Origin of the sequence: Rhodanobacter glycinis, assembly GCF_900114325.1 — a bacterium.
Lineage (GTDB): Bacteria > Pseudomonadota > Gammaproteobacteria > Xanthomonadales > Rhodanobacteraceae > Rhodanobacter_A > Rhodanobacter_A glycinis.
Map to the genome: position 1 here is coordinate 1 of NZ_FOSR01000008.1, position 115,343 is coordinate 115,343.

Sequence of the window (115,343 nt, forward strand, 5' to 3'; positions counted from 1 at the left end):
GGCTCTCTCGCGTCTGGTGTGGTTGACACGACGGCGATCTTGCCTCGGATGCGGTGCTGAGTGCACGCTTGGCGGATGGAAACGCTCTTTACCCAAGCTCTCGGGCTGGCCGCGCCGTGGCGCGTGGCCCATGTCGACTTTCAGCAGGCCGCCGGACGCATCGTGTTCACGGTCGAGTGCACGGCCAAGCGGCTGGCGTGCCCGGCGTGCGGCGCAGCCGATCAGCCGATTCACGATCGCCTGCCGCGTCGCTGGCAACACCTGAACTTCTTCCAATATCGGGCCCTGATCGAGGCCAAGGTGCCACGCATCGGTTGCCGGGAGTGCGAGAAAACGAACCAGGTCGACGTGCCATGGGCGCGCGCTGGCGCGGGTTTCACCGAGACACTGGAGGCCTTCGTCATCGCGCTGTGCACGCAGATGCCGGTGAGTGCGGTGGCGGCGCTGCTGGGCGTGTCCGATGACCGCATCTGGCGTGTGCTGGACTTTCACGTCGAAGCCGCTCGGGCGCGCGAGGACTTTTCGGACGTGCGCCGGGTCAGCGCCGACGAACGCAGTGCGCGCAAGGGACAACGCTTCCTCACTTTGTTCTGCGATCTGGCCGCACGCCGCCTGCTGTTCGCCGTGCAGGGCCGCAAGGCCGACACGTTCAAGGCGTTCGCCGGCGACCTGGCCGCGCATGGCGGCGATGCGGCGGCGATCACCGACGTCAGTCTGGATCTTGGCGCGGCCTATCAGGCCGGCACGCGCGAATACTGCCCGAACGCGAAGATCAGCTTCGATCCGTTCCACGTGGTGGCATTGGCCAACGAGGCGTTGGATCAGGTGCGGCGCGCCGAGGTCAAGCAGGTGGATGGTCTGAAGGGCATTCGCTGGGGCACGCTCAAGGACGCGGCGAACTGGACGCGCAAGCAGATCGACCAGATGCACTGGCTGCAACGCTCGAACCTGCAGACGGCACGCGCGTGGCGGCTCAAGCAGGCGCTGCGCGCGGTGTTCGCCAAGGGCGGCCATCTTGCCCAGGCCACCATCCTGCTCGATGGGTGGATCCACTGGGCAAGGCGCTGCCGGCTGACGCCGTTCAAGCGGCTCGCCGCGACCATCAAGAAGCACCGCGAAGGCATTCTTGAACACTTCCGCTCCGGGCTCAGCAACGGTTTTGCCGAAGGGATCAACGGGCGCATCCAGGCGGCCAAGGCGTGGGCCCGAGGCTACGGCACCGACCGCCACCTGATCGTCATGAGCTACCTGATCTGCGCCAACCTCAAGCACCTGCCGAAAAACCCGTGGACGCATGCGGCTCAACAGGTGGTCGGGTAAAGGTCAACCACACGAATCGAGAGAGAGCCGAATTACCGCTGTATCTGGATTTCAGGATACGGAAATGAGGAGTGAGCTATGACTATTCGGGCTTGGGTCGCCAGAAAAATCTGGTGCTGTGCCATCTTGTTGGTGCCGGCGCTACTGGCTGGTTGCGGATCTTCAAGCGGTTGCAGCGATCTCGAATCGGATGTGGTGGTTACCACTTGGAGCAATCCGATGACCCTCTCGATCAACCTGGTAAACCGCAGCGACAAGCCTCAACTCGTCGATCTTGTGCTCCACCAGCCTGGCAAGGCGGACATCAAGGGCGGGCCGTACCGGATAGATGCCAAGTCCACGCTGTCGCCGGTGGCAAGCATAGATATCGGTTATGTGAGTGATTCCTCGATCATCATGAAGCGAGCGGAGGATCAGAAGGTCACGTGGGCTGATCTTGAAGGGGTGGGCTACTCGCTGGACGTAAAATGTGAATAGTTGGAAGTGGAAACAGGTTCCAGGGTCAGGGAAGGTCTGACCAATCGGCTGTTTGCTCCGCATCCCTGCGAGGCGTTTTTCAACAGCCGAAGGCTGGCCAGGCAAGTCAAAAACGAGCGCAGCGAGTCATTCCAGAGCCTTTGCTTTCCAGTGTGTTGAAGACGCTGGACCCCAGCTTGCGTCGGGGGTGACGGAGATTTTTGAGGTTTCCTACTGCATCGTCACCGACTTGCGGTTGTCGTTCGGCACCTTGTCGATCAGCTCGTTGTAGGGGTCGATGCCGGCCATCGTAGGCTTGCCGTCCACTAACACGGTGATCGTGCTGTCGCCGTCGGGCAGCGTGCGTTTTTCCAGGTACAGCGGCTTGCCGTCCTTGCCGCCTTCGCCTTGAGCAAACACGCCGATCTCGATCGGGATGTTCGGCGCGGCTTTCGTCTCCTTGCCCTTGCCGTCCGCATAGACCATGCCGGCGTGCACCTTCATGGTCACCTGGTACTTGCCGTCCGGCAGCTTCTTCGCGGTGGCGTCGGTGATGCGGTTGTCGAACAGGGTGATCTTCCAGAAGAAGTCGTCCAGCATCGGCTGCCACTTCGGCCCCAGCGCCTTGGACAGCGCATCCATGAATTCCTGCGAGTCGGTGTACGGTGGTTGCTGGAAGCCCTTGTCGAGCAGGAACTGCTTCAGCATCGCGTCCAGCTTGTCCTCGCCGACGTAATCCTGCAGCGCGTAGAACACCAGCGAGCCCTTGCGGTAGTGGATGTACGGCTGGTTCTCCACTTTCGCCAGCGGTTCCTCGGCCACTTTTTCATTGGCGCGGCCGGCGAGGTAGGAATCCAGTTCGTACTTGAGGAACTTGCGCATCTGGTCGGCGCCGTACTTGTGCTTCATCACCATCAGCGAGGAGTACTGCGCCAGCGATTCGCTGAGCATGGTCGAGCCCTGCATGTTGGCGCCGATCACCCGGTGCGCCCACCACTGGTGCGCGATCTCGTGCGCGGTAACGTCGTAGACGTAGTCGAGGTGGCTCTTGTCGCGCAGGTCGGCAATGAAACCGATCGCCTCGGAGAACGGAATGGTATTGGCGAACGATTGCGCGAACGCGGCGTAGTCCGGAAATTCCAGGATGCGCAGCTGCTTGAACTGGTACGGCGTGTAGTGACTGTCGTAGTAGTCCAGCGAATCCTTCGCGCTCTCGATCATCCGGTCCACGTTCCAGGCGTGCGCCGGGTTGTAGTAGACCGAGATGTCCACGCCCTTCCAGTCCACGCTTTTCACCGTGTAGCGGGCGGAAAGATAGGCGAAGAAGTTCAGCATCGGCTGCTGCATCACGTAATGGAAATAATTGCGGCCGTTGGCCGTCCATTTTTTCTGCAGCGTACCGGGCGCCAGCGCGATCTGGTCGGCGGCAGTGGAAACCGTGGTGTCGAAGCTGATCCAGTCGGCATCGTTGCTGATATAGGTATTGGCCCGGGCCTTCTGGTCGCCCAATGGCGGCATGCGCGGCACGTCGAGCTTCAGGCCGTACTTGCGGCGATCGTTGCGGTCGGTGAGCTGGTACTTGGTCTGGTAGCCGAACTGCGGCAGCAGGCTGTTGTTGAAGAAGGTGCCGTTGTGGACGAGGAAGGTTTCGCCGGTTCCGTTGGTGAAGCCCTTCGGCGCGTAGTCGATGTCGAAGTCGAACGGCATCGAGGCGCCTGGCGCCAGCGGTGTCTTCAACGTATAGATCGCCACGCCCAGACGCTTGTCGAAGCTGGCAGTGGCATGCGGGGCGAAATGCAGCGAGGTTGGCACGAAATCGTTGGTGTAGTTCACCAGCAGTTTCGTGACCGGCACGTCGTGCTTGTTGACCAGGGTGTAGTGCGCGTGGATACGCAGGCGACGCTTGTACGGATAGATGTCCACGTCGGCCTTGACCGCAGTGATGCGCGGCTGCGGCAGGTCGGCGTACTTCGCGTACTGCTTTTCGTAATCGGCTTGTTCGCGTTTCTGCGCCGTGCTGTTTTCGTAATGGTTGAGCACGTTGGTGTTGTAGAAGATCCAGCCGCCCAGGCCGAGGAAGGCCAGTAGCGCCGCGGCCAACAGCGCAGCCAGCGGTGGCCGCGCACGCACGCGCGCCTCGTGCAACCGGTCACGCCACGACTGCCCGGTACCGCGCACCCACAGCAGTGCCGACAGCACCAGCAAGGCCATGGCGAGGCAGCCCCAATAGGCGTCGAACCACAGCGCGCCGACGATGAAATGGCCGAAGCCGTTCATGTCCGAATACGGCACGCCGGGTGTGCTGCCGTAGTTGTACAGGTTGTGCTCCCAGTGCAGCAGGCTGAAGCCCAGCGTGCTGGCCACTACCCAAATGATGTTCAGCAGATAGCCGAAAAATTTGTTGTTGCTCGCCACCTGCAGGAACAGCGCCAGCACCGCCATCAGCACGAACGGGATCGCATTCAGTGCCAGCATGCCCAGATACAGGCCAGGCTCCAGATGGGTATAGCCATGCGCCAGCTGCCAGCCCATGCCCAGTACCGCACCGATCAGCAGCATCAGCACGATGATCGCCAGCAGCGCGCCCAGCTTGGACAACAGTGACACCCAGTCCGGCACCGGGAACGCGTCGCTCACCTCGGCCGATTGGTGCGTACGCTCGCGCCAGACCAGTTCGCCGGCATAGAAGATCACGATGATGATCAGCGGCAGGGTGAAACTGCCGTTGATCGCGCCGAGCACGTGGTGGGTGACCGGCCATACCGGCGTGCCGTAGACCAGCCCGGACGAGATCAGTGCCACGATCATCACCACCAGCGACAGCACCAGCAGTACCAGGAATGCCGCGCCGCGCAGTACGCCCCTGGTGTCGAACATGAACTGCGTGCGTAACTGGATCAGGCGTGCACGCCAGTCGTGGTGAAGCGTGGTGTGGGGCAGGGCAAGTGCAGCCGGGCCGGCCTGCGGACGCAGCATGGGCGGTTCGGCGCGCTTCTTGCGACGCGGCAATTGCAGCCCCTCGCGGTTGGGGCGGAACAGCACGAACGAGGCGACCAGCATCAGCACCGACACGCCCAGCCACAGCAGCCGGTTGAACAGCAGCACGCCATGCAGCGTCGGCAGCAGGTGGTTGGCCTGGTCGGGCGACCAGTAGCGAGTGACGATGGCCAGGGTGCGGGTGCCGAACGGATCGAGCATCGCCGCGATGACATGGTTGTTGACGTCGCGGCTCAGGTAGCCGGCCACGCCATGCAGCACGAAGTAGGCAATCACGCCCACGTAGCTGGCCAGCAGCGAACGCGTGGCAGTGGCCAGCAGAAACAGCAGCGCGGCGATGAACAACATGTTCGGCAGCACCATCACGCCGAAGCCCCAGGCATAGCCACGCCAGTCGGCAGCGCCGAGCCGGCTGGCGTCGACCCATGGCATCGAGCCGCCCAGTGCCAGCCCCAGCGCGCACACCACCAGGATCAACAGCAGGATCAGGTAGCCGGCGGCGAAGCGGCCGCCAAGATAGGCGCCGCGGCTCATGGGCGTGACGAACAGCAGCTCCGCGGTGCGCTGCTCGAAATCGCGGATTGCGGTGTTCGCCACGAACACCACCACCAGCAGGATGCTGAGCGCGGCGAAGGCATTGAGCAGGCGGGCGATCACCAGCGGTGCATTGCGCAGCACATTGCCGCTGGCGCCGCCCATGACGGTGACGGCGTCGGTGCTGGTGACGGTGAAGGCCAGCCCGGCGAAGGCCGCCAGGATGATCCAGAACAGCGGTGCCCTCAGCTGCTGGCGCCATTCGAAGCGGAAGATCTCGAAGAACATGCGGTGATCCTGTCTGGTGTAGGAGCGCAGCCTGTGCGCGATGCTCTGCGTCACGCCGAAGGAAAGCTCGCGCACAGGGTGCGCTCCCACGAAAGTGCAAGTGGCGTCAGGCGGCCCGGGCGGTGGCCTGCGCACGCAGGCGGCCGAAGTAGACGTCTTCCAGATCGGGGGCGACCGGCTCGAAACCTTCCTCGGGGCGGCTGTCGGCCAATACGTGCAGCAGGGTGCGTCCGCCGGACAGCCGGGTGGACAGGATGTTCATGCGGGCGCGATAGCTGTCCAGCTCGGCCTTGTCGATGCTGCGGCGCCAGACCCGGCCTTCCAGCGAGCGGATCGCTTCGTGCGGCTCGCCGGCCAGCAGCACCTGGCCCTGGCCGATGATGGCCATGTGCGAGCACAGGTCGGTGACGTCTTCCACGATATGGGTGGACAGGATCACCACCACGCGTTCGCCGATTTCCGCCAGCAGGTTGAGGAAGCGGTTGCGCTCTTCCGGATCGAGGCCGGCAGTGGGTTCGTCCACGATCACCAGCTTCGGATCGCCGATCAGCGCCTGGGCGATGCCGAAGCGCTGGCGCATGCCGCCGGAATACGTGCCCAGCTTGCGCTTGCGCACGTCCCACAGGTTCACCTGGCGCAGCAGCACTTCGATCAACTCACGCCGCTCGCCCTTCGCGGTAACGCCCTTGAGCACGGCGAAGTGGTTGAGCATCACCTCGGCCGACACCTTCGGGTACACGCCGAATTCCTGCGGAAGGTAGCCGAGCAGCCGGCGGGTGGCCTGCTTGTCGGCCAGCAGATCAACGCCATCCAGCGCGATCGTGCCGGCATCCGGATCCTGCAGGGTGGCGATGGTGCGCATCAGCGACGATTTGCCCGCGCCGTTGGGGCCGAGCAGGCCGAACATGCCGTTGGGGATGTCGAGCGTGACGCTGCGCAGCGCCTTCACGCCGTTGGCGTAAGTCTTGGACAAATCGCGAATGGCCAGCATGGGTTCCCTCCGGCGCCGCCCCGCGCAGCGCTTGCAGGCATCAGACTAAGGTATGAGGGGGTGCGCGTGTACGGGCCCAAGGTCATGCATCCGCACGTTTCGGCCGGTTTGCATACGTATGCGGATGGACGATTTGGACGTCCGGAATCGCCCGCAGCGGGGCCATGTTCGTTATCATTGAAGCCTTGCGACCGCCATCCCCCGCGGTCCCACTGATCCGCAGGAGAACCCATGGCCGACCTCAAAGAAGTCCACGTACCCGATATCGGCGGTCACGACAACGTGCCGGTGATCGAGGTATTGATCAAGCCCGGCGACCGTGTGGAGAAGGATCAGAGCCTGATCACGCTGGAATCGGACAAGGCCACCATGGAAGTGCCCGCGCCGTTTGCCGGCACCGTGAAGGAAGTGAAGCTGAAGGTGGGCGACGAAGTGTCCGAGGGCGCGGTGATCGCGCAGGTCGAGGCCGACGGTGCCGACGCCACGGCTTCGAAGGCCGAAACCCCGGCTGCAGCGCCCGCTCCGGCACCCGCGCCCGCGCCGACGCCGGCACCTGCTGCCGCCCCTGCCGCCGCGCCCGCCCCGGCGGCGGATGCCGCAAAGTCCGCCGCCCCGGCCCCTGCCGCCGCGCCGAGCCCGCGTCCACCGCTGGACGCCACCATCGTCATGCCGGGCGATGCGCCCTACGCCAGCCCGGCGGTGCGTGCGTTTGCGCGCGAACTGGGCGTGGACATTGCCCAGATCAAGGGCAGCGGTCGCAGTGGTCGCATCCAGCGCGAAGATGTGTCCGGCTACGTGAAGCACGCGCTGGCGTCCGGTGCCCGTCCGGGCAACGCGCCGGTGGCTGGCGGCAACGGCCTCAGCCTGCTGCCGTGGCCGAAGGTCGACTTCAGCAAGTTCGGCGAGATCGAGGAAAAGCCGCTTTCGCGCATCCAGAAGATCTCCGGCGCCAACCTGGCGCGCAACTGGGCGATGATCCCCCACGTCACCCAGCACGAAGACGCCGACATCACCGAGCTGGAAGCTTTCCGCAAGAAGCTTGGCGAAGAGAACAAGGAACTCAAGATCACCCCGCTGGTGTTCCAGATGAAGGCGGTGGTGGCGGCGCTGAAGGAGTACCCGCAGTTCAACGCCTCGCTGGACGAAACCGGCGAGAAGCTGATCCTGAAGAAGTACTTCCATGTCGGCATCGCGGTGGACACGCCCGATGGCCTGGTGGTGCCGGTGATCCGCGACGTGGACAAGAAGGGCCTGCTCGACCTGGCCCGCGAGCTGGGCGAAATTTCGAAGAAGGCGCGCGACAAGAAGCTTGGCCCGGCCGAGATGTCCGGTGGCTGCTTCTCGATCAGTTCGCTGGGCGGCATCGGCGGCACCGCGTTCACGCCCATCGTCAACGCGCCGGAAGTGGCCATCCTCGGCGTCTCCAAGGCGGCGATGAAGCCGGTCTGGAATGGCAAGGAATTCGCGCCGCGGTTGATGTTGCCGCTGTCGCTGTCCTATGACCATCGCGTGATCGACGGCGCGCTGGCCGCACGTTTCGCGGTGTTCGTCGCCAAGCAGCTCGGCGACATCCGCCGCCTGCTGCTGTAACACCGACCCGGTGCTGGTGCCTGCTTCAGCAATGCGTGTCGGCCTGGCGCCGGCCATGGCCGCGCCCATGGCCATCCCGCCGGGCATGAAGCAGGCGCAAACGTGGACGGATCTCGGATTCACCCTGGGCGAAGTCAACGTGACAGTCGGCTCCGCCTTGTGCGGCGTGTTGCTGTTCGCGCTGTTCCTGGCAGGCACTGCGCTGCTGCGGCGTCTGTTGCGACGTTACGGCGAGCGGCACGAGCACATCAGCCCGTCCAACCTGTACACGGTCGAGCGCCTGCTGCAATACCTGCTGCTCACGGTCGGCCTGTTGTGGGCGCTGGACGTGGTGGGCATCCCGGTGGCGAAGATGGGTGTGTTCGCCGGGGCCTTGGGCGTGGGCCTCGGCTTCGGCCTGCAGGCGATCTTCAACAACTTCGTTTCCGGCCTGATCCTGTTGTTCGACCGCAGCCTGAAGGTGGGCGACTTCGTCGAACTGGCCTCTGGCGTGCATGGGCATGTGCGGGAAATCCGCATCCGCGCCACCCTGGTCAGCACCAACGACGATATCGACATCCTGGTGCCGAACTCCGAATTCGTCACCGGCCAGGTGGTCAACTGGACGCTGCGCGAGGTGGCGCGGCGCCAGAAGATTCCGTTCCGCGTTCCGTATGGCACCGACAAGGAACGGGTCAAGGCGGCCGCGCTGGAGGCCGCCGCCGCGGTGCCGTTCACGTTGACCATGGATGGGCCGCGCCAGCCGCAGGTGTGGCTGACCGATTTCGGCGAATCCTCCTTTCATTTTTCGCTGGTGGTCTGGCTCAATGCCGAAGCCACGCGACGCGTCGGTGCAGTCAGTGCCGCGTACAACTGGGCCTTGCACAGCGCACTGGAAAAGTATGGCATCCAGATTCCGTTCCCGCAGCGCGACGTGCATGTGCACAGCTGGGTCGGCCCTGGCGGTGCCGAGGATTCCGGCACCACCGAGCCGCGCGCGCAAGGCCGGCACGAGAGCGGAAACGACGCCGTGCGGGATGTTCGCCGCGACATTGCCGAAAGCGCCAGCCAGCACCCGAAACCCACCACTCCCCAAGATCCGGACGCCCGCTGACGTCCCGCAACACGAAGGAAACACATCATGGCCAACACCATCGAAATCAAGATTCCGGATATCGGCGGCCACGACAACGTGCCGGTGATCGAAGTGCTGGTGAAGGCCGGCGACACGGTGAGCAAGGACCAGAGCCTGATCACCCTGGAATCGGACAAGGCGACCATGGAGATTCCCTCCAGCGCCGACGGCGTGATCAAGGAGCTGAAACTCAAGGTCGGCGACGAGGTGTCCGAAGGCACGGTGATTGCCGTGCTCGAGACCGACGCCAGCGGAGCCGACACAGCCTCTCCTTCTCCCCAGCGGGGAGAGGGCCAGGGTGAGGGGGCGAGCTCGCCGCAGTCTGGCGACGAAGCGAAAGCGGCTGGCAACTCTGCCGCGAGCACCCGCCCCTCACCTCAATCCCCTTCGACCAGCTCAGGGCAGGGCTCTCCCCAGCGGGGAGAGGAGGCGAAGGCGCCGCAAGCGGCAGCTTCTACCGGAAAGGCGGCCGACATCGAGTGCAAGCTGGTGGTGCTGGGCTCCGGCCCCGGCGGCTACTCCGCCGCCTTCCGCGCCGCCGACCTGGGCGTGGATACCGTGCTGGTGGAACGCTACGCCACCATCGGCGGCGTCTGCCTCAACGTGGGCTGCATCCCGTCCAAGGCGCTGCTGCATGCCGCCGCGGTGATCGACGAGGCCGAGGCCATCGGCGCGCACGGCATCAGCTTCGGCAAGCCGAAGATCGATATCGACAAGCTGCGCGAGTTCAAGACCAAGGTGGTGGGCCAGCTCACCGGCGGCCTGGCCGGCATGGCCAAGCAGCGCAAGGTGCGCATCGTGCAGGGCACCGGCAGCTTCGTCTCGGCGAATGAAATGGAAGTGGAGACGGCCGACGGCAAGAAACTGATCCGCTTCGAGAACGCCATCATCGCCGCCGGTTCGCAGGCGGTGCGCCTGCCGATGTTCCCGTGGGACGACGAGCGCGTGATGGATTCCACCGGCGCGCTGGAACTGAAGGACGTGCCGAAGAAACTGCTGGTCGTCGGCGGCGGCATCATCGGGTTGGAAATGGCCACGGTGTACGCCGGCCTGGGCAGCGAAGTGACCGTGGTCGAGTTCATGGACCAGCTCATCCCCGGTGCCGACGCCGACCTGGTCAAGCCGCTGGCCAAGCGCATCGGCGGCAAGCTCAAGGGCATCCACCTGAAGACCAAGGTGGTCTCGGCCAAGGCCACCAAGAAGGGTATCGAGGTTGGCTACGAGGGCGACAGCATCCCCGACACCACCGTGTTCGATCGCGTGCTGGTGGCGGTGGGCCGTTCGCCCAATGGCAACAAGATCGGTGCGGACAAGGCCGGCGTGGCGGTGACCGAACGCGGTTTCATCAACGTCGATACGCAGCTGCGCACCAACGTGCCGCACATCTTTGCCATCGGCGACATCGTCGGCCAGCCGATGCTGGCGCACAAGGCTACCCACGAGGCGCATGTGGCGGCCGAAGTGGTGGCTGGCGGCAAGAGCCATTTCGACGCGCGGGTGATTCCGTCCGTGGCCTACACCAATCCGGAAGTGTCCTGGGTCGGCGTGACCGAGCGCGAGGCGAAGGAAAAGGGCCTCAAGGTCGGCGTGGGCAAGTTCCCGTGGGCGGCTTCCGGTCGCGCCATCGGCATCGACCGCACCGAAGGCTTCACCAAGCTGATCTTCGATGAGGAAACCCATCGCATCGTGGGCGCCGGCATCGTCGGCGTGAACGCCGGCGAGCTGATCTCCGAACTGGCGTTGGCGATCGAGATGGGTGCCGAGGCCGCCGACATCGCGTTGACCGTGCACCCGCATCCCACCCTGGGTGAATCGGTGGGCATGGCCGCCGAAGTCTACGAAGGCACCATCACCGACCTGTACATGCCGAAGAAGAAAAAGTAAGGCGGCACTGCATTGGAATACGAAGCCCGGGTTCGCCCGGGCTTTTTTTGTGCCTGTGCTTTCGCACCAGAAAGGACGCCCCCTGCGTGCACGGGAGGAGGCGAGCGGGCGGGGATTGCGGCGGCTTGCTACCGCCGAAGGCCGCGGCCATTTGCACGCAGGGGGCTTGGGTTATGACGTTTGTGCCGTCGCTTTTTGAAAGATCGCCGCCAAGTGCGCTTGCAGGCGGCTGTGCCCGTGGCCTGTATGGATGGCGACGTCATGGTTGCTCGCGGTTTGCCGGCTCGTCCGATCCGAGTGAATCAGGCCAGCGGGTGCGCTTGCCCGCGCGGCTTCAGTTTTCCCAGCAGCCAGGAAAGCCCCAGACAGCCGGCGAAGGCCAGTGGCCAGCGGATGGCCTGTGGATCCAGCGCCGGCAGCGCGATGCGCAGGGTGGCCAGCCAGTCCAGGTGGTAAAGGACGGTGGTCGCGGCACCGGCGATGACGAAGATGCCGATCACGCAGGTGAACAAGGTGGCTTCAAGACGGCGCTCGCGGGGCGTTTCCGCGGAGACGGCATGGGGCGCCACCTGCGCGGCCATCTGTTGCGCAAAGTCGGCGGGCAACGCCTCGGCTGGTGGCTGGCGCAGGGCGCGGGTGATCAGGCGGTAGCGCTGCACGCGGGCGTCGTCGCGGTTCGCATCGAGGCCGAGCCGTTCGGCCCGCATCGCGCGTTCCTGTGCCTGCCACTCGCGTTCGCTGGCGTGGTCGTCGAAGGGAGGGGTGTCGTGGTTCATGCTGCAACTCCTGTGCGGGTTTCGAGTGCGTCGCGCAGGCGCAGTCGAGACCGGAACAAGTGGCTCTTGATGGTGCCACTGGCCAGGCCAGTGATGTCGACGATGTCCGGAATCGTCATTTCCTCAAGGTAATACAGCGTCAGCACGGTGCGTTGCAAACGCGGCAGCGCCTCGATCGCTTCATGCAGGTGCCGCGATGTTTCCGCGTTCGCGCAGGCGGCTTCCAGGTCGAAGCCGTCGCTGACGTTTTCCACCAGCGGGGTGCCTTCGTCATCGGCATTTTCCACCAGCGGGATGCGTTTGCGCTGCAGGTGACGCAGCGCGATGGAATAGGCCACGCGGCCGATCCAGGATTTCAGCGCGCATTCGCCCCGATACTGGTGCAGGCATTGGTGCACGCGCAGGAAGGTGTCCTGGCACAGCTCGCGGGCATCTTCGGGATTGCGAACCATGCGCAGGATCAGGTGCCAGCACAGCCGCTGATGCTCGTGCACAAGGCGCTCGAACGCGCCCGGCCGGTTGGCCAGCACGGCATCGACCAGTTCGCGGTCTGGGTGGCGAATGTCATCCATGACCGGATGGATACGTGCGCGCGCACAACGGTTGCACGCACGCAACTGCAACCGTTGCGCGCCGACTGGTATCCATGTTCCCGAAGCTCGCCATTTCCATCCTTACCGCCAGGAGCAACCCATGAACATGGCCATACTGATTCCGATGGTGCTGTTTGTCTGCATCGCTTATTCCATCAAGGTCTGCATTGACGCGATGGTGCGCAAGCGCATGGTCAGCGCGGGCGGCTCGCCCGAGCTGATCGACGCGATGCTGCGCGACGAGGAGCAGCGCCGGCGCCATTCCTCGTTGCGCTGGGGCATCGTGCTGCTGTCGCTGGCCCTGGGTTTTGGCCTGATCCAGTGGTTCGGCTGGACCGAGGTCACGCCGGGCCTGATCGCGGTGCTGGCTGGCGCCACTGGCCTGGGCAACCTGGTGTTTTTCGCGATCTCGCGTCGCCTGGGTTGAGCTGTTCTCGCTATAAAAAGGCCCGGGGTCGAACCCGGGCCTTTTTGTCGTGCGGATGTCCGTGGCGGGTTCAAACCACGGTGAGCGTCACGTCGATGTTGCCGCGGGTGGCGTTGGAGTAGGGGCACACGATGTGTGCCTTCTGCACCAGCGCCTCGGCTTCGGCGCGGTCCAGGCCGGGCAGGTGGATCTTCAGTTCGACCTCGATGCCGAAGCCGGTGGGGATCGGGCCGATGCCCACGTTGCCTTCGATGCTGGTATCGGCCGGCAGGCTGCGCTTCTGCTGGCCGGCGACATACTTGAGTGCGCCGAGGAAGCAGGCCGAGTAGCCGGCGGCAAACAGCTGCTCCGGATTGGTGCCGGTGTCGCCGGCGCCGCCGAGTTCCTTCGGGGTGGTCAGCTTGACGTCGAGTACGCCATCCGAAGAGGTGGCGTGGCCGTCACGGCCGCCGGTGGCCTTGGCATGGGCGCGGTAGAGAACGTTTTCGATGGACATGGGTGTGACCTCATGGGGTGGGTGACCGGGCGGGTGGTCGCGAATTCGGGAGTGCCCGGCGTGGCTCCGTCAGTTAAGTTGTTCAGTATTAAATAGTGCGATAAGTAAAAGTGAAAAGCGGTTGCGCGTGATGGCCATGATCAGAGGGCATTGGCCAGCCGGGTGCGCAGCTGGTCCAGGTCCTGCTTGAGGGTTTGCAGCTCGTCCGGCGCGCAGCCAACGGCGCAAAGGACACCCTCCGGCACGGCGGCGGCCCGCTTTTTCAGCGCGCGGCCTTCGGCGGTCAGGCTGATCACCACCTGGCGTTCGTCGGCGGTCGAGCGCACGCGATCGAGCAGGCCATTGGCCTGCAGGCGCTTGAGCAATGGCGTGAGCGTGGCGGAGTCCAGGTGCAGGCGCTCGCCGATGTCGGAGACGGTGAGCTCGTCGCGCTCCCACAGCACCAGCATCACCAGGTACTGCGGATAGGTGAGTTCCAGCGTGGCGAGCAGCTTGCGATAGACCTTGCCCATCGCCAGGTTCGCCGCATACAGCGCGAAGCACAGTTGCTGGTCGAGCAGCAGGTGCGAGGTACCGGTAGTGGAGGCGTGCCGAGCGTTCATGTGGCGAATATATATAGTGCACTATTTGATTGCAAGCAAATTATGCGTGTCGACGGCAACACATTCGGCAAGCCGTGAGCGCGCGAGCAAAAACTGGTTCAATGGCAGCCTTCGCCGCGCCGTCGGCATGTCCGCGAGCGATCTGGTTGCATGAATGAGCACCTGCTGTTCAACCTGGTCGACCTGGCCGGTACGTTTGCCTTCGCCATCAGCGGTGCCACTGCCGCGCGACGGGAAGGGCTGGATCTCTTCGGCATCCTTGTCATTGCCTACGTCACGGCGTGTGGCGGCGGCATTGCGCGCGACCTGTACATCGGGGCGGTGCCGCCGGCCGGTCTGTCCGAGTGGCGCTACCTGCTGACCGCGGTGGTCGCTGCGCTGGCCACTATCGTGGCCTACCGTCAGGTGGAGCGACTGGACCATCCGGTGCGCCTGTTCGACGCGATGGGACTGGGCCTGTTCGCGGTGTACGGTGCGCATAAGGCGCTGTTGGCCACCGGCAACATTGAGGTGGCGATCATCCTGGGCATGGTGACCGCGATTGGCGGCGGCCTGGCGCGCGACATGCTGCTGGCCCGTGTGCCGGTGGTGCTGCAGCGGGAGATCTATGCGTCGGCCGCCTTCGCTGGCGCGGCCTTGGCCGTACTCGGCGAGCGTGTCGGGTGGCCCGTCCTGTGGGCGACCTGGCTGCCGATCCTGCTGTGTTTCACGTTGCGCTTCGTGTCCTTGCGCTTTGGCTGGAATCTTCCCCGTTTCGGCGGATCGTCCAGCGAGAGCTGAGCGCGGGTGCCCGGCGTCTTGGCACGATGTAGCGGGGAAGGCGTGGCGTGAGCCGCCAGGCTTGAACGCCAGGCATGAAAAAGCCCGCCGAAGCGGGCTTCTCCAAAACACCTTGGAAGGAGGCTTACGCCACCTGCACCTGGTCGGCCTGCAGGCCCTTCGGGCCCTTGACGACGACGAAGGTGACCTTCTGGCCTTCCTGCAGCGACTTGAAGCCGTTGCCCTGGATGGCACGGAAGTGGACGAACAAGTCGTCACCACTTTCCGGGCTGATGAAGCCGAAGCCCTTGGCATCGTTGAACCACTTGACTGTACCGCTCTGACGATCCGACATAACACGTAACCTTTGAAACATGGATGATTTACGGCTTGGAGTGAGGCGAACTCGCCGTAAGGGTGCGCAGTGCATCCGGAGTTGCCTCAAGCGCTGCCTCGCCAGCATAACCCACAATTCACGTGCGTGCGCGTGCTGGAGATAACCGGCTTGTCGGGGCGGCCCCGAATGAGGGATGACGGGGGTGGCCGGGGCGGGCTCGGCCGGGGGCCACGCAGTGCGAATCCGGTCGATGAAAACGGCCTGGAATGAGTCGTGGCAACGGTTTCCAGCCGATGTGGAGGCGTGGGCGCGCGCGGCCGGATGTGCCATGGCAAGGTGCCTGGCGGCGGGTGATCGGTGCCTTCCCGGCGTCCCTCGCCGGGCGAAATCCATGCGCCGCCCCGGCTTTTGGGTCGAAAAAGTGGCCGGCGGCGTGGTCGCGGACGCTCAGCGGGGGTCGAACAGGTCGCGCTGGGCGGCATAGCTGTCGGCCTCGACAAAGCCGGACACCCCCACGCCGACCAGCCGATAACGGGTATTCGCCGGACGTTCCACGCGGTCGCGCAGGGCGCAGGCGATGTCGGCCAGCTCGCGCGCGGAAGCGGGCCGCAGCGTCGGCGTGAGGCTGCGGGTCAGGGTATGGAAGTCCGAGGTCTTCAGCTTCAGCACCACCGTGCGCGCCACCCGGCCGCCTTCCACCTCGCGCTGGTGGCCGGCCCAGGCTTTTTCGGCGAGGCGGCGGATGTGCGGTTCGAGTTCGTCCAACGGCAGGTCGTTCTCGAACGTATCCTCGGCGGAGACTTGCAGGGTGGGGCGATCCGGCTGCACCGGGTGTTCGTCGATGCCCAGCGACAACTCGTGCAGGCGCCGGCCCCAGCGGCCGAAGCGTTGTTCCATTTCTTCCGCCGGCACCGTGCGCAGCTCGCCCACGGTGGTAACGCCCAGCGCAGCCAGCCGCCCTTCCATCACCTTGCCCACGCCCGGCAGGCGCGCGACGGAGAGCGGGGTGAGGAAATCCATCACCTCGCGCGGGCGCACCACGAACAGGCCGTCCGGCTTGCGGAAATCCGAGGCGATCTTGGCCAGGAACTTGTTCGGCGCCACCCCGGCCGAGGCGGTAAGCCGGGTTTCCGCGCGAATCGCGGCGCGGATCGCCTCGGCCGTGGCGGTGGCCGAGGGCAGGCCGGTCTTGGCGGCGGTGACGTCGAGATAGGCCTCGTCCAGCGACAGCGGCTCGACCAGGTCGGTGTGCTCGGCAAAGATCGCGCGGATCTGCCGCGACACCGCCTTGTAACGTCCGAAATCCGGCGGCACGAAGATCGCCTGCGGGCATAGCCGCTCGGCCCGCACCGCTGGCATCGCCGAGCGCACCCCGAACGTGCGCGCCTCGTAACTGGCCGCACAGACCACCGAACGCGCGCCACGCCACGCCACCACCACCGGCTTGCCGCGCAGCGAAGGATCGTCGCGCTGCTCCACCGACGCGTAGAACGCGTCCATGTCGACATGCAGAATCTTGCGGGGTGGGGCGGTCACGCTTCGCCGGGAGATCGGTGGGATGTCGTCGATTCTAGGAGCGTGGGCGACAGAAATCTTCCGGGCTGCAAAAGTGTCTGCGTGGTCCATATGTCCGTCGCCTCTTGGCCTATAGAACCACTATGGGCCGGCGAATCGTCGAAAATCTGTCCTCACGCAGCCACTTTTTCGCCTCGAAAGTTTCTACCGCCCACGCTCCTAGACGGTTCGCTGCCACGCCGTTCGCCAGCGCGTATGCTCGGAACCTGTCGCCTGCTTGCCTGCCGAGGTTTCCATCCATGCCGATCGATTGGGCTCATGCCGGGGCCACGCTGCTGGCCTCGTTCCTTGCTTCGCTGGTGGAATGCGTGGAGGCGCTGACGGTGGTGCTGGCGGTCGGGGTGACACGCGGCTGGCGCAGCGCGGTGACCGGTAGCGCGTTGGCCGTGCTGGTACTGCTACTGATCGTGGCGTTGCTGGGTTCGGCGCTGACCCGGGTGCCGCTGGGCGACATCCAGTTGCTGGTTGGCGCGTTGTTGCTGCTGTTCGGCATGCGCTGGCTGCGCAAGGCCATCCTGCGCGCGGCCGGCGTGCTGGCCTTGCACGACGAGGCGTCCATCTACGCGCGCCAGACGCAGGCGTTGCAGGGTTCGGTGGTGGCGACGCAGGGTTGGGACCGACTGGCCTTCACGACCGCATTCAAGATCTGCATGCTCGAGGGGCTTGAGGTGGTGTTCATCGTGATCGCGATCAGCGCCGGCCGGCCCGGCCTGTGGCTGCCGGCCAGCGCAGGCGCGGTGGCAGCCCTGCTGGTGGTGATCGTGCTGGGGGCGGTGGTGCATCGCCCGCTGGCGCGGGTGCCGGAGAACACCTTGAAATTCGTCGTCGGCGTCTTGCTGTGTGCGTTCGGTACGTTCTGGGTGGGCGAGGGCATCGGGGACGCGTGGCCCGGTGGTGACGTCGCGATCCTTGCCCTGATCCTTGCCTATCTGGTCGCGGCCATGTTTGCCGTGCGCGGCTGCCGTCGTGCCGCCATTCGTGGAGCGTCGGCATGATGCGCTGGCTGCAGACCATCATCAGTGAACTGTGGGGCCTGTTCGTCGATGATGGCCGCTATGCGCTCAGCATCGTGGCCTGGCTGCTGCTGGCATGGCTGGCGTTGCCGTTGCTTCGCCTCGGCGGTGGCTGGAACGCGATCATCCTGTGCGTCGGACTGCTTGCCATCCTGCTCGAAAGCGCATGGCGCCGCGCGCGGCGATGAGTGCCTGCTTGACCGAATGAAACCGATCGCGGATCTTCAGGTCGAACCCGCACGAATCGGCAAATCAAGGGAGATGGACAATGCACAAGGCGTGGCTATGGGGATTGGCGGGGCTGCTGGCGGGAACGGTAGCCGTGGCACAGGCGGCCGACAGCGACGACGCGCAAATGGCGCGGCAATGCCCGAACTTGGCAGCGTGGATTCAGGCGAAGAAAGCCGAAGTGGCTGCCCAGCGCAAGGCGCATCCACCGACCAAACCCGTTGAACCAGCCCTGCGTACCGAATTGCTGAAGATGAGCGATGCGGACCAGAAAGTGCGCAACGCCCTGATTGCCGCGGGCACTCAGAACCAGGCTGCGATCAAGGCCATGCTGGCCGTCGATGCCCATAACCTTCCCCGTATCAAGCAGATTGACGCGAAACAGGGTTTCCCCACCCGTGCCCAAGTGGGGCGAGATGGCGTGCAGGCGGCATGGCTGCTGGTACAGCATGCCGACCGCGACCCGGTCTTCCAGGCACATGTGTTGGCCGAGCTGCAGCCGCGCGTGCGAGATGGCGGCATCAGTGCGCAGGAATACACCTTGTTGACCGACCGTGTACTGGTCGCGCAACACAAGCCGCAGCGCTACGGCACCCAGTTCAAGGTGGTGAAGGGAAAGCTGCAGGCCGACCCGATGGAGAACCCGGCCCATGTGGACAAGCGCCGCCTTGCCATCGGTCTGCCATCGATGGCCGATTACGAATGCGCGCTACGCACGTACTACCACCTGCCGGCGAAGCCCTGAGCGGCGTGCGTTCAATGCTTCGCGGCAGGCGGCGGGTTTGTCTGCACCAGGTAGATCCGCACATTGGCCTGCCCGCTGGGTAGCGCAAGCACGGCGCCGTTGATGACCCGGATGCCATTGGCCTGCGGTGCCATGGCTTCGCGCAACGCACGCGTCAGCGCGGCCGTGCGTTGCTGGCGTTGCACGACACCGGGCAGCCAGAGGCTGACCAGCAGAATCATGGCGCAGGCGCCAGCGGTGGCGGGCAGCCAATGCAGCACACGCGGACGGGTTCGCGTGCGTCGCCCCCGCAGGCTGTGCTGCAGTCGTGCCAAGCCGCCGGGCGGCGGTTCGAGATCGGGCAGCAGGTGTTCGAGTTCACGCATCGATGGCTTCTCCCAGCAAGGCTTTCAACCGTTCCATGGCGTGGTGCTTGCGCGAGGCGACGGTGCCGGCGGGAATGCCCAGCACCTTGGCGATTTCCGCCCCGCGCAGGCCGCTGAATTCGGCCAGCAGCAGCACGTCGCGCGAGGTCGATGGCAGTTCGCGCATGGCCAGGCGCAGGCGGCGTGTGGCGAGAAAGTCTTCCGTGTCGGTGGCGTCATGCGCCATGGCGTCGACTTCGTCCAGCGGGGCCTGCCGCCACAGGCGCCGCCAGCGCAGCCGGTTCCGTGACAGGTTTAGCGCGGTGGTCCAGATCAACGCGTCGAGCGTATCCTCGTCCACCTTTGCACGTCGCTCCCACACCCGCATGAACGCATCGTGGATCACGTCCTGGCAATCCTGCGCCTGCCATAGCTGGCGGTAGAGCACGTTGTACAGCGGCCGTTCCAGTCGCCGATAGCTGGCCTGCAGCGCATCCTCGCGCAGCGTCATGCAGAAGGCTCAGGCTTTCGCGGGCAAGCGGTCCACCTGCACGACCAGCAGGCGCATGGCGGGTTTGTTGGCGCAAGTAGCTGCGCTTGTATTCGTGGGTGGCTGCGGGCAGGCGCCGGGGGCTTGTGCCAGCACAATGTATTGACCGAACGTGGCATCGATGTGGGTGTCGAGTTTGCCCAGGCCGTGCCCGCCGTTGTCCTCGTAGCTGAGTCGCAATCGGGCCGTGTTGCCGGCGATCGTTTCGATGTGGAAGTAGAAGCTGCGGGTGTACGGGCCGTCGGCAGTGACCAGCGAGCCATTCTCGCTGCTGGTGCCTACGAGGGCAGCGGCTTGGTCAAGGTGAAAATGCAGTGGCCCCACGGTCTGCCGCAGCGACGAGAGGCTGCCGACGAGATCCTTCAACGCGGGATCGTCACTGCCAGCGCCGGATTGGCCATCGACAACCCAGAAATGCACACCTACCTGCACGGGTGCTGCCTGTTTTTCTGCAGCGTTGTCCAGCGACTCCATCGCCTTGCCGATGGAGGTCTGCGCATCACGGGGGGCATACACCAGCAACTTGCCCGGCCCGGCAGTGGAAACACTGGCCTTGTCGCGTAATGCAGAGCTCAGCGCTTTATTCACTTCGTCAGTCTTGGCTGGCGGCACGTTGTAGACCTTCAACTGCATTGCCGCAGAGGTGTTGCCAGTCGCGGGCGCATGGCAGGCCACCAGTACCAGAAGCAGCGCTGATCCGGCAATGAGTTGGAATATCTGTTTCATGCGATTCCCTCGCGGCAAGCCAGATGGCTGCCTTCCTGACTATATACACGCCAGCACGGATTTCTTTCACCACGCGTGATCTCAGCCGGCGTCTTCCCACTTCACATCGATCGCATCGCCATCCATCACCCCCCAGTAGCGCGTGCCCAGCCGCACCCAGGCAGTGCGGATGCGGTGGGTGGATTCGTCGTACAGCGAGACGTGGTAGACGACCTGGTATCTGGAGGTGGTGAACATCATCGACAGCGGCAGGAACATGCCGCGCCTGGCGTGCAGGATGCGGAACCGGTTGGCCTGAGCCCAGTCGTAAAGCAGCGCCTTGGCATTTACGTAGTGGCGGTAGCTGAGGTAGCCGGCGGCTACGAACAGCAATCCCATCAGGACCACCGTGGCGTGGTTCATCAGCGTGGTTTCCTTAGTTGGCCCCTGCGGCCGGAACGACCGAGTACGCAGCATAGCGCCCGTCGGTACTCGGGGGACTGGCCGAAACCGCCCGCGCCATGCCAAGGTTGCGGGATGACGACCGAAACCAGTTCCACTTCGTACCTGCGCCGCCTCGGGGTGTGGGACGGCGCGATGATCGTGATCGGCGGCGTGATCGGCGCCGGCATCTTCCGCACGCCGGCCACGGTGGCCGAACGCACGTCCTCGGGCCTGCCGCTGCTGGCGTTGTGGGTGCTGGGCGGTCTGCTTACCTTGACCGGGGTGCTGTGTTACGCGGAGCTGGGTTCTCGGCGGCCGCAGGCGGGCGGCATCTATCTGTATCTGCGCGAGGCCTTCGGCACGCTGCCGGCGTTCCTGTTCGGGTGGACGATGGCGCTGATCAATTACCCTGGCAGCGTGGCGGCAGTGGCCACCACCTTCGCCGACTACTTCTGCAAGGCGGTCGACCTGCCGTTGCTGTGGGTGAAGCCGGTGGCGGTGGGGGCGATCATCTTCATCGTCGGCGTGAACCTGTTCGGCATCCGTGCCGGCGCGCTGATGCAGAACGTCTTCGCGGTGCTGAAGCTGACCGCGATCGCGTTGCTGGTGGTAGTGGGACTGGTGCTGGCGCATGGCCATCTGGGTGGCGTGCTGGCCACGGATGCCATTCATCCGGCGACCCGCGGCGCCTTCGTGGGTGCCTTGCTGCCGGTGCTGTTCACCTACGGCGGTTTCCATTACCTGAATGACATGGCCGGCGAAGTGCGCGATCCGCAACGCACCTTGCCGCGTGCGTTGACGCTGGGCATGGTCGGCGTGGTGGTGGCTTACGTGCTGGCCAACATCGCTTACCTGGTCGGATTGGGCCACGCCGGGCTGGCCGCGAGCCAGGCACCGGCGGCGGACCTGATGCACCGGCTGTTCGGCACGCCCGGCGCGAAGGTGATGGCCATCGGCATTGCCTGCTCCACCTTCGGTTATTGCAGCATCGCCATCGCCGGTGGCGCGCGCGTGCTGCAGACCATGGGCGCGGATGGCATGCTGTTTCGCGCGGTGGGTTACATCGAACCGCGCACGCGTGCGCCGCAGGTGGCATTGGCGCTGCTGGGCGCGTGGACGGTGGTGCTTACGTTATGGGGCAACTTCGGCCAGTTGGTGGACTACACCACGGTGGGCGAATGGCTCGGCCATGTGTTCGGCATCGGCACGCTGTTCTGGTATCGCTGGAAATTCGTTGACGAACCGGCGCCGTATCGCGTGCCGCTGTTCCCGCTGCTGCCGCTGGTGTTCGTGGTGACCGTGCTGGGCGTGATTACTGCCACCGTGATCGAGACACCGGGGGATGCGGGGATGAGTCTGGTGATCATCGCGTTGGGGGTGCCGGTGTATTGGGTTTGGCGGCGCTGGCAGCGTCGCTGAACTTGCGTCGATGGCCAGCCTGTAACGGCGTGTCATGCGGTGGCCCTGTCTACCCGGGCCCTGCTGTCGGACAGGTTTATGAGAGCGTGGCCGCCTTGGTAGATGAACCTCGGTTACGTGCCGCCACCTGTGGTGACGGAGGTTCCGTCCGCCTGCCGGCGGCCGGGTTCATTTTCTCGCTTGTCCGAGAAAACGGAACCAAAAGAGGGACACCCTGCGTTCGCGCCCACCGGCTCTGCGAGCCGGCGGGTCCGCGCACGGCTACGGGGGTTCGCCGACAGGGCTTCGGGCAACTGCGTCCTGTGTTGCCTCAACTCCGGCATCCATGCCGTCGCCTGCCCTGGCGTCGAACTGACCGGCATCCATGCCGGTCACCCTGCGGGCCTTGTCCTCCACCGTGCGCCGCTTCTCGAAGGGTTCGAAGTGCCGCACGTCGTGGCGGTGGAACGATCGCGAGCAACTCGTCCAATGGGGGCATCGCTTTCATGCGCCGAGATTACGTGCCGCCGGAGTGAGCGCTACGGGCCATCCGGTTGCCCGTTGCCTGACTTGTGGCAATGCCGCAGCCAGACACGTTCCAGCCAATGGCGCGATACTCGGCCAATCCGGTGATGGCGAGGCGGCAATGAAAATGATGACGCGAATGGCGGCAACTTGTGCGGCAATGCTTTTTGCCAGTCAGTTGTCGGCGACGGAAGTTGCCAGGCTTGCGGCGCCGGATGCCTCGGCGCGCATCGTGCTGCAGCAAGTGCAGCGCACGGGGCACACGGAAACGGCTGCCGATGGTGTTATCCAGCAGCGTTACGAGTTTCAGCCTGCCGCGCAGCCGCAGATTGTCATCCAGCCGGCTCAGGGTGCGTGGAACTGGAGCGGGCAGGGTGAGCTGCATTTGCGCGTGCAGGATGCGATGGCCTGGGCGGTGACGCTGGATGTGGATATCGACAGCGGCGCCGGCAAGCATCTGCACGCCACGCTGGGCGTGTTGCCGGGGCCGGCGCAGACGCTGGTGTTGCCGCTGCGCGCCATGTCGTCGCGCGCTTTCGGCATGCAGGTAGGTCCGCCGATGCCGTTCAACGATCATGGTCGGCCGGTGTTGCTGGCGACCACGGTGCAGGGCGATATCGACCTGCAGGCAGTGCATGCGATCCGCCTCGGCATGCCGGCGCCAAAGGCCGCGCAGACCTTGCTGCTGGGGAACATCGAGGTGGAAGTGGGGGATGCCACGTCGCGCAATGCCTACACCGGCATCGTCGATCGCTACGGACAATATACGCGCGAGAACTGGCCGGAAAAGGTCGACAGCGATGCCGCCTTGCGTGCAGCCCATGCACGCGAGCGGGCGACGCTGAAGACGGAGCTGGCCGAAGCGAAAGGACTCGATGCGTACGGCGGCCGCATGGACGTCCCTTTGCGCAAGACCGGCTGGTTCCACACGCAGAAGCAGGATGGCCGCTGGTGGCTGGTGACGCCGGACGGCCACGGCTTCTTCTCGCTGGGCGTGAATGCGATAGCCGCCAGCCAGGACCCCACCTATGTGCAGGGCCGCGAGTTCATGTTCCGTGACCTGCCGCCGGACAGCGGTGCATGGGCGGCGTTCTGGGGCACGGGTGACGATCGCCGTCCCGATGCGGGTGCCGGTGCCGGCATCGGTTACGACCACGGTCGCTGGTTCGATTTCTATCAGGCCAACCTGTATCGCGTCGATGGCAAGGGCTGGCTGGCCGCGTGGCGCTCACGCACGCTGGATCGCCTCAAGGCCTGGGGCTTCAACACCATCGGCAACTGGAGCGATCCCGCGCTGGGCCAGGCACATCGCCTGCCGTACACGCGCTCGATCGATATCCGCGGCGACTTCGCCAATGTCTCATCCGGCTACGACTACTGGGGGCGCATGCCCGATCCGTTCGATCCCCGTTTCGTGCAAGCGGTGAAGGTGGCCGTGGCGAAGGCGAGTGCAGACGTGCGCAATGATCCGTGGTTGCTCGGCTACTTTGCCGACAACGAACTGGCCTGGGCCGGTATCGGGCCGCAGGGGCGCTGGGGGCTGGCCACCGGCACGCTGCGCGGTGACGCACGCAGTCCGGCCAAGCAGGCCTTCATCGCAGTGCTGAAGAAGAAATACGGCACACCGCAAAAGCTGGCCGCCGCCTGGGGCATGGCATTGGCCTCGTGGAACGCGCTAGAGACCACCGGCTTCGCCGCGCCGGCGCCGAACGAGGCGCACCCGGCCATCACCGCTGATTACGAGGCGTGGCTGCGTAACTATGCCGACACTTATTTCCGCACTGTCGCCGCGGCGATCCATCGGGACGACCCGCACCATCTGTTCCTCGGTGGTCGTTTCGCGGTGCGCACGCCCGAGGCCGTGGCGTCCTGTGCGCAGTATTGCGACGTGGTCAGTTTCAACACCTACACCGACATGCCGCAACATGGTTTCGATGCCGCCACCATGCACAAACTCGACAAGCCAGTGCTGATCTCCGAGTTCCACTTCGGCTCGAATGACCGCGGTCCGTTCGGCAAAGGCGTGGCCTCGGTATGGAACGAGTCCGAGCGCGGCCCGGCCTATGCGCGCTTCGTGCAGGCCGCGGCGAGTGATCCGGATATCGTGGGCACGCACTGGTTCGATTACACCGACCAACCCGTCACCGGTCGCCTGCTCGATGGCGAAAACTCACACATCGGCCTGGTCGGCATCACCGATATTCCGTTTGCGGGTTTCGTGAAGGCGGTGCGCGAAGTGAACGAGCAATTACGGTCGGAGCAGGCTAAGTAAGTGGGGCCGGCACACGGGATCGATGGCGCCGCGCAAACGCCAGCGCCAGCAGCAACGCCGCGAGGGTGGCGAGGCCGGCCAATTCCAGCGGTGCGGCAAAGCCGTGCCGGTGCGATGCCAGGGTGGCGGCCACCAACGGGCCGATGATCTGGCCGATGCCGAAGGCTGCCGTCAGTGCACCGATCAGCCGGGTGGGGTCGCGTGGTGCCAGTACGGCGGCTTCGCGCATGGTGAACATCACCACCGGCGTGAGCGCGGCACCTTCCAGCACCGCACCCAGTGCCAGCCCGGTGGGCGTTGGCCAGTACAGGCAGGCCAGCGTGCCCAGCAGCATCGAGAAACAGCAACCGGCCAGTCCCACGTAATTGCTGCGCACGGTGGGCAGCACGCCCAGCAACAGGGTCGCCAGTACCGTGGCCACGCCGTACAGCGGCCAGAACCACTCGCGCAACGCAGGCAGGTGCAGTTGCGCGTCGGCAATCAGCGGCAGGAACGTCGCCGGAATCACATAGGCAAAGCCGAACAGGCCGTAGATGGCCACCAGCGGCCAGGTCGGGCCGCTTTCATGCCGCACATGGGATGCCGCCGGCGTTTGGCCGGGAGCGGCCAGCGTGCGCCAGGTCAATACGGTTACCACGGCACACAATGCGCCGGAGAGCAGCCACCAGCGTGCGGAATCCAGTCCGCCACCGTGCAGGGCGGCGACCAGGGTGCCGCTGACCACGATGCCGATGCCGGGGCCGCTGTACAGCAGTGATTCCAGCCCGATGCGGCCATGCGTGCGCAGGTGCGCCGTGCACCAGGCAATGCCATGCACCATCAGCATGGCGGCCGCCACGCCGGCCACGAAACGACACAGCAGCCACAACGCCAGTGACGGCGCCAAGCCCATGCCCAGCGTGCCCAGGGTCACCAGCAACATGCCAAGGCGCAGGGTGGTGCGTTGCGGCAGCGCCAGCGCCGCGCACAGCAAGGCGCCCAGCAGGTAGCCGATGTTATTGACCGAGGCCAGCCAGCCACCACCGATCAGGCTCAGTCCCGCATCGGCCTGCATCAACGGCAACAAGGGCGTGAGCATGAAGCGGCCGATGCCCAGCGCAATGGCCAATACGGTCATGCCGACGACGGCGAGACGGACGGGGGATCGCATGATGCGCTTCCGGCGATGGGGATGCGGCCATGCTAAGTCAGGCGTACCATCGTATATAGCGAATAATTACGAACATCATCATCGGAAAAATCGATCATGGACTTGCGTGCACTTGAAACCTTCCAGGCCGTCGTGGCGACGGGTGGCATCGGTCGTGCGGCGGCGAAACTGCACCGCGCCCAGTCCAGCGTCACCAGTCGCATCCACCAACTGGAGCTGTCGCTGGGCGTGCAACTGTTTCATCGAGAAGGCCAGCGCCTGCATCTCACTGCCTCGGGCGAAGCGCTGGTCGATTACGCCGGGCGCATGCTGGAATTGGCCGAGCAGACGCGCGCCGCCGTGCGTGACAACGAGGCGGTGGGCCAACTGCGACTGGGCGCGATGGAGAGCGTGGCCGCCAGCCGGTTGCCGTATCCATTGGCGGAGTTTCATCGGCAGCACCCGCAGATCGTGGTGAATCTGCAAACCGCTTCCTCGCGTGGGCTGGTGGCGGATGTGCAGGCTGGCACGCTGGATGCGGCCATCGTCGGGGAGTCGGTGGATACGACGCGCTTCCGCAGTGTTCCACTGTACGTGGAAGAGCTGGTGCTGGTGGCTGCTCGCGGCAGCGCGCTGTTGCGCGAGCCGAAGCAGTTGGCCGAGGGTACCGTGCTGGTCTACCACAGCGAAGGGTGTGCCTACCGGCGACGACTTGGGCAATGGCTGGAGGCGCAACATATCGTTCCCGCACGCATGCTGGAATTCGCGTCCTACCACGGCATCTTCGCCGCGGCCGCGGCCGGCGTGGGTGCGAGCCTGGTGCCACGGTCGGTGTTGGAGGTGTTTCCGCAGCGCGATGCGTTGTCGGTGCGCGACATACCGCCGCGAGTGGCGCGACTGCAGACGGCGCTGGTCACGCTGCGCACGCGGCATCTGCCGGTGCTGGCGAAACTGGAAGCGTGCCTGCGTGAGGACGCTGCGGCCGTGCGCGGTGGGACTCGGCGAGGCAAGCGCACGCGGGGATGACCATGGCGGCTCTCCCCGTGGCTCGCTTCGCGCCTACGCTTGGAGCCTGTAAAAAACATCCTTTCGCCGAAAGCCCACGGCAGGAGCCCGCTCGCGGGCGATGCTGATGGCCGGGATTCGGGAGAGCATTGCCCGCCAGCGAGCCCCTGCACGATTACTGCGGAAGCCGGATTTCAATAGCCACGTTTATCCCGCTCGCGCTTGCGATGCTCACCCTCGGTCATCGCCTTGAAGCGGTTCATGGTCTGCAGCCACAGCGCGTTGTGGTCGGCTTCGTTTTCGCTGGCTTCGGGGATGCGGCTGAACGGGATGCGCATCGGCGCGGCGTCGTGGGCGAGGGCGTCCTGCATGCCGCCGAAGTAGACCTTGTTGAGGCCGAACTTGGTGTTGATGCGATCGATCACCGTGTCGACGTCACGTGCTGGCGTGGCCTGGGCGAACAGCGAGCCGCTGGTCTGCGTGCGTTCGCCGAGACGATGCAGGGTGACGCTGACCGATAGCGGTACGGCGCGCGCCGGACCGGGCAGCAGATGCCCCGGTCGGCGCCCGGCATCGAGCATGCCGCGCAGCAGGTGCAACAGCTCGCGGCTGTCGTCGGTGGGGCCGAAGTTGAGATTGCCTTCCCAGCGTTGGTCGACCCCGATGTAGCGGATGCGCACGGCCATGGCGCCGGCCAGCAAGCCATCGCGGCGCAGCCGCATCGCCGCCTTCACCAGCAGTTTCTTCAGCACCGCGCGGGCGCCTGCCGGCGTGCGCAACTCCGGGCCGAGTACATGGGAATGACCAAGCGAGCTGCGCGTGGTTTCGGTGGTCGGCAGCCATGCACCGCGCAACAGACCCCACATGCGTTCGCCCTCGATGCCGCCCCAGGCCCGGCGCAACACCAGTTTCGATGCGGCAGTGAGTTGCGCCACGCTGCGGATGCCTTCCGCGTGCAGGCGCGCCTCCATCGAGGCGCCGATGCCACACAGGTCGCGCAGTTCCAGCGGATGCAGTGCCTGTGGCAAGTCGGCCTGTTCGATCACCACCAGGCCGTCGGGCTTCATCATGTCGGTGGCGGTCTTGGCGAGGAAGTCGTTCGGCGCGATGCCGACGGAACAGCGGATGGCGCCACCTGGCGCAGCCTTGGCGATCTCGTCTTTCACCTGCTGCGCGATCTGTTCGGCGACGACGCGCTGGCGCTGGCGGCCGACCAGCTCGCAAGCCATCTCGTCGATCGAGCCCACATGTGCAATGGGAATCGCGCGATCGATCGCCGCTTTCAGGGTGCCGTGCCAGGCCACGTAGCGTTCGGGTCGTGCCACCACGATGGTGATGCCGGGGCAGCGTGCACGTGCCTCACGCACCATCGTGCCGGTGCTCACGCCGAAGGCCTTCGCCTCGTAGCTGGCGGCGATCAGGCTGGTGGTTTCCGCATCCACCGGCACCACGCCCACCGGCCGCCCACGCAGCGCCGGCACCTCGTGCTGCTCGACCGAGGCGAAGTAACTGTTGAAGTCGACGAAAAGGCTGCGCAGGCTCATGACATGGGTTCCGGGACAGACCGGAACTTATAGTCTGCGCCTGTCGCGCGAGTGGAGACAGTGCCGACAGCGATCGGCCCGGATTCCGGCCACTTTCGTGGCAAGCATCCGGGCCGCACCCAGCGCTCTTCAGCCGGGATGCCGCTTCCGCTTATCGAATCGCAGTGACATCAACCGGCGATGTGTACGAGCCGTAATCGATGAGCGAGACGGTGCCGAGGCCACCCGGTGAACTGTCAGTCTTCCATACGGCAATGGTGATGTCGTTCTTCCCGTGCGGATCGATGATGCCGTCGGGAATCGGGAAGCGATGCTGCGGGCCGAGATCGGCGATGTAGTTGCCCATCTGCCAGCCGTTGACGAAGATCATCGCGCGATAGTGCCGACCCGGCGGATCGGTGATCTCCAGTCCCAGCGACGTGTCCTGGCCCTTGGGCAGGGCTAGCGAAACGTTGCTGCGATACCACGTCACACCGGGCTGTGCGGTGTTGGCCGGCAAGACTGCGGGGTGCCAGTCGGCAGGCTTGCCGGGCTTGATCGGCCACTCGTGGCGCTCGCCATACAGACCGCCGAAATTGTATGGACCGCGTTGCGGGTTTTCGTCGGTGATCGCCCCTTGCAGGCGCCAGGTGACCGCCTTGGCATCGGCGCCGATCGGCTCGGCCGAGACGATGCCTCGCGCCGTACGGTTCTCGCCGGTGGAGTCGTAGTCTTCCTCGTGCCCCATGTCGACGGTCAGTACCGAGACGACGTTGTCGCCCGGCACAAGCATGGCGGCGGGGAAGCTGAAGGCGCCGATTTCGCTGCGCGTCACGCTGCCAAGGAAATGGCCGTTGAGCCATGCCGAGAAGGCGCCGCCCTTGCCGCCGCTGACCACCTTGAGCTTGAGGCCGGAGGGGGCGGCGTGGTGGGCGTCGACGGTGAAGTGGCCGCGATACCAGGTGTTGCCGGTATGGAAGCCATAGTCATCGGCAAACAGCACCGGTAGCGTGCCCGGCTTGGTGACGCTGCTGGTGGTGGTGAGGTTGGCGACGCGCCATTGGGCATCGTTGAAGTTGCGGGCAATCTCCGGGGCGCCGGCGCGACGCGTCCAGTGATCGAGCTTTGGCAGCGTGATCGGTTGCGGCACCGGCAGGGTCACGGCCAGGCTCCCCGAAGCGGTGTGCGTGGCGGCGAGCGGCCGGCCATTCCAGGTGAGTCTGGATGCGTCGCCGGCGAACACTTCCGCACGGGCATCGCTGTCGCCATCACCGGTCAAGGCCAGGGTGCCATCGTCGTACTTCGCGCTGCGCAACAGGTGCGAACCGATCATCAATACCGAACCCTTGGGGGTGTCTTGTCGCCAGACGCGCTGCGTGGCCTGGTCATCGCCGATCAGCAGCAACAGCGGCCGCTGGCCACCGTCGATCAGCACGCGCGCCAGACCGTCATGCCGGTAGTCTAGCCGCAGCCCGTGCTTGCCCCAGTGCTGACTCACCGTACCGGACAACACCGTGACCTTCGGTTGGGCGGCAAAGCCGAGCAGTGTCTCGCCATCGCTGCCATGGCGGCCGTAAAGCACGGCGATGTCGCGATTGCCGACCGTCGCGTCGGTCATCAGTTCGGATGTCGAATAAACCAGCCGTGTCGCACCGAGCATGTAGTCGGCCAGCAGCAACTTGCTCTCGCGACCATCGATGGTGATCGCGGTGCCGGCTTGTTGCGGCACGGTGAACGAGCCTTCCTTCAACGACAGTGTCAGATGCGCCGCTTCGACCGTCGATGCGGTGGTGTCGCCGTGGCGAACAAGATGGAATTGCGTGCCGGTGTCCGGATTGATCCGCGCCCGATCGACGACACGCGGATTGTCGACCCGGCCCGCCGCCAACGCGTTGGTCTTGGTGATGGGCGTGACGGCGTGAAGGAAATAGCCGATCCGCTTGTCCTCGTAGTACTTGGGATCGAACTGGCGTCCCTCGGTGATCGCCGCACCGTAATCGTAGGAAGTGTAGTTCTGCGGGATCGCCTGCCAGCCCCACGAGGTGCCGCCGAACAGCATGTAGAAGTTCTGCGCCGTCGCCCCCGCCGCGATGTTTTCCTTGTAGAACACGTTGGCGAAGCGGTCGTTGATCAGCTGCGCGCACTTGGCGTAGCCGGGGCCGCCCCAGGGGTCGAACGCACCGCCCTGGAACTCGGCGGTGAACAGCGGCTCGCCGGCGAAGCGATGCGCGGCCATGTCCGGCGCCGGTTTCCATTGCGACGGATGCGAGCAGTCGAAGCCCTGCGGGTAATAGTCCCAGCCGCTGACATCGACCGCGCCTTTGCCGCTGACGAAGGTCGCGTTGTGGTTGCCGACCAGTGGCACGGTGATGCCGTCGGCGCGTGCCTTGTTCTCCAGGTGCTGCATGTATTCGCGACCCGCGGGCGAGCCGTTGTAGTACTCGTTTTCCACTTGATAGGCGATCACGGTGCCACGGCCGTCGGTGAGCTGATGCCGGGCCAGGATGCGGTCGATCTGCGTCATCCACTGGTCGGCAAGCTTGAGATAGGCAGGGTCCGGACTGCGATTCTTGACCGGCTTGTCGGTCAGCCACAACGGGAATCCGCCGCTGTCGACTTCGGCGTTGATGTAGGGGCCGGGACGCGCGATCACGTAGATGCCGGCATCGCGCGCGTCATCCAGCAGCTTGTCGAGATTGCGCACGCCGCTGAAGTCGTACTGGCCTTCGCGCGGCGAGTGATATCCCCAGGAAAAGTAGATCGATGCGGTGTTGAATCCCGCCGCCTTCATCTTCTGGAAGATGTCCGGCCACAATTCAGGGCTCGGCAGGCGATAGGGATGGACTTCGCCCGACCAGAGATAGGTGCGCTTGCCGTCGATCAGGAAACTGTATTTGTCGAAGCTGACGCGGTGGGCCGTCGGCGTGGGTGCGGGAGCCGTGGCTTCGCCGCTCGTGCGGGCTGATCCGGCGGCTGCGAGTGCGAGGCTGCTTGCGACCAACCCTGCCTTGATCCATTGACGATGCTTCATGACGGCCCTCCTCGTGATGTGATCAACGCAACTGGCGGAGCCCTTTGCCTTTCAGGTTGGTGTCGCCTCAGTGAAGCGGGCTTCCTGAAAGCCATCATGCCTGCGCGGTCAGAAATGCGTGAGCTGGATTTTGACACTTGTCAATTGTCATATTATATGTTCTCGTTCATGCGTGCTTCACGCGTTGGCTCCCATTCGGCAGGGCATCATCATGAACAAGCGTCTATTCGGAAACACCCTTTTCCTGTCGCTGCTGGCGACGTCTTCGCTGGCCATGGCAACGGATGCCAGGAAGGCCGTTTTCGGCACCATGCCCGATGGCCAGAAAGTCGAGGTGGTGACGCTGGACGATGGGCATGGCTTCACCGCACGTGTGATCAGCCTGGGCGCCGCCCTGCAGTCGCTGATGCTGCCGGATCGCCACGGCAAGTCTGCCGATGTGGTGCTGGCCTATCCCGACCTGCACGACTACCTGGCCGATCCGCAGTACTTCGGTGCCTCGGTGGGGCGCTTCGCCAATCGCATCGGCAAGGGTCGCTTCACGCTGGATGGCAAGACCTACCAGCTCACGCTCAACGATGGCCCCAATTCGCTGCACGGCGGTACGAAGGGTTTCGACAAGGTGGTGTGGCAGGTGGTGAAGGTGGTGAAGTCACCCGAGCCCAGCGTGACGCTGCGGTATGTCAGTCCCGACGGCGACCAGGGCTATCCGGGCACGCTCACCGCCACTGCCACTTATACGCTCAAGGCCGGCCACGAACTGGATATCGATTACACCGCGACCACCGACAAGCCGACCATCGTCAACATCAGCAACCACACCTACTGGAACCTGGGCGGCGAAGGCTCGGGCAGCATCTACCACGACATCCTCACGATTCCAGGCAACAGCATCACGCCAGTCGATGCCACGCTGATTCCTACCGGCGAATTCCGTTCCGTGGCGGGCACCCCTTACGACTTCCGACATGGCAAGCCGATCGGTCGCGACATCCGCGACGGCAAGGAAGAGCAATTGCTGCGCGGGCATGGTTACGACATGAACTGGGTCATCAGCCGCACGAAGGCCGCCGCGCCGCGCCTGATGGCGAAGGTGGAAGATCCGCACAGCGGCCGCGTGCTGACGCTGCTTTCGGCGCAGCCGGGCCTGCAGTTCTACTCGGGCAACTTTCTCGACGGCACCAGTGTGGGCAAATCCGGACGCATCTATCGCCAGGGCGATGCCTTCGTGCTGGAACCGCAGATGTTCCCGGATACGCCCAACCACCCGGATTTCGGTTCGGCACGACTGGCACCGGGGCAGACCTATCACAACCACATCATTTATCGGTTCTCGGTGAACAAGGAAGCCGGGAAGCACTGAATGAAAGCATGCCGCCCCGGTTGCCCTCGTGGCCCGGGGCATGTATCGAGGCCACCGCGTCGGCGGTGATGCCGCCGTCACCGGAGGTTTCATGAAACACATATGGTCCTGTCTACTGGTCGCCCTGGTGGCGATCATCACAGGTGTCCCGGCGCATGCGGATTCATCCGCTTCCGCGCGTTGGACGAAGGCGCAGGCAAATGCCTGGTACGCAAAGCAGCCTTGGCCGGTGGGCAGCAACTATGTCCCCTCCGATGCCATCAACGAATTGGAGATGTGGCAGGCTGCCACGTTCGACCCGAAGCGTATCGACCAGGAACTGGGCTGGGCGCAGTCGCTGGGCATGAACACCATGCGCGTATTCCTGCATGACCTGCTGTGGAAGCAGGATCCGGCCGGTTTCAAGAAGCGCATCAACGCTTTCCTGGTGATCGCGGCGAAACACCATATCAAGCCGATCTTCGTGCTGTTCGATTCCTGCTGGGATCCGGATCCGAAACTGGGTCCGCAGCATCCGCCGATTCCCGGCGTGCACAACTCCGGCTGGGTACAATCACCAGGTATCGCGATGGATGATCCAAGCCAGTACCCGCGCTTCGAGCATTACGTGAAGGACATCGTGGGCAGCTTCGCCAAGGATGATCGCATTCTCGCTTGGGACGTGTGGAACGAGCCGGACAATCCGGGCGGTGGCAATTACGCCGATCACGAGCCGAAGGACAAATTCCAGCGTGTGGCCGAGCTGCTGCCGCAGGTATTCACCTGGGCACGCAGCGAGCATCCGACGCAGCCACTCACCAGCGGCCTGTGGCATGACGATGACTGGAGCCCCTCGGCACACCTCAACGCTGTCGAACGGACGCAGGTCGAGCAATCCGACATCATCAGCTTCCACAACTACGGCTGGCCAGAGGATTTCCTGCGGCGGGTGGACCAGCTCAAGCCGTATGGCCGACCGATGATCTGCACCGAGTACATGGCGCGCGGCGCCGGCTCCACCATCGATGGCGTGCTGCCGATCGGCAAGCGGCTGAATGTCGGCATGGTCAACTGGGGCTTCGTCAACGGCAAGACACAGACCGACCTGCCATGGGATTCCTGGCAGCGGCCCTATACCGAACAGCCGCCGACGATCTGGTTCCACGACCTGCTGCATGCGGATGGCACGCCGTACCGCGAGCGCGAGGCGCAGATCATTCGCGTGCTGAGCCATTCGCCCAAGGGTGTGGTGCCGGCATCCGCTTTGAGCCCCTGAAGGTCTTCTGACAGGCGGTGATTCAAAGCCGCCACTGCACCGGTCATTGACCACGAAAACGCCCGGCATGCCGGGCGTTTTCACGTGTGCGTGATACGCAAATTCGAGGCGCTGCGCTGCAGCATGACAAGCGAGTGCAACTGATGCATTGTTGGTCATATAGTACGACAAATGCAAAATTGTCAGACTATTTGAAATTCCGTCGAATCGGGCTTTTCGGTGCGACGGGCGTGCTTTTGAGGAGCGTGCCAACGGGCTGTCGAGCCGGTATGGGCGAAAGGCACCGAAGAGCGAAGGCAATGCTCTACCCGATCATCACGACATACAGAAAAGTTCTGGGGAGAATTTCATGAAGCACCCGATGTTGGTTACTTGCACGGTAACGCTGCTGGCCAGCGCAATCAGTGCCTGCCTGTTCCCGGCGCACGCGACGGGAACTGCTCCGGCAGGCGATGCCGCTGCAGTGCAGACGACGGATACAGTGGCCGATGGCAATGGCGGAAAAGTCACGTCGGCAGACAAGAAGCGCCAGCAGGATCAGGCCAAGAAGAATGCGATTGATCTGTCGACCGTCACCGTGACGCCGTTGCGCAACAGCCTGGAAGGCGCAGAGACGATCAAGCAGAACTCGCGGATGATCGTCGACTCGATCGTGGCTGAAGACATCGGCAAATTCCCGGACAACAGCGTGGCCGATGCCATGCAGCGCATCACCGGCGTGCAGGTCGCGCAGGGCTTCCAGGGCGAGACCAGTTCCGTCGTGATTCGCGGATTGCCCAACGTGGCCACGACGCTGAATGGGCGGGAAATATTCAGCGGCGTGGGCCGTGGCTTCGCGTTCCAGAACCTTCCGGCCACTGCGGTAAAAGCCGTCAAGGTTTACAAGACCAGCGACGCAAGCCTGATCGATGGCGGCATTGCGGGCCTGGTCGACATGGAACTGTTTCGCCCCTTCGATTTCAAGGGCAGCAAGGTGGCGGCGACGGTTACCGGCACGCACAGCAAATACGGCGGCCATACCGACCCCAACGCGAGTTTTCTGGTGAGTGACCGCTGGGATACCGATATCGGCGAGTTCGGCGCGTTGGCCAACGTGGGCTATATCCGGCAGCACTACGATTACAACGCGGTATGGGGCGACTTTCCCAAGTTGCTGACAGATGGTTCCGGTACCCCCATTCGCACGTCGAGTGGCAACCTGATCGCGGCGCCGAACGGTTTCGGCGCGGATTACAACATCGGTGATCGCAAGCGCGAGGAATTCAACTACGCGCTGCAGTGGAAACCCAACGATGCCACGGAAATCTATGCAGAAGGCCTGTACGACTGGGACCACGACAACTACAACCAGCCGTTCTACTTCAGTTTCCCGGTCGGGTCGGTGACTCCGTCGCAGTACACGGTAGGCAACAACTGTTACGCGAACCAGCTGACTGGCTCGCCATATGAAGGGCAGACGATCTGTGATGCGACCAGCGGCACCTGGACGGGCAATACCTACGCAGCGACCAGCACGCAGGCACACCAGGAGCGAGGCCACGATATCCAGAACGCGATCGGGGTTAAATGGCACGGCGACCGCCTGAACCTGTCCTCCGACCTGTCGTACAACTCGACTTCGTTCAACGAGCAGACTTTCATTGTCGATACCTTCCTGAAGGCGCCGATCACGACTGCATGGAGCGGCACGTCCGGCAACCAGCAGAACTGGCTGCTGGCGGGGAATCCCGAACTCGATCCTGCCAATTACTACCTCAACGGGCTGTTCCAGGACTGGAACAACCAGAAGGCGACGCAGTGGGCATGGCGTGGCGATGGCAATTTCGATATCAACGGCGATTTCTTCCAGTACCTGGATTTCGGCCTGCGTTACGCCGATCACAAAGCCAGTTACAGCGGCAGCTATGACATCTCCACGCCGCCACCGGGTGGCACCGGCGCCATCTCGATGAACCCGAATCCGGCGAACCAGGTCATTGCACGTTTCCCCAGCGGCTACTTCTGCAGCCAACCCACGACCTCGGCCATTCCCGTGTCATGGCTCAGTGGCTGCTTCAATTACCTGACCAATAATGCCGATGCCATCCGCGCGTTGTACGGCTTGCCCTCCGGGCTGGCAGCCGAGAATCCCGGCCGCTATTACCAGATCGAGGAAAAGTCCACGGCGGCTTACGCCCAGCTTGGTTATGGCAATACCCTTTTCGGCATTCCCTTTGATGGCTTGCTGGGCATGCGCGTGGAGCGCATGAAGCGCAACCTCAGTGCGTATTCCTACGATGCGTCGACCAATGTCTACTCGCCGCTGTCGGATTCCACCAGTTCGCCGGTATACCTGCCCAACCTGAGCTTCAATCTGCACTTCACCAATGACCTGCAGTTGCGCCTGGTGGGGGCCAAGACAATAACGTACCCGGGCTTCGGCGCACTGAATCCATCGATCTCGTTGAATCCGGGAACCATCAACCGGGCCGGTGCCGCCAGTAGCGGCAATCCGAATCTGAGGCCTATTCGTTCCAACAATTACGATGCGTCACTGGAGTGGTATTTCAATTCCGCCAGCTATATCAGTGGTGGCGTGTTCTATCGTGACATCAACGGCTACATCCAGAACTACACCACGGATGTGACGATAGGTGGCCAGCCTTACCAGCTCAACTCGCCGCAAAGTGCGGGTTCCGGTCACCTGGCCGGCGCCGAATTCGCCTACCAGCAGTTCTTCGATTTCCTGCCAGGGGCACTCAGTGGGCTTGGTGCGCAGTTCAACTACACCTTCATCAAGGGCTCGACGCGCTCGCCGCAATACCTGGGTGGCCCGGTCGTGGCATCCCCGCTGCAGAACGTGTCGAAGAACAACTACAACGCAGTGCTGATGTACGAAAAGTACGGCTGGTCGGCGCGTCTTGCCTACAACTTCCGCAGCCGCTTCATCGACGGCTTCAACCAGCCGACTGTTGCTGGCGTCTATGACGAGATCAAGCCCGCCAACCAGGTGGACTTTTCGCTCGGTTACGACATCAACAAGAACTTCACCGTGGTGTTGAACGCCAGCAATATCCTAGGCGCCGATTTGCACCAGTACTGGGGTTCCGGTAACTCGCGGCCGCGCGATATCCGTTATCAGGATCGCACGGTGGGCCTGGGTGTGCGCTTCAAGTTGTGAGTGTGGTGGCGGTGGCGATTCCTCCCTGCGCCACCGCCGCTTTTTTCAAGGCAAGCCGGCTTGATGCCCGTCCGCAGGGCTGACGGGTGTTCCGCGGATTTGGTGCAACCGGCGGTGCTTGCTCGATCGCGGATGGTTGCGGGTCATGGTTGTTTTCGTGCCGCCGTTGTGCCGTCCCTGCACTATCTTTCCGCGCTGAATCAGGAGCCTCTGCATGCTTTCGCGCATTACCTTGTCTTCCTTTGTCATGGCATGTTCAGCGCTGGCATATATGTGCCCGAGCGCAGCGCGGACGCCAGATCAAGCCGGTGGCACTTACCTGGCGCAAGGCGTGGGTTATCCCGCGCTGGTTCGACTTGCCCACCAGACTGATCCGTCGGCCAATGGCCGGGTGCTGCTGGTGTTCGAACGTGATGGCATGGACGGGATACCGTTGTACGTGCGATCTCCCGGTAGCCAGGACTGGCATTTCTCGGAGAACGTGACCGATCAGGCGCATCACGGAGATGCCAGCTGGCAATTGCGCTGGCAGCCCAATATCACCGAGCTGTCACGTGCCAGTGGATCACTGCCGGCCGGAACGGTTTTGCTGGCCGCCAATGCCACCGGCAATGATGCGAAGGGCAGGGTGGTGGCTGAAGACCTGCAGCTCTACACCTCCAGTGACGGCGGTCACAGCTGGCATTACCGCAGCTCGATCATCAAGGGTGGTGGCAAGCCGTCGGAGAAGGACAACCACGGTGTGTGGGAGCCGAACATGCGCGTGCTTGACGATGGCCGCATGGTTGCCTATTACTCCAGTGAGCAGCACAAGGCCGAAGGCTTCAATCAGTTGCTGGCGCACAAGGTCTCGCGCGATGGCGGACTCACGTGGGGCGCGGAACATGTCGACGTGGCGATTCCCGGTGGTGTCGAGCGCCCCGGCATGGCCGTGGTCGACCGCCTGCCCGACGGCCGTTACGTCATGAGTTACGAGGACATCGACGGACCGCAGAACGGCCATGTGTACCTGAAGTTCAGCCGGGATGGACTGGATTGGGGCGATGCTGCCATGCGGGGCACACCGGTGCAGACGGAAGCTGGCGCTTGGCCGGCCGCGTCACCTATCGTGAAATGGCTGCCCGTGGGTGGGCACGACGGCGTGATCGTGGTACTGGCGGAGCGTGCCGGTGGCGGCGGCGATCCCGGCGGTCGCTCGATGTACTGGAACAACGATCTTGGTCGCGGCCCGTGGTGGGAAGCGCCGGCACCGGTGCAGAAGCAGACCGGCAACATCCATGCCGGCTGGACCCAGGCATTGCTGTTGCAGAAGAACGGAACGCTGTTGCACATCACTTCGTCGTCCACGGACAAAGCGCCGGCTGATTTGCGTGGTAATGTCATCCTTTATGCCGCCGCCACGGAACGCTTCGACCGTTATGAGGCGGAAGATGCTGCACGCCATTGGGCCGTGCAGATCGGCGATTCCACCGCATCCAATCAACAGAAGGCACGCGTAGCCGCATGGCCGCAGGGGCGTCTCGATTTTTCCGTGCATGTCGCTACGTCAGGGTCAAAGTCGCTGCGTGTGCGTTGGCAGGATCTCGGCTTCACCACGAAGCCGCTGGTGCGTATCGATGGGCACGCCATCGCCGGCGGCGACGACAGGAATGATCGCGACGGTTGGCACGTGACCACGTTCCATACGACGCTGCAGTCCGGCGACCACACCATCACGTTGGGCGGCGAAGGACACGCGCTGGATATCGACTATTTGCAGATTGACCGTTCGGGTGCAGTTGCCGAGAGTGGGCCCAACGCCTGACTTTCGCCGCGTGATGCACACTGAACCAGGTGACTTCGTCGTCGAGATCCGTCACGAATCTGGGCTGGCTGCGGGTTGTATTTCAATCGCGGCGTGATCGTGAGGCGCTTGGACTGAACAGATCAAAGCGAGCGCGGTGTGCTACCGCGCTCGCTTTGAATGTCACGGCTTGGCCGTCTGCCCCGAGGGTACCGCCAGCGGCACGCCCGCTTTCACCGGTACGCCGAAGTCGGGCGTGCCGTCGGCGCGCCAGTGCACTTGCTGCATGCGTGGCGAACGACGCGGGCCGCACTTCCAGTTTGGTCCACCGTTGGCGTGGTAGATGATCCAGGTCTGCTTGCCGTCGGGCGATTTGAAGAAGCCGTTGTGGCCGGGTGCGTAGACACCGTTCGCGGGTGACTCGGCGAATACCGGCTGCGGCGATTTGTGCCACGAGGCGGGATCGAGCGGGTCGGCATCCGCCGCAGCACTGAGCAGGCCCAGCGCATAGTGATCGGACCAGCAGGCGCTGGCCGAATAGCTGAGGAACAACTTGCCGGTCGGTCCCTTGAGGAACTCCGGTCCTTCGAGAATCTTGCGTCCGCCCTGCATCTCCCACGCATACGTGGGGTGGGCAATGTCGACCTGTGGCGCGGCCAGCGTCCACGGATTGCTCATCGGGGCGATGACCAGATCGCTGTGGTCACCCACATAGGCGGAATAGACGAAGTACAACTTGCCGCGCAGTTGGAACACGGTGCCGTCGATGCCGTTGTAGCCGGTCTTCAGCGCACCGCGCGAAATCCAGTGCCCCGTGGTTGGATCGGGCGAGGCGTTTTCCAGTACGTACAGATGGCGATGGGCGTCGTCGTCGTGCGCCTTGTCGGCGGCGGTGAAGTACAGGTACCACTTGCCATCGAGGAAGTGCAGCTCCGCCGCCCATACCGACGCCGAACCCGGCCCGCTGGCCGGGGCGCGCCAGACCACGGTGACGGGCGCCTGTGCCAGGCGCCCCATGTCGCGTGTCTTCCACAAGGCGATGCGGTCGCCCAGCGTGTTGGTGTAGTAGTAGGTGCCGTCATGTTGCGCCACCCACGGGTCGGGTCCCGAGGGCAGCAACGGGTTGGTGAAGGTCTCGCCGGCGCGGACGTGGCCGGGTGCCGCGCCCAGCGCAGCAAGCAACACGGCAACCAGCGCGACCCGCCGGTGCTTCCATGCACCGTTGTGCGTGTGGGTCACGGCAGGCGGCAACATGCCCATCGGTTTACTGCCCGATCCGGCGCAGCGGCTTGCCGGCCATCAGGTTGCGCTCGATGTGCTCCAGCGAGATGTTCTTGGTTTCCGGCACCAGCCAGAAGGTGAGCAGGATGAACACGGCGTTGAACGCGGCGTAGAGCCAGAAGGTGCCGGCGTCGCCGATGCCGTTGAGCAGGCTGAGGAAGGTGCCGCCCACGATCATGTTGGCCACCCAGTTGGTGATGGTGGAGCAGCCGATGCCGAAATCGCGGCCCTTCAATGGCTGGATTTCCGAACATACGGTCCAGATCAGCGGGCCGGCGGACATCGCGAAGCCGATGATGAAGATCAGCAACATGCCGACGGTGAACAATTGCTCGGCGTGGGTGTGGATGCCCAGATGCATCATGGTGCCGACGATGCCCAAGCCGATGGTCATCACCACGAAGCCCGCATACAGGATCGGTTTGCGACCGAGCTTGTCGACGAAGGCAATTGCAATGAAGGTGGCCAGCACGTTGGTCAGGCCCACGATGGCGGTGAACCACAATTGCGATTCGGTGTTGTAGCCCATGCCCTGGAAAATGCGCGGCGCGTAGTACATCACCACGTTCATGCCGGTGAGCTGCTGCATCACCTGCAGCACGATGCCCAGGCCGACCGAACGACGGAAATTGCGGTTCTGGAAGAACAGGTGGAAGCCACGCTGCGGCACCTTCAGCTGTTCGGTGATCTCGGCCAGCTCCAGCGCGACGGCGTCCTTGTCGGCGCGCAGCTTGTGCAGCACGCGTTCGGCCTCTTCGTGCTGGCCGCGCATCATCAACCAGCGCGGGCTGCACGGCAGGAACACCACGCCGAACAGGAACAGCACGCCGGGAATGGCGATGACGCCCAGCATCCAGCGCCAGTTGCCGGTGTAGCTGAAGGCGGTGTCGGACAGGAATGCCACCAGGATGCCGATGGTGATCATCAACTGGTACAGCGAGATCATCGCGCCGCGGATTTTTTCCGGCGCGATCTCGGCCAGGTACAGCGGCGCGGTGAAACTGGCGATGCCGATGGCCACGCCAAGAACGATCCGGCCCACGATGAGGATGGCGGGTGAGCCGGCCGTGCCGCACAGAATCGAGCCGATCACGAACAACACCGCACCGATGATCAGCGAGCGCTTGCGTCCCAATGCCGACGACATCCAGGCTGCGCCCAGCGCACCCAGCGCCGCGCCGGCCATCATGCTGCTGACCACCCACTCGATGGTGTGATCGCTGATGGCAAAGTCTTTCTGGATGAATTGCTGTGCGCCGGAAATGACGCCGACATCCAGGCCGAACATGAGTCCGGCCAGGGCGGCGAGTATGCAGGTGAAAACGGCAGTAGCTTTCGAGTGGGTGGCAGCGGGCGGTGCGGTGGCGTTCATCGATCTCTCCCCGAGGAATGGCGTAGGTGCAGCATCGTTTGCGATGGTTCGATCAACCGGTTTTTTTGCCCGTCATTCCAGCGAAAGCCGGGATGACGAGCGAGGTCGAGGCATTCACAAGCATGAATCGGATCACGGAGTGCCGCCCACTGGCGGCCTGCCGGCAAAACGAGGTTCAGGCAAGCCGCGCGCGTCGATGCGTGCGGCGAACAATGCGCCGGCCAGCGGATCGGCGGCCAGTTCCGTGGCGTCGAGCCCGTCGCGCGCGCTGGTGACATAGAGTGTATCGAGCGCCGCACCGCCGAGGGCCGGTCGCGTGGGTTGGCGCGCTGGTACCGGGATCACGCGATCCTCGCGGCCGTCGGGGTGGTAACGCACCACGCGGCCCATGCCCCATTGTGCGTTCCACAGACCGCCGTCGGCATCGACGCAGGAGCCGTCCGGCTCGCCGCTGATGCCGCGCAGGTCGACGAAGTTGCGCGATGGGCCGAGGGTGTCGCCGTACTCGCAGCAACGGATGATGCGCGTGGGCGAATCGCAGTAGTACAGGGTGCCACCGTCGGGACTGAAGGCGAGGCTGTTGCTGATCGCCACGCTTTCCAGCGGCAGGCGTTGCAGCGAGAGATCGCCATCGAGTCGCCAGAAACCGCCGATGGCCTGCTTCGGCCCGCCGCCGGCGGGTTCGTGCAGGGTGCCGAACACGAAGCGACCCTGGCGATCGCAGGCGCCGTCGTTGCAGCGCGTCGGCAGCTTGGGCTCGACTTCGCACACGGTGTGCAGGGCGCCGTCGGCGAGGCGAAAGAAAGCCAGTCGCGAAGCCAGTGCCAGCAGCAGCCAGCCATCGGCTTCGCACAACGCGAATGAGGCGAGGCGTTCGGGCAAGACCCAATGCTGCGTTTCGCCGCTGGCCGGTGCGTGGCGCCACAGCGTGCCGGCCTGGATATCGGTCCAGTACAACGCCTGCGCCCGGTCGCACCAGACGATGCCCTCGCCCAGCACATTGCCCGCTTCCAGTACGGTCTGCATGGGAGCGGGCGACGAATTCATACCCAGCCGCCGTCGACGATGAAATCCTGGCCGGTGCACATGCGGCTGTCGTCGGCGCCGAGGAATAGCGCCATTCGCGCCAGATCGTCGGCCATCAGATAGCCGGGCATGCATTGCACGCGCGCGATCTCGGCTTCGCCTTCGGCGTCCAGCCACAGCGTGCGCTGTTTTTCGGTGATCACCCAGCCGGGCACCAGTGCGTTGATGCGGATGCGTTGCTGGCCGAGCTCGCGGGCCATGCCGTTGACGAAGCCGTGGATCGCAGCCTTGGCCATCGCGTACAGCGGGTAGCCGGCGTTCTTCTTCATCCAGCCGGTGGAGCCGAGGCAGATGATCGACCCGCCGCCGAGTCCGTGCATGTCCGGAATCACCGCCTGCGTGGCGAAGATCTGGTGGCGCAGGTTCACCGCCACGTTGCGCTCGAACGCGGCGGCATCGATGTCATCCAGCCCGTGGCGGGCGTCGTTGGCGGCATTGTTGACCAGCACTGCGATCGGACCGATCTGCTTGCGCGCTGCGTCGATGGCGCGTTGCAGTGCCGCCAGGTCGGTCACGTCGCAAGGCAGGAAGTGCGGGGCGTGCGTCACGTCCTCCAGCGTGGCGAGCAGCGCCTGCGCGCCGGCTTCGTCGCGGTCGAGAAAAGCGACCTTCGCGCCTTGCCGCGCAAAGTGTTCGACGAAGGCCGCGCCGATGCCGGTGGCGCCGCCGCTGATCAATACGCTGCGGTCGCGCAGGCTGGGGTAGCTGGCGTACATGGCACTCACCATTCGGCCACGCTGCCGTCGTCATGCCGCCAGATCGGGTTGTGCCACTGGTGGCCGACCTTGGCACGTTCGGCCACGTAGGCTTCGTTCACCTCGATGCCCAGGCCGGGGCCGGTCGGCATGCTCACGTAGCCATCGGCATAGGCGAACACGCCGCGATCGGTCACGTAGTCGAGCAGGTCGTTGGTGGCGTTGTAGTGGATGCCCAGGCTTTGTTCCTGGATGAACGCGTTGTGGCATACCGCGTCCAACTGCAGGTTCGCCGCCAGCGCGATCGGGCCGAGCGGACAGTGCAACGCCAGCGCCACGTCGTAGGCTTCGGCCATCGCGGCGATCTTGCGCGTCTCGGTGATGCCGCCGGCGTGCGAGGGGTCGGGCTGGATGATGTCCACGCCACCGGTCTGCAGCACGCGCTTGAAGTCGTAGCGCGAGTACAGGCGCTCACCCAGCGCGATCGGCGCGGGCGAGATTGCGGCCAGTTCGGGCAGGCATTCCAGGTGTTCGGACAGCACCGGCTCCTCGATGAACATCAGCTTGTACGGCAGCAGTTCGCGCATCAGCACCTTGGCCATCGGTTTGTGCACGCGGCCGTGGAAATCCAGGCCGATGCCGATGTCCGCGCCCACCGCATCGCGGATCGCCTGCACGTTCTCCAGCACCCGCTCGACCTTGGCGTGCGTGTCGACGTACTGCATCTCCTCGGTGGCGTTCATCTTTACTGCGGTGAAGCCGCGCGCCACGGCATCCTTCGCCGCGCGGGCGGTGTCGGCCGGGCGGTCGCCGCCTACCCACGAGTACACACGGATGCGATCGCGCACCGGACCGCCGAGCAGTTCATAGACCGGCCGGCCCACGTCCTTGCCCTTGATGTCCCACAGCGCCTGGTCGATGCCGGCAATGGCACTCATCAGGATCGGGCCGCCGCGATAGAAGCCGCCGCGATAGAGCACGTTCCAGTGATCCTCGATATGTCGCGGGTCCTTGCCGACCAGGTAGGTCGACAACTCCTCGACGGCCGCGGCGACGGTCTGCGCGCGCCCCTCGACGACCGGCTCGCCCCAGCCGCTGATGCCGGCATCGGTATCGATGCGCAGGAACAGCCAGCGCGGCGGAACGAGGAAGGTGGTGATGGCGGTGATCTTCATGCGTGCGTACTCAGCGAGTGCCAGGCCTGCGCGAAGGCGCGGGCGCGGGAAGCGGTGTCGTCCAGGCTGCGGCCGTGTGCGTACAGTGCCGAGCCGATACCGAAGCCGGCGGCGCCGGCGGCCACCCACGGGCCCATGTTGTCGGGCGTGATGCCGCCGACCGGCAGCACCGGCACGTCGCGTGGCAGCACGGCGCGCCAGGCCTTGAGCACGGCTGGAGCGGCCTGTTCGGCCGGGAACAGCTTCAGCCCGTCGGCGCCGGCGGCCAGCGCGGCAAAGGCTTCGGTGGGCGTGGCCACGCCCGGCACGCAGAGCAGGCCGGCGGCCTTGGCGGCGCGGATCACCGCGGTGTCGGCGTGCGGCATCACGATCAGGCGACCACCGACGGCGGCGATGGCTTCGACGTCGGCCGTGCTCATCACGGTGCCGGCGCCGACCAGCACGTCGTCGCCGAGTGCTTCGGCGAGCTGGGCAATGCTGTCCAGCGGCCGCGGGGAATTGAGCGGCACTTCCAGTACGCGAAAGCCGGCGTCGACGAGGGCATGGCCGACGGGCGTTGCTTCGTCGGGTGTCAATCCACGCAGGATCGCCACCAGCGGCAGCGGCGTGAGCCAGGGGGTCAGCATGATGCAATGTCCTTGGGGGCCTGATGAACCAGGCCGGCGTGCAGGGCGAGCTGCCACAACCCGTGGGCGGCGGCATCTTCCAGCGGTGGGTCCAGTTCGATATCGAAATGCGTGGCGGCGCGACGGTAGCGTTCGCAGAGCGCCACGTCGCCGATCAATTGCAGTGGCGTGTCGCGGTGGGCGAGGCCATCGGCCAGCGCGGCACGAAACTCTTCGCCGACCAGCAGGCCGGACAGATAGTCGGGCACGCTTTCCGACGCCAGCGTGCCGTCGAGCATCAGCGTGCGGGCGGAGAACAATCGGCTCAGCGCGCCGGCGGCGCCGCTGTCGCGTGCCGTCACCACGCCACGCGCGAAAGCGTCCGGGTTTGCCGTGGCCGAAATGGTTCCGGTGCCGAGGATGGAATGCTGCTGCAGCAGCGCGAACAGCTCGCCGGTCATCAGGGTGCGAAAACCGGTGACCTTGCCGTCGCGCACCGTGACCCACTTGCTGTGCGTGCCGGGCAGGATCCAGCTGGATGTGCCGGCGAGCGCCGGACGCAATGACAGGGCGCCAACCAGTTGGGCCTCCTCGCCACGCATCACGTCCGGCCCGTGCGGATCGCGCAGACCGGGAGCGATATGGACGTCCATACCGTCGGCAGCCATCAGTCGACCCAGGGCGTGGCCGATCTCCGCCGCGCCGGCGGGCAGGTCGAGATAAGGCATTTCGCGCCAGCCATTGCGACTGCCGACCATGCCGCAGGCCAGCCTCGGCAACACGGGCCAGCCCTTGGTGACGGCGGAGAGCGCCGCATCGAAGCCACCCTCCGGCAAGTGACGCAGGCCCCATGGGCGGTGGCGGGTTTCCTCGATGTGCCCCGCGCCATCAAGACGGTAGGCGCGGAGGCTTGAAGTACCCCAGTCGAGTCCGATCAGGCCGTTCATGCGCAGATTCTTCTCAAGCCTTCTTCGAATGGCGGCGAATGTTGCTGCGCGAATCGCTCACCATCTTGACCATGGCCTGACGCGCCACTTCCGGCTGGCGCCGGCGGATCGCATCGAGCACTTTCTTGTGGTGCGGCAGCGAGTACTTGAAGTTGCTGGCGGTGCGCGCCGACAGCACGAAGTAGGTGCCCAGCGCGGTTTCGACCACCGAGAACAGCGAGACCATCAGCTCGTTGTTGGTGGCGTGCAGCATCGCTTCGTGAAAGGCCAGGTCGGCCTCGGTCCATGCATCCAGGTTGGCCGAAGCGGCCATCGCTTCGTAGGCAGTGGCGAGGGTCTCCAGTTGTTCGGCGGTGCGGCGGCGTGCGGCGGCGGCGGCGGCGGCCGGCTCGATGATCTCGCGCATTTCCACCAGTTTCTCGACGAAATCCTCGGTAGGCATCGAGGCGCAGCGCCAAGCCAGCACGTCGGCATCGAGCTGGTTCCAGTGGATGGTGTCACGCACGCGGGTGCCGGTTTTCTGGCGCGACTCGATCAGCCCCTTCGCCGACAGCACCTTCATCGCCTCGCGCAGCGCGGTGCGACTCACGTTCATGCGCTCGGCCAGCAATTCCTCGCGTGGCAGACCCTCGCCGGGTGCCAGTTCGCCGCTGACGATCAAGCGACCCAGCTCGTGGATCACCTGATTGTGCAGGCTGCGCACGGCCATGGGTTTCACCATTGTTGCTCTCCTTGGAAGGTGCCGGGCGTGCCACGATTCCGGGCCGCCTTGTTGCCTGTCGAAGGGCGGGGAAGCCAAAGCCCCGGCCCGCCCTTATTATTTGTACTACATAATTACCTTATAGCAGGTCACTTGGGAAGCGTCATCTGTTCGAAGCCGCTGATCTGCTGCATCAAGGACGTATCCCGGCCCGGCGTCGTGCCGGGTGGACGTGCGCGGGAGTTCGCCCAGGATCCTCCTGCAAGGATTGCGATCGGGGCCGCCTGCAGGCGGCTCGCAGGAGCCCGCTCGCGGGGGATGCTCTTGGCGTGGCATCCGAAAAGCCGAAAGCATCGCCTGCGAGCGGGCTCCTACAGGCCGCTGCTGCATGCACCGGGAGGAGGCTCGGGACGGGCGACGCGGGGTGGCGCGTCAGGCGGGGCGGAGCAGAGTGGCCAGTTCGTGCGGATGGGCAGCTAGCGCCTGTGCGCCGGCCTGCTGCAGCTCCTCGCGGCTGCCGAAGCCCCACAGGACGCCGATGCCGGAAACTTCATTGGCCACCGCCCCCTCGATGTCGAAACGGCGGTCGCCGATCATCACGGTGTCTTGCGGCGCCGCGCCGAAATCGGCGAGCGCGGCGGCGATCATGCTGGCCTTTTCGCTGTGCGCACTGCTCGGGTCGGGCCCGTACAGCTTTTCGAAGGCATCGCCGAACGGCAACGATTCGATGATCGGCGCGGCATGTTCCATCGGCTTGCTGGTGACGATGGCGAGTCGATGGCCGGCGCCGCGCAGCGCGGAGATGGCCTCGGCAATGCCGGGATAGATCGCGTGTTCGCGCCAGCCCTGCGCCGAAAAGCGTTCGTGGTAGTAATCCACGGCGGTTTCTATGCGCAGCGCATCCCGGTCGAGCAGCGGCGCGAAGCTGTGGCGCAGCGGCGGGCCGATCCACGGGCGCAGGTCGGCAGGTGCCGGCACGCCCAGTTTGGTCAGGGCATGCCGGATGCAGGCGGTGATGCCCGGCTCGGAGTCGATCAGGGTGCCGTCGAGGTCGAACAGGCAGAGCATTACTTCGCGGCCCGGGCCTTGAGTGCAGCGACGGCGGGCAGTTCCTTGCCTTCGAGGAATTCGAGGAAGGCGCCGCCGCCGGTGGAGATGTAGGACACCTGCTTTTCGATGCCGTACTTGTCCACCGCGGCCAGGGTGTCGCCGCCGCCGGCGATGGAGAACGCACTGGAATCGGCAATGGCACGGGCCAGCGTTTCGGTGCCCTTGGCGAACGCGTCGAACTCGAACACGCCGACCGGACCGTTCCACACCACGGTGCCGGCCTTGGCGATCAGCTCGGCGTAAAGCGCGGCGGTCTGCGGGCCGATGTCGAGGATCATCTCGTCATCCTGCACCGCGTCCACCGGCTTCACCGTGGCCGGTGCATTGGCGGAAAACGCCGGCGCCACCACCACGTCCACCGGCATCGGCACTTCGGCGCCGCGGCGCTTGGCGTCGGCCATGACTTTCTTCGCGGCATCGAGCAGGTCCATCTCGACCAGCGAATTGCCGACCGAATAGCCCATCGCGGCGATGAAGGTGTTGGCGATGCCACCGCCCACGATCAACTGGTCGACCTTGCCGATCAGGTTGTCGAGCAGGGTCAGCTTGGTCGAGACCTTGGAGCCGGCGACGATCGCCAGCAGCGGGTGTGCGGGATGTTCCAGCGCGCTGCCCAGCGCGTCCAGTTCGGCGCACAGCAGCGGGCCGGCCACGGCGATGGGGGCGAAGCGGATCGCGCCATGGGTGGAGGCCTGCGCACGGTGCGCGGTACCGAAGGCATCCATCACGAAGATGTCGCACAGCGCGGCATATTTCTTCGCCAGGGCCTCGTCGTCCTTGCCTTCGCCCAAGTTCATGCGGCAGTTTTCCAGCACCACCACCTCGCCGTCGGCAAGCTCGACACCGCTGAGATAGTCGCGCACCAGCCGTACAGGCTTGCCGAGCTTGTCGCCCAGCCAGGCGGCGACCGGCGCCAGCGAGGCGGCTTCGTCGAACTGGCCTTCCTTCGGGCGGCCCAGGTGCGACAGCACCATCACCTTTGCACCGGCGTCGCGCGCGGCGGCGATGGTGGGCAGGGCGGCATCAAGGCGCTGGGTGGAGGTGATCTGGCCGTGATCGTCGAACGGCACGTTCAAGTCTTCGCGGATCAATACGCGCTTGCCGTTGAGGTCGATGTCGCTCATGCGTAGGACGGTCACGTGGGAACTCCCGTGGATTGCAGATGGGCTGCCATGCGGCAGGAACCGCGCATTGTCGTGCCCGTCCCGTGGCTATGCAAATTACACTGGGCGCTTTCCCGTCACAGGAAGGGCACATGGCCTCCGATCTCGTGCTGTACGGCTACTGGCGTTCCACCGCCGCCTATCGCGTCCGCATCGCCCTGAATCTGAAGGGGCTGGCCTTCGAGAATCGCCCGGTGCACCTGGTGCGCGGCGGTGGCGAGCAACATGCGCCGGCGTACGCGGCGTTGAACCCGCTGGAGCTGGTGCCCAGCCTGCGCGATGGCGAACGGACCTTGACCCAGTCGCTGGCGATCATGGAATACCTGGATGAAACCCGCCCCGAACCGCCGCTGCTGCCATCCGATGCCGCCGGACGGGCGCGCGTGCGTGAACTGGCGCAGATCGTGGCCTGCGATATCCACCCGATCGGCAATTTGCGCGTGCTGCAGCGGTTGGTCACGCAGTTCGAGGCGCCGGAAGGCGAAAAGGTCGCCTGGTCGCGGCACTGGATCGCCACCGGTTTCCACGCGCTGGAAACGATGCTGGCGCGCGATTCCGCCACTGGTCGGTACTGCCACGGCGACACCCCGGGCCTGGCCGACGCCTGCCTGATCCCGCAGTGTTACAACGCCCTGCGTTGGGGCGTGCCGCTGCAGGATTACCCCACGATCCAGCGCATCCACGCGGCTTGTGGCGAGCTGGACGCGTTCAAGGCTGCCGCGCCGGAAGCGCAGCCGGATGCACCGGAGAGCTGAATGTAGGAGCGCACCCTGTGCGCGATAAGCTTTACCGCATTTTTGCGGAGGCGCCGGCGGTCCATGTCAAAAGCATCGCGCACAGGGTGCGCTCCTACGCTCCTTCAGAACCCCATGCCGTAGGGGTCGTTGGTCAGCTCGGCAGAGGCGCCGGCATCGCTGCCACCCTCGGCCAGGCGCACCTTGAGTGCCAGGCCATCGCGCGAGTCGGCCTTCGACAGCGCTTCTTCCAGCTCGATGCGGCCGCTCTTGTAGAGCCGGTACAGCGACTGGTCGAAGGTCTGCATGCCGTCCTGCAGGCTGCGGTCCATGGCCTCTTTCACTTCGTGGATCTGGCCACGGCGAATCATGTCGCGGATCAGCGGGGTGTTCAGCAGCACCTCGGTGGCGGGGATGCGGCGGCCGTCCTTGCCGATCACCAGGCGCTGGCTGATCACCGCGCGCAGGTTCAGTGCCAGGTTCATCAGCACGTTCTTGTGCGCCGATTCGGGGAAGAAGTTGAGGATGCGTTCCAGCGTCTGGTCGGCATTGTTCGAATGCAGCGTGGCCAGGCACAGGTGGCCGGTTTCGGAGAACGAAATGGCCGCTTCCATGGTGTCGGTGTCGCGGATCTCGCCGATCATGATCACGTCCGGCGCCTCGCGCATCGCGTTCTTCAGCGCCTCGTGGTAGCTGTGGGTGTCCAGCCCCACTTCGCGCTGGTTGACGATGGACTTCTTGTGGCGGTGCAGGTATTCGATCGGGTCCTCGATGGTGAGGATGTGGCCGGAGCGGTTGGAGTTGCGCTGGTCGAGCATCGCCGCCAGCGTGGTCGACTTGCCCGAACCGGTGGCGCCCACCACCAGGATCAGCCCGCGCGGCTCCATGATCAGGTCACGGAAGATGCCGGGAAGCTGCAATTGGTCGATACTGGGGATCTCGCTCTTGATCGCGCGGATCACCATGCCCACTTCGCCGCGCTGCTTGAACACGTTGATGCGGAAGCGGCCGGCTTCCTTCACCGCCAGCGCCATGTTCAGCTCTAGGTCGCGTTCGAACTGCGGCACCTGGCCCTCGTCCATCAGCGAGTAGGCGATTTTCTTCACCATGCCGCTGGGCAGTCCGGTATTGCCCAGCGGATAAAGCTTGCCCTCGACCTTGATGTTCACAGGGGCGCCGGTGGACAGGAACATGTCCGAAGCGCCCTTGTCTACCATCAACTTGAGGAAGTAACCGATGTCCACCGTGTGAGCCCCTGTTTCGTGCGCATTGCAATAAGCGATTATGCCTGCTCACAATATGCGTTGACATGCCATGAGGACTGCGTGATGGCCCACAGATTTTCCCTGTTGCCCGGGTTCGGCTGGTGCCGGACCGTTCAGGTGGCAGGTGCGCTGCCGTTGCTGGCGGCGCTGCTCGTGCTTGGCGGCTGCGCCAGCGTACCGCCGCCGGATGCGGCCATGAACCAGGCGCAAGCCGGGCTGCAGGCTGCGCGACAGGCCGGTGCGGCGGATTACGATCCGGTCGACCTGGGCTTCGCGCAGGACAAGTTCCAGCAGGCACAGACGGCCATGTCCAACCGCAAGTTCGGTCCGGCGGCGGATCTGGCGGCCGAGTCCAGCGCCGATTCCTCGCTGGCGCGGACCAAGGCCATGCTGGGCGCCGCACGGGCGCAAATCCAGCTGAAGCTGCAGGCGAACACCCGCCAGCGCGCGCAGAACGAACAAGCCAAGGCCGAGAACGCCCAGCACGAGGCGCAGCAGCGGGCACAATTGGCGCAGCAACAGGCCGCCACGCAAGTGGGGCCGGATGGCCAGCCGGCGTCGGCATCCTCCACGGCTGCGCCTGCCAATCCGGCTTCGACCGGGCTGCCGGCCCAGGCACCGATGCAGCAGGACATGCCGGCACCGTCCGCCGCGACGCTGGCGTCCCCGACCCAACAGGGCGGCAACGGTTTCCAGACCGTGCCTGATGCCGGCCAATCGGCCGGCAATCCTGCCAGCAGCTCATCGACGAACACGGGAGGCCAGCCATGAAGCGGTTCAGCAGACTTCTTGCGGTTGCCTTGCTGGCGCTGGGCCTGGTTGGCGTAGCCCAGGCGCACAAGGACGACATCGACATCAATCGCCTGAACAACAGCCTCAACCAGCTGTCCAGCGACCCCACCCTGGGCATGTATGCCCAGGCCGACCAGGCCCTGGCCCGCAACGCCATTGCGGAGCTGGCCAATGCCAGCTCGCACGACCGGCCGCATGCGCTGTACATGGCCGAGCGCCGGGTCGACCAGGCCAAGGCCGCCGCCCAGCTGGAAGATGCCCGCACCCGCCTGGCTCAGTTGAGTCGCGAGCACGACCAACTGCTGCTCCAGCGCAGCCAGATCGATGCGAATGCGGCGCAGAAGGAGCTGGAATTCCAGCGCATGCAGTACCAGATGGCGCAGGAAGAGACCGCGCGCCTGCAGCAGCAGGGTCTGGAAGCCGCGAATCAGGCGGACCAGGCGCGTGCCGAAGCTGAACATGCACGCAAGCTGGCAGCGGCGCAGAGCCGGGTGGCTCGGGCAGCCCGACGTGAAGCGGCACTGGCGGCCGAAGCGGCGCGGGCGATGCGTTCGCAAATGCAGCAGGACAGCGGGTCGGCGGCCCCGGAGCCCGTCAAGAAGAAGGCTCATCACGCGGCCGATAGCGGTCACTGAGCTCGCCAGGGCGTTGTTGCAACTTGCGGTTTTTACGGGTTTTTTACGTCGAATCGTGTGCTGGCGCGGGTTGCCGCGGGGTGCTTGCGCCCCCTGTGGACGGGGAGTAGGGTCAAGTTGCCGTGGGGCATTTTCGCCGCACGGCTTACTGACCTGAAACATGCGCCCATCCTTTCTCCACCGATGGTTCCGTGACCCGCCGAAGCGGCACGGAACGCGGGTGTGTGCGTGCTTTCTTCCGTTCGAGGGTGCACCGGTCAGGCGCCCAACGTCCCATTGCGAGGAGGTCGGATCATGTTTGAAAGCCAGCAGCGTGACGATATCGAGGCATTGATGAAGGCCGATGCGGAGTTCCGCCGGCTCTACCAGCATCACAAGGAACTCGACAGCAAGGTGCACGACGCCGAGATCGGCGTACTCCCCATCGATGACGCCACCCTGATGGGCATGAAGCGGGAAAAGCTCCAGGCCAAGGAACGTCTGCAACGCATGTGGACGGACAAGGCCCACCTCATCAACTGAGCCTGCACGGTTTCGCATGACATGCGGCCCCGGGGCACTTCCGAGCAGGAAGTGTTGCCGGGGCCGCCGCGTTTAGCCTGAAGCGTTCCGGTACGGGGAGTTCCGGGTCGCTGCAGTGGCTCGGGTATCATGAACGTTCATACCGGAACGCCACGGCGTTCCATTGCTTTGGCCACGGAGCCCCCATGACTGTCCATGCAAGTGTCCTTGAACTGATCGGCCGTACCCCGATGGTGCGCGCGCAGCGCCTGGAGGCTGGCTCGTGCGAGCTGTTCCTCAAGCTCGAGAGCGCGAACCCAGGCGGTTCGATCAAGGATCGCATCGGCTTGTCGATGATCGAGGGCGCGGAGAAAGCCGGGAAGATCCAGCCGGGCGCGACCCTGGTCGAAGGCACCGCCGGCAACACCGGCCTGGGCCTGGCGCTGGTGGCGCAGGCCAAGGGTTATCGGCTGATCCTGGTGGTGCCGGACAAGATGAGCCGCGAGAAGATTTTCAATCTCAAGGCGATGGGTGCCGAGGTGGTGCTGACCCGTTCGGACGTGGCCAAGGGCCATCCGGAGTACTACCAGGACATGGCCGAGCGGATTGCCCGCGAAACGCCCGGGGCGTACTTCATCAACCAGTTCGGCAATCCCGACAACCCGCGCGCGCACTACGAAACCACCGGTCCGGAAATCCTCGAGCAGATGGACGGCAAGGTGGACGCGGTGGTGGTGGGTTGCGGCTCGTCCGGCACCATGACCGGGCTGTCGAAGTTCTTCGCCGAGCACTCGCCGTCCACCGAGATCGTGCTGGCCGACCCGGTCGGCTCGATCCTGGCCCAGTACATCAACGAGGGCACGCTCTCGACCAAGTCGGCGAGCTGGATGGTGGAAGGCATCGGCGAGGATTTCCTGCCGACCATCAGCGACTTCTCGCGGGTGAAGAAAGCCTATGCGGTATCCGACAAGGACAGTTTCCTCGCCGCGCGCGAACTGCTGGCGAAGGAGGGTGTGCTGGGTGGTTCGTCCACCGGCACCCTGCTGGCTGCGGCGTTGCGTTATTGCCGCGAGCAGACCGCGCCGAAGCGTGTGGTGACACTGGTCTGCGACACCGGCAACAAGTACCTGTCGAAGATGTACAACGACTACTGGATGCTGGACAACGGCTTCCTCGAGCGCGAGCGGCACGGCGATCTGCGCGACTTGCTGCTGCGTCCGTTCGCCCAGCGCGACACCGTGGTCGTTGGCCCCAACGAATTGCTGATGACCGCCTACACCCGCATGAAGCTGTACGACGTATCGCAATTGCCGGTGATGGATGGCAGCAAGCTGGTCGGCATCGTCGACGAGTCCGACGTGCTGATGCACGTGCATGCCGACGAGGCGCGTTTTCGCGACCCGGTGTCGGTGGCGATGATCAGTGACCTGCACATGCTGGACGTGCGCTCGCCGATCGAATCGCTGCTGCCGGTGTTCGAGCGCGGTCATGTGGCGATCGTGGTCGATGGCGAACAGTTCCTCGGCCTGATCACGCGCATCGACCTGCTCAACTGGCTGCGCCGCAAGGTGCATTGAGCAGTCAGTGTCGATTCGGCTCGCATAGGCATAATGCGCGGGCCTGAAAGCCCTTTGAAATGGTCCGTCGTTATCTTCCCGGAAAGCGACGGCACCCGTTTCGCTTCGACCTTAAGGATGATTGTCCATGTGTGGAATTGTTGCTGCCGTCGCCCAGCGTGATGTGGCCCCCTTGCTTATCGCCGGCCTGAAAGAGCTGGAATACCGCGGCTACGACTCGGCCGGCCTGGCCGTGCTTGAAGGCAACCAGGTTCGCCGGATTCGCGCCAAGGGCAAGGTGCGCGAAATGGAGTCGTTGTACCAGGCCGATCCGTTCCCCGGCGGCACCGGCATCGCGCATACCCGTTGGGCCACCCACGGCATGCCCAACGAGGCCAACGCGCATCCGCACGTCGCCGGCCGCGTCGCGATCGTGCACAACGGCATCATCGAGAATTACGCGCCGCTGCGCGAGGCATTGCAGGCGCGCGGCCATGTGTTTACCTCCGAGACCGACACCGAAGTGATGGCCGCGCTGATCGACGCGCGCATCGATACCGGACTGGGTTTGCGCGAGGCCGTGCTGGCCGTGGTGCGTGAACTGGAAGGCGCCTATGCCATCGCCGTGATCAGCCGTGACGAACCCGATTGCGTGATTGGTGCCCGTCGTGGTGCGCCGCTGCTGGTGGGCGTGGGCATCGGCGAAAACTTCCTCGGTTCGGATGCGCAGGCGCTGATCCAGGTCACCAACAAGATGATCTACCTCGACGAGGACGATGTCGTCGAGATCACCCGCGAGCGCGTGCAGGTCTTCGGCCTCGATGGCCGGCCGGTCGAGCGCGAAACGCACGAGAGCGAACTGTCCGCCGATGCCGTGGAACGCGGTGAATACCGCCACTACATGCAGAAGGAAATCTTCGAGCAGCCGCGCGCGGTCGCCGACACGCTGGAGTCGCGCATCGGCCCGCATGGCGTGTTGCCGAACATCTTCGGTGTCGGCGGCGACGAACTTCTGGCAAAGGTCCGCGGCGTGCACATCATCGCCTGCGGCACCAGCTACCACGCCGGGCTGGTGGCGAAGTACTGGATCGAGGAGTACGCGCGCCTGCCGGTAGCCGTGGAAGTGGCCAGCGAATACCGCTACCGCGAAGCGGTGGTGCCGGCGGACACGTTGTTCGTGGCGATCTCGCAGTCCGGCGAAACCGCCGACACGCTGGCGGCGATGCGCGAATCGCGTCGTCGCGGCTATCTGGGCACGCTGGCCATCTGCAACGTGCCGGAGTCCTCGGTGGTCCGCGAGGCCGATTTGAAACTGATGACACGCGCCGGTCCGGAAATCGGCGTGGCTTCGACCAAAGCTTTCACCACCCAGCTTGCAGCACTGGCCTTGCTGACGTTGCGGCTGGCCCACGAGCGCGGGCTGGACGAGACGCGCTATCTCGCGCTGTGCGAGCAGTTGCAAAGCCTGCCGCGGATGATCGAGCAGGCCTTGCAGCTCGAGCCGGAAATCCAGGCGCTGGCCGAGCACTTCATTCCACGCCATCACGCGCTGTTCCTCGGCCGCGGCGTGCAGTTCCCGGTGGCGCTGGAAGGCTCGCTCAAGCTCAAGGAAATCTCCTACATCCACGCCGAGGCCTACCCGGCGGGTGAGCTCAAGCACGGCCCGCTGGCCTTGGTGGACGAGGACATGCCGGTGGTGGCAGTAGCCCCCAACGGTCCGCTGCTGGACAAGCTCAAGTCCAATCTGCAGGAAGTGCGCGCACGCGGCGGCGAGCTGATCGTGTTCGCCGACAAGGCCGCGCCGATGGACGGCAACCCCTCCCGTGGCAGCGTGCTGCGCGTGGATGCAGGCGGCGAATTCATCGCCCCGGCCGTGTTCACCGTACCGCTGCAGCTGCTCTCCTACCACGTGGCGGTGCTGCGTGGCACCGACGTCGATCAGCCACGCAACCTGGCCAAGTCGGTCACGGTGGAGTAAGTCGGCAGATCGCGAAAGATCTTCCTGTACGTGATGAAACGAAAAGCCGGCTATTGCCGGCTTTTCGTTGAAGGGTGCAGCCAGGGATGGCTGCCCGTTTGATCTTCGCGATCAGGGATGACCGCAAAAATCACTCGGTGTGGTGATGGTATTGCGGCGACATCGGCATCATGTTGGTGTTTTCGTTGTACATGACCCAGATGGATGCGCCCAGCACGATCACCACCAGCACGATGGTGAAGATGAAGGCCAGCATGTTCCAGCCGTCTTCGGAATGTACGTCCAGGTGCAGGAAGTAGATGATGTGCACCAGGATCTGCGCGATGGCGAAGAGCAGCACGATGGAGATGGTCAGCCAGGGGCTGCTCAGCACGTGGCCCATCACCAGCCAGAACGGGATGACGGTCAGGATCGCCGCGAGTACGAAGCCGGTCAGATAGCCACGCAGGCTGCCCTGGTGCACGTGCAGGGCATCGTCGCCGTGGCCCGCCGGTGTGTCGTGGCCGGATGCAGAGGGGTGGTTCATCGCAACACTCCTGCCAGATAGACGTAGCTGAAGACGCCGACCCAGACCAGGTCCAGGAAGTGCCAGAACATGCTCAGGCAACGCAGGCGCCGGATGTTGGCTTCGGTCAGGCCGAACTTGCCCGTCTGGACCATCAGCACGATCAACCAGAGAATGCCCACGGACACATGCAGCCCGTGCGTGCCGACGAGGGTGAAGAACGACGACAGGAACGCGCTGCGGTCGGGGCCGGCGCCCTCGGCGATCATGCCCGCGAACTCGTGGATCTCCAGTCCGACGAACGCCGCTGCCAGCAATCCGGATACGGCCAGCCAACCAAGCATCGCACGCTGGTTTCGGCGTGCCATTTCCAGCATGGCGAAACCGAAGGTCACCGACGAAATCAACAGCAACGCGGTGTTCACGGCCAGGCCGGGCAGGTCGAGCACCTGGGCGGCTGACGGCCCCCCCGCGTAGTTGGTGCCGAGCACGGCATTGCAGGCAAACAGCGACGCGAAGATGAAGCAGTCGCTCATCAGGTAGATCCAGAACCCCAGCAGGGTTCCGTTATGTACCGGCGGCTCTTCGTGGCAGATGAAGCGCGAGGGTGCCGTGCCCGCGGTGTCGATGGCGGTGGTATTCATGCGCGCACCTCCGCGGTATCAGGCTGCCAGCTGTTCGTGTGTTCGATCTTTCGCACCTCGTCCGCGGGGATGTGGTAATCGCGGTGATAGTTGAAAGTGTGGGCGATGGCTACGGCGATGACGCCGACGAACGACACCACGGCCAGCCACCAGATGTACCAGACCAGGCCGAAGCAGCAGGCGAAGGACAGCACGCCGATGATCGCGCCGGCTGCGGTGTTTTTCGGCATGTGGATGGTGTTGAAGCCTTCCATCGGCCGCTGGTAGCCATGCTTCTTCATGTCCGTCCAGGCATCACGCTCGTGCACGTTCGGAATGAAGGCGAAGTTGTAGTCCGGCGGTGGCGATGAGGTGGCCCATTCCAGGGTGCGGCCATTCCACGGATCGTTGCCCACGGCATATGCCTCGCGCCGCTTGATGCTGATGCCGATCTGGATGACGAAGGCCAGGATGCCGATCGCGATCAGGAAGGCACCGAACGCGGCGACCACGAAATACGGTTGCAGGGCCGGATTGTCGAAGTGGCTCAGGCGACGGGTCACGCCCATCAGGCCGAGGATGTACAGCGGGCCGAATGCCACCCAGAAGCCGATCTGCCAGCACCAGAAGCTGACCTTGCCCCAGAACTCGTCAAGCTTGAATCCGAATGCCTTGGGGAACCAGTAGTTGACGGCCGCGAACACGCCGAACACCGTGCCGCCGATGATCACGTTGTGGAAGTGCGCGATCAGGAACAGGCTGTTGTGCAGCAGGAAGTCCGCAGGCGCCACCGACAGCATCACGCCGGTCATGCCGCCGATGGTGAAGGTGAACAGGAAGCCCATCGTCCAGAGCATCGGCACGGTGAAGCGCACGCGTCCCCGGTACATGGTGAACAACCAGTTGAATATCTTCACGCCGGTGGGAATGGAAATCATCATGGTGGTCAACGAGAAGAACGAGTTGACGTCGGCCCCCGAGCCCATCGTGAAGAAGTGATGCAGCCAGACCAGGTAGGACATGATCATGATCGCGACGGTGGCGTAGACCATCGACGAATAGCCGAACAGCGGCTTGCCCGAGAACGTGGGCACGATTTCCGAGTACACGCCGAAGAGCGGCAGGATCAGGATGTAGACCTCCGGGTGGCCCCACACCCAGATCAGGTTGATGTACATCATGATGTTGCCGCCGAACCCGCTGGTGAAGAAGTGGGTGCCGAGGTAGCGGTCCAGCGAGAGCAGGAACAATGTGGCGGTGAGGACGGGGAACGTCGCGATGATCAGCCCGCTGGTGCACAGCGTGGTCCAGCTGAATACCGGCATCTTCATCAATGACATGCCGGGCGCGCGCATCTTCACGATGGTGGCCACGAAATTGACGCCGGTCAGCAACGTGCCGACACCAGCCAGCTGCAGGCCCCAGATGTAGTAATCGACGCCGGGCCCTTGCTGCAGCTCCGAGATGGGCGGATAGGCGAGCCAGCCGGCGGTCGAGAAGTCACCGATGAACAGCGACACCATGAACAGGATCGAGCCCCAGAAGGTGAACCAGAAGCTCAGGTTGTTGAGGAACGGAAACGCCACGTCGCGCGAGCCGATCTGCAGCGGCATGGCGAAGTTCATCAAGCCCGTGATGTAGGCCATGCCCACGAAGAAGATCATGATCGAGCCGTGCGCCGAAAAGATCTGGTCGTAATGTTCCGGCGGCAGGTAACCCATGTGCGGGCCGAAGGCGACGGCCTGCTGAGCGCGCATCATGATGGCGTCGGAGAAGCCGCGCAGCAGCATCACCGTGGCCAGGATCATGTACATGATGCCGAGCTTCTTGTGATCCACGCTGGTGAACCACTCGTGCCACAGATAGCCCCACAGGCGCTTCTTGGTGACAAACCCGAGGATGGCCAGTCCGCCGATGAGCACCACGATGAGGGTGACAAGAACGATGCGGCCTTCGAGGTCGGGCTGCAGAAACGGCAGCGAGTCGAGCGACAGCCGGCCAAACAGGAAATTCCAGATGGCGGCGCGATGAGGCATGGCTTCGGGCATGGTTTGAGTCTCTGAAAACAGAATCAGTGCGTCTTCGCGGCTTGCGCGGGTGCTGCGGCATTTCCGGACGAAGGTGCGTCGACATGGTCAGCCGGGGCAGGCATGCCTTGCATGGCATGGCCGGCCTTGGCATCGGCGGACATCATCTGGCTTGCGCACACCTGGCCGGGATCGACGCAGCGATTGAGGATGCGGGTGTACAGGCCGGACTCGAAATGGGCGTAGTAATGCACGGGCGCATTGCGGTCGGGCTGGCGCAGTTGGTCATAGGCCGAGCGATCGAGGTCGGTGCCCTGGGCGCGAACCTTGGCAACCCAATCCTTGAAATCCTGCGGGTTCATGCCATCGAAGCTGAAGCGCATGTCGGTAAAGCCGGCGCCGCTGTAATTGGCAGAAAAACCCTTGTATTGCCCCGGCTTGTTGATGACGGCGTGCAGCATCGTCTGCATGCCGGGCATCGTGTAGATCTGGCCCGCCAATGCCGGCACGAAGAACGAATCCATCATGGTGTCCGACGTGAGCTTGAACTTGATCGGGACATTCACCGGCGCGGCCAGCTGATTCACCGTGGCAATGCCGTACTGCGGGTAGAAGAACAGCCATTTCCAGCGCAGCGAAACGACTTCCACTTCCAGCGGCTTGGTATCGGCGGCAATCGGTTTTCCGGGCGCCACCCGGGTAAGTGAGCGATAGGGATCGAGCTGGTGGGTGCCGATCCAGCTGATGGCGCCGACAATGATGATGATCAGTACCGGCGCGGCCCACACCACCAGTTCCAGCTGCGGAGAGTGGTCCCATTCGGGGTCGTGACGGACTTTCTCGTTGGATGACCGGTAACGCCATGCGATAACCCCGATCGCGATCAGCACCGGCACGATAATCAGCGCGATGATAATCGTGGTGATGATCATGACATCGCTTTGCTGGCGCGCGACGTCGCCGGAGGGGCTGAGCAATACGAGGTGGCAACCACCCAGCAGAAGCGCAAGGGGAAGCAACAGTAAACCGCGGAGATGTTTCACTGTCATGGGTACCTGTGTACCAAGCAACGGACCGGTGCATACACTACTCTTCGAGGTGGGTTTACACTACTCGCACGAACACCACTCCCCGAAAGTGCGCTGCTTGACCCGGCTGGTTTATCAGGGCCTGATTTGTAGCCGTAAAGGGAGCTTGTGGAGTCCGGAACAAGCGGCTGCTGCGTCGTTATACCGCACCGATTTGTCTGGCACTTGTTGCACGATCACCGTCGTCGTCGCCACGGAATTGTCATGTCTACTAGCAATATCCAATCAGCCCCGGGTTCTGTGGTCCATGCGCATGGCGGTGGCTCCCACACGGAGCAACTCGCGGCAGGAGATCTTGCCGTCGGCGTGGTGGTCGGGCGCATTTCCCAATCGTTCGATTTCTTCGTGTTCGGCATTGGCTGCGTGCTGGCGTTTCCGGCCGTGTTTTTCCCGTTCGCCAGTGAGCTCGACGGGGTTTTCTACTCGTTTGCGGTTTTCGCGCTGGCTTTCATCGCGCGCCCCTTGGGCTCCATGTTCTTTCTGGTGGTGCAGCGGTATATCGGGCTTCCCGCGAAACTGACCATCACGCTGTTTCTGCTGGGCATGGCGACGGCTGGTACGGCGTTCCTGCCCGGATACGGCTCGTGGGGGTGGGCGGCGATCGCGGTGCTGGCAGTGTTGCGTTTCGTGCAGGGTTTTTCGCTGGGCGGAAGTTGGAACGGCCTGGCTTCGTTGATGGCGATCAAGGCGCCCAAGGATCGGCGCGGCTGGTACGCCATGCTGCCGCAGTTGAGCGATCCGATCGGCTTCATCCTTGCTGCGGCGCTGTTCGCCTACATAAGCGCGAGCCTGAGCCACAAGGAGTTCATCGACTGGGGCTGGCGCTATCCGTTCTTTGCAGCGTTTGCCATCAACGTGGTGGCCTTGTTCGCCCGGCTGCGCATGGTGGTGGCGCCACGCTATGTCGAGCAGCTCAAGGAGCGTGACCTGATGCCCTCGCCGATGGGCGAGCTGGTTCGTTCGCAAGGCGACAACATCGCGCTGGGCGCCTTCGCCCCGCTGGCGAGTTATGCGATGTTCCACCTGGTGACCATCTTCGCGTTGTCGTGGGCGTTGCTCTTCACGCAGCAATCGGTGCCCGACTTCCTCGTGGTGCAGATCGTCGGCGCCTTCGTGGCGCTGCCCTGCATGATCCTGTCCGGCAAGGTGGCGAATCGGTTCGGCCGTCGCACCACGCTGGCCGCGGGTGGCGCAATGATCGCGGTCTACAGCGGCTGGACCGCGCTGCTGCTTGCCGACGGCACCATGCACGGCTATTTGTTCATCATCATCGGCTATGCCCTGCTCGGCTTCACGCACGCACAGGCAGCCGGTGCGGTGAGCTCGAATTTCCGACCGGAATTCCGCTATACGGGCGCCATGATCACCTCGGATCTGGGTTGGCTGATCGGCGCCGGCTTCGCGCCACTGGTGGCCTTGGCGCTGGCCCGCTATGCCGGTGTGCCTTACGTGGGGCTTTACCTCCTGTCCGGCGCCATCGGTACGCTGGCGGCTCTATGGTTCAGCCGGCGCTCGGGTGGCCTGCCCAACGACTGATGCGCGAATCCATTCATTGCCCGTGATGTCAAACGACCAGGCCCGCATCAAGCGGGCCTGGTCGTTTCTGCGCACTGCGACATCATGGACATCTTCACGAGGGTTTGGCCGGTTCCGCCATGCCACGCATGGTGCGATCATGCACGGCTATGTCAGACACAGATACTTCGCCGAACGAAAATGGCCGCAACGTACGAGGCCCGTTGGCGCTGAGCCTGCTCGCGTTACTCGGCCTGGTGCTGTTTGTCGGCTTCGTGGCGTTGGGTACCTGGCAGGTGCATCGGCTGGCCTGGAAGACGGCGCTGATCGCCCATGTCAACGCGCGCGTGCATGCGCCGCCGGTGCCTGCGCCGGGTCCGGCGGACTGGGCTGGCATCACCGCGGCCAGCGCCGAATATCGCCACGTGCGCTTGTCCGGCACCTACCTCGACGACCGGCAAACGCGGGTATGGACGGCCACGGACAAGGGCAGCGGCTACTGGATCCTCACGCCGCTGCGTCGCGACGATGGCAGCATCGTGCTGGTGAACCGCGGGTTTGCGGCGGAGGGCTGGTGCGACCTCAAGGGGCATTGCCCGCCTCCACCGACGGGCGAGGTCACCGTTACCGGCCTGCTGCGGATCAGCGTGCCCTCCGGGCTGTTTCGCCACAACGATCCGACCACCGATACCTGGTACACCCGCGACGTGTCGGCGATCGCCAAGGCCCGCGGCCTGCACGACGTGGCACCGTACTTCGTGGATGCCGATGCCCATTCCAACGCGGATGGCAAGCCCTGGCCCGAGGGTGGCATGACCGTGATCCACTTTCCCAACCACCACCTCAACTACCTGATTACCTGGTACATCCTGGCGTTGATGGTGTTGGGCGCGGCGGGTTACGTGGCGCGCGACGAGTACCGGTTGCGCAAGCGAAAGAAGTGAGTGGAGAGGAGTGAGAAGTGAGAGAAAAGCACGGGCGTGCTGCGTGACGCCGCTCTCTCTCACTTCTCACTCCTCTCCACTCACTCCTCGCCTTCAGGCTCTCCCGTACACGTCGTCGAAGCGCACGATGTCGTCTTCGCCCAGGTAGCTGCCAGACTGCACTTCGATCAGTTCCAGTGCCACCTTGCCGGGGTTGCGCAGACGGTGCTTGCTGCCCAGCGGAATGTAGGTGCTCTGGTTTTCGCCGAGCAGGAACACCTTGTCGTCGCAGCTCACTTCGGCGGTGCCGGAGACCACGATCCAGTGCTCGGCGCGGTGATGGTGCTTCTGCAGGCTCAGGGCTGCACCGGGTTTCACCACGATGCGCTTGACCTGGAAACGCTCGCCGGCTTCCAGTGAGTCGTAGCTGCCCCAGGGGCGGTGTACCACGCGGTGGACCGAATGCTCGCTGCGGCCGGCGGCCTTCAGTTGCTCGACGATCTTCTTCACGTCCTGGGCGGCATCGCGATGTGCAACAAGGGTGGCGTCCGGCGTGGTCACCACCACCAGGTCGTCCACACCCACGGTGGCGACGAGGTGGCGCTCGTGCGAGCGCAGCAGCGAATTGTGCGTGTTCACCACCAAGGTATCGCCTTCGCGCAGGTTGCCGTCGCTATCGTGCTCGCCGGCCAACCAGAGCGCCGACCACGAACCGATGTCGCTCCATGCGCAGCTCACCGGGATGACCGCCGCACGCGTGGTCTTTTCCATCACCGCGTAGTCGATGGAATCGTCCGGCACTTTGGCGAAGGCATCCTTGTCCACGCGCACGAAATCGAGATCGGCGTGCGCGGAGGCGTGCGCGGCGCGCACCGTGGCGAGCATGGCCGGGGCGTGCTGTTCCAGTTCCTCCAGGTAGCGCGCGGCCTTGAACAGGAACATGCCGGAGTTCCAGTCGTAGCTGCCGTCGGCCAGGTAATCCTGCGCGGTAGCCAGGTCCGGCTTCTCGACGAAGCGTTCGACCTGGAAGCCATGCGCGCCCAGTGCCGCGCCACGGCGGATATAGCCGAAACCGGTCTCGGCGCGATCGGGGCGGATACCGAAGGTGGCCAGCCAGCCCTCCATGGCCAGCGGCAGCGCCTGTGCCACGGCAGCGGCGAAGGTCTGCGTGTCGCCGATCATGTGGTCGGCAGGGAGGACCAGCAGCAAGGCATCGGGATCGCGCTTGATCGCCTCCAGCGCACCGAGTGCGATCGCCGGGGCGGTGTTGCGCGCGACCGGTTCGAGCACCAGGGTGCCATCTTCGATGCCCGCTTCGAGCAATTGCTCGGCGGCGAGGAAGCGGTGGTCCTCGCTGGCCACCACGATCGGTGCAGCCACATCGGGCAATTGCCGGGTGCGCGCAATGGTCTGCTGGAACAGCGTGCCTTGTCCGGCCAGGGCCAGAAACTGCTTGGGCATGTTTCGGCGCGAGATGGGCCACAGGCGCGTGCCGCTGCCGCCGCTGAGGATCAAGGGAATGAGCATGGTGGATCTACCTGCGAGAAAGCGTTTGCCCGGGGCATCGCGGCTCGGCCGACAGGCGCGCCGTTTGCGCGCCTGTCGGCCTGTTCAGGCATGCGGGTGCGCGAGCGCGTCCAGCACGTCATGCAAGCCGGTTTGCCAATCGGACAAAGCATAGCCGAAGCGGGCGCCGAAGCCGGTGTTGTCGAGCACCGACCATGCTGGGCGCGCGGCCGGGGTGGGGAACTCGGTGGTGGCGATGGGCGCCACGTGTGGCTGGCGTTCGAGCAGCCCCCGCGCATGGGCCGCGTCGAAGATGGTGCTGGCGAAGCCATGCCATGAGGTGTGCCCGCTGGCGACCAGGTGGTGGGTGCCGACGAGGGTGCGTCGTTGTGCGGCGTCGGCCTGTTGCCAGGCATCCAATGCGGCCAGCGTGCCGCGCACGATCAGCGCGGTGCTGGTAGGGGCGCCGATCTGGTCGGCAGCCACGCGCAGCTCGTCGCGCTCGGCGCCCAGTCGCAGCATGGTGCGCAGGAAGTTGTGGCCATGCGGCGCATACACCCACGCGGTGCGCAGGATCAGGTGGTCGGCGCCGCTGGTGCGCAGCGCGCGTTCACCAGCCAGCTTGCTGCGGCCGTAGGCACCCAGCGGCGCGACGGGCGCGTCGACCGGATACGGTGCGGTGGCATTGCCGTCGAACACGTAATCGGTGGAGTAGTGCACGACTAGCGTGCCATGCGCTGCAGCCCAGCGGCCGAGAGCGCCGACGGCGTCGCCATTGACACGGGTGGCCAGGGCTTCTTCCTGTTCGGCACGATCCACCGCGGTATAGGCGGCGGTGTTGACGATGAGGTCGGGGCGCAGGCGATCGAGCAGGGCGGGCAGGCTGTCCGGCGACGACAGGTCGGCGACTTCGGCCGGGCCGTCGTCGAAGCGATGGCCGTCGCGGCTGGTGACCGTCAGCTCGCCGCGTGCGGCCAGGCCACCGTCCTCGACAAAGCTGCGGCCGAGCTGGCCGTTGGCGCCAAGCAGCAGGATTCTCATGCCTCGAACACCGGCAGCCGTTCGGGCGGCACGTCGGCGAGCAGCGGCGTCTTGCCATCCTTGTCCGACAGCAGCGGTGCGCTGACCGGCCAGTCGATGGCCAGTGCGGCGTCATTCCAGCGAATGCCGGCGTCGGCCTTCGGGTCGTACAGTGCAGTGCACTGGTAGCTGAAGGTGGCGAATTCGGAGACCACGCAGAAGCCGTGCGCGAAGCCTTCCGGGACCCAGAAGTGGCGATGATTGGCGGCGGTCAGCATGACGCCGGTGGCTCGCCCGAAGGTGGGCGAGCCGCGACGAATGTCCACCGCCACGTCGTACACCTCGCCTTCCAGCACGCTGACCAGCTTGCCTTGCGGGTTTGGCCACTGGTAATGCAACCCGCGCAGCACGCCGCGGGCCGAACGCGAGACGTTGGATTGCACGAAGCGGCGGTCGATGCCGGCCTCGCGGTATTTCGCCTCGTTGTAGCTTTCGTAGAAGAAGCCACGGGCATCGCCGAACACCTGCGGTTCGATCACCACGGCGCCGGGCAAGGGGGTAGGCAGCACCTTCATCGGGCCAGCCCCTGCGAGACCAGTCGCTGCAAGTACTGGCCATAGCCGGTCTTGGCCAGCGGTGCAGCCAGGCGCAGCACCTGTTCGGCATCGATCCAGCCGTTGAGGTAGGCGATCTCCTCCGGGCAGCACACCTTCAGGCCCTGGCGATTTTCGATGGTCTGGATGTAGTTGCCTGCTTCCATCAGCGACTCGTGGGTGCCGGTGTCCAGCCAGGCAAAACCGCGCCCGAGCTGTTCCAAATGCAGTGAATCGTCATCCAGATAGCAGCGGTTGAGGTCGGTGATTTCCAGCTCGCCACGCGGGGAAGGCTTCAACGCGGCGGCGTAGTCGCACACCCGGCCGTCGTAGAAGTACAGGCCGGTGACGGCGTAGTTCGACTTCGGCTGGGCGGGCTTTTCCTCTAGCCCGATCACGCGGCCTTCGGCGTTGAATTCGGCCACGCCGTAGCGTTCCGGGTCACGCACCCAGTAGCCGAACACGGTGGCGCCGTGCTCGCGGGAGGCGGCACGCTTCAGTCGCTCGGTGAGGCCGTGGCCGTAGAAGATGTTGTCGCCCAGGACCAGGCAGCTCGGCTTGCCGTCGATGAAGTCGCGGCCGATGGTGAATGCCTGCGCCAAGCCGTCGGGCGAGGGTTGCACCGCGTAGCGGATGTCCAGCCCCCATTGCGAGCCATCGCCCAGCAGGCGCTGGAACATGTCCTGTTCGTGGGGGGTGTTGATGACCAGCACTTCGCGGATGCCGGCCAGCATCAGCGTGGCCAGCGGGTAGTAGATCATCGGCTTGTCGTACACCGGTAGCAGCTGCTTGCTGATCGCCTTGGTGATCGGATAAAGCCGTGTGCCGGAACCGCCGGCGAGGATGATGCCCTTGGTGGTGTTGCTCATTGTCCCAGCCGCTCCATGCGATAGCTGCCGTCGAGTACGCGTTGTACCCACGGTTGGTGATCGAGATACCAGTCCAGCGTGGCCGCAATGCCGCTTTCGAAGGTCTGCGACGGCTTCCAGCCCAGCTCGCGCTGCAACTTGGACGAGTCGATGGCGTAGCGACGATCGTGGCCGGGGCGATCCTTCACGTAGGTGATCAGCGACTCGCGGGCACGGCCATCGGCCAGCGGGCGGCGCTGGTCGAGCAGGGCGCAGATGGTCTTCACCACGGTGATGTTGGTGCGCTCGGCATTGCCGCCCACGTTGTAGGTTTCACCCACGCGACCGGCGTCCAGCACGCGGCGGATCGCCGAGCAGTGGTCGCCCACGAACAGCCAGTCGCGGATGTTCAGGCCGTCGCCATAAACCGGTAACGCTTCGCCGGCCAGCGCCTTGGCGGTCACCAGCGGAATGAGCTTTTCGGGGAACTGGTACGGCCCGTAATTGTTCGAGCAGTTGGTGGTCAGCACCGGCAGCCCGTAGGTATGGTGGAACGCGCGGACCAGGTGGTCGGAGGCGGCCTTGGACGCCGAGTAGGGCGAATTGGGCGCGTAGGCGGTGGTTTCGGTGAACTGACCTTCGTCGCCCAGCGAGCCGTAGACCTCGTCGGTGGAGACGTGCAGGAAACGGAACGCCTCGCGGGCCGCGCCTTCGAGGCCGCGCCAGTAGTCGCGGGCGCATTCCAGCAGGCCCAGGGTACCGACCACGTTGGTCTGCACGAATTCGGCCGGGCCGTCGATGGAGCGGTCCACGTGCGACTCGGCGGCAAAATTCACGATCGCGTCGGGGCGGTACTCGGCCAGCAGCTTCGCCACCAGCGCCCGGTCGCCGATGTCGCCCTGCACGAACACGTGCCGGTCATTGCCCTGCAACGAAGCCAACGTGTCGAGGTTGCCGGCATAGGTGAGCTTGTCCAGATTCACCACGCGCAGGCCGTCGGCAACCGCCTGCAGCACGAAATTTGCGCCGATGAAGCCGGCGCCGCCGGTGACGAGAAGGGTGGTGGCGTGACTGGATGGGCTGTTCATTCGGCCTTCTTTGATGTCATATGCCGTACATTCGCCGGCGAATGGTTGCTATGGTTGCACCTGTGCCGCGCGAACAGGACCGGCGCGGCGATATTCGTATAGTTTGCCATTGATTGGCTGAAGACGAGGAGCACGGAGACTCCGCAAGTAACGGGTGTCTGCTGCATGGCACCGCGGTGTGACCGTAAATTCTAGGTTCGGGTTGCGAGTATGGAATTGATGAAACTGTCCTTGTTCGGGCGCCTTTGGCTCAGACGGGACGTGTTTGTGGAACTGACTCGCCGCGACATCGAATCGCGTTACAGCGGCTCGTTCCTGGGCCTGTTCTGGTCGTTCTTCAATCCGCTGCTGATGCTGGCGGTGTATACCCTGGCCTTTCGCGTGTTCCTGGGTATGCGCTGGCCGGGCATGGCATCGGGGAGTGCGTTTTCGCTGATGATTTTCTGCGGCATGGTGGTTCACTCGGCATTGTCCGAGTGCATTACCCGTGCGCCGGGCGTGATCGTTTCGCAGACCAACCTGGTCAAGCGGGTAGTGTTCCCACTGGCGGTGCTGCCATGCGTGATGGTGGCTTCGACCCTGTTCAACATGCTGCTCAGCCTGCTGGTGCTGTTGCTCTTCGTGCTGCTTACCGGCCATGCGCTGCATCCCGTGCTGTTGTGCCTGCCGCTGGTGTACGCGCCATTCGTGCTGCTGTTGTGCGGGGTGAGCTGGTTCATGGCGTCGCTGGGGGTGTTCGTGCGCGACGTGACACAGATTGCCGGTGTGCTCTCGTCGATCCTGATGTTCCTGAGCCCGGTGTTCTATCCGGCATCCAGCCTGCATGAGCCTTTTCGCAGCTGGATTCTGTTCAATCCCCTGACGTTGATGATCGAGCAGACACGCAAACTGGTGCTGTTCGGGCAGGCACCCGACTGGCATGCACTGGGAATTTACACGCTGGCGGCCGTGGTCGTATTCCTGTTCGGCTATGCCTGGTTCCAGCGCACCCGGGATGGGTTTGCCGATGTCCTCTGAGACCATGACGGAACCGGTGGCAACATCCACCGAAGCGGTGATCGAGGCACGCGCGCTGGGCAAATGCTACCAGCTTTACGACAAGCCGATACATCGCATGCTGCAGAGCCTGGTGGGCAGACGTCGCACGTTCTATCGCGAATTCTGGGCATTGCGCGGGGTCGATTTCGAGGTGCGTCGGGGCGAGACCCTCGGCATCGTGGGCCGCAATGGCGCGGGCAAGTCCACCTTGCTGCAGATGCTGGCCGGTACGCTTAAGGCCAGTGAAGGGCAAGTTGCCACCCATGGCCGCGTGGCAGCCCTGCTGGAGCTGGGCAGTGGCTTCAATCCGGAGTTCACCGGGCGCCAGAACGTCTATCTGAATGCCTCGATCCTCGGGTTGAGCCGAAGTGAGGTGGAAGCACGGATCGGCAGCATCCTGGCTTATGCGGATATTGGTGAATTCGTCGATCAGCCGGTGCGCAATTATTCCACCGGCATGGTGATGCGATTGGCGTTCGCTGTGGTGGTCCACGTGGATGCCGATGTGCTGATCATCGACGAGGCGCTGGCGGTCGGCGACGCATTTTTCATGCAAAAGTGCATGCGCTACCTGCGCGAGTTCCGCAAGCGTGGCAGCATGTTGTTCGTCAGCCATGACAGCAGCGCGGTGGCGAGCCTTTGCGATCGCGCAGTGTGGCTGGAGCAGGGGCGGGTACAGCGCATCGGCGAGGCACGCGATGTCATGCAGGACTACATGCAAGCCTCGCTCAGCGAGTCGCGAGCTACGGAGAAACCTCTTGCTGGCGTTGATCGCCGGCGCCAGAGTCCTGCCCGGCGACTGGTGGATCCACGTCAGGAATTGTTCGACCGTTCCACTTTGCGCAATGACGTCCGCGTTCTGCCATTCCAGCCGGATGCCAAGGCATTCGGCGAGTGCCGGGTGCGGATCGAGCACGCGGAGCTTTGCGACGAGCACGGGCAGGCGGTTTCGTTGGTGCTTGCCGGCGAATGCGCAGTATTGAGAGTGGAGCTGGTTGCCGATGCGGGCGTGGGCAATGCGATTACCGGCTTCTACGTGAAGGATCGCCTGGGTCAGTTGCTGTTTGGCGACAATACCGACCTGGGGCAGGTGGGTGAGTTTTCGCTGGTGGCCGGAGAACGTGCTGTTGTCAGTTTCAGCTTCGTGATGCCACGGTTGCTGCCCGGGGATTATTTCGTGGCCATCGGTGTGTCCGAGGGCACCCAGGAGCAGCACGTGGTGCAACACTGGATGCATGAGGCATTGCGCTTCCGAGCCGAAGGCGGATCGATGGTTACCGGGCTCATCGGTCTTCCCATGTTGGACATCCGTCAGGAGCGATTGCATGACGAGCACTGAATTCCGGATGGAGGATCACCCGCTGGTAATGATGCGCCCTCGGATAGTGCAGCCCTACAGCTGGGTGGGTCACATTCCGTTCGCCTACCTGGCGGTCGACCTGTTGAGGCCGTCCAGCCTGGTCGAACTGGGCACGCACACGGGCAATTCCTATCTGGCGTTCTGCCAGGCAGTGCAGGCGATCGGCTTGTCGTGCCAGTGCACGGCGGTGGACACCTGGCAGGGTGACGCCCACGCACAGCATTACGGCGAGGACATCTACCAGTCGCTGCGGGCGCGGCATGAGCCGCTGTATGGTGCGTTCTCACGGCTGTTGCGAAGCACGTTCGACGAAGCCGTGGGTGCGTTTGCCGACAACAGTATCGACTTGTTGCACATCGATGGCCTGCACACCTACGAGGCAGTGCGACATGACTTCGAGTCCTGGTTGCCCAAGCTGAGTGGAAACGCAGTGGTGTTGCTGCATGATACGGCGGTGCGCGAGCGTGGCTTCGGCGTGGCCCGCTTCTTCGAGGAGTTGGCTGCGCGTTACCCGTGCTTCGACTTCATGCACAGCCATGGCTTGGGCGTGGTAGCCGTGGGAGCGCAGGTGCCGGAGTCGTTCATGGCGTTCCTCCGCCAGGCGCAGGCGAAGCCGGAAGCAACTCGTGCCTATTTCGAGGCCATGGCTGGCACCTTGGTTGGAGACGCCGGGCCTGCTGGCAGGGATGCGCCGGCGAATGTGGCGTGCCGACTCTATTACCGGCGACAGGACGAGTCATACGACGATGCACGCGTGTTGCAGCAGTCGCTGGACGCCGCTGACGGTGTACTCGAATTGCAGTTCCGTCTGCCGCATGGTGAGCGGCCCGACTATCTTCGGCTGGACCCGGCCGAAGTGCCGGGCGTCTACGGCATCGGTCCGGTCCGTTTGCGGCTGGTCGAGACTGAGGCCAGTCATGAACTGCCGGCACTGGAAGATCGCCTGGGGCACGTCAACGGCGAGCTCGTGCCCGCAGCGGGCGGATCATCGGTCCGCTTGCTGAGTTTCGACGACGACCCCTGGCTGGAATTCGAAGTGGGCAGCGCGCTGGCATCAGGTGCAGACGAAATGGTGGAGGTCACCGTACGCATCGCGTACGAAGTGGTCGTACGCGATGCCGCGCTGCATCGTTTGCTGGATCGGCATGCTTCGGCACTGGCCGACATGCGCCAGCTTGCCCGCGAGCGGGTGGGCATGCAGAACCTGGATCGGGTGCTGACCCGTCAGCAAGCTGTCCTGCAGCAACTGCAGCAGGAACAGCGGCGGCTGCAACAGGGGCAGCAACATCTGCAACAGGGGCAGCAACATCTGCAACAGGGGCAGCAACATCTGCAACAGGGGCAGCAACATCTGCAAAATGGGATCGATCTTCTCGTACGCCGTAACGCCTGGTCGGTGCTGCGGCGATGGTTCGGGCGGAGGGCCAGCGGATGAAACGCCTGCTTCGTTCCGTGGCTCGTCGTCTGCGTGCGTATTGGCCTGGCGTGGCCTTGTCATTGCGCCCGTTGGGAGAGATTGAGCCCGTGACTGGGCACCAAGACACTTGGCGCAGCCTGGGCACCGATCCGCGTTTTGTCTGCGAAGGCCCTGGCTTTCCACTGAAGGCCGGCTGGTACGAGTTGTCGATCGAATTGCAGGCCAGCGGTGATCATCGACTCGAGCCGGTGCTGTATTTCGACTACGGGCAGGGCATGCACGAATCGTGGTCGCTCTATTTGAACTTCGTGCGGGCCGGAAAATCACGCCATCGTGGCGTGGTGCTGCTGCCGGATGACGTGCGCCAGTTGCGGCTGGATCCGGCGCAGGCGCCGTGCATGTTCCGGGCGCGTGGTTTGCGGCTGCGCCGGCTGGGGCGCGCCGCCGCGGCATGGCGCATGTGGCGTTCGGTACGCGGCGGGGTGAAGGCTTCGGGGGGCGATGTGCGTGCGTTGCGCGCTGACGCCAGGCGCCGGTTGCAGGGAACTTCCGGGCAGCGGCGATTTGGCGAATGGCTCCATGATCGCTATGTGCGCCGCGGATCACGGGAGACCACCTACGAGCGCTGGCTGCAATTGTATGACCCGCGTCGATCCGAGCCGCGTCATGCCGATGGCCCGCTGGTGTCGATCCTGTTGCCGACCTACAACACGCCCGAAGCATGGCTGCGGCGTTGCCTGGATAGTGTGCTGGCGCAGACGTGGTCGCACTGGGAATTGTGCGTGGCAGACGATGCCTCGACCGAGCCGCAAGTGCGGCAGGTGTTGCAGGAATACGCTTCTCGCGACGAGCGTATCCGCATCGTCTGGCGCGAACGCAACGGTCACATTTCCGCGGCATCCAACAGCGCGTTGTCGCTGGCACGGGGCGAGCGGGTGGCGTTGCTCGACCACGATGATGAGCTGCATCCGGCGGCACTCGCCACGGTGATGGATGCGTGGCGGGAAAACCCGCAGTGGCAAATGGTCTACACCGACGAGGACAAGATCGACGACGAGGGACATCGCTACGAGCCCTACTTCAAGCCCGACTGGAACCATGATCTGCTGTTGGGGCAGAACTGTGTCAGCCACCTGGGCGTGTATGCACGCGACCTGTTGCAGGCGGTAGGTGGATTCCGTGAGGGCCTGGAAGGCAGCCAGGACTGGGACTTGGCGCTGCGTTGCAGCGAGTGTCTTGCACCCGGACAGATCGGCCACATCCCGGTGGTGCTCTATCACTGGCGTGCAGTGGAAGGCTCGACGGCGCGTGGCGTGTTGCAGAAAAGCTATGCCCATGAGGCCGGTCGGCGCGCATTGCGCGAGCATCTTGCCCGGTGCGAAGAGCATGCCGAGGTCCTGGATATCGATGACATGCCGGGCATGTTCCGCATTCGACGGCCGCTGCCGGATCCCATGCCGCGCATCAGCATCGTCATTCCCACGCGTGACCATGTCGAGTTGTTGCGCCAGTGCGTGGAGTCGATCCTGCAGCACACAACTTACACGAATTACGAGATCGTGCTGGTAGACAACCAGACAAGCGAGCCCGGTGCGCTGGCTTGCCTGCTGGAATATTCCCGGCATCCGCGCATACGAGTATTGAAGCATGACCGTCCGTTCAACTACTCGGCGATCAACAACGAGGCGGTGGCGACGTGCGAAAGCGGGCTGATCTGTCTGCTCAATAACGACATCGAGGTCATTACGCCAGGTTGGCTCGAAGAGCTGGCCAGTCATGCACTACGCCCACAGGTGGGTGCGGTAGGTGCGATGCTGTATTACCCGAACGACACCATCCAGCATGCCGGAGTGGTAACCGGCGTGCATGGGGTGGCCGCCCATCCGTATTGCGGCATGCCGCGTGGTTATCCGGGCCTGATGGCGCGGGCCAGGCTGGTCCAGTCGATGAGTGCGGTGACTGCCGCGTGCCTGATGGTTCGGCGCGAAGTCTATGCCGATGTGGGTGGCTTGGACGATGAGCTGCAGGTGGCATTCAACGATGTGGATTTCTGCCTGCGGCTGCGTGAGCGTGGCTATACAAATGTGTGGACTCCATTTGCCGAGTTGTATCACCACGAATCCGCCTCGCGAGGCCACGAAGACACGCCGGAAAAGAAGCGGCGCTTCGCCAGCGAAGTTGCCAGCGTGCGCAGGCGCTGGGGTGGTTTGCTGGAATCCGACCCGGCCTACAGCCCGAACTTCACCCTGATCGGCGCCCCGTTCTCGCTGGCTTTCCCGCCGAGGAAGTGGCCCGTGGCACCGATGGCACCGATGACGGGTGACACGGGATGCCGCGCATCGAATCACTCCCCCGTCGATGCACCCGGCGAGGTGTTGTGCATCGGGCACAGTCACCTGGCCTGCGTGGCACAGGCGGCACGCGATACCGGGTTCCATTTGCGCGCGCTGAACTTCTGGGAGATGCCCGAGGCAGTGGAGAAGCTCGAAGGCGAGCCCCGCTTGTGCAAATCGGTGCAGGAGCAATTACGCAGGTACAAAGGGCCGGTTTTTTCGCTGATCGGCGGCGGTGCGTATGGTGTGCTTGGAACATTGGTGCATCCTCGCCGTTTCGACTTCGTACTGCCGGAGGAATCGCAGTTGCCGCTGGATCCGGCCGCCGAATTGTTGCCAGCGCTCGCGGTACGACGTGTGATGGAGTCGCTGCTGGCCGAATACCTGTCGCTGATGGCGCAGGTCCGCGAGCTTTGCAGTGGACCGATGTTTCACATCGAGCCGCCGCCGCCGTCAGCGGACAGTGAGCGCATGCGCGAGGGCGTGATCTGGGCCATGTTTCCCGGCATGTTGCATGAGATCTCGCCGGCGGCCTTGCGCTACAAGCTGTGGCGGATGCACTCGCACATCGTCGCCGAATGGTGCGAGAAAGCGGATGTGCATTTCGTGCCGCGCCCATCCGAAGTGGTCGATGCACATGGTTTTCTGCAGGATGACTATTACGGGGATGGCGCGCACGCGAATCCGGCTTATGGCGAGCGGGTACTTGCGCAGATGAGGTCGTTGGCATGAAACACCCCTATCAGGACATTGATGCCAGGCAGCGGTGGAGCCGGGCCGTAGCCGCTTTCGACCCCGCGCAGATCGATCCGGTGATGCCGCCGTCATTCCACATCGGTCCGCGCACGCGAGTCGTTACCGCCGGCAGTTGCTTTGCGCAACATGTCGCTCGTCATTTGCGGGAGCATGGCCTGCCTTGTTTCGAGACAGAGCCGGCGCACCCGTTGCTGGGCGACGAGTTGGCCAGGAACTTCGGCTACGGGGTCTATGCAGCACGCTACGGCAACATCTATACCGCCCGCCAGCTTCTGCAACTGTGGCGGCGTGCAACCGGGGTATTCGTCCCCGCTGATGATGCATGGGAGCAGGATGGCAGCTGGTTCGACCCGTTCCGGCCCACGATCCAGCCAGGTGGTTTCGCGTCAGGGCGCGAATACCGCGAGGATCGGCATCGTCATCTCGCGGCAGTGCGCAAGGCTTTCACTGAGATGGACGTGTTCGTGTTCACCTTGGGGCTTACCGAGTGCTGGAGCTCGCGGGTCGATGGTGCGGTGTATCCGTTGTGTCCTGGAGTGGCTGCGGGTCATTACGATTCCCGGCAGCATGCGTTGCTGAATTTTGGCGTGGCGGAGGTGGTGGCCGATCTCCACGCCTTCCTTGATGAGGTGCGCCGGGTCAATCCAAGCATGAAAATGATTCTGACCGTGTCTCCCGTTGCGCTCGCGGCCACCGCCGAACCCCGCCACGTATTGCTGTCCAATACCTGGTCCAAGGCGGTGTTGCGCATTGCGGCCGAAACGCTTTCTGCTTTTCCGGATGTTTACTATTTTCCGGCTTACGAGATCGTCAACGCGGCTGGGCATGCCTATTTGGCCGCTGATCGCCGCACGGTGCTCGAACAGGGCGTGCGTCGCGTCATGGAACTGTTTTTCCGACACGTGGTGTACAGCGACGAATCGGCTCCCGACGTGCCAGCGCCGCCCGATTTCCTCCACCAGGGTCAGGTGCTGATGGATGTCCTGTGCGACGAGCAGCGATTGGACACCCCGGCGCGCGAAAGCGAGCCAGTGAATGGAGGGGCCCATGAATCAAGCCGATGACAGGTTGGCACCCGCGCGCGAGATGATGCGGCAAGGCCGGCATGAGGAGGCTATCGCCTGGATGACGGTCTTGCGCCGACGTGCTGTGGACGAGGACGTTGAACGCCTGTTGGCGCGATGCCGTTACATGGCGTATGTGGAGCACCCACCTCGTGGCGCAGAGATTGAACCGTGGCCAGGGTGCATTTCCGATCCGTTCGCCGCTGTGGCAGGTATTCCCGAGGTCCCGGCGTCACGGCTGGACGCGCATTCGATGGCGGCGGGGATACAGCATCATGGCGCTCTGCTCGTACGCGGCCTGCTGTCGCCCGATCTGGCAACGAAGCTGGCTGGCGATGTGAAGAGCGTGATCGATGCCTGTGCCTCGTGGCATGAGCACGGTGGGGTCGGGGCAGGCAATCCTTGGTACGCACGCCTGCCATTGCGCGAAGATTGTCAGCTGGCGCAGGCCCGCACCTGGGTGGAGGGCGGTGGCGGTGTGTGGTTGGCCGATTCGCCGCGCATGCTGTTCAAGCTCACTGAGCTGTTCGGGGCCAGCGGAATCGTCGACATGGTATCGGCGTACTTCGGCGAGCGGCCCATGTTGTCGGTGGGCAAATCCACCTTGCGTTGCGTGCCGGGCAGTATCCGACATGCCGATTGGCACCAGGATGGCGCCTTTATGGGGGCAGGAATTCGCAGTGTGAACGTCTGGCTTGCCCTGTCCCACTGCGGCGTGGATGCGTCCGGGCTGGAGTGCCTTCCGCGACGGCTGCCGGAAGTGTTGCCCACGGGCAGTCATGGAGCTTATTTCGACTGGTCGGTTGGCCCCGGCATGGTCGCGGAGGCTGCACAAGGCTTGGCGACCGTCAGCCCGGTCTTTGCTCCGGGTGACGCCTTGTTGTTCGATCACTTCTTTCTGCACCGCACAGGAGTGCCGGCGGCGATAGCCAAGGACCGCTACGCAATCGAATCGTGGTTCTTTGCGCCTTCGTCCTATCCTGCCGACCAGGTGCCGCTGAAGATCTAGCTGCGCGGCGGGCTGGGCCGCATCAGCGGCCAGCAGTTGCTGCGCCTTCAGTGAGCGCGGCGAGCTGCTGGCGCTGGGCCTCGATCACGTCACGGGCGCGCTGCAGAGCTTCGGTGCGACGACCCAGCAGCGCTTCGGTGCGGCCCAGCTTGGCGCGCAATTCCATGCCGTCGGCCTCCAGCGACACGCAAGCCTGCAGCAGGCTTTCCGAGCCGAAGAAGCTGTCAATCAGGGCCCGCAGTTCGGGCGTCATGCGCGAAGCGGGTACCAGGATGGCCAGGCCATTGAAGAACGGCAAGGTGTGCAAGGTGTAATCGATATTGATGCTGGCGACATAGTCTTCGATGGCGGTCAGCACACCGTTGCGTGGGCCGCCTTCATGGGTGGCGTTGGCCAGCCAGCCGTTTACGCCGCGCTCGTCCAGTTCGGACTGGTTCGGCACCATGCCCTTGTAGCTGTAAGGGTGGCGCTGCCAGCCATCGAGGTCGTCCGGGCTGTAATACATGTCGCGCCGGGCGTAAGGCCACGCGGCATCGTGTGCCACCACGATGGGCGGCGCCTTGCCAGCCTGTTCGGCACACGACTGCAAGAGGTTGAGTTCGTGGAAAACGGTAGCCCAGTTGTGGTCACCGTCGATCAGCGCGATGTCGGGCGTTTGCAGTTGTGGAATTGCGGCCAGGCTCTTCAACGGCAGGAAGCGGTATTCGGCAGGACCGAACTGGGCCAGCTCTTCAAGCAGGCTGGGCAGCGGTACTGGGTCGACGATGTCGGCACGCGCGCCATGCGCGCGACAGTAGGCCAGGATGTGACGTGTGTTCCAGCCGAACTCGGCACCGATTTCCAGGATCTGGTGCGGCTGCACGATGTCGAAGATGGGCTGGATGTAGCGTGGCCAGAAGCGGTTCATTGCAGGTTCTCCGTGAGTGCAGGCAGATACGGCGCCAGGTCATCGAGTGATACGTCGTAATGCGCGTCGTCGACGCTGCCGCCGACCTTGCGCAGGTAGCCGTATGGGCTGGTGCTGATCAATTGACGGGTACGGCTGCGGTCGATGACGAAGGCGGGCGTGTCCGCGATGAAGTCGCGGATCATGCGCAGCGGTTGCCGCGTCGAATAACCGAGCCAGGGTTGGCCGAAGACCGTGCCCAGGCAAACCAGATACGAGCGGTGCGACACCAGGCTGCCCCAGGCCTTGAGCAGCTCCGTCGAAACCGTGGGCATGGCATCGATGGCCAGCAATACCAGCACCGTTTCGGCACCGCCGACTTGGTCGCGCGCTGCCGCCACGGTCGCCACGTCATCGGGCGGCAACGACAGCCGGGTCACGCGGCCCGATGGCGCCGGTGCGGCAGCCGTACCCACCGACAGCACGCGGGTCCCGGTCAGGCCAGCGGCTTGCACGGTGTTGTCAACGAAGAAGCCCAGGCCTGGCTGGGCGGCCACCACCACGATGGCGTCGGGACGGATGTCGTGGATGACATCCGCGATGCCGAGCAGGTCTGCCGGCGCGACGCCGGTGGGCATGCCGAGCCACTGCACCTGGTTGCGCAGGTTGCATTCGGCGTACACCCCCATCAGGTACGACTGTGCGCCGTCGTCGAACTGGGCCGACAAGCGGCCCGGTCGCACTTCGCCGGTAACGGGAAGGTGCATTGGCATCAACATGCGCTGACGCTGGCCGGTGGCGAATTCCGAAGAAATGCGGCCACGAAAGGAGAGGCGGTCGCGTTCGATCCGCACGAAATCCTCGCCGCGGACGCGGCGGTAATCGCTGGCATAGGCGCGCACCAGCTTGTCCTTGCCGAGATCGTCGACATTGGTGGTGGTGCCGCCGTGGAACTGGTGGAAACTGGCTTCCCCGATCAGCGCCACCAGCGGTGTGGATGCATCCTGGCTGGCGCGTCGCCACAAATCCAGGTTGGCAAAGCCGCCGCCGGGTTGGTCGAATGCTTCGTCGAAGCCGCCGATGCGGTCGTACAGTGCGGTCGGCAGCATCAGGCAGTTGGTTTCGGTGATGCCGTCGAACCAATGTTCGGGGTTGTCGCTCATCGGCTGGCCGATACGGAACAGGTCGTAACCATTCAGGGGCCAACGGATGCGATCGAACAGCTTGTCTTCCATCTCGCGCGTGTAGCCCACCAGGGTCAGCCAGCGTTGGTCACCTCCGATGAACCACTGGCGCAGGGCGATCACTGCTTCGGGCCGTTCACGCCAGGCTGCAAGTGCCTCGCGGAATGCGCCTGGACTGAGCACGTGGGCACCATCGATCATGACCGCGAGGTAGCGCCCGCAGGCCATCAATGCAGCCTCGTTGAGCGCGCCGCACGGCGACGGATGATGACGACTGGGACGAACCAGCCGGAACTCCGGCCCGAACCCCATTACCCAATCGGCATCCAGCGGCGGACTGGAGCCGTTGTCGATGCATAGCACCTCGTAGTCGAGATCGGTGCAATCGAGTTGATAGTCGCGGCTGAGCGAGGCGAGGGTACGCTTTGCCTCGCGCGACATGTTGTAAAAATTGACGATGATCGAAAGCGTCAGTGGCGCGGGGACTGCAGCGCGCGTCAGCGTTGCGGGCAGGCGCGTCGACTGCGCGGGCCTATCCGCGCGCGAAGCAATGTGGGCACGGAAAGGTGCCGGAAGGACCGGTCCGCCGGTTTCGACGAGACGCAAGTCCAATCGATGCGTCTGACCATCGCGAAGTGACTCCGGCAGCGGCAGTTCGAAACCGCTGCAGCCGTCACCCTGGTGCAGTTCGGCAATATCGGCGCGCCACTGATTGGCCGCGAAGCGCAGAATCTCCGTGTCGCCTTCGTACAGCGCCAGGATGGGCGATTGCTGGTTGCCGTCCAGCCATCGTGCCCAGCCACGCAGCAGGTGGGGGCCGCATTGATCGAGCGAGCCATGCAGCTGGGGGCTGCTGATGGGGATGGGCAGGATGTCGGCGGAGGCTGGCACGGCTTCGCGCGGTGGCATCGTCCGGGCCACGTTGAACGGGCTGCCCGACAGGGGGTAGCGCGTATCGCTGCCGGCGATGGCCATGGTCACTGCAAGTGCAGACCCGCTGGGAGGCGGAGGATCGAGCGCAATGAAAAAGGCGCAATGGCCGCCCCGTTTGCCTGCGGCAGCCAGATCGGCGCGGAAATGGGTGGCATCGCCTTGGCCGAGCAGAGTGTCGCCATCGCGCACCTCCACGCGAACAGGAGGGGATGCTTCATCGCCGGCCCAGGCCCACCCTCGCAGGATGTGCCCGTTCAGTCCATCCACGACGCCTTCCGGCAGGTTGGACGGCGGTGTTTTGGCCGGCTTGTTCATGGTAGGCAATGGCATCCCGTTGGCATGGCTTCCGCGGATGGCATCTATCCCGCGGAACAAAATGGAACCGTAAAGATCGCGGTTCCCGACAGGATGTGCAATACGCATGCGCATGGAGCGTGCGTTAGGACATGAACGGAATAGCGTTCGCGGATTCAGCAAACACACCATCGCGGGTAAGATAAGCGCTTTGCCCATCCCCGCGGGCAGGATGTCAGCCTCATGAAAAATCGCAGCACACCGGTAGCCTTGGGTCTTGGAACCCGCGCCATCCATGCCGGCCAGCACCCTGACCCGAGCACCGGCGCGATCATGACGCCGATCTACGCCACCTCCACCTACGTGCAGGAAAGCCCGGGCAAGCACAAGGGTTACGAGTATTCGCGCTCACAAAACCCCACCCGCATGGCCTACGAGCGTTGCGTGGCGGATCTGGAAGGCGGTGTGGCCGGCTTCGCCTTTGGTTCCGGGCTGGCGGCCGCCTCCACGGTGCTGGAACTGCTCGACTCGGGCAGCCACGTGATCGCCATGGACGACCTGTACGGCGGCAGCTACCGCCTGTTCGAGAAGGTGCGCCGGCGTTCGGCCGGGCTGGATTTCAGTTTCGTCGACCTGAACGACGCCAAGGCGCTGAAGGCGGCCTTGAAGCCAAACACGCGGATGATCTGGGCCGAGACACCGACCAACCCGATGCTGAAGCTGGTCGACCTGGCCAAGATCGCCGCGTTCGCGAAGAAGCACGGCCTGATCCTGGTGGTGGACAACACGTTCTGTTCGCCTATGGTGCAGCGCCCGCTGGAATTCGGCGCCGACCTGGTGCTGCATTCGGCAACCAAGTACATCAACGGCCACTCAGACATGGTCGGTGGCATCGTGGTGGCCGGCAACAAGGAGTTGGCCGAGCCGATGGCCTTCCTGCAGAACTCCGTGGGCGCCATCGCCGGCCCGTTCGACGCCTTCCTCGCCATGCGCGGCCTGAAGACCCTGCATCTGCGCATGCGCCAGCACTGCGCCAGCGCGCTGGAGTTGGCTGGCTGGTTGGAGAAGCATCCGGCGGTGGAGCGCGTCATCTATCCCGGTTTGAAGAGTCACCCCCAGCACGCTTTGGCCAAGCGTCAGATGAACGGCTTCGGCGGCATCGTCACGATCGAGGTGAAAGGCGGCCTGAAGAAGGCCCGGCGCATGCTGGAGCGCTGCGAGCTGTTCGCGCTGGCCGAGTCGCTCGGTGGCGTGGAAAGTCTGATCGAGCATCCCGCGATCATGACGCACGCCTCGGTGCCGGCCGCCAATCGCAAGCGCTTGGGTATCAGCGACGGGTTGGTGCGGTTGTCAGTGGGTGTCGAGGATATCGCTGACTTGCGCGCCGAGCTGACGGCGGCGTTGGGATGAGTCGTGCCGCGAGACGCATGCGCAGGCATGGTTTTCGGGCGAGGTGGTGCTTGTCGATCACGATGGTCCGGATCAAGACAGCGAGTGCCGGTCGAGTCATTTTTGCGGGAATCGTTGGTTAAACATGCTCTCCAATTATCGTCTGCGGGACCCGCTTTCTCCCTACCGAGCCTTGACTCGCCATCTTGCACTGACCGTGCAGATGGCCAAACGCGATGTGGTAGGGCGTTATCGCGGATCGTTCATCGGCCTGATGTGGGCCTTCTTCAACCCCTTGCTGATGCTTGGGGTCTACACCTTCGTTTTTGGCGTGCTTTTCAAGTCACGCTGGAGTGCACAGAGTTCAGGCCATCTTGAGTACGCGGTCATCCTGTTCGCCGGACTCAACATCAATTCCCTGTTTGCGGAATGCGCCAATCGCGCGCCATCCCTGATTATCGAAAATGCCAATTTCGTGAAAAAGGTGGTGTTCCCACTCGAGACCCTGTCCTGGAGTTTGCTGGGCTCGGCACTTTTTCACCTGCTTGTTTCGACGGTCGTGCTGTTGGTGTTCCTGTTGGTGGTGAAGGGCGCAATCCCGTGGACGGCTGTACTTTTCCCGATTGTGGTCTTGCCATTCATTCCATTCATGATCGGGTTGATCTGGCTGTTGGGTTCGCTAGGCGTATTTTTGCGTGACCTCAAGCAGGCCATCACGGTCATCACTCCGATGATGATGTTCCTGGCCCCCATTTTTTATTCCAAGGAACTGATCTCGCCGCGGTTCAGGGACCTGCTCTACCTGAACCCGCTGACGCTCATCGTGGAGGCTTCGCGCGACGTGTTGGTGTGGGGACGTCTTCCGGCGTGGGGGATGCTAGGCCTGTACACCCTCATATCCTGCCTGTTCGCGTGGGCAGCATTCAGTTGGTTCGAGCGTACGCGTCGAGGATTTGCCGATGTCCTCTGACGAAATTTCCGTATCCGTTGAGTCGCTCGGGAAGCGCTATGACATCTATGCCAAGCCGGTCGACCGGCTCAAGCAGATGGTGCTGCCACGACTGGGGCGGATCACAGGGAAGCATGGGCAGTCGTATTACGACGAATTCTGGGCTTTGCGCGATGTGAGCTTCAGCGTCAGGCGTGGCGAAACGGTGGGCATCATTGGACGCAATGGTTCGGGCAAGTCGACCTTGCTGCAGATGATCTGCGGCACCTTGCATCCTACCGAGGGCTCGGTGACCTCGCACGGTCGCGTCGCGGCCTTGCTCGAACTGGGGGCAGGGTTCAATCCCGAGTTCACCGGTGAGGAAAACATCTACCTGAGCGGTTTGTTGTACGGCATCGCCGAAAAGGAATTGCGCAAGCGGTTCGACTCCATTTTGGCCTTTGCCGAGATTGGCGATTTCATTCAGCAGCCGGTGAAAACCTATTCGAGTGGCATGTATGTGCGCCTTGCCTTTGCGGTGGCGGCGCATGTGGACGCCGATACGCTGATCATCGACGAAGCACTCAGTGTCGGCGACGTGCGGTTCACCCAGAAATGCATGCGCTTCCTGCGCGAATTCCAGAAGCGCGGGACGCTGTTGTTCGTCAGTCACGATACGAGTGCCGTAACCAATTTGTGCAGCCGCGCGGTATGGCTGGATAGCGGGCACCTTTTGATGGACGGCTCGGCCGGGGAGGTCGTGGAAAGCTACCTGGCGGCCCAGCATGCCGCCGACCGGGCTGCGTCGGGCGAGAAAGTGCAGGTGCGCAGCATCAAACGAAGCGCAGGTTCCGTCGCACCGCCGCGTGCCGCGCCCGTACCCATCGACGTGAAAGACCCGAGACAGGACCTGCTCAATGCACAAGGCGCGCGCAATCATGTGATGCCGTTCGAATTCGACCCGCAAAGCATCGATCGCGAGTTTGGCGCGGGGGCGGCACGCATCGTCGATGTGAGGCTGTTCGGCGAGGGGGGCGAACAGTCGCTGATGCAAGGTGGCGAAGTCGTCGAGCTGGTTATCGATGCTGTGGTGCATGAATCCATCGTGGCGCCGATTTTCGGTTTCCACGTCAAGGATCGCCTGGGGCAGCATTTGTTTGGTGACAACACCTATATCAGCTATCACGAGCATCCGCTGTCGTTCGCTGCCGGCGATGGCATGCAGGCCCGGTTCCGCTTCCGGATGCCGGTGTTGCCGAATGGGGATTACTCCATCGACGTCGCGCTGGCGACAGGCACGCAGGACGACCATACCCAACAACACTGGATGCACGATGCGCTTGCTTTCAAGGCGAGCGAAAGCACCATGCGACATGGCCTGGTTGGCATCCCCATGCATTCGATCAAAATCGTACAGGTTGGAGTTTGACCCATGGAATTCACTGGCGAGCGCTTCATGCCGAGCGAGGCGGGGCAGATCAGGCATGAGCACATGCATCGTTATGCCTGGTGCTGCTCACTGGTCAGGGGCAAGACTGTGTTGGATATCGCCTGCGGTGAAGGTTACGGCAGCGCCATGCTGGCGCGTCATGCTGCAGGAGTGACGGGAGTCGACATTGCCGAAGAGGCAGTCGAACACGCCAAGCATGCCTATCGGGACCAGGATAATCTGACTTTTCTGCAAGGGAATGCGGCTGCCATCCCGTTGCCGGATGCCAGCGTGGACGTCGTGGTTTCCTTCGAGACCATTGAACATCACGACCGTCATCAGGAAATGATCAGCGAGATCCGCCGCGTACTGCGTGCCAATGGGGTGTTGATCATTTCGTCGCCGAATCGACTGGTTTATTCCGAGCAGGCGGGCTACCACAACGAATTCCATGTCAAAGAGCTCGACTTCGGCGAGTTTGATGGCTTGCTGCGTCAGCAATTCGGAAACATACGGTATTACGGCCAGCGATTGGCGGTCGGTTCGGCCTTGTTCGCACTGCAGCCAGAGGACGCTACCAAGTCCGTTGCCGCTTTGACCGATACCGGAACGGATATCGTCGAACGCAGCACGTGTTTGATCGACCCTATCTATTTCGTGGCCGTGGCTACCACAGGCGACATACCTCTGCCGGCCATGCCGTCGTCCGTGCTGTTTTCAGAAGCGGAAGACCTTTATACCCATCATCGGGAAGTCGCAGCCTGGGCCCAGCGGTTGAGTGTTGAGCATGCTGACGCACTGGACCAGATCCTGCACCTTACCAAGGGAAGGGAGGCCGCCCAGTTGGAAGCACAAATCGCGACCAAGGGAAGGGCAGCGGCTCAACTGGAAGCCGAGGCCGCAATAAAGGCAAGGGAAGCGGCCAGGATGGAAGCCGAGGCTGCAGTAAAAGGCAGGGAAACAGCTCAGTTGGAAGCCCAGCTCGCTCGCCAGGAAATTCATGTGGTCGAGCAAAAAGCCCAAGCGGCCTTTCAGGAAGCTGAAGGCATGTGCGCGCGGCAGCGTGCCGAGTTGATCGAGGCGCGCGGCGAAGTCGCCAAGCGCAACGCTCGTATCCAGCAGTTGGAAGAGGCGCGCGAGGAGTTGGAGCTGATCAAGTCCAGCCGCTCATGGCGCCTGACACGGCCGCTGCGAGTGGCGCTGCGTCTGCTGCGGCATCGCGGCCTGGGTGCGGAAGACCGCGAAAAAATGAGGCAGTTGTGGCGTCGTGGGGCTGGCACTCAGGCGGAATCATTGCCCCCCCCGACGGTCGTGGCCGCCCCTGACTTGTCAGCCGTCGGAGATGTAAACGAGCAGGTGATGCACGTCATGCCACAGGCGGCGGGGCGGCGCGACTATTTCATCTGGTCGGTGATCGATTGGCATTTCCGTACCCAGCGTCCCCAGCATCTTGCGCGTGAGTTGGCGAAGGCCGGCCATCGCGTGTTCTACATCTCCAACAATTTCATTGATCATCCGGCGGCTGGCTTCGCCGTGGAGTCGCTGGATGACAGCGGCTGCCTGTTCCAGGTCAATCTGCATGCGAAAGGCCGGCCGGCGATCTATCACGCAGCCCCCAGCGAGAACATTCGCGAGCAACTGCGCGCCGGTATCGGCCAATTGTTGGCGTGGACATCCAGCCGGGCCTGCGTGTCTCTCGTGCAACATCCCTACTGGCTGGAAACGGCGCGTGTGTTGCCGAATGCATGGCTGGCTTACGACTGCATGGATCATCACGGCGGCTTTGCCGACAATGGCACGGACATGCTGGTGCGCGAAAACGAGCTGATGCGCACGGCCGACCTGCTGGTCGTGACCTCGGACTGGCTCTACGAGGAAGCCGGCAAGTACAACCCGCATCGACTGATGATTCGGAACGCCTGTCAGTACGAGCATTTCGCCGCACAGCCCGAACACGTTTTCAAGGACGCGCAGGGACGCAAGGTGATCGGTTACTACGGAGCGATCGCCGAGTGGTTTGATCTTGATCTCCTGGAAAAGGTGGCGAAGCGTTTCACCGATTGCCTGGTGCTGATGGTTGGCGCGGATACCGCCGGTGCGCAGAAACGCTTGCAGCATTTGGACAATGTCGTTTTCACCGGCGAAGTGGCTTACGCCAAATTGCCTTTTTATCTCGCCGGTTTTGACGTCTGCCTGCTTCCGTTCCAGGTGATTCCGTTGACCCTGGCCACCAATCCGGTCAAGGTCTATGAGTACTTGAGCGCGGGCAAGGAAGTCGTGTCGATTGCATTACCGGAGATTCGCCAGTTTGGCGACTTGGTACGTACTGCAGGCGACCACGCAGGGTTCCTCGCGGCCGTGGCTGCTGCCCTGAATGCGTGGCCCGATGCTGCTCGGATCGCGCAGCGGCAGCATTTTGCGGAGGAGCAGACCTGGAGCCATCGTGTACAGGATCTGCTGCAAGGCATCGCGGCATTGCCCGAGCCGCGAGTCAGCGTGGTAGTGGTGACCTACAACAATCTCGATCTTACCCAGCTCTGCTTGCGTAGCCTCGAGTTGTACAGTAGTTACGAAAATCTCGAAGTGATCGTTGTAGACAATGCGTCAGCCGATGGTTCGCCAGCCTGGCTGCGGGAATGGGCGGCTGCCGGTGCAGATCGCCACCTCATTCTCAATCCCGACAATCGCGGCTTTGCCGCCGCCAACAACCAGGGGTTGGCGCTGGCCAGTGGTGATTACCTGGTCATGCTCAACAACGATACGCATGTGACGCCTGGCTGGATTGCGACCCTGGTTGCCCACCTGCGCCACGACCCTTCACTCGGGATGCTTGGTCCGGTGACCAACAACATCGGTAATGAGGCCCGCATTGCCATTCAGTACGACGACATGGACGGCATGCTGTCCGCGGCGGCCGACTACACCGCGCATCACGCCGGGCAATTGACGTCGTTGCGGACGGCAGCATTCTTCTGCGTGATGATGCCGCGCGCCGTCTACGAGAAGGTGGGGCCGCTGGACGAAGCCTTTGGTATCGGCTTCTTCGAGGATGATGACTACTGCCGTCGGGTGGAGCAGGCTGGTTGGACCATTGCCTGCGCCGATGACGTGTTCATCCACCATAATCTATCGGCCTCGTTCAACAAGCTCAAACAGGAAAAGCGCCAAGCGCTGTTCGAGCAGAACAAGGCAATATATGAGGCGAAATGGGGGGCGTGGTCGGCTCACAAGTACCGGGAACAAAAAAATGAGCAGTAGCCCCGCTACCGGCACCCTTGCGAGGGGCGTGGTGGATTTGGAATCCGTTGGCGCTGCTGTTCGCGTGGATGTTTCGGTCGTCTCCCCCGTCTATGGTTGTGCAGTCTGCTTGGAAGAACTGGTTGATCGCATCGAGGCCGCCTTGCGGCCGAGTTGTGGGAGCTACGAAATTATTCTTGTTGATGACTCCAGTCCGGATGGTGCGTGGGCGAGAATCTGTGAATTGGCACGACTCAGGCCGTCCGTCCGAGGCGTGCGTCTTTCACGTAATTTTGGGCAACATGCGGCGATCACTGCTGGTCTGCGCGAGGTCAACGGCGACAGGGTCGTCGTAATGGATTGCGATTTGCAGGATCGCCCGGAGGAAATACCGAAGCTTCTGTCTGCCTTGTCAGGTAGTGCGAAAATCGCGCTTGCCCAGCGTGTGGAGCGACAGGATGGCGCGCTCAAGCGTCTTTGTTCGTGGGGTTTTTATCGCTTCCTTGGCTGGTTGACGGGTGCTGTGTATGACCATACGACTGCAAACTTTGGAGCCTATAGCCGCAATGTGATTGATACGATCAATGCGATGCCTGAACATGACAGGTTTTTTCCAATGCTGGTGCAATGGACCGGATTCGAGACGGTGCGGGTTCCAGTAACCCATGAGAGTCGAGGGCACGGAAAAAGCGGCTACAACTTCCGACGGCTGCTCCGGCTTGGGCTCAACATCGCGCTGTCTTATTCGGACAAGCCATTGATGCTCGTGGTGAGCTTGGCATTGTGCTCGGCTGTGCTGGCTATTGGTGTGGCGGCCTACAGCATAATGTCGTATGTGGAAGGCAAGACACAGGTAGCCGGTTTTACCAGTATCGTTGCATCCGTCTGGCTGATTGGTAGCGCTATGTTGGGAAGCATTGGTGTGGTTGGGTTGTATGTGGGCCGACTGTTCAACAGCGCCAAGGGCCGGCCGCATTTTGTGATCGCCGAGAAGGTTGGAAAGCAATGAGTACCCGCGTACTCGAGCTTTCAGAAGTTGATACGGCGCGTTTTGGCTTTCGCATGGCGCGGGGGCGACTGGAATTGGATGATGACGTCTCGGATCGGCTGATCAGTGAGATTCACGAGCATCGATATGATATCGAGATCCTTCGTGTTCCGGCCGGCGCATTGCAGACGCTGCGGGGGGCCAGGCAGCGTGGAATGATGCCTATCCACGCCGATACCCTCGTTTACTATGAAGCATCTCTGCCTGGTTCGATCTCCCCGTCGCACGTCAATGCAGGGATACGCTACGAGCTTGCTACAGCAAAAGATATTCAGGATGTGGCACGTGTGGCTACCGAGGGCTTTGCGCAGTATCGGAACCACTATCATGCCAATACGCTGCTGGAGCCGAGTGCGATTCTGGAGGGTTACGTGCAGTGGGCGACTTCCAGCCTGGTGCGCCAGTGCGAGGGTCAGGTCACGTACATCGCCAAGAGCGGCGAACAGACGCTGGGATTCATCGCCTGCCGGCTGAATCGGGAAACGAATGTGTGCGAGGTCATCCTCAACGCCGTGGCGCCTGATTGCCAAGGGCGTGGAATCTACACGCAAGGACTTGTCCATGTCATGTCGACGGTTTCTGCGGTGGGTTATCGCCGATTGGTGATATCCACGCAAGTCTGGAACTATCGGGTGCAGCAGGTCTGGGCGAGGCTGGGGATGTCGTTGTACCAAGCCTACGATACCTACCACTTCAATAATGTGGGCGGGCTGTCAGCTCCAGCCAGCAATGGAGTGATTCATCGCGCGGAGTGGGGCCAGTGAGTTACTTCTTTGTTGCCATGACAATCGCCCTGACCGTATACGGGCAGCTTGTCTTGAAATGGCAGGTGGGACTGCGCCCTTACCTTGTCCAGGCTCCGTACACGGTCGCGAATATCATCAGATTGCTGGCCAATTTATGGGTCATCTCGGCGTTTGCTGCTGCATTCGGGGCGTCGCTGTGCTGGATGGCCGCCATCAGCCGACTGCCTATCAGCAAGGCGTACCCGTTCATGGCCCTCAATTTCGTGCTTGTTCTGCTATTCGCAACCACGATCTTTCACGAAAGCCTCGATATCTACAAGGTGGCAGGCACACTCGTCATCGTGATCGGCGTAGTCCTGCTGTCCTGCTCTCCTGCCTAGTTTCGACTGCCAACCCGGAATTTCCCCTTGATACCCTTCAACAAGCCCTACATGACCGGCCGCGAGCTTCCATGCATAGTGGAAGCGCATGCCAACGGTCATCTCAGCGGCGATGGCCCTTTTACCAAGCGTTGCCACGAATGGTTGCAAAACCGTACCTCAGCAGCCAAGGCGTTGTTAACGCATTCCTGCACGGCTGCATTGGAAATGGCGGCGATTCTTCTTGATTTCCAGGCGGGTGATGAGGTCATCATGCCCTCCTTCACTTTTGTCTCGACGGCGAATGCCTTTGTGCTGCGGGGTGCCGTACCTGTATTCATCGATATACGCCAAGATACCCTGAACATCGATGAGACCTTGATCGAGCAGGCAATCACCCCGCGGACCAAAGCCATTTGCGTGGTGCATTACGCGGGCGTGGCGTGCGAGATGGACGTGATCCTGGATGTCGCGCGACGGCATGGTCTCGTGGTAGTCGAAGATGCTGCTCAGGGCATCATGTCCAGCTACCATGGTCGCGCCCTGGGTACCTTGGGCGAGCTGGGGGCCTTTAGCTTTCACGAAACCAAGAATATCATTTCCGGAGAGGGCGGCGCACTCCTCTGCCGGGATAATACGTATTGCGAACGGGCGGAGATAATCCGCGAGAAGGGAACCAATCGCAGCAGGTTTTTCCGAGGGCAGGTCGACAAGTACACATGGGTGGATGTTGGCTCTTCGTATTTGCCCGGGGAAATAACGGCTGCATTCCTGGCGGGCCAGATTGAGGAGGCGGATTCAATCACGGCCGCGCGTTTGCAGCTTTGGAATACCTACCATAGCTTCTTCGCGACTTTTGAGGGGAATGGAAAGCTGCGTCGTCCGATCATTCCGCCGGGGTGTGTGCATAATGCACACATGTATTATCTGTTGCTCAATAGTGTGGATGAGCGTGGCAGATTCATCGAGCAGATGAAGGCGCTCGGTGTGCAGACGGTATTTCACTACATTCCGCTACACAGCGCGCCCGCAGGTCGTGCGCATGGTCGCGTCAGCGGCAGCATGGAAGTGAGCGACTCTCTGAGTGAGAGGCTCGTGCGGTTGCCTCTGTGGGTTGGGCTGGAAGAGCACATGCCTCACATCCTGGATGCGGCAAGCAAGTGCCTGGTCTGAGCGGCATGGCGCGACAGGGCGGTGCTTTCAGGCGCCGTTTTCCCACGATTTGACAGACATGGATAGATGAGCATCGAGTCGAACAGCCAGAGTCATCGCGTGACGCATTTCGGGGGGTGGGGTGACCGTCTTGTCAGGTATCTGGCATGGATTTTCGGCATCCTGACATTTCTCAATGCGCTGTACTACATCCTGCGTACGGCGAACCCCGTCATCCGTTCCGACGGTTGGTACTTTCTCGACGTCTTTGTGCGCCGGGTGCTCGACGGAACCGCGGGGCTTGGCGATTTTTTCGTTAAGCGGCATGGTGCTGATCATGCGCAACCTATGGGCAAGCTGCTTCTGCTGGCGCAGTTGCACTACTTCGATCTGGATTTCTCTATCGAGTCGATTGTCGGTGTCCTGTCGGCTGCGGTGTGTGCCTTGCTGTTGTATTGCGTCATTGCCAAATCACGGTGGAATGATCGTACGGATGTGGGGCGGCATATCGCCTGGGCGGCGATGTGTGCCGTTCTGTTTTCCCTGAACGCACCTGGGATCTGGACGTGGCCGTTGGTGGCCATGCAATACCTCACATTCATTCCTGCGTTGCTATTCACATGGACCGTGTGGCGGTCGTGGCAGACGGGCAGATATGTCTTGTTGGCCGTGGCAACAGTGACTCTGGGTGTTGTGGACGACGATAGTGCAATCATCATTGTTGTTGCCGTCATCGTTGCCATGTTGTTTGCCATGATTTGCAACACGGCGCCGCGCGACAGGAAGGCTTGGCTCACGATTGCCGTGGTGCTCCTGTGCATGTCTGTCGTGCGCATGTGTTACGGCCTGGCTCCCGTCGAAGGAGGCGCGCCGATGTCGCCTCTCTCCAGTTACCTGACTTCCTTGCATGGGCGATTGAACGAGGGGGGCGGTCTTTCGTGGATCTTCATTCCACTGGGGCTTTCCGTCATGCCGCGGGCTCCTTTATGGGGCTTTACCGCCTCGTCGTGGAGTCATGTCGTGGCTGGTATCGTGGCAATATTGCTGATTGCGCACGGCCTGTTCTGGTGGCGCGCAATTCGCACTCGTTGCAATCTGGCGACCTTCATTGCAGTTTGCCTGATGTTGCTCTCTTATGCATGGCTGGCCGGGGTTCTGGTGTACAGGGTTTCTGATTACGGTAATGACTACCTCTACCAGGAGCGTTACGTATTTCTCTATCAGTTCAACCTTATTGCCTTGTTGCTGTTCTGGGCGGGGTTGCCCAAAATCGGGCCTGAGGTGTCAACGACAAAATATGGTTGGATCGGGCGCTGGCTGCCTGTGTTCGGATCGCTGGCGTTGATCCTGTTGCAAGTGCCATTGTCTTCGAGCGCATGGCATTCGAGAAAATATCTCGTGGCGTACTACCACCAGATGGCAGTACAACTCGAACAGTTAGCCGATAATCCCGGGAATACGAAGGGTTGCTTGCCCGAGTTGGTGGTTTGCACACAACCCCTGCCTGTGCGAAAAGAACTGGTTCAGCTCTTGGTCGAGCATCGGCTCAACGTCTTTTCGCCGCGGATGCATGATTGGCACCCGTATATACCCAAGTTTCAGGCCATCCCTCGAGAGGGTGCTCGCAAGGATTCGTCGTCACGTTGAATCCGTTATTGCCTTGGGTATAAAAGCCCGATTGTCTGGCTGCAGGCGGCTCGCTACGAGCTTGATCGCAGCCCTAGTATTACTGTTGCCTTCTTGGAATTGAGTGCGCACATGAGTCAAGCCAAACACATCCTGTGCATCGTCGGCACTCGGCCGGAAGGCATCAAGATGGCGCCGTTGATCAAGGCGCTGAAGCGCGAGCCGTGGGCACGGGTCACGGTGTTGGCCACGGCGCAGCATCGTGACCTGTTGGACCAGGTGCTTTCCCTGTTCGATATACGGCCTGATGTCGATCTGGACATCATGCGGCCGAATCAGACGTTGCCGGAACTCACGGCGCGTTTGATCACGGCGCTGGACAATAAGTTTGCCGAGCTCGCGCCCGATGTAGTGCTGGCCCAAGGCGATACCACTACGGTGATGACGGCGGCCCTGGTGGCGTTCTACCGACGCATAGCGTTCGGACATGTTGAAGCCGGCTTGCGCACCCATGATCTGGACAATCCTTTCCCCGAGGAGATGAATCGGGTGGTGGCGGGGCATTTGGCACGCTGGCATTTTGTGCCAACCGAACGGTCGCGCCAGAACCTGCTGCGCGAGGGCATTGCCGACACGGCAGTACATGTCACCGGTAATACGGTGATTGATGCCCTGCTGGAAGTCGCCGCCAGCGACTGGCCGCTGGATATCCCGCTCGATCCGTCGAAGCGACTGGTACTGGTCACCGCTCATCGGCGCGAGAATTTTGGCGAACCTTTCCGGGCAGTATGTCGGGCGATCCGGATTCTGGTCGATCGTCATGAAGATATCGAGGTGCTCTACCCGGTACATCCGAATCCCAACGTGAGCGCTACTGCACGGGAGCTGCTCGGCGACCACCCCCGTATCCGCTTGTGTGCTCCACTCGATTATGCCCCGTTTGTCGAAGCACAAAAGCGTGCGTATTTGATTCTTACGGATTCCGGTGGGGTGCAGGAAGAAGCGCCAGCATTGGGCAAACCCGTGCTTGTCCTGCGTACCGAGACCGAGCGCCCCGAGGCCGTGGACGAGGGTGTGGTGCGGCTTGTCGGGACCGATCAGGCGCGCATCGTCGAGGAGGCATCGCGGCTTCTGGATGACGAGGAAGCCTATCGTGCCATGGCGCGTGGTGTTTCTCCCTACGGCGATGGCGAGGCGTCACGCCGCATCGTCGAGGTACTTCGCGGGGAGCTTTAGGCCGGTACGCCGGCCCGAAAACGCTGCGGCACGTCAGAAAATGAGGAGTGGGGGCTTTCGGCGGTAGCTGTCACGGCCGCGTTCTCTTGTAAGCTTGGCGAAGGTTACAAGGAGATGGCAATACGATGACAGAGCGAGCGCGGCCAAACGGGGTCGCTGATCACCTATTGCTTGCGAATACGCCTTGGGCAGTCGGTGCCCGTTTGCTGCTGCTGGCTCTGGCAAGCCTGGTCCTGGTGTATGGGCGAGATCCGGCCTTGCATTCGGGGTTCCATGCCGGCCTGCTGTGGCGCAATGCGCTACCGGTTTTCTTGCTGCTTCTGCTGCTCTACGGCTTCAGCGGGCGCACCCTGCTTTCGATTCTGCTGGGTACTGGCGTCACGTGGCTGGTATTCAGCGTGAATGCCATCAAGGAGCTCAATATGGGCGAACCTCTGATGCCAGGCGATCTCGTGCTGGTGCATCAGGTGCTGCACAACATCGGCTTCTTCGCGCATTACACGGGACATCGGCGTGTGCTTCTGCTGCTTGCCATGCTGGTGTTTGCAGGTTTGTTGTGGCTGGTATGGAAATTGGAGAAACGCTGGTTTCGGCTTCGATGGATGCCTCGACTCGGCCTGGTGGCGTTGTCGCTGGTCATGCTGATAACGCTGCATCGCGGCAACGGCTTCTGGCAAGAAGCCTATGCGAATGAAGGCCTGGTCGGCTATCAACCGTGGGCCCCGCTTGAAGCGGTGGAAAAAGTCGGGTTCATGGCCGGCCTGGTGCGGATGACCCAGGATTACCAGATCACTCTGCCAAAGGCCGACAAGGCGTTGGTGGCCCATTTCGCGGAGAGCCATGCCGACGACGTGCAAGCACGGATGGAACGGAAACTTCCAGCCGAACTGCCCGATATCGTAGTGGTGCAGAGCGAGGCTTTTTTTGATCCAGGCGTGCTGAAGGGCGTCAATTTCGGCGAGTTCACGCCGAACTTCGAGCGATTGGCGGCAACCGGCATTACCGGCAGCTTGACGACGCCGACCTATGGCGGGGGCACGATCCGTACCGAGTTCGAGACGCTGACCGGTTATCCGATGCAGGCGTTTCAATCCGTGGTTTACCCTTATTACGGTTTGGTCAGACCCTGGATGCCCAGCGTGCCACGCCGGCTGCAGGCGTTCGGATATTCCACCACGCTGTTTCACCCCTTTCTGGGCAGTTTCTGGAATCGCGATCAGGTGATGCCGCAACTGGGGTTCGAGCATCTGCATTTCGTGCAGGATTTCGGCGATGCGCAACATGCCGGCGCCTATGTGTCAGATCACGCATTGTTCGATTACGTGCTGGCGCACCTGGATGCGAACAGCCACCAGCCGCAGTACGCCATGGTGATCACCATGGAGAATCACGGCCCCTGGAACAATGACCCGGGCGCCCTGGCCAGGGTACTGGATGGCCATCCGCTGCCATCGGGCCTGTCGCCTGCGGGTACTGGCGAGTTGACCTATTACCTGTCTCATTTGGTCAATGGCGATCAGGCGCTGGGTGATTTTGCCAAGCAGCTTCTCGCACGTCCGCATTGGACCGTATTGGTGTTCTATGGAGATCACTTGCCTGCACTTCCGCATGCTTTTTCCGATCTCGGATTCGATGACGGCAAGGGCGATACGGAAGAACACACCCGCTACCTGCTGGTATCCAATCGGCCTTTGGTACCACGGCATGCCGATTTGAGTTCTTATGATCTTCCGGGGTTACTGTTTGACGTAACGGGATTGCCCGAGGACGGATATCTCGCGTTGGCGTCGACGATCCGGCAGGCTTGGGCGCAGGATCATTATGAACATGGTCCGCACTTCGGCCAGATCCAGTTCAATGCGGCGATTCTGGAAGTGAACTGTGGGCACAAGCTCAGCAAGACCGGCAAGTGCAAGCGACACCTGTTACCCGTTGCTGATTCAATATCCAGCCATGCACATTGACGGTTCGGTACAACCTTACAAGTTTGCGGAACAACCCTGGCAGGATGCTGTTGCACAGGGTGATGCCGAGTTTCAACGTGGAATCATGAAGAAGCCAAGGCATGCCAGACAGTAGACTGGCATGCATCGTTCTATTCCTTGCAAGGGATACCGCCAATGGTGATTTCAGCCAGTGAATCGCCAGTGTTGGCGTTTGTCATGCTTATCTCCGTGCCCGCCACAACCCAGAAGCCCGTTTCGGCCGTACCTTTCGGCCCCCGTTGGGCCCATAGCGTGGGCTTTGCATTGGAAAAGGCGCCGTGATTTTGTACCCACAGCTTTACGCCACCGCCGTTGGTTGCCTTGGTGGCATCCCATGAGACGCTGACCGTTTGCGGATGGTTGGCGCCACCGCATTCGCTTACCGACGAGGGTATTGCCTCGAGATGACCTGAACCATGGCAACCTGCGAGAACCGCGGCGCAGAGGATAATGAGAGCAATTCGGTTGTACATGATCTGGCGCCCCCGGGGGGCTCAGTTCAGTTCGTGCAAGTAATGGAAGATCCATGTGTAGTACGAGCGCAGGAGTGGTTTGTCCGGACAGCTTTCGTAGAGGCCATGGCAGCGGTTGCGGAAGCTTGTCAGTGCAGAGAAGTAGGGATCGCTGGGCAGACCTGCTGCTTGCAGCACCATGCTGGGCAGGTAGGCGATGTCGAGCATGGGATAGCCGGGTAGTGCGGGGCCGGCGAAATTGCTCTTGATCATGTAGTAGGTGAGATTGTTCTGGTACGGCTGCAGGGCAGCCGGCAAGGTGCGCTGCATCTTGCGAATCAGCCCGCCGAAGGATGGCAGGTGGTCACCGAAATGCACGATGACCGTGGGGTCGGGACGGTCGAGAAAATCGTGCTCCAGCCGAGCCATGCCCGTGTCGGAGTCGTGCACGCGCGACAGGTACGTCTCCATGTTCAGCGCCTGGTCGGGCGACAGGTCGTGCAGCGGGTCATGGTTGTACGGTGTCGGTAGCGAGGCCAGTGGTTTGGTGTCGTGCGGGCCGTGCTCTTCCAGCGTCAGCACCATGATGAAGACGGGCTGGCCCGGTTTCCTGACCTTGTCGTAGATGCGCTTGGCCGCAGCGAACATTTGTGCGTCGCTGGTATGCCACATGGTCAAGCCGAGATCGCGGACGTCGTAGAACTGGTCAAAGCCATACGCGTGGTATGCATTGCGCCCGTTGAGGAAGCCACCATCCGTCGGATAGATCCCCACGGTGAGATAACCCAGTCGGCGCAACAGCTTCGGCAGCGTGTCACTGGTGCGTGGTGCCAGCACGAAAGGGGCATACATGCCGGCAGGTCCGAAGATGTCCTGAGGCATGCCGGAGAATACGGAAAACTCGCTGACCCAAGTGCCACCACCGAATGTATGTGTGCGCAGCAGGCCATGTCCGCGAGTACGTGCATCTGCCTGGAACATCGGCAGCTTGCAAAGCGGAATGTTGCAGGCCGTATAAGTCGCTGGATTGAAGGTGCTTTCCTCGAGAACCTGCACGATGTCGGGGTAAGGCTTGTGGGCGGGGAGCGCGACTGTTGCCGGAGTTGCAGTGGCCGACCAGTTTTTCTCCGCCAAGGCATCGTCAGCCATCGCGGGCATGCGGATGGCTGAATCGTGAATCGTGATGAAGAAATTTGTCAGGTGCGCCTGGTCGGAGAGCTTGTTCCACAGGCCTTTGTTGTAGATCGGGGAAAATGGTCCTTGCGGAAGCAGGAAATACCAGAGTGCCAGCATGCAGCCAGTTACGCCGACGGTGCGAATGCCGTAATGAAGCCAGCTGTGCATGTGCGAAAGCGGGCGGTAATCGACTCGCCACACCAGCACCAGCACCAGCGGCGCGATGATGCATACGGCAATACCCAGCCACAGAAGGTGAGGGTAATGTTCCAGTGTCTCCACCAGGCTGCTTCGTGCGAAATAGACGAAATCGGCCGGCATCAGCGGCGACTCGAGGTAACGCAGCTTGGTGACAGAAATGAACTTCAGCAGAAGGAACAAGCCGCCGCTGACCAGCAGGCTGCTGGCGGGCCGTGCGAATGCGAACCATAAAGTGCCACCGATGCCAACCATCAAAGCCAGTACGAAGAGGCGTTCCTGCAGGTCGGGTTCGTGCCATGCAACTGCCCAGATGGCAAGGGCGAATACGAGAACACCGAACGACAGCGCGACGTTGCCGCGGGCTATCGATGGCAAATGAAACTTCATAGAGTCCGTCCTATGGCTCTGGAATCGATGAGAACAAACGAATAACGCCGTGCAGACTGCACGGCGAGTGCGTTTGGCGGTATCTGATTCGCCCCTGTAGGCGCCGGATCGTTATGCGTCGATCCGTTTCAGCTGTGATGCAGAATATTGACTGACTACAAACACATGACACAATTTTTTGCTGACGTTTGGCTTTCAGTGCCTTCTTGCGCCGGAAGGTTGTGTATACAGCTGGCCTGGCATGCCGCGGGCGAGGTGCATTTGTATGGGAAGACGATCAGTAGTGGGCTATGTACCGTCTTGGGGTGCGAGGCTGCCCCAAAGGAGTGGTTCATCGATCGCAGCTACCGTGTGGCACATCGTCAAGGAAGGTCTGATCAATCGGCTTCTTGCTCGTCATTCCGGCGCAGGCCGGAATCCAGCAGTTGCATAGCCTGAGCAGGCGTGATCGCTACTGGATCCCGGCCTACGCCGGGATGACGAGCCGAATCAGACCTTCCCTAGTCGATATGTCTCCGCTCAAATGCAAACAAGCCGAGCTCGCAGTGATCTGAGCCCGGCTTGTTTGCCGTCATCGGTAAGGCATGAAGTCAGCCCAGGGCAGCTTCCAGCTCCGGCAGGATCTTGAACAGATCCCCCACCAGCCCGAAATCCGCCACCTCGAAGATCGGTGCCTCGCCGTCCTTGTTGATCGCCACGATGGTGCCGGCGTCCTTGATGCCGGTGAGGTGCTGGATGGCGCCGGAGATGCCGATGGCCATGTACAGCTCCGGGGCGATGATCTTGCCGGTCTGGCCGACCTGCAGGTCGCTGGGGACGTAGCCGGCATCCACGGCGGCGCGTGAGGCGCCGACGGCGGCGCCGATCTTGTCCGCGAACTTGAAGATGATGTCGAAGTTTTCCTTCGAGCCGACGCCACGACCGCCGGAAACCACCTTGCTGGCGCTCTGCAGGTCGGGACGATCGCTGGCACCCTGCTTCAGTTCGACGAAGCGGGTGTGCGAAGGCAGGGTCACGTCCAGCGTCAGCGCTTCGATCGGCGCGTTGTTGGCGCCGCTGGCCGCGGCCGGCCACGAGGCGGTACGGATGGTGGCGACCACCACGTGCGAAGGCTCGGCCTCGACGGTGACGATGGCGTTGCCGGCGTAGATGGGGCGCTTGAACGTGTGCGTGCCTTCCACGCTCATCACGTCGCTGAGCTGGGCTACGCCGAGCAGGGCGGCGGCGCGCGGGGCGACGTCCTTGCCGAAGGTGGTGGAGGGCACGAATACGTGGCTGTAGCCATCGGCGGCCTTGGCGATCTGCGGCGCCAGCACGGCCGCCAACGGATGAGCGTTCTCCGCGCGGGCGACGGTGAGAACCCTGCTCACGCCGTCGATCTTTGCCGCATCGGCCGCGATCGCATCTACGTTGTCGGCCAGCACCAGCACATCGATGGCTTCGGGCTTGACGGCGGCGGCGGCGCTGACGGCGCGCGCGGTGGAGGAGTTCAGCTTGCCGTCCAGATGTTCGGCGATGACGAGAATCTTGCTCATATGTGTCTCCGAAGCTTTCGTGTCCTGTAGGAGCCGCGCTTGCGGGCGATGCCTTTGCTCTGAATCCCCGCGGGGAAGAGCATCGCCCGCGAGCGGGCTCCTACAGGACGACAGGAGTGGGGATTACAGCAGGCCTTTTTGCTTCAGCGCCGCGACCAGCTCGGCCGCGTCCTTCACCATCACGCCCTTGCTGCGCTTGGGTGGCGCGGCATAGTGGGTGGTTTTCAGGTGGTCGCCGGAGTCGATGCCGAGCGAGGCGAACTCGATGACGTCGATCGGCTTGGACTTGGCTTTCATGATGTCCGGCAGCTTGATGAAGCGCGGCTCGTTGAGACGCAGGTCGGACGTGATGACGGCGGGAAGCTCGACCTCAATGGTCTCCAGACCAGCGTCCACTTCGCGCGTCACGGTGGCCTTGCCGTCAGCGATCTCGACCTTGCTGGCGAAGGTAGCCTGCGGACGATCCCACAGTGCGGCGAGCATCTGACCGGTCTGGTTGGCGTCGTCGTCGATGGCTTGCTTGCCCAGGATTACCAGGCCGGGTTGTTCCTTTTCGATCAGCTTCTGGAACGTGCGCGCAGCGGTCAACGGCTGCATGGCTTCGGCGGTAACCACGTGGATGGCGCGATTCGCCCCCATCGCCAGTCCGTTGCGCAGGTGCGCGGTGAGATCGGCCGGACCGATGCCAACCACGATCACTTCCTCGGCCACGCCTTTCTCGCGCAGGCGCAGCGCTTCTTCCAGCGCGATGTCATCGAACGGATTGGCGGAAAGCTTCACGCCATCGGTCACCACGCCGGTGCCGTCGGGTTTGACCTGGATGCGCACGTTGTAATCCACCACGCGCTTGTAGCCGACCAGAATCTTCATCTGCGGTTCCTTCAAGTTGCCGAGCGCCTTCCAGCGCAGAAAGTGGGATTCAAACACTCATTCTAACTCGATATCTGAAACTCATGCGGCGCAAATGGACTATGCGGCCCGCGGGTTACAAGTTCAGAATGCCGGGCGGTGCAAGCCGGGCTTGCCCGGCAGAACGCGCTGAAGCGTTTCCCGCGCGGCATCGAATGAGAAATGCCGATGCACGTTTTCTAGTCCAGCTTCCGACAGGCGCAGCCAAAGCAGCTCGTCGTCATACAGTCTCAGCACGGCTTTGGCGAAGGCTTCGGCGGTATCACCCAGGAGGATGTTCTCTCCGTCATGCAATTGCATGCCTTCAGCGGCCAAGGGTGTGCCCACCACTGGCAGGCCATGGCTCATGGCCATATTCACCTTGCCTTTGACGCCGGCCCCATAACGCAATGGGGCGAGAGACACGCGGCAGCCATTCATCCACGGATCGAGTTGTTCGACACGGCCGTGGATATGAATGCCCTCGTGACTTAGCGCCGGGCGCGCAGTTTCCGGGATATCGCCAATCAGGTGCAACGCGATATCCGGTCGCTGTGCGTGGATCAGCGGATAGATCTCCTCCGCCAGCCAGTGCACGGCGTCCACATTGGGTGGATGTCCGAAACCGCCAACGAAGACCAGGTCGCGCCGCGCGGCGAATCCGTTGCTGCAGCCGTACACGTCGTGCACGTTGGACAGAAGTTCGATCTGGGTGTCGGGCAGCTCTGCGGTCAACAAGGCGTGCTCGATCGGACTGACCACGAAGCTGACATCACTGGCGCGGATCAACGCCAGCTCACGTTGCCTTGTCTGCGTGGCCTGTCTGGCCAGCGCCGTGTTGTTCGTGTGTTCGGCGGCGCGCTGCTCGCGCAGAAAATGCAGGTCAACCGTATCGAACAGCAGCTTGGCGGTAGGCGCAAGCCGGCGCACCAGGTCGAAGTGCGGTTGCGCAACATAATGACGGCACAACATGACTGCATCGAGCGAGGCACCTTCGCGCCGCAACCACCCCGCCAGCGGGGGCGTCCACGGTTTGCACAGGGTGTGTGCACCGGCGCGCCCGAGCAGGGCGATTTCATTGGCGCTGGCTCGCCGGTTGTCGGCCATGAAACTGATGCGCCATCCCAGCTCCTGCAACAACTGCAGGATATTGAACATGCGCAGCGAGCCCGAGTCACGCGCCGGCTCGGGCATCAATGCATCCACGATGAGAATGTGTGGACGGTCGCCATGATGGATGGCCAGCTCGGCCGGTGTGCCTGGCGCCGGTTGATCGGCCAGCGCTTGGCTCCACTTTTGCGCGAACTTGCCGCGATTGATGGTCTGATATCGCTTGACGCCGGCCAGTGGGTCGGTGCCCGAACTGATACCTTCAAAGTGAATGACCAGGCTTTCCGGCTGGTAGATCACGCGGCGACCGGCGGCGCGGACGGCAAATGCCAGATCCGTATCTTCGTAATAGGCCGGTGCGTAGCGACTGTCGAAGCCACCGAGTTGCCGGAACAGGGCGGCGTCAACCATCAGCGAGGCGCCGGAGATGTAATCGGCATCGCGCCGGTAAAGAAAACGCGGATCGGCGGGATGTTCGAAGCGGCCGTAGTTCCAGCCGGACGCATCGGAGAACACGATGCCCCCGGCTTCCTGCAGGCGGCCGTCCGGATAGACGAGGCGGCTGCCTGTCAGGCCGCATTGCGGGTTCTCGGCAAAGACATCGAGCAGGCGATCAAGCCAGCCTGGTGTGACCTGTGTGTCGTTGTTGAGGAACAGCAGGTAATCGCCATGTGCGCTCGCAGCACCTGCGTTGCAACTGCCAATGAAGCCGAGGTTTTGTTCGTTGCGCAGCAGTCGCAGGCCGGAAATTTGAGCAAGCGTGGTGGCGCTATCGTCAGGCGAAGCATCGTCTACCACGATTACTTCAAACGGCGCCCGTGCGCCATGCCGGGCTATCGAACGCAGGCAAGCCAGCGTGTACGGCAACTTGCCATGCACCGGGATGATCACCGAGACCTGTGGTGTGCTGCTGGAGGGCAATTCAAACGGACTGAACGGCACGTCAATGACATCCAGTTGCCATGCCGGATCACGGGCTGGACGCGGGCGAAATTCCTGCGTGATACGCGAGATCGTACCCTTCAGGCCGCGCTGGGCCATGCTGCCGCTCAAGCGCCTGAACAGATAGTGCAGACGCTTGAGCTGCCATCGTGTCGTGCTGATCAGAACTGCATCCTCGTTGCGGTCAGGCGCGCATTATCTCGCCATCGCGAGGCGGTGGGGTCGTCCATTGCTCTACAGGTTCTGGTAATTCGGCCCCGAACCGCCTTCCGGGGTGACCCAGGTGATGATTTCGTACGGGTCCTTGATATCGCAGGTCTTGCAGTGCACGCAGTTGGCGGCGTTGACCTGCAGGCGCTTGCCGTGTGTAGCGCTGGTGTCTGCCACCATCTCGTAGACGTTGGCCGGGCAGAAGCGGGTGCAGGGGTTGTCGTATTCCTCGACGCACCGGGTCGCGCAGATGTCGGTGTCGGCCACGTGCAGGTGGATCGGCTGGTCTTCGTCGTGTTCGGTGGCGGCGAAGTAGACGCCGGCGAGGCGGTCGCGCGGCGGCAGTTCGCGTTGCACGTAATCGCGCTTGGGCGCTTCGTATTCGCCCAGCTTGTGCAGCGACGACCAGTCGGGCTTGTTCTTCAGCGTCCACGGCGAGCGGCCGCCGGTGACGGTTTCCCAGGCGGCGTTGAGCATGCCGAACCACAGGCCTTTCTTGAAGGCGGGCTTGATGTTGCGCACCTTTTTCAGCTCGGCCATGGCGTCCGAGTTGCGCAGCCTGGCGTCGAAACCTGCTGCATTGAGGCTGTTCGCGGCCAGGTGTTCGGCGGCGAGCATGCCCGAGCGGATGGCCTGGTGCGTGCCCTTCACCTTGGGCACGTTGAGCAGGCCGGCGGTGTCGCCGATCAGCAGTGCGCCGGGCATTTCGCATTTCGGCAGCGATTGCCAGCCGCCGGTGACAATGGCGCGGGCGCCAGCCGAGAGGATGCTGCCGCCTTCGAGCAGCGGTTTCATCATCGGGTGGTTCTTCCACTGCTGGAAGGCTTCCCAGGGCTGGTATTCCGGGTCGGTATAGTCGAGTCCGCTGACGTAGCCCAGCGCGACGCGGTCCTTGTCCAGGTGATACAGGAAACTGCCGCCGTAGGTGTGGCTGTCGGCGGGCCAGCCGAAGCTGTGCACGATCTTGCCGGGGGTGACGCGCCCGGCCGGCAGCTGCCACAGCTCCTTGATGCCGATCGAATAGCCCTGCGGATCGCAGTCGGCATCGAGCTTGAAACGCTTGATCAACTGCTTGGTGAGGCTGCCACGGGCGCCTTCGGCCAACACGGTGACCTTGGCCTTGATGTCGATGCCTTCGGTGTAGCCGGGCTTGTGCGTGCCGTCCTTCGCCACGCCCATGTCGCCGATGCGCACGCCGGCGACCGAGCCGTCCTCGTTGTAGACGGTGTCGGCGGCGGCAAAGCCGGGGAATACGTCCACCCCCAGCGCTTCGGCTTGCGGTGCCAGCCAGGCGCACATCGCGCCCAGCGAGACGATGAAGTTGCCGTGGTTGCGCATGCCCGGCGGCACCATCATCTTGCGACCGCCGGTCTTGTTGAGCAGCCAGAATTCATCCTCGCCGGCCGGCACGCAAATCGGCGGCGGGTTGTCGCGCCAGCCGGGCAGCAGGGCGTCCAGTGGCTGCGGCTCGATCACCGCGCCGGAGAGGATCTGTGCGCCGATGGTCGAGGCTTTCTCGATCACGCAAACACTGGTTTCGGGCTGCAACTGCTTGAGGCGGATCGCGAACGACAGGCCGGCGGGACCGGCGCCGACGACAACGACGTCGTATTCCATGGTTTCGCGTTCGCTCATGGCGGACTCCAGTTCGATAATGGCTGGCACGGGCGTTCCGTGCGTGGCAGTACGGATTTCAGACGGCCCATTGTCCGGATTCCGGACCCGGGCGGCAACGCGTGCTGCGGCACCGCTTGCAATCGCTTCACGTCGCAAGGTGATAATCGACCTACCTCAAGGGAGCCTTCATGAACTCATTGCCGCCGATCGCCGACCTCGACCTGCGCCGTGCCACCGTCTGCCAGTTGCTGCACTGGCTGGCCACCGACCGGGTGAGCCCGCGGGTACTGGCCGACACTTGCCAGTCGGCGATCGATCGCCTCAATCCCCAGCTGAACGCCTTCGTGGGGCTCAGCTCGGGGCTGTTGCAGGAGCAGGCGCGCAACGCCGAACACCGCCGTCGCGATGGCGTCATCGGCCGGCTCGACGGCATTCCGGTCGCGCTGAAGGACAATTTCGACATCGCCGGCTGGACCACCCGCGCCGGTTTGCCCGGGCGCGAGCAGCCGGCAGAGAACGATGCCCACGTGGTGGCGCGGCTGCGTGCTTCCGGCGCCCTGCTGGTCGGCAAGACCAACATGGATGAGGGCGCGCTGGGCGCGACGACCGACAACCCCCACTACGGCGCCACCCACAATCCGTGGAAGCATGGCTACAGCGCCGGTGGTTCGTCGGGCGGTGCGGCGGCGGCCGTGGCCGCTGGCCTGGTGGCGGCGGCGGTGGGTTCGGACAGCCTTGGCTCGATCCGCATTCCCGCCAGTTATTGCGGCCTGTATGCACTCAAGCCCACCCATGGCGAGATTTCCGCGCGCGGCATGGTGCCGGCGGCGCGTCGGCTCGACGCGGTGGGTTTGTTGGCGCGCAGCGTGGCCGATCTCACCGTGTTACTGCAGGTGCTGGCCGGCTATGACGCGGACGATGCACGCTCGCGTCGCCGCCGCGTGGCGTTCGCGTTGCCGGACTGGGAGCCGGGCAAGTTGCGCTGCGGCCTGTTGCCTGATCTGGCCGCCGTGGGCGTGCAACCCGAGGTGATCGCGGTGTTCGAGGCGGCGCTGGCAAAACTGCCGCGCGAGCTGGGCGAACGCCGTACCGTGGATTTCGACGACTGGCCGTTCGCGCGCACCCGTCGCGCCGGCCTGTTGTTGATGGAAGCGGAAATGCTCGGCACCTTCGCCGAGGACCTGGCCGACACCGAACATCCGGTTTCCGGGCGCTTCCGCAGCATGCTCGATTACGCCGCGCGCAAGAGCGCCGCGGAATACGCGGCGGCCGATCGCGTGCTGGATGCCGCCACGCTGAAGATGCGCCGGTTGTTTGCCCAGGTCGACGTGCTGGTGATGCCGACCACGCCGCAGGGGGCATTCCCGCTGGATGGTCCCGCGCCCGACACGCAGGCGGACCTCACCAGTTTCGCCAGCCTGTCCGGCTGCCCGGCGGTGAGCATTCCGATGGGCACCTTGCCCAACGGCTTGCCGATCGGCCTGCAACTGGTGGGTGCGCGCGGTTCGGATTTGCGCCTGCTGGAGCTGGCCGCGGTGTGCGAGGCGACGCTGGATGCGGACCCGGCGTACCCGGCGATCCGCTGAACCAAGGCCTCTGAGCAGGGCCTGTGAGGGCGTCGACGGCATATGCCCGACGGTCATTGTTCCATGGGCCTTGGTTGTTTCTGGAGACCTCGGCCCTCGCGTAGCATGGCCAAACGGTCCAGCATGAGCGTGGCCGCGCACCACGTCCGGATCCCTCTATATCCATGAGCACACGCAACTCTTTCCACGGCGCCCACTTCGACCAGCTTGAAGCCGAGAGCATCCACATCTTTCGCGAGGTGGCCGCCAGCTTCCAGCGGCCGGTGATGCTGTATTCCATCGGCAAGGATTCGTCGGTGCTGCTGCATTTGCTGCGCAAGGCGTTCCACCCGGCCAGGCCGCCGATGCCGTTGTTGCACGTGGATACCACCTGGAAGTTTCGCGAGATGATTGCGTTCCGCGACCAGGTGGCGGCTGCCGGCGACGTGCAGGTACTGGTGCATATCAACCAGGACGGCGTGCGCCAGGGCATCTCGCCGCTGACCCATGGCGCCACCGTGCATACCGACGTGATGAAGACCCAGTCGTTGAAGCAGGCGCTGGACCAGTACAGGTTCGACGCGGCCATCGGCGGCGCGCGGCGCGACGAGGAGAAGTCGCGCGCGAAGGAACGCGTGTTCTCGTTTCGCAATGCGCAGCACCGCTGGGACCCGAAGCAGCAGCGGCCGGAGTTGTGGAACCTCTACAATACGCATATCCATCAGGGCGAAAGCGTGCGCGCGTTCCCGCTGTCCAACTGGACGGAGATGGACGTGTGGCTGTACATCCGCCGCGAAAACATTCCCGTGGTGCCGTTGTACTTCGCCAAGCCGCGCCCGGTGGTGCAGCGCGACGGGGCGCTGATCATGGTCGATGACAACCGCTTCACCCTGCGTGAAGGCGAACGGATAGAGACGCGCATGGTGCGTTTCCGCACGCTGGGCTGCTATCCGCTCACCGGCGCGGTGGAATCCGGGGCCGACACGCTGGACAAGGTCATCACCGAGATGGCCGAGTCGCATACCTCCGAGCGGCAGGGCCGGGTGATCGACCAGGACCCCACAGCGTCGATGGAACGCAAGAAGCAGGAGGGCTACTTCTGATGGCCGCGCAGATCGAAACCTTCGTCGCTACCGAGCGCAGCCTGTTGCGCTTCATTACCTGCGGCAGCGTGGACGACGGCAAAAGCACCTTGCTGGGGCGACTGTTGTACGACGCCGGCATGCTGCCGGACGACCAGCGCGAAGCGCTGGAGCGCGACAGCCGGCGCCGCCATGGCGACAGCGGCGTGCTCGATTTCTCCCTGCTTACCGACGGTCTCGATGCCGAGCGCGAACAGGGCATCACCATCGACGTGGCCTATCGCTACTTCCACACCGCGCGACGCAATTTCATCGTGGCCGATTGCCCCGGCCACGAGCAGTACACGCGCAACATGGCCACGGGCGCCTCCACCGCCGGACTGGCCGTGGTGCTGGTCGATGCGCGCAAGGGCGTGCTCACGCAGACCCGCCGGCATACTTATATCTGCGCACTGCTGGGCATTCGCCAGGTGGTGCTGGCGGTGAACAAGATGGACCTGGTCGGTTACGACCGGGAAACCTACGAGGCCATCCTCGACGAATACCGTGCGCTGGCGTCCGACCTGGGCATCACCACCGTCACCGGTTTGCCCGTATCGGCGCTGCTCGGCGACAACGTCGGGCATCGTTCCGCGCAGATGCCGTGGCATGCGGGTCCGACCCTGCTGGACGCGCTGGAGTCGGCCGAAACCGCCGTCACGGTGGCGACGAACTTCCGCATGCCGGTGCAGTGGGTCAATCGTCCCGATCAGTCGTTCCGCGGTTATGCCGGCACGATCTGCGGCGGGCACGTGGCCGCGGGCGACGAGATCGTGGTGCAGCCCGGCGGCCAGCGCGCGCGCATCGAGCGCATCGTGACGGCTGATGGCGATTTGTCCGAAGCCGGCCATGGCCAGGCCGTGACGCTGACCCTGGACCGCGAGCTGGACGCCAGCCGTGGCGATGTCATTGCCGACGCTGCGCATCCTGCGCCGCAGTCCGACCAGTTCGCCGCGCACGTGTTGTGGATGGGCGACGAGGCATTGCTGCCCAACCGCAGCTACTGGCTGAAGATCGGCACGCGCACGGTCAATGCGCGCGTCACCGCGATCAAGCACAAGGTGGACGTGAACACCCAGGCGCAGCTCGCGGCACATCGGCTGGAACTGAACGAAGTCGGCTACTGCAATATCGACCTCGATCACGACGTGGCCTTCGAGGCGTATGTCGACGATCCGGCGCTGGGTGGCTTCATCCTGGTCGACCGCCAGAGCCACGCCACCGTCGCCTGCGGCATGCTGGACTTCGCATTGCATCGCGCCGCCAACGTGCACTGGCAGCACACCGACATCGACAAGCATGCGCGCGGTCTCAGCAAGGGCCAGCAACCACGTTGCCTGTGGTTTACCGGCTTGTCCGGCGCGGGCAAGTCCACCGTCGCCAACCTGCTGGAGCGGCGCCTGCACGCGCAGGGTTACCACACCTATCTGCTCGACGGCGACAACCTGCGCCACGGCCTCAATCGCGATCTCGGCTTCACCGCCGAGGCACGCGTGGAAAACGTGCGCCGCGTGGCCGAAGTGGCGCATCTGATGGCCGACGCGGGCCTGATCGTGCTGGTATGCGTGATCTCGCCGTTCCGCAGCGAGCGCCGCTTCGCCCGCGAATTGTTCGACGATGGCGAGTTCGTCGAGGTGTTTGTCGACACGCCGCTGGAAGAGTGCGAGCGACGTGACCCGAAGGGGCTGTATCGCAAGGCGCGTGCCGGCGAGATCAGCAACTTCACCGGCATCGACTCGCCGTACGAGGTGCCCGAGTCGCCGGAAATCCACCTGCGCACATCGGGCTTGCGCGTGGAGCAGATGGTCGAGCAGTTGGCGACGCATCTGCTGGACGAGGCGGCGAAAGGCTAAGCCGCCTGTTCCAGGTTCCGCGCATCCCTCCGCCCCATGCCGGCGGTTCGTAGGAGCCCGCTCGCGGGCGATGCTCTTGTTTTCCAGAGCGCCCCACAACAAGAGCATCGCCCGCGAGCGTGCTCCTACATGGACGCCGTTGCGCTTTCGTACTAGAACGTACGCTCTTTACCCACAGAGCCTGGTGCATGCCCGCCGAATCCAGTTCCTCACCCTTCCTGGTCTTCGGCGCACCGCAGATCGACGAGGCCGAGATCGACGAGGTGATCGCCTGCATGCGTTCGGGCTGGCTGGGCACCGGGCCGCGGGTGGCGCAGTTCGAGCGCGACTTCGCCGCATGGCGCCGCGTGCAGCCGTCCCAGGTGGCCGCGGTGAACTCCTGCACCGCTGCGCTGCACGTAAGCATGGTGGCGGCCGGCATCGAGCCGGGCGGCGAAGTCATCACCACGCCACTGACCTTCTGCGCCACCGTCAACGCGATCCTGCATGCGGGGCTGACGCCGGTGCTGGCGGATGTCGATCCGCACACGCAGAACATCGACCCCGCTGCCATCGAGGCCGCGATCACGCCACGTACGCGAGCGATTCTCCCGGTGCATTTCGCCGGGCGGCCGTGCGCGATGGATCGCATCATGGCGATCGCGAAGAAGCACCGGCTGGTGGTGATCGAAGACTGCGCACACGCGGTGGAAACCGAATTCCGTGGCCAGCCAGCCGGCACCTTCGGTGATTTCGGCTGCTACAGCTTCTATGTCACCAAGAACGTGGTGACCGGCGAGGGCGGCATGGTCGTGGGGCGCCGCGAGGCGGATATCGCGCGGGCGCGCATGCTGGCGCTGCATGGCATGAGCAAGGACGCCTGGCATCGTTTCGGCGATGCCGGCTACAAGCATTATCAGGTGCTCGAATGCGGCTTCAAATACAACATGATGGACTTACAGGCGGCGATCGGTCTGCACCAGTTGGCGCGGGTCGAGCCGAACTGGCAACGCCGGCGCGAGCTGTGGCTGCGTTATGACACGGCGTTTGCCGGACTGCCCATCGACCTGCCCGCAGCGCCGGAGGCGGATACGCGGCATGGTCACCATCTTTATACGGTGATGATTGATCCGGATCGCTGCGGCATCAGCCGCGATGCCTTCCTCGATGCGATGAACGCCGCGCGCATCGGCACCGGCGTGCATTACCTGTCGATTCCCGAGCACCCGTATTACCAGCAGCGCTTCGGCTGGCGGCCGGAACAATGGCCGCATGCGATGCGGCTGGGTCGGCAGACGGTGAGCCTGCCGCTGTCACCGGCGATGTCGGACGCCGATGCCGGGCGGGTGATCGAGGCGGTGCGCCGCATCGTGGGTCATTCGTCATGATCCATGACGGCGAAGGGTCCGATGTTACGGTGGCGTGCCGGACGCCATGACCGACCATGGGTCCGCCGACTTGTTCGCTGGCATGGGCAATGTGGCTGGCGGTCGTGACGGCTGGCAGCCGCTCGATCTGCCCGGCGCGGAGGTGGCGCTGTTGCCGCATTGGCTGGCAGCTGATGAAGCCGATGCGCTGATGGATCGGCTGCTGGCGGATATTCCGTGGGAATCGCATCGCCTGCGCCTGTTCGGGCGTGAGGTGGCTTCGCCGCGCCTGAGTTGCTGGATCGGTGATCCGGGCGCGACATACACGTATTCAAGGTCACGTTTCGAACCGCGAGCGTGGCCGGCGGCGCTGGCGGCGTTGCGGGAACGCATCGAGCAGGCCTGCGGTGGCCATTTCGACAGCGTGCTGGCCAACCTGTATCGCGACGGCAACGATTCGATGGGCTGGCATAGCGATGACGAGCCGGAGCTCGGTCCGCAGCCGTTGATCGCTTCGTTGAGCCTGGGTGCCGAGCGCCGTTTCCGGTTCCGCCGTCGCCGCGTCCGTGGCGAATCGGTGCAGGCGGGTGACACCCTGGAACTGCGATTGCCGCACGGCAGTCTGCTGCGCATGGCCGGTGATACGCAGCGCCTGTACCGGCATGACTTGCCGAAGATGCGCGCCGTCGTGGCGCCGCGCATCAACCTCACCTTTCGCCGCATTCTGGTGCCGCGAGAGTCCTGAGCATCCGCGCTGGTATGGCGGGTCGCTTGGCTTGTGGTGGCGCGACAGCGATAATTGGTCTTTCCCCAAGGTGCCTGCGCGATGACCGACAAGACCGTACTCAACGCCACCCATCGTGCGCTCGGCGCGCGCATGGTCGACTTCGGCGGTTGGGACATGCCGATCAATTACGGCTCGCAGATCGAGGAACATCACGCCGTGCGCCGCGACGCCGGCATGTTCGATGTCTCGCACATGACCGTGGTCGACCTGCACGGTGCGCGCACCCGCGACTTCCTGCGCCACCTGCTGGCCAACAGCGTCGACAAGCTCAAGGTGCACGGCAAGGCGCTCTACTCGTGCATGCTCGACGAGCAGGGTGGGGTGATCGACGACCTGATCGTGTACTTCTTCGACGACAGCCATTACCGCGTGGTGGTGAATGCCGCCACCCGCGCCAAGGACCTGGCGTGGATCGAAAAGCAGGCCGCGCCGTTCGGGGTCGAAGTGAAGGAGCGCCCTGACTACGCCATGATCGCCGTGCAGGGCCCGAACGCCCGCGGCAAGGTGCTGGACCTGCTGCATGCGGAAGACCGTCCGCGCATCGAGAAGCTGGGCAAGTTCGCCGCTGCCGCCGCGCAGGGGCCGGGTGGCATGCCGCTGTTCGTGGCACGCACCGGCTACACCGGTGAGGACGGCTTCGAAATCCTGGTGCCCGAAGAGAAGGCCGTGGCCCTGTGGGAAGCCCTGGCGGCAGCCGGCGTGCGACCGGCCGGCCTGGGCGCGCGCGACACCCTGCGCCTGGAGGCGGGCATGAACCTCTACGGGCAGGACATGGACGAAACCGTCTCGCCGTGGGAAGCCAACCTTGGTTGGACCATCGTGCTGGACGAGGGTCGCGACTTCATCGGTCGGGCCGCGCTGGAAAAGCAGAAGGCCGAAGGCGTGAAGCGCGTGATGGTCGGGCTGGTGCTCGACGAGAAGGGCGTGCTGCGCCATGGCCAGAAAGTGCTGACCGCGAACGGCGAGGGCGAGATCCTGTCTGGCAGTTTCGCCCCGACGCTGGAGAAAGCGGTGGCCTTCGCGCGCATCCCGGCCGGCGAGCCCGGCGATATCCGCGTGGACATCCGTGGCCGCGAGGTACCGGTACGCCGGGTGAAGTATCCGTTCGTGCGCGACGGCAAGCCCTGCGAAGGCATCTGATGCAAGAACCGGGCATGTTGCCCAAGGGCGGAAATGGCTAGAATCGCCACCTGCCTCACCCGACACCTAACGACTGGACCCGATCATGAGCGAGATTCCCGGCGATCTGAAATTCCTCAAGTCCCACGAGTGGGCCCGCGTCGAAGACGACGGCCTGGTGCGCGTGGGTATCTCCGACCATGCCCAGGGCCAGCTTGGTGACCTGGTCTATGTCGAGCTGCCGGAAGTCGGCGCCAGCGTCCAGGCCGGCAACGGCGCGGTGGTGCTGGAGTCGGTGAAGGCGGCCTCGGACATCTATTCGCCGGTTTCCGGCGAGGTGGTGGAAGTGAACGAGGCGCTCAGCGACAAGCCCGAGATCATCAACGAAGACGCCTATGGCGATGGCTGGATCTTCACCGTGCGCATGAGCGATCGCGCCGAGCTGGACGAGTTGCTCGACGCCGATGCCTATGCCGAGTTGATCGAGAACGAAGACCACTGATCGCATCACGTGCACCAGGACGCCGTCGGCCGCGCAAGCAGCCGGCGGCGTTTTCGTGATGCGGCTGGTCGCGGTGGATGCTGCGCGAGCAGGCAGGGAACGAACGGGGTTTTCGTTGTCGCTCGATCGCGTGACGTGCGTGCATCCTGCACACCGATCCCGTCGCGCGGGCTGTGCGCGATGGACGTCCATCGCAGATGCAGGCGCGAGTGGGTGGATCGATTTTCCGCATTCGCGTGATGCCGCCAGGTGCTCATCGGACTCTCGTCGGCACGCTCGTGGCGATGTGCCTGATGCTTTTTTCGCTGGTCGATGGATGGATTTCAGTGGCGTTCCGTTCATGCGGCAGGAGGTATTCACGACCCTGCGGAACGCGCTTTCCGGCGCCATCATTCGACACGTCGGCATATGACGCAAGTTGCGTGATGGCGTGGATCAACACGGGGAAAGCCTTGTGCCATGCGGCCTCCCGTGGATGGGGTTGTTTTGCGCTGTTTCAGTGATGGACGTATGGACGTCCATTTGCATATTTCCAAATGGCTCTCGGAATGCCGCAGTGACGGGCTTCCGGGCCCCTTGCGGGGTGGATGAAACAGATTGATTTCATGGCTAAAATCAATTGACAGAAGAAATCTTCAGGAATAGCTTTCGCTTCAGATTACGGGGAACAGGCGTCATGGCACTATCGAAATTCGTAAAGCCCTATGTAGAGCACGGTGAGAAGGCCGGGTCGGTACGCAAGATCACGGTCTCCATTCCGATGCATGTGCTTCGGCTTCTTTCCGATCTGCGTACCTATCGCCAAGTGAACAATCTTCGGCACGCCACCAATAGCGACTTGTTGGTTGAGGCGTTCCTGCACGCTTTTACTGGGCAAACACTGCCAACTGATGAGGAGCTGAGACGAACCATGGCCACTGCCAAGAAAACCACTGCCAAGAAACCGGCCGCCAAAAAGGCCGCCAAGAAAGCCGTCAAGAAAACCGCAGTCAAGAAGACTGCCGTGAAGAAGGCTGCCGTGAAGAAAGTCGCGGCGAAGAAGTCTTCCGCCAAGAAGCCGGTGGCTCGCAAGCCGGCTGCCAAGAAAGCCGCTGCGAAGAAGGTCGCCAAGAAGGCGACTGCCAAGCGCCCTGCTGCCGCCAAGAAGGCTGCGGTCAAGAAGGTCGCCGTGAAGAAGGTCGGCGCAAAGAAGGCTGCACCGCGCAAGGCCGCTGCCAAGAAGGCTGCACCGGCACGCGTGGTCAAGGCCACCCGTACCGCGAAGCCCAAGGCGAAAGCCAAGAAGAAGTAAGTACACAAAGACAAGATCGTAGATCGACTTGCCTCCCTGCGGTGCCCAGCGCGGGGAGACCTTTCGAGAGTACTTCGTCCCGGCCCCGTGCCGGGACGCTTCGTTTCCGGGGTGACATTTTGCGGCCATGCGGCTAGAGGAAATCCGGCCGGCGTGCCGTGATCCCGGCCCCGATTTGCCGAGCTGGCCCAATAGCGCTACCTTTCCGCCATCCGCGCTGCGGCGAGCCAGGGGGCTCGGCGCTCCTGGATTCACAGGGGGGAAGCGCGGGTATCTGATGCCACTCAGCGAGAGATCATGGATACCCGATACATGTACAGTGCGCGCCGCCGTGCGCGTGGGGCCGTCCGGCCCGTCATTCTAGCCGTCGTCGTCGTCGTCGTTTTGCTGGCCGCCGCCGCCTGGTTCCTGATTTTCATGCCGCACCAGGAATTGGTGGCTGCGGACAATGGCGGCCATCCGTCCACGCCCGTGACCGTCGACCATGTCGCCGCGGCTCCGGTGAACGTGGAAGCGATGAGCGTGAACCAGCTGCTGTCCGAAGCTGGCAAGGCGATGAAGGAACAGCGTTACCTGGCGCCGGCCGGCAACAACGCCTTCGAGTTCTATCTGAAGGTGCTGGAGAAGCAGCCGGGCAACCAGGTTGCCACCGATGCCTTGCGTGAAACGTTCCCGTTCGCCGCCTCCGCGGCGGAGCAGACGATCAACCAGCGCAACTTCGACGAGGCGCAGCGCGAGATCGACCTGCTGACCAAGGCCGATCCGACCAACTTCACTCTGACCATCCTGCGTTCCAAGCTCGATGCCCAGCGCAAGACGCTGGACCAGGAGCAGCAGAAGCAGCTCGATCAGCAGCATCAGCAGCAGCTGGCCGCACAGAAGGCCGCCGCGGACAAGGTGGCGGCGGCGAAGCTGGCGCAGGAGCAGGCTGCCGCGCAGGCCGAGCAGCAGAAGCAGCAGGCGCTGGCTGCACAGCAGAAGGCGCAGCAACCGGCATCCGCCTCCCCGGAAACGGCTGCTGCCAGCGGGCCCGCCAGCAGCACGGGTGTGACGCGCGATGCCGTGCTGACCCGGCAGGTCAATCCGCGCTATCCGACCCAGGCCCAGCGATCGGGTACCGAGGGCTGGGTGGAAGTGGACTTCAAGGTGGATACCGAGGGCAAGGTGCGTGATGCCAAGGTGGCGCAGGCACAGCCACGGCACGTGTTCGACCGCTCCGCACTGGAGGCCGTGAATCGCTGGAGGTTCCAACCGGCCATGCGCAACGGCCAGCCGGTGGCCACCGAACT

95 protein-coding genes (1 of these 95 running past the window's edge) are annotated in these 115,343 nt (G+C 63.4%); 51 read left to right on the forward strand and 44 right to left on the reverse strand.

Features of this window, described 5'->3' with window-relative positions; genetic code table 11:
• Positions 1–75: 75 nt before the first annotated feature.
• Both BMY90_RS09860 and BMY90_RS17045 read left to right on the forward strand, forming a co-directional pair.
• The gene (locus BMY90_RS09860) at positions 76–1,320 is read left to right on the forward strand and encodes an ISL3 family transposase (protein ID WP_092702359.1); all 1,245 of its coding nucleotides are present in this window, start codon (positions 76–78) and stop codon (positions 1,318–1,320) included.
• 78 nt (positions 1,321–1,398) lie between these two features.
• Positions 1,399–1,797 carry a hypothetical protein gene (locus BMY90_RS17045; RefSeq protein ID WP_139201731.1) on the forward strand — a complete coding sequence of 133 codons (399 nt, stop codon included), beginning with the start codon at positions 1,399–1,401 and terminating at the stop codon, positions 1,795–1,797.
• A 210-nt stretch (positions 1,798–2,007) separates the two neighbouring features.
• On the opposite strand, the gene BMY90_RS09870 is transcribed toward BMY90_RS17045, so the two are convergent.
• Positions 2,008–5,595: an ABC transporter permease/M1 family aminopeptidase gene (locus BMY90_RS09870; protein ID WP_092703841.1), complete on the reverse strand. Its 3,588-nt coding sequence runs from the start codon at positions 5,593–5,595 to the stop codon at positions 2,008–2,010.
• Between the two features lie 106 nt (positions 5,596–5,701).
• Positions 5,702–6,586 (reverse strand): ABC transporter ATP-binding protein, encoded by an 885-nt coding sequence (locus BMY90_RS09875; protein WP_092703647.1) that lies wholly within the window; start codon positions 6,584–6,586, stop codon positions 5,702–5,704.
• Positions 6,587–6,817: 231 nt separating this feature from the next.
• On the opposite strand from BMY90_RS09875, the gene aceF reads away from it, so the two are divergent.
• From aceF to lpdA, 3 genes are read left to right on the forward strand one after another with little or no spacing between them, the layout of a single operon-like run.
• Complete coding sequence (aceF, locus tag BMY90_RS09880) at positions 6,818–8,176, forward strand: dihydrolipoyllysine-residue acetyltransferase (protein WP_092703649.1); 1,359 nt, start codon at positions 6,818–6,820, stop codon at positions 8,174–8,176.
• Positions 8,177–8,231: 55 nt separating this feature from the next.
• A complete protein-coding gene (locus tag BMY90_RS09885) occupies positions 8,232–9,269 on the forward strand; it encodes a mechanosensitive ion channel family protein (RefSeq protein WP_245735005.1) in 1,038 nt (345 codons plus the stop codon).
• Positions 9,270–9,296: 27 nt separating this feature from the next.
• The gene (gene lpdA, locus BMY90_RS09890) at positions 9,297–11,174 is read left to right on the forward strand and encodes a dihydrolipoyl dehydrogenase (protein ID WP_092703653.1); all 1,878 of its coding nucleotides are present in this window, start codon (positions 9,297–9,299) and stop codon (positions 11,172–11,174) included.
• 302 nt (positions 11,175–11,476) lie between these two features.
• On the opposite strand, the gene BMY90_RS09895 is transcribed toward lpdA, so the two are convergent.
• Together BMY90_RS09895 and BMY90_RS09900 are read right to left on the reverse strand one after the other, a co-directional pair.
• Positions 11,477–11,950 carry a hypothetical protein gene (locus BMY90_RS09895; protein WP_092703655.1) on the reverse strand — a complete coding sequence of 158 codons (474 nt, stop codon included), beginning with the start codon at positions 11,948–11,950 and terminating at the stop codon, positions 11,477–11,479.
• Positions 11,947–12,522, reverse strand: coding sequence for an RNA polymerase sigma factor (locus tag BMY90_RS09900; RefSeq protein ID WP_092703657.1), 576 nt, complete (start codon positions 12,520–12,522; stop codon positions 11,947–11,949). Before BMY90_RS09900 ends, BMY90_RS09895 begins: the two co-directional genes overlap by 4 nt.
• A 121-nt stretch (positions 12,523–12,643) precedes the next feature.
• Between BMY90_RS09900 and BMY90_RS09905 the strand changes: the two genes are divergently transcribed.
• Complete coding sequence (locus BMY90_RS09905) at positions 12,644–12,970, forward strand: DUF6249 domain-containing protein (RefSeq protein ID WP_008209075.1); 327 nt, start codon at positions 12,644–12,646, stop codon at positions 12,968–12,970.
• A 70-nt stretch (positions 12,971–13,040) separates the two neighbouring features.
• On the opposite strand, the gene BMY90_RS09910 is transcribed toward BMY90_RS09905, so the two are convergent.
• Together BMY90_RS09910 and BMY90_RS09915 are read right to left on the reverse strand one after the other, a co-directional pair.
• Positions 13,041–13,466 carry an organic hydroperoxide resistance protein gene (locus BMY90_RS09910; RefSeq protein ID WP_008209074.1) on the reverse strand — a complete coding sequence of 142 codons (426 nt, stop codon included), beginning with the start codon at positions 13,464–13,466 and terminating at the stop codon, positions 13,041–13,043.
• 140 nt (positions 13,467–13,606) lie between these two features.
• A complete protein-coding gene (locus BMY90_RS09915) occupies positions 13,607–14,068 on the reverse strand; it encodes a MarR family winged helix-turn-helix transcriptional regulator (protein ID WP_008209072.1) in 462 nt (153 codons plus the stop codon).
• Positions 14,069–14,218: 150 nt separating this feature from the next.
• On the opposite strand from BMY90_RS09915, the gene BMY90_RS09920 reads away from it, so the two are divergent.
• The gene (locus BMY90_RS09920) at positions 14,219–14,848 is read left to right on the forward strand and encodes a trimeric intracellular cation channel family protein (protein ID WP_092703659.1); all 630 of its coding nucleotides are present in this window, start codon (positions 14,219–14,221) and stop codon (positions 14,846–14,848) included.
• Between the two features lie 124 nt (positions 14,849–14,972).
• On the opposite strand, the gene BMY90_RS09925 is transcribed toward BMY90_RS09920, so the two are convergent.
• The gene (locus tag BMY90_RS09925; protein ID WP_008209068.1) at positions 14,973–15,182 is read right to left on the reverse strand and encodes a cold-shock protein; all 210 of its coding nucleotides are present in this window, start codon (positions 15,180–15,182) and stop codon (positions 14,973–14,975) included.
• Positions 15,183–15,611: 429 nt separating this feature from the next.
• Positions 15,612–16,700, reverse strand: a complete 1,089-nt coding sequence (gene dinB, locus BMY90_RS09930; protein ID WP_281244051.1) for a DNA polymerase IV — start codon at positions 16,698–16,700, stop codon at positions 15,612–15,614.
• 278 nt (positions 16,701–16,978) lie between these two features.
• On the opposite strand from dinB, the gene BMY90_RS09935 reads away from it, so the two are divergent.
• The 3 genes from BMY90_RS09935 to BMY90_RS09945 all read left to right on the forward strand — a co-directional run bounded on the left by BMY90_RS09935 (position 16,979) and on the right by BMY90_RS09945 (position 18,725).
• The gene (locus BMY90_RS09935) at positions 16,979–17,734 is read left to right on the forward strand and encodes a COG4280 domain-containing protein (protein WP_092703663.1); all 756 of its coding nucleotides are present in this window, start codon (positions 16,979–16,981) and stop codon (positions 17,732–17,734) included.
• Positions 17,731–17,940, forward strand: coding sequence for a hypothetical protein (locus tag BMY90_RS09940; protein ID WP_092703665.1), 210 nt, complete (start codon positions 17,731–17,733; stop codon positions 17,938–17,940). The genes BMY90_RS09935 and BMY90_RS09940 overlap by 4 nt, the downstream gene beginning before the upstream one ends.
• Positions 17,941–18,020: 80 nt before the next feature.
• Entirely contained in the window at positions 18,021–18,725 is a 705-nt protein-coding gene (locus BMY90_RS09945; RefSeq protein ID WP_139201732.1) for a DUF6624 domain-containing protein, read from the forward strand.
• 11 nt (positions 18,726–18,736) lie between these two features.
• On the opposite strand, the gene BMY90_RS09950 is transcribed toward BMY90_RS09945, so the two are convergent.
• From BMY90_RS09950 to BMY90_RS09965, 4 genes are all read right to left on the reverse strand, one after another.
• Complete coding sequence (locus tag BMY90_RS09950) at positions 18,737–19,090, reverse strand: hypothetical protein (RefSeq protein ID WP_092703669.1); 354 nt, start codon at positions 19,088–19,090, stop codon at positions 18,737–18,739.
• Positions 19,083–19,580, reverse strand: coding sequence for an RNA polymerase sigma factor (locus BMY90_RS09955; protein ID WP_008208148.1), 498 nt, complete (start codon positions 19,578–19,580; stop codon positions 19,083–19,085). The genes BMY90_RS09950 and BMY90_RS09955 overlap by 8 nt, the downstream gene beginning before the upstream one ends.
• Positions 19,581–19,589: 9 nt before the next feature.
• Positions 19,590–20,345 carry a hypothetical protein gene (locus tag BMY90_RS09960; protein ID WP_008208151.1) on the reverse strand — a complete coding sequence of 252 codons (756 nt, stop codon included), beginning with the start codon at positions 20,343–20,345 and terminating at the stop codon, positions 19,590–19,592.
• An 81-nt stretch (positions 20,346–20,426) separates the two neighbouring features.
• The gene (locus BMY90_RS09965; protein ID WP_008208153.1) at positions 20,427–20,747 is read right to left on the reverse strand and encodes a hypothetical protein; all 321 of its coding nucleotides are present in this window, start codon (positions 20,745–20,747) and stop codon (positions 20,427–20,429) included.
• A gap of 114 nt (positions 20,748–20,861) precedes the next feature.
• Between BMY90_RS09965 and BMY90_RS09970 the strand changes: the two genes are divergently transcribed.
• On the forward strand, positions 20,862–22,187 hold the full coding sequence (locus BMY90_RS09970) for an APC family permease (RefSeq protein WP_008208154.1): 1,326 nt from the start codon (positions 20,862–20,864) through the stop codon (positions 22,185–22,187).
• 496 nt (positions 22,188–22,683) lie between these two features.
• On the opposite strand, the gene BMY90_RS17420 is transcribed toward BMY90_RS09970, so the two are convergent.
• Positions 22,684–23,076, reverse strand: coding sequence for a hypothetical protein (locus BMY90_RS17420; protein ID WP_245735006.1), 393 nt, complete (start codon positions 23,074–23,076; stop codon positions 22,684–22,686).
• A gap of 6 nt (positions 23,077–23,082) precedes the next feature.
• On the opposite strand from BMY90_RS17420, the gene BMY90_RS09975 reads away from it, so the two are divergent.
• Entirely contained in the window at positions 23,083–24,963 is a 1,881-nt protein-coding gene (locus tag BMY90_RS09975) for a beta-galactosidase (protein ID WP_245735007.1), read from the forward strand.
• Here BMY90_RS09975 and BMY90_RS09980 read toward each other — a convergent pair.
• Complete coding sequence (locus BMY90_RS09980) at positions 24,956–26,113, reverse strand: YbfB/YjiJ family MFS transporter (protein ID WP_092703673.1); 1,158 nt, start codon at positions 26,111–26,113, stop codon at positions 24,956–24,958. The genes BMY90_RS09975 and BMY90_RS09980 overlap by 8 nt on opposite strands.
• A 96-nt stretch (positions 26,114–26,209) precedes the next feature.
• On the opposite strand from BMY90_RS09980, the gene BMY90_RS09985 reads away from it, so the two are divergent.
• Positions 26,210–27,118, forward strand: a complete 909-nt coding sequence (locus tag BMY90_RS09985; RefSeq protein WP_092703675.1) for a LysR substrate-binding domain-containing protein — start codon at positions 26,210–26,212, stop codon at positions 27,116–27,118.
• 173 nt (positions 27,119–27,291) lie between these two features.
• Here BMY90_RS09985 and BMY90_RS09990 read toward each other — a convergent pair whose 3' ends face one another.
• Positions 27,292–28,641, reverse strand: a complete 1,350-nt coding sequence (locus BMY90_RS09990) for a DNA polymerase Y family protein (protein WP_092703676.1) — start codon at positions 28,639–28,641, stop codon at positions 27,292–27,294.
• 151 nt (positions 28,642–28,792) lie between these two features.
• Positions 28,793–31,651 carry a beta-galactosidase gene (locus BMY90_RS09995; protein ID WP_092703678.1) on the reverse strand — a complete coding sequence of 953 codons (2,859 nt, stop codon included), beginning with the start codon at positions 31,649–31,651 and terminating at the stop codon, positions 28,793–28,795.
• Positions 31,652–31,862: 211 nt separating this feature from the next.
• Between BMY90_RS09995 and BMY90_RS10000 the strand changes: the two genes are divergently transcribed.
• From BMY90_RS10000 to BMY90_RS10015, 4 genes are all read left to right on the forward strand, one after another.
• Positions 31,863–33,014, forward strand: coding sequence for an aldose epimerase family protein (locus BMY90_RS10000; RefSeq protein ID WP_092703680.1), 1,152 nt, complete (start codon positions 31,863–31,865; stop codon positions 33,012–33,014).
• A 91-nt stretch (positions 33,015–33,105) separates the two neighbouring features.
• The gene (locus BMY90_RS10005) at positions 33,106–34,269 is read left to right on the forward strand and encodes a glycoside hydrolase 5 family protein (RefSeq protein ID WP_037098181.1); all 1,164 of its coding nucleotides are present in this window, start codon (positions 33,106–33,108) and stop codon (positions 34,267–34,269) included.
• Positions 34,270–34,618: 349 nt separating this feature from the next.
• Positions 34,619–37,429, forward strand: coding sequence for a TonB-dependent receptor (locus tag BMY90_RS10010; protein WP_092703682.1), 2,811 nt, complete (start codon positions 34,619–34,621; stop codon positions 37,427–37,429).
• Positions 37,430–37,760: 331 nt separating this feature from the next.
• A complete protein-coding gene (locus tag BMY90_RS10015) occupies positions 37,761–39,233 on the forward strand; it encodes an exo-alpha-sialidase (protein WP_175481551.1) in 1,473 nt (490 codons plus the stop codon).
• 162 nt (positions 39,234–39,395) lie between these two features.
• Here the strand turns inward: BMY90_RS10015 and BMY90_RS10020 are convergent, their stop codons facing one another.
• The 10 genes from BMY90_RS10020 to BMY90_RS10065 all read right to left on the reverse strand — a co-directional run bounded on the left by BMY90_RS10020 (position 39,396) and on the right by BMY90_RS10065 (position 49,307).
• Positions 39,396–40,466, reverse strand: coding sequence for a glycoside hydrolase family 43 protein (locus tag BMY90_RS10020; protein ID WP_245735008.1), 1,071 nt, complete (start codon positions 40,464–40,466; stop codon positions 39,396–39,398).
• Positions 40,467–40,476: 10 nt separating this feature from the next.
• Positions 40,477–41,865 (reverse strand): sugar porter family MFS transporter, encoded by a 1,389-nt coding sequence (locus BMY90_RS10025; RefSeq protein ID WP_092703686.1) that lies wholly within the window; start codon positions 41,863–41,865, stop codon positions 40,477–40,479.
• Between the two features lie 132 nt (positions 41,866–41,997).
• Positions 41,998–42,912 (reverse strand): SMP-30/gluconolactonase/LRE family protein, encoded by a 915-nt coding sequence (locus BMY90_RS10030; RefSeq protein ID WP_092703688.1) that lies wholly within the window; start codon positions 42,910–42,912, stop codon positions 41,998–42,000.
• On the reverse strand, positions 42,909–43,667 hold the full coding sequence (locus BMY90_RS10035) for an SDR family NAD(P)-dependent oxidoreductase (protein ID WP_245735009.1): 759 nt from the start codon (positions 43,665–43,667) through the stop codon (positions 42,909–42,911). Before BMY90_RS10035 ends, BMY90_RS10030 begins: the two co-directional genes overlap by 4 nt.
• A 5-nt stretch (positions 43,668–43,672) precedes the next feature.
• Positions 43,673–44,821 carry a galactonate dehydratase gene (dgoD, locus tag BMY90_RS10040; protein WP_092703692.1) on the reverse strand — a complete coding sequence of 383 codons (1,149 nt, stop codon included), beginning with the start codon at positions 44,819–44,821 and terminating at the stop codon, positions 43,673–43,675.
• Positions 44,818–45,447, reverse strand: coding sequence for a 2-dehydro-3-deoxy-6-phosphogalactonate aldolase (locus tag BMY90_RS10045; protein ID WP_092703694.1), 630 nt, complete (start codon positions 45,445–45,447; stop codon positions 44,818–44,820). The genes dgoD and BMY90_RS10045 overlap by 4 nt, the downstream gene beginning before the upstream one ends.
• Positions 45,441–46,373 carry a 2-dehydro-3-deoxygalactonokinase gene (locus BMY90_RS10050; RefSeq protein ID WP_092703696.1) on the reverse strand — a complete coding sequence of 311 codons (933 nt, stop codon included), beginning with the start codon at positions 46,371–46,373 and terminating at the stop codon, positions 45,441–45,443. The genes BMY90_RS10045 and BMY90_RS10050 overlap by 7 nt, the downstream gene beginning before the upstream one ends.
• 13 nt (positions 46,374–46,386) lie before the next feature.
• Positions 46,387–47,094, reverse strand: a complete 708-nt coding sequence (locus BMY90_RS10055) for a FadR/GntR family transcriptional regulator (RefSeq protein WP_092703698.1) — start codon at positions 47,092–47,094, stop codon at positions 46,387–46,389.
• Between the two features lie 411 nt (positions 47,095–47,505).
• Positions 47,506–48,141: an HAD hydrolase-like protein gene (locus BMY90_RS10060; protein WP_092703700.1), complete on the reverse strand. Its 636-nt coding sequence runs from the start codon at positions 48,139–48,141 to the stop codon at positions 47,506–47,508.
• A complete protein-coding gene (locus tag BMY90_RS10065) occupies positions 48,141–49,307 on the reverse strand; it encodes a phosphoglycerate kinase (protein WP_425438656.1) in 1,167 nt (388 codons plus the stop codon). Before BMY90_RS10065 ends, BMY90_RS10060 begins: the two co-directional genes overlap by 1 nt.
• A gap of 131 nt (positions 49,308–49,438) precedes the next feature.
• Here BMY90_RS10065 and maiA point away from each other — a divergent pair, with 131 nt between their 5' ends.
• Positions 49,439–50,101, forward strand: a complete 663-nt coding sequence (maiA, locus tag BMY90_RS10070; protein ID WP_008214064.1) for a maleylacetoacetate isomerase — start codon at positions 49,439–49,441, stop codon at positions 50,099–50,101.
• A gap of 104 nt (positions 50,102–50,205) precedes the next feature.
• Here maiA and BMY90_RS10075 read toward each other — a convergent pair whose 3' ends face one another.
• Positions 50,206–51,324, reverse strand: coding sequence for a PilT/PilU family type 4a pilus ATPase (locus BMY90_RS10075; protein WP_008214065.1), 1,119 nt, complete (start codon positions 51,322–51,324; stop codon positions 50,206–50,208).
• An 84-nt stretch (positions 51,325–51,408) separates the two neighbouring features.
• Here BMY90_RS10075 and BMY90_RS10080 point away from each other — a divergent pair, with 84 nt between their 5' ends.
• The 5 genes from BMY90_RS10080 (at position 51,409) to glmS (ending at position 56,807) form a co-directional block, all read left to right on the forward strand.
• Entirely contained in the window at positions 51,409–52,116 is a 708-nt protein-coding gene (locus tag BMY90_RS10080; protein ID WP_081491814.1) for a DUF4398 domain-containing protein, read from the forward strand.
• Positions 52,113–52,772, forward strand: a complete 660-nt coding sequence (locus tag BMY90_RS10085; protein ID WP_092703703.1) for an HlyD family secretion protein — start codon at positions 52,113–52,115, stop codon at positions 52,770–52,772. The genes BMY90_RS10080 and BMY90_RS10085 overlap by 4 nt, the downstream gene beginning before the upstream one ends.
• A 294-nt stretch (positions 52,773–53,066) precedes the next feature.
• Positions 53,067–53,294, forward strand: a complete 228-nt coding sequence (locus BMY90_RS10090; protein WP_008216344.1) for an HP1242/YdcH family protein — start codon at positions 53,067–53,069, stop codon at positions 53,292–53,294.
• A 185-nt stretch (positions 53,295–53,479) separates the two neighbouring features.
• Positions 53,480–54,850 (forward strand): pyridoxal-phosphate dependent enzyme, encoded by a 1,371-nt coding sequence (locus tag BMY90_RS10095; protein ID WP_008216347.1) that lies wholly within the window; start codon positions 53,480–53,482, stop codon positions 54,848–54,850.
• A 127-nt stretch (positions 54,851–54,977) separates the two neighbouring features.
• Positions 54,978–56,807, forward strand: coding sequence for a glutamine--fructose-6-phosphate transaminase (isomerizing) (glmS, locus tag BMY90_RS10100; RefSeq protein WP_092703705.1), 1,830 nt, complete (start codon positions 54,978–54,980; stop codon positions 56,805–56,807).
• Between the two features lie 130 nt (positions 56,808–56,937).
• Here the strand turns inward: glmS and cyoD are convergent, their stop codons facing one another.
• The 4 genes from cyoD to cyoA all read right to left on the reverse strand — a co-directional run bounded on the left by cyoD (position 56,938) and on the right by cyoA (position 61,011).
• Complete coding sequence (cyoD, locus tag BMY90_RS10105; RefSeq protein WP_008216350.1) at positions 56,938–57,333, reverse strand: cytochrome o ubiquinol oxidase subunit IV; 396 nt, start codon at positions 57,331–57,333, stop codon at positions 56,938–56,940.
• Positions 57,330–57,956: a cytochrome o ubiquinol oxidase subunit III gene (cyoC, locus tag BMY90_RS10110; RefSeq protein WP_008216353.1), complete on the reverse strand. Its 627-nt coding sequence runs from the start codon at positions 57,954–57,956 to the stop codon at positions 57,330–57,332. The genes cyoD and cyoC overlap by 4 nt, the downstream gene beginning before the upstream one ends.
• Complete coding sequence (cyoB, locus tag BMY90_RS10115; protein WP_217638570.1) at positions 57,953–59,941, reverse strand: cytochrome o ubiquinol oxidase subunit I; 1,989 nt, start codon at positions 59,939–59,941, stop codon at positions 57,953–57,955. Before cyoB ends, cyoC begins: the two co-directional genes overlap by 4 nt.
• Positions 59,942–60,006: 65 nt before the next feature.
• Positions 60,007–61,011, reverse strand: coding sequence for a ubiquinol oxidase subunit II (cyoA, locus tag BMY90_RS10120; protein ID WP_092703707.1), 1,005 nt, complete (start codon positions 61,009–61,011; stop codon positions 60,007–60,009).
• A gap of 243 nt (positions 61,012–61,254) precedes the next feature.
• On the opposite strand from cyoA, the gene BMY90_RS10125 reads away from it, so the two are divergent.
• Positions 61,255–62,586, forward strand: coding sequence for an MFS transporter (locus BMY90_RS10125; protein WP_037102334.1), 1,332 nt, complete (start codon positions 61,255–61,257; stop codon positions 62,584–62,586).
• Positions 62,587–62,789: 203 nt separating this feature from the next.
• Positions 62,790–63,509, forward strand: a complete 720-nt coding sequence (locus BMY90_RS10130) for an SURF1 family protein (RefSeq protein WP_092703845.1) — start codon at positions 62,790–62,792, stop codon at positions 63,507–63,509.
• 93 nt (positions 63,510–63,602) lie between these two features.
• Here BMY90_RS10130 and BMY90_RS10135 read toward each other — a convergent pair whose 3' ends face one another.
• The 5 genes from BMY90_RS10135 to rfbB all read right to left on the reverse strand — a co-directional run bounded on the left by BMY90_RS10135 (position 63,603) and on the right by rfbB (position 68,543).
• Positions 63,603–65,015: a mannose-1-phosphate guanylyltransferase/mannose-6-phosphate isomerase gene (locus BMY90_RS10135; protein ID WP_092703708.1), complete on the reverse strand. Its 1,413-nt coding sequence runs from the start codon at positions 65,013–65,015 to the stop codon at positions 63,603–63,605.
• 84 nt (positions 65,016–65,099) lie between these two features.
• Complete coding sequence (gene rfbD / locus BMY90_RS10140) at positions 65,100–66,035, reverse strand: dTDP-4-dehydrorhamnose reductase (protein ID WP_092703710.1); 936 nt, start codon at positions 66,033–66,035, stop codon at positions 65,100–65,102.
• Entirely contained in the window at positions 66,032–66,589 is a 558-nt protein-coding gene (rfbC, locus tag BMY90_RS10145; protein WP_092703712.1) for a dTDP-4-dehydrorhamnose 3,5-epimerase, read from the reverse strand. Before rfbC ends, rfbD begins: the two co-directional genes overlap by 4 nt.
• Positions 66,586–67,476 carry a glucose-1-phosphate thymidylyltransferase RfbA gene (gene rfbA, locus BMY90_RS10150; RefSeq protein ID WP_092703714.1) on the reverse strand — a complete coding sequence of 297 codons (891 nt, stop codon included), beginning with the start codon at positions 67,474–67,476 and terminating at the stop codon, positions 66,586–66,588. The genes rfbC and rfbA overlap by 4 nt, the downstream gene beginning before the upstream one ends.
• Positions 67,473–68,543, reverse strand: coding sequence for a dTDP-glucose 4,6-dehydratase (gene rfbB, locus BMY90_RS10155; RefSeq protein ID WP_092703716.1), 1,071 nt, complete (start codon positions 68,541–68,543; stop codon positions 67,473–67,475). Before rfbB ends, rfbA begins: the two co-directional genes overlap by 4 nt.
• Positions 68,544–68,810: 267 nt before the next feature.
• Here rfbB and BMY90_RS10160 point away from each other — a divergent pair, with 267 nt between their 5' ends.
• The 6 genes from BMY90_RS10160 (at position 68,811) to BMY90_RS10185 (ending at position 77,520) form a co-directional block, all read left to right on the forward strand.
• Complete coding sequence (locus BMY90_RS10160) at positions 68,811–69,560, forward strand: ABC transporter permease (protein ID WP_245735010.1); 750 nt, start codon at positions 68,811–68,813, stop codon at positions 69,558–69,560.
• The gene (locus BMY90_RS10165) at positions 69,550–70,920 is read left to right on the forward strand and encodes an ABC transporter ATP-binding protein (RefSeq protein WP_245735011.1); all 1,371 of its coding nucleotides are present in this window, start codon (positions 69,550–69,552) and stop codon (positions 70,918–70,920) included. The genes BMY90_RS10160 and BMY90_RS10165 overlap by 11 nt, the downstream gene beginning before the upstream one ends.
• Positions 70,907–72,376 (forward strand): class I SAM-dependent methyltransferase, encoded by a 1,470-nt coding sequence (locus BMY90_RS17230; RefSeq protein WP_175481552.1) that lies wholly within the window; start codon positions 70,907–70,909, stop codon positions 72,374–72,376. The genes BMY90_RS10165 and BMY90_RS17230 overlap by 14 nt, the downstream gene beginning before the upstream one ends.
• A gap of 89 nt (positions 72,377–72,465) precedes the next feature.
• Positions 72,466–75,423 (forward strand): glycosyltransferase family 2 protein, encoded by a 2,958-nt coding sequence (locus tag BMY90_RS10175; protein ID WP_245735012.1) that lies wholly within the window; start codon positions 72,466–72,468, stop codon positions 75,421–75,423.
• The gene (locus tag BMY90_RS10180; RefSeq protein WP_092703724.1) at positions 75,420–76,511 is read left to right on the forward strand and encodes a GSCFA domain-containing protein; all 1,092 of its coding nucleotides are present in this window, start codon (positions 75,420–75,422) and stop codon (positions 76,509–76,511) included. Before BMY90_RS10175 ends, BMY90_RS10180 begins: the two co-directional genes overlap by 4 nt.
• Positions 76,495–77,520, forward strand: a complete 1,026-nt coding sequence (locus tag BMY90_RS10185; protein WP_139201733.1) for a phytanoyl-CoA dioxygenase family protein — start codon at positions 76,495–76,497, stop codon at positions 77,518–77,520. The genes BMY90_RS10180 and BMY90_RS10185 overlap by 17 nt, the downstream gene beginning before the upstream one ends.
• Before the next feature lie 22 nt (positions 77,521–77,542).
• Here BMY90_RS10185 and BMY90_RS10190 read toward each other — a convergent pair whose 3' ends face one another.
• Positions 77,543–78,427 (reverse strand): class I SAM-dependent methyltransferase, encoded by an 885-nt coding sequence (locus BMY90_RS10190; protein ID WP_092703728.1) that lies wholly within the window; start codon positions 78,425–78,427, stop codon positions 77,543–77,545.
• The gene (locus BMY90_RS10195; RefSeq protein WP_092703730.1) at positions 78,424–81,126 is read right to left on the reverse strand and encodes a CmcI family methyltransferase; all 2,703 of its coding nucleotides are present in this window, start codon (positions 81,124–81,126) and stop codon (positions 78,424–78,426) included. The genes BMY90_RS10190 and BMY90_RS10195 overlap by 4 nt, the downstream gene beginning before the upstream one ends.
• Between BMY90_RS10195 and BMY90_RS10200 the strand changes: the two genes are divergently transcribed.
• The 11 genes from BMY90_RS10200 to BMY90_RS10250 all read left to right on the forward strand — a co-directional run bounded on the left by BMY90_RS10200 (position 81,061) and on the right by BMY90_RS10250 (position 95,931).
• Positions 81,061–82,227, forward strand: coding sequence for a trans-sulfuration enzyme family protein (locus tag BMY90_RS10200; protein ID WP_092703846.1), 1,167 nt, complete (start codon positions 81,061–81,063; stop codon positions 82,225–82,227). The two genes, BMY90_RS10195 and BMY90_RS10200, sit on opposite strands and share 66 nt — an antisense overlap.
• A gap of 124 nt (positions 82,228–82,351) precedes the next feature.
• Positions 82,352–83,176: an ABC transporter permease gene (locus BMY90_RS10205; protein ID WP_245735013.1), complete on the forward strand. Its 825-nt coding sequence runs from the start codon at positions 82,352–82,354 to the stop codon at positions 83,174–83,176.
• Positions 83,166–84,563 (forward strand): ABC transporter ATP-binding protein, encoded by a 1,398-nt coding sequence (locus BMY90_RS10210; RefSeq protein WP_092703734.1) that lies wholly within the window; start codon positions 83,166–83,168, stop codon positions 84,561–84,563. The genes BMY90_RS10205 and BMY90_RS10210 overlap by 11 nt, the downstream gene beginning before the upstream one ends.
• Before the next feature lie 3 nt (positions 84,564–84,566).
• A complete protein-coding gene (locus tag BMY90_RS10215; protein ID WP_092703736.1) occupies positions 84,567–87,821 on the forward strand; it encodes a glycosyltransferase in 3,255 nt (1,084 codons plus the stop codon).
• The gene (locus BMY90_RS10220; RefSeq protein ID WP_092703738.1) at positions 87,811–88,809 is read left to right on the forward strand and encodes a glycosyltransferase family 2 protein; all 999 of its coding nucleotides are present in this window, start codon (positions 87,811–87,813) and stop codon (positions 88,807–88,809) included. Before BMY90_RS10215 ends, BMY90_RS10220 begins: the two co-directional genes overlap by 11 nt.
• Entirely contained in the window at positions 88,806–89,612 is an 807-nt protein-coding gene (locus tag BMY90_RS10225) for a GNAT family N-acetyltransferase (RefSeq protein WP_092703740.1), read from the forward strand. Before BMY90_RS10220 ends, BMY90_RS10225 begins: the two co-directional genes overlap by 4 nt.
• Positions 89,609–89,974, forward strand: a complete 366-nt coding sequence (locus tag BMY90_RS10230) for an EamA family transporter (RefSeq protein ID WP_092703742.1) — start codon at positions 89,609–89,611, stop codon at positions 89,972–89,974. Before BMY90_RS10225 ends, BMY90_RS10230 begins: the two co-directional genes overlap by 4 nt.
• A gap of 27 nt (positions 89,975–90,001) precedes the next feature.
• Positions 90,002–91,126: a dTDP-4-amino-4,6-dideoxygalactose transaminase gene (rffA, locus tag BMY90_RS10235; RefSeq protein ID WP_092703744.1), complete on the forward strand. Its 1,125-nt coding sequence runs from the start codon at positions 90,002–90,004 to the stop codon at positions 91,124–91,126.
• Positions 91,127–91,192: 66 nt separating this feature from the next.
• A complete protein-coding gene (locus BMY90_RS10240) occupies positions 91,193–92,752 on the forward strand; it encodes a hypothetical protein (protein ID WP_092703746.1) in 1,560 nt (519 codons plus the stop codon).
• A 111-nt stretch (positions 92,753–92,863) separates the two neighbouring features.
• Entirely contained in the window at positions 92,864–93,967 is a 1,104-nt protein-coding gene (gene wecB / locus BMY90_RS10245; protein ID WP_092703748.1) for a non-hydrolyzing UDP-N-acetylglucosamine 2-epimerase, read from the forward strand.
• A gap of 125 nt (positions 93,968–94,092) precedes the next feature.
• On the forward strand, positions 94,093–95,931 hold the full coding sequence (locus BMY90_RS10250) for an LTA synthase family protein (protein ID WP_092703749.1): 1,839 nt from the start codon (positions 94,093–94,095) through the stop codon (positions 95,929–95,931).
• Between the two features lie 131 nt (positions 95,932–96,062).
• On the opposite strand, the gene BMY90_RS17050 is transcribed toward BMY90_RS10250, so the two are convergent.
• From BMY90_RS17050 to BMY90_RS10275, 6 genes are all read right to left on the reverse strand, one after another.
• Positions 96,063–96,425: a hypothetical protein gene (locus BMY90_RS17050; protein WP_139201734.1), complete on the reverse strand. Its 363-nt coding sequence runs from the start codon at positions 96,423–96,425 to the stop codon at positions 96,063–96,065.
• Positions 96,426–96,446: 21 nt separating this feature from the next.
• Positions 96,447–98,168, reverse strand: a complete 1,722-nt coding sequence (locus BMY90_RS10255) for an LTA synthase family protein (RefSeq protein WP_092703751.1) — start codon at positions 98,166–98,168, stop codon at positions 96,447–96,449.
• A 590-nt stretch (positions 98,169–98,758) separates the two neighbouring features.
• A complete protein-coding gene (locus tag BMY90_RS10260) occupies positions 98,759–99,703 on the reverse strand; it encodes an electron transfer flavoprotein subunit alpha/FixB family protein (protein WP_092703753.1) in 945 nt (314 codons plus the stop codon).
• A gap of 123 nt (positions 99,704–99,826) precedes the next feature.
• Positions 99,827–100,573 (reverse strand): electron transfer flavoprotein subunit beta/FixA family protein, encoded by a 747-nt coding sequence (locus tag BMY90_RS10265; RefSeq protein ID WP_092703848.1) that lies wholly within the window; start codon positions 100,571–100,573, stop codon positions 99,827–99,829.
• Between the two features lie 123 nt (positions 100,574–100,696).
• Positions 100,697–102,742, reverse strand: a complete 2,046-nt coding sequence (locus BMY90_RS10270) for a glycosyltransferase (RefSeq protein ID WP_092703850.1) — start codon at positions 102,740–102,742, stop codon at positions 100,697–100,699.
• 135 nt (positions 102,743–102,877) lie between these two features.
• Positions 102,878–104,488 (reverse strand): electron transfer flavoprotein-ubiquinone oxidoreductase, encoded by a 1,611-nt coding sequence (locus BMY90_RS10275; RefSeq protein ID WP_092703755.1) that lies wholly within the window; start codon positions 104,486–104,488, stop codon positions 102,878–102,880.
• 170 nt (positions 104,489–104,658) lie between these two features.
• Between BMY90_RS10275 and BMY90_RS10280 the strand changes: the two genes are divergently transcribed.
• The 9 genes from BMY90_RS10280 to BMY90_RS10320 all read left to right on the forward strand — a co-directional run.
• Entirely contained in the window at positions 104,659–106,056 is a 1,398-nt protein-coding gene (locus BMY90_RS10280) for an amidase (RefSeq protein WP_092703757.1), read from the forward strand.
• 164 nt (positions 106,057–106,220) lie between these two features.
• The gene (gene cysD, locus BMY90_RS10285) at positions 106,221–107,138 is read left to right on the forward strand and encodes a sulfate adenylyltransferase subunit CysD (protein WP_092703759.1); all 918 of its coding nucleotides are present in this window, start codon (positions 106,221–106,223) and stop codon (positions 107,136–107,138) included.
• Complete coding sequence (gene cysC, locus BMY90_RS10290; RefSeq protein WP_092703760.1) at positions 107,138–109,009, forward strand: adenylyl-sulfate kinase; 1,872 nt, start codon at positions 107,138–107,140, stop codon at positions 109,007–109,009. Before cysD ends, cysC begins: the two co-directional genes overlap by 1 nt.
• A 188-nt stretch (positions 109,010–109,197) precedes the next feature.
• Positions 109,198–110,376 (forward strand): DegT/DnrJ/EryC1/StrS family aminotransferase, encoded by a 1,179-nt coding sequence (locus BMY90_RS10295; RefSeq protein WP_092703762.1) that lies wholly within the window; start codon positions 109,198–109,200, stop codon positions 110,374–110,376.
• Between the two features lie 82 nt (positions 110,377–110,458).
• Positions 110,459–111,100 carry an alpha-ketoglutarate-dependent dioxygenase AlkB family protein gene (locus BMY90_RS10300; RefSeq protein ID WP_092703852.1) on the forward strand — a complete coding sequence of 214 codons (642 nt, stop codon included), beginning with the start codon at positions 110,459–110,461 and terminating at the stop codon, positions 111,098–111,100.
• A gap of 81 nt (positions 111,101–111,181) precedes the next feature.
• A complete protein-coding gene (gcvT, locus tag BMY90_RS10305) occupies positions 111,182–112,282 on the forward strand; it encodes a glycine cleavage system aminomethyltransferase GcvT (protein ID WP_092703764.1) in 1,101 nt (366 codons plus the stop codon).
• Positions 112,283–112,367: 85 nt separating this feature from the next.
• Positions 112,368–112,763, forward strand: coding sequence for a glycine cleavage system protein GcvH (gene gcvH, locus BMY90_RS10310; RefSeq protein ID WP_008208509.1), 396 nt, complete (start codon positions 112,368–112,370; stop codon positions 112,761–112,763).
• A 676-nt stretch (positions 112,764–113,439) separates the two neighbouring features.
• Complete coding sequence (gene metJ, locus BMY90_RS17520) at positions 113,440–114,054, forward strand: met regulon transcriptional regulator MetJ (RefSeq protein WP_092703766.1); 615 nt, start codon at positions 113,440–113,442, stop codon at positions 114,052–114,054.
• A 297-nt stretch (positions 114,055–114,351) separates the two neighbouring features.
• Positions 114,352–115,343: the 5' portion of an energy transducer TonB gene (locus tag BMY90_RS10320; protein WP_037098390.1), read on the forward strand. Its footprint extends 34 nt past the window's final position; 992 of the gene's 1,026 nt are visible here — the first part of the coding sequence; its start codon is at positions 114,352–114,354; the stop codon falls past the right edge of the window.

Excerpts from the sequence above, each read along its gene's own strand:
- BMY90_RS09860 (WP_092702359.1), top strand. The coding sequence starts at position 76 with ATGGAAACGCTCTTTACCCAAGCTCTCGGGCTGGCCGCGCCGTGGCGC.
- BMY90_RS17045 (WP_139201731.1), top strand. The coding sequence starts at position 1,399 with ATGACTATTCGGGCTTGGGTCGCCAGAAAAATCTGGTGCTGTGCCATC.
- BMY90_RS09870 (WP_092703841.1), bottom strand. The coding sequence starts at position 5,595 with ATGTTCTTCGAGATCTTCCGCTTCGAATGGCGCCAGCAGCTGAGGGCA.
- BMY90_RS09875 (WP_092703647.1), bottom strand. The coding sequence starts at position 6,586 with ATGCTGGCCATTCGCGATTTGTCCAAGACTTACGCCAACGGCGTGAAG.
- aceF (WP_092703649.1), top strand. The coding sequence starts at position 6,818 with ATGGCCGACCTCAAAGAAGTCCACGTACCCGATATCGGCGGTCACGAC.
- BMY90_RS09885 (WP_245735005.1), top strand. The coding sequence starts at position 8,232 with ATGGCCGCGCCCATGGCCATCCCGCCGGGCATGAAGCAGGCGCAAACG.
- lpdA (WP_092703653.1), top strand. The coding sequence starts at position 9,297 with ATGGCCAACACCATCGAAATCAAGATTCCGGATATCGGCGGCCACGAC.
- BMY90_RS09895 (WP_092703655.1), bottom strand. The coding sequence starts at position 11,950 with ATGAACCACGACACCCCTCCCTTCGACGACCACGCCAGCGAACGCGAG.
- BMY90_RS09900 (WP_092703657.1), bottom strand. The coding sequence starts at position 12,522 with ATGGATGACATTCGCCACCCAGACCGCGAACTGGTCGATGCCGTGCTG.
- BMY90_RS09905 (WP_008209075.1), top strand. The coding sequence starts at position 12,644 with ATGAACATGGCCATACTGATTCCGATGGTGCTGTTTGTCTGCATCGCT.
- BMY90_RS09910 (WP_008209074.1), bottom strand. The coding sequence starts at position 13,466 with ATGTCCATCGAAAACGTTCTCTACCGCGCCCATGCCAAGGCCACCGGC.
- BMY90_RS09915 (WP_008209072.1), bottom strand. The coding sequence starts at position 14,068 with ATGAACGCTCGGCACGCCTCCACTACCGGTACCTCGCACCTGCTGCTC.
- BMY90_RS09920 (WP_092703659.1), top strand. The coding sequence starts at position 14,219 with ATGAATGAGCACCTGCTGTTCAACCTGGTCGACCTGGCCGGTACGTTT.
- BMY90_RS09925 (WP_008209068.1), bottom strand. The coding sequence starts at position 15,182 with ATGTCGGATCGTCAGAGCGGTACAGTCAAGTGGTTCAACGATGCCAAG.
- BMY90_RS09935 (WP_092703663.1), top strand. The coding sequence starts at position 16,979 with ATGCCGATCGATTGGGCTCATGCCGGGGCCACGCTGCTGGCCTCGTTC.
- BMY90_RS09940 (WP_092703665.1), top strand. The coding sequence starts at position 17,731 with ATGATGCGCTGGCTGCAGACCATCATCAGTGAACTGTGGGGCCTGTTC.
- BMY90_RS09945 (WP_139201732.1), top strand. The coding sequence starts at position 18,021 with ATGCACAAGGCGTGGCTATGGGGATTGGCGGGGCTGCTGGCGGGAACG.
- BMY90_RS09950 (WP_092703669.1), bottom strand. The coding sequence starts at position 19,090 with ATGCGTGAACTCGAACACCTGCTGCCCGATCTCGAACCGCCGCCCGGC.
- BMY90_RS09955 (WP_008208148.1), bottom strand. The coding sequence starts at position 19,580 with ATGACGCTGCGCGAGGATGCGCTGCAGGCCAGCTATCGGCGACTGGAA.
- BMY90_RS09960 (WP_008208151.1), bottom strand. The coding sequence starts at position 20,345 with ATGAAACAGATATTCCAACTCATTGCCGGATCAGCGCTGCTTCTGGTA.
- BMY90_RS09965 (WP_008208153.1), bottom strand. The coding sequence starts at position 20,747 with ATGAACCACGCCACGGTGGTCCTGATGGGATTGCTGTTCGTAGCCGCC.
- BMY90_RS09970 (WP_008208154.1), top strand. The coding sequence starts at position 20,862 with ATGACGACCGAAACCAGTTCCACTTCGTACCTGCGCCGCCTCGGGGTG.
- BMY90_RS17420 (WP_245735006.1), bottom strand. The coding sequence starts at position 23,076 with ATGCAGCTCACCCTGCCCGCTCCAGTTCCACGCACCCTGAGCCGGCTG.
- BMY90_RS09980 (WP_092703673.1), bottom strand. The coding sequence starts at position 26,113 with ATGCGATCCCCCGTCCGTCTCGCCGTCGTCGGCATGACCGTATTGGCC.
- BMY90_RS09985 (WP_092703675.1), top strand. The coding sequence starts at position 26,210 with ATGGACTTGCGTGCACTTGAAACCTTCCAGGCCGTCGTGGCGACGGGT.
- BMY90_RS09990 (WP_092703676.1), bottom strand. The coding sequence starts at position 28,641 with ATGAGCCTGCGCAGCCTTTTCGTCGACTTCAACAGTTACTTCGCCTCG.
- BMY90_RS09995 (WP_092703678.1), bottom strand. The coding sequence starts at position 31,651 with ATGAAGCATCGTCAATGGATCAAGGCAGGGTTGGTCGCAAGCAGCCTC.
- BMY90_RS10000 (WP_092703680.1), top strand. The coding sequence starts at position 31,863 with ATGAACAAGCGTCTATTCGGAAACACCCTTTTCCTGTCGCTGCTGGCG.
- BMY90_RS10005 (WP_037098181.1), top strand. The coding sequence starts at position 33,106 with ATGAAACACATATGGTCCTGTCTACTGGTCGCCCTGGTGGCGATCATC.
- BMY90_RS10010 (WP_092703682.1), top strand. The coding sequence starts at position 34,619 with ATGAAGCACCCGATGTTGGTTACTTGCACGGTAACGCTGCTGGCCAGC.
- BMY90_RS10020 (WP_245735008.1), bottom strand. The coding sequence starts at position 40,466 with ATGTTGCCGCCTGCCGTGACCCACACGCACAACGGTGCATGGAAGCAC.
- BMY90_RS10025 (WP_092703686.1), bottom strand. The coding sequence starts at position 41,865 with ATGAACGCCACCGCACCGCCCGCTGCCACCCACTCGAAAGCTACTGCC.
- BMY90_RS10030 (WP_092703688.1), bottom strand. The coding sequence starts at position 42,912 with ATGAATTCGTCGCCCGCTCCCATGCAGACCGTACTGGAAGCGGGCAAT.
- BMY90_RS10035 (WP_245735009.1), bottom strand. The coding sequence starts at position 43,667 with ATGTACGCCAGCTACCCCAGCCTGCGCGACCGCAGCGTATTGATCAGC.
- dgoD (WP_092703692.1), bottom strand. The coding sequence starts at position 44,821 with ATGAAGATCACCGCCATCACCACCTTCCTCGTTCCGCCGCGCTGGCTG.
- BMY90_RS10045 (WP_092703694.1), bottom strand. The coding sequence starts at position 45,447 with ATGCTGACCCCCTGGCTCACGCCGCTGCCGCTGGTGGCGATCCTGCGT.
- BMY90_RS10050 (WP_092703696.1), bottom strand. The coding sequence starts at position 46,373 with ATGAACGGCCTGATCGGACTCGACTGGGGTACTTCAAGCCTCCGCGCC.
- BMY90_RS10055 (WP_092703698.1), bottom strand. The coding sequence starts at position 47,094 with ATGGTGAAACCCATGGCCGTGCGCAGCCTGCACAATCAGGTGATCCAC.
- BMY90_RS10060 (WP_092703700.1), bottom strand. The coding sequence starts at position 48,141 with ATGCTCTGCCTGTTCGACCTCGACGGCACCCTGATCGACTCCGAGCCG.
- BMY90_RS10065 (WP_425438656.1), bottom strand. The coding sequence starts at position 49,307 with ATGAGCGACATCGACCTCAACGGCAAGCGCGTATTGATCCGCGAAGAC.
- maiA (WP_008214064.1), top strand. The coding sequence starts at position 49,439 with ATGGCCTCCGATCTCGTGCTGTACGGCTACTGGCGTTCCACCGCCGCC.
- BMY90_RS10080 (WP_081491814.1), top strand. The coding sequence starts at position 51,409 with ATGGCCCACAGATTTTCCCTGTTGCCCGGGTTCGGCTGGTGCCGGACC.
- BMY90_RS10085 (WP_092703703.1), top strand. The coding sequence starts at position 52,113 with ATGAAGCGGTTCAGCAGACTTCTTGCGGTTGCCTTGCTGGCGCTGGGC.
- BMY90_RS10090 (WP_008216344.1), top strand. The coding sequence starts at position 53,067 with ATGTTTGAAAGCCAGCAGCGTGACGATATCGAGGCATTGATGAAGGCC.
- BMY90_RS10095 (WP_008216347.1), top strand. The coding sequence starts at position 53,480 with ATGACTGTCCATGCAAGTGTCCTTGAACTGATCGGCCGTACCCCGATG.
- glmS (WP_092703705.1), top strand. The coding sequence starts at position 54,978 with ATGTGTGGAATTGTTGCTGCCGTCGCCCAGCGTGATGTGGCCCCCTTG.
- cyoD (WP_008216350.1), bottom strand. The coding sequence starts at position 57,333 with ATGAACCACCCCTCTGCATCCGGCCACGACACACCGGCGGGCCACGGC.
- cyoC (WP_008216353.1), bottom strand. The coding sequence starts at position 57,956 with ATGAATACCACCGCCATCGACACCGCGGGCACGGCACCCTCGCGCTTC.
- cyoA (WP_092703707.1), bottom strand. The coding sequence starts at position 61,011 with ATGACAGTGAAACATCTCCGCGGTTTACTGTTGCTTCCCCTTGCGCTT.
- BMY90_RS10125 (WP_037102334.1), top strand. The coding sequence starts at position 61,255 with ATGTCTACTAGCAATATCCAATCAGCCCCGGGTTCTGTGGTCCATGCG.
- BMY90_RS10135 (WP_092703708.1), bottom strand. The coding sequence starts at position 65,015 with ATGCTCATTCCCTTGATCCTCAGCGGCGGCAGCGGCACGCGCCTGTGG.
- rfbD (WP_092703710.1), bottom strand. The coding sequence starts at position 66,035 with ATGAGAATCCTGCTGCTTGGCGCCAACGGCCAGCTCGGCCGCAGCTTT.
- rfbC (WP_092703712.1), bottom strand. The coding sequence starts at position 66,589 with ATGAAGGTGCTGCCTACCCCCTTGCCCGGCGCCGTGGTGATCGAACCG.
- rfbA (WP_092703714.1), bottom strand. The coding sequence starts at position 67,476 with ATGAGCAACACCACCAAGGGCATCATCCTCGCCGGCGGTTCCGGCACA.
- rfbB (WP_092703716.1), bottom strand. The coding sequence starts at position 68,543 with ATGAACAGCCCATCCAGTCACGCCACCACCCTTCTCGTCACCGGCGGC.
- BMY90_RS10165 (WP_245735011.1), top strand. The coding sequence starts at position 69,550 with ATGTCCTCTGAGACCATGACGGAACCGGTGGCAACATCCACCGAAGCG.
- BMY90_RS17230 (WP_175481552.1), top strand. The coding sequence starts at position 70,907 with ATGACGAGCACTGAATTCCGGATGGAGGATCACCCGCTGGTAATGATG.
- BMY90_RS10180 (WP_092703724.1), top strand. The coding sequence starts at position 75,420 with ATGAAACACCCCTATCAGGACATTGATGCCAGGCAGCGGTGGAGCCGG.
- BMY90_RS10185 (WP_139201733.1), top strand. The coding sequence starts at position 76,495 with ATGAATCAAGCCGATGACAGGTTGGCACCCGCGCGCGAGATGATGCGG.
- BMY90_RS10190 (WP_092703728.1), bottom strand. The coding sequence starts at position 78,427 with ATGAACCGCTTCTGGCCACGCTACATCCAGCCCATCTTCGACATCGTG.
- BMY90_RS10200 (WP_092703846.1), top strand. The coding sequence starts at position 81,061 with ATGAAAAATCGCAGCACACCGGTAGCCTTGGGTCTTGGAACCCGCGCC.
- BMY90_RS10205 (WP_245735013.1), top strand. The coding sequence starts at position 82,352 with ATGCTCTCCAATTATCGTCTGCGGGACCCGCTTTCTCCCTACCGAGCC.
- BMY90_RS10210 (WP_092703734.1), top strand. The coding sequence starts at position 83,166 with ATGTCCTCTGACGAAATTTCCGTATCCGTTGAGTCGCTCGGGAAGCGC.
- BMY90_RS10215 (WP_092703736.1), top strand. The coding sequence starts at position 84,567 with ATGGAATTCACTGGCGAGCGCTTCATGCCGAGCGAGGCGGGGCAGATC.
- BMY90_RS10220 (WP_092703738.1), top strand. The coding sequence starts at position 87,811 with ATGAGCAGTAGCCCCGCTACCGGCACCCTTGCGAGGGGCGTGGTGGAT.
- BMY90_RS10225 (WP_092703740.1), top strand. The coding sequence starts at position 88,806 with ATGAGTACCCGCGTACTCGAGCTTTCAGAAGTTGATACGGCGCGTTTT.
- BMY90_RS10240 (WP_092703746.1), top strand. The coding sequence starts at position 91,193 with ATGAGCATCGAGTCGAACAGCCAGAGTCATCGCGTGACGCATTTCGGG.
- wecB (WP_092703748.1), top strand. The coding sequence starts at position 92,864 with ATGAGTCAAGCCAAACACATCCTGTGCATCGTCGGCACTCGGCCGGAA.
- BMY90_RS10250 (WP_092703749.1), top strand. The coding sequence starts at position 94,093 with ATGACAGAGCGAGCGCGGCCAAACGGGGTCGCTGATCACCTATTGCTT.
- BMY90_RS17050 (WP_139201734.1), bottom strand. The coding sequence starts at position 96,425 with ATGTACAACCGAATTGCTCTCATTATCCTCTGCGCCGCGGTTCTCGCA.
- BMY90_RS10255 (WP_092703751.1), bottom strand. The coding sequence starts at position 98,168 with ATGAAGTTTCATTTGCCATCGATAGCCCGCGGCAACGTCGCGCTGTCG.
- BMY90_RS10260 (WP_092703753.1), bottom strand. The coding sequence starts at position 99,703 with ATGAGCAAGATTCTCGTCATCGCCGAACATCTGGACGGCAAGCTGAAC.
- BMY90_RS10265 (WP_092703848.1), bottom strand. The coding sequence starts at position 100,573 with ATGAAGATTCTGGTCGGCTACAAGCGCGTGGTGGATTACAACGTGCGC.
- BMY90_RS10270 (WP_092703850.1), bottom strand. The coding sequence starts at position 102,742 with ATGGCCCAGCGCGGCCTGAAGGGTACGATCTCGCGTATCACGCAGGAA.
- BMY90_RS10275 (WP_092703755.1), bottom strand. The coding sequence starts at position 104,488 with ATGAGCGAACGCGAAACCATGGAATACGACGTCGTTGTCGTCGGCGCC.
- BMY90_RS10280 (WP_092703757.1), top strand. The coding sequence starts at position 104,659 with ATGAACTCATTGCCGCCGATCGCCGACCTCGACCTGCGCCGTGCCACC.
- cysD (WP_092703759.1), top strand. The coding sequence starts at position 106,221 with ATGAGCACACGCAACTCTTTCCACGGCGCCCACTTCGACCAGCTTGAA.
- cysC (WP_092703760.1), top strand. The coding sequence starts at position 107,138 with ATGGCCGCGCAGATCGAAACCTTCGTCGCTACCGAGCGCAGCCTGTTG.
- BMY90_RS10295 (WP_092703762.1), top strand. The coding sequence starts at position 109,198 with ATGCCCGCCGAATCCAGTTCCTCACCCTTCCTGGTCTTCGGCGCACCG.
- BMY90_RS10300 (WP_092703852.1), top strand. The coding sequence starts at position 110,459 with ATGGGCAATGTGGCTGGCGGTCGTGACGGCTGGCAGCCGCTCGATCTG.
- gcvT (WP_092703764.1), top strand. The coding sequence starts at position 111,182 with ATGACCGACAAGACCGTACTCAACGCCACCCATCGTGCGCTCGGCGCG.
- gcvH (WP_008208509.1), top strand. The coding sequence starts at position 112,368 with ATGAGCGAGATTCCCGGCGATCTGAAATTCCTCAAGTCCCACGAGTGG.
- metJ (WP_092703766.1), top strand. The coding sequence starts at position 113,440 with ATGGCACTATCGAAATTCGTAAAGCCCTATGTAGAGCACGGTGAGAAG.